This window comes from Mesorhizobium sp. M0626, assembly GCF_040320665.1.
Classification (GTDB): Bacteria; Pseudomonadota; Alphaproteobacteria; order Rhizobiales; family Rhizobiaceae; genus Mesorhizobium.
The window spans coordinates 54,605-168,476 of sequence record NZ_JAMYQD010000005.1; the positions used below are offsets into that span (position 1 = coordinate 54,605).

Consider the following 113,872-nt stretch of genomic DNA (forward strand, 5'->3'; position numbering starts at 1 on the left):
GCGCGCCTTCCATGGCGAGCGGGAAATTGGTGTCGCGGCCGAGATAGAGCACGTCCTTGTAGCGCGAGATTTCGCGCGCGATGCGCTCGATCTGCTCCTCGAGCTTGAGCACCTGGTTGGCGTAGCGAGGCGCCTCCGAAAGAGCGCGCACCAGCGTCTTTTCCTCGTCCTTCGAGATCGTGCCGCGGGCCACACCCGCACGCACCGCCAGCGAGGCCAGCACCGAAAGCTGGCAGGTGAAAGCCTTGGTCGAGGCGACGCCGATCTCCGGCCCGGCCAACGTCGGCAGCACGACGTCGGATTCGCGCGCCATGGTCGATTCGCGCACATTGACGATGGCGCCGATCTTCATGCCCGCCTTGCGGCAATAGCGCAGCGAGGCCAGCGTGTCGGCGGTTTCGCCGGACTGCGAGATGAAGAAGGCAGCATCATCAGCCGATAACGGCATTTCGCGATAGCGGAATTCCGAGGCGACATCGATGTCGACCGGCAGCCGCGCATAGCGCTCGAACCAGTATTTGCTGATCAACCCCGCGAGATAGGCGGTGCCGCAGGCCGAGATCGCCAGCCGGCCGATCTTAGCGAAGTCGAACGGCAGTTCCAGCGGCTTCGACACGCCAGAGACGAAATCGACATAGTGCGCCAGCGTATGCGAGATCACTTCGGGCTGTTCATGGATTTCCTTTTCCATGAAATGGCGGCGGTTGCCCTTGTCGACCATGAAGCTGGTCGACAGTGATTGCTGGCGCTTGCGGGCAACCTCTTTGCCGTCGATGTCGAAGATGGTGACGCCATCGCGGCGCACCACCGCCCAGTCGCCGTCTTCGAGATAGGTGATGGAATTGGTGAACGGCGCCAGCGCGATGGCGTCGGAGCCCAGAAACATCTCGCCATCGCCATGGCCGACGGCCAGCGGCGGGCCATTGCGGGCGCCGACGATGAGATCCTCGTCGCCGGTGAACATGATGGCCAGAGCAAAGGCGCCTTCCAGCCGCTTCAGCGCCTGGTGCGCCGCCTCGATCGGCTTCAGCCCTTTGGCAAGCTGCCGCGCCACCAGATGCGCTACGACCTCGGTATCGGTCTGCGACGAGAAGGAATAGCCGTCGCGGATCAGCTCATCGCGCAACTCGGCGAAATTCTCGATGATGCCGTTGTGAACGATGGCGACGCCGTCGGAGAAATGCGGATGGGCGTTGGTCTCGTTGGGCACGCCATGTGTGGCCCAGCGCGTGTGGCCGATGCCGATCGTGCCATCGAGCGGCTCGTCCTTCAGCCGGCGTTCGAGGTTGATCAGCTTGCCTTCGGCGCGGCGGCGGCCAAGCCGGCCATGCTCGATCGTGGCGACACCGGCCGAGTCATAGCCGCGATATTCCAGCCGCTTCAAAGCATCGACGATGAGCGGCGCGACTTGGCTCTGGCCGACAATTCCGACGATACCGCACATGCGCCTGCCCCCGATTCACCTGGAAAACCAGTCCCGATGGAAAACCAGCGCTATCTAGGGATTGCCGGCCCGCCGCGAAAGTCACTTTGCGTTTCGTCTGCTGTAACGGAACGCTTCTCAACCCGATGCACCATGACACACCGCTCTTGCAATCCGGTTACCGCAATTCCTCGGTTGTTCAATTGCTTCGGCGGTTAATGGCCGGTGCCGGCCTTTTTCTTCGCCGCTGCGGCAGACGCGAAGCGCTCGCGCAATTCCTTGCCCTTGCCGGGAATGGTCTTCTGGCGGGCGCGGCCGAAGGCCAGCGCATCGTCCGGCACGCTTTCGGTTATGACGCTACCCGAGGCGATGTAGCCGCCCTTGCCGATCGTAACCGGCGCCACCAGCGACGAGTTCGAACCGATGAAGGCGCCCTCGCCGATGTCGGTGAAAAACTTCGAGTAGCCGTCATAGTTGCAGGTAATGGTGCCGGCGCCGATATTGGCCCCCGCGCCCACACGGGCATCGCCGATATAAGTCAGATGATTGACCTTGGCGCCCTCCTCGATGACCGCCTGCTTGACCTCGCAGAAATTGCCGACCTTGGCTTTCTCGCGGAGATCGGCGCCTGGCCTGAGCCGTGCGAACGGACCGACGTCGCAATTGGCAGCGACGGTCGCGCCTTCGATGTGGCTGAAGGCGTGGATCTTGGCGCCGCCGGCGATTTTCACGCCCGGGCCGAACCAGACATTGGGCTCGACGATGGTGTCGGCGCCGATTTCGGTATCGTGCGAGAAATACACGGTGTCCGGCGCAATCAGCGTTACGCCCGACAGCATCGCCTCGTCCCGACGACGCTGTTGCCAGATGCCTTCCGCCTGCGCCAGCTCGGCCCTGTTGTTGATGCCGAGCGCGCTCTCGAAGCTCGTTTCGGTGGCGACGACATCGAGCCCTTTCGCACTGGCGATCTCGACGATGTCGGTGAGATAGTACTCGCCCTTGGCGTTCTTGTTGCCGACCTTGTCGAGCAGTTCGAGCGCATGAGCGCCGGCCACCGCCATCATGCCGGCATTGCAGAAGCCGATCTTCTTTTCCTCGGCGGAGCAGTCCTTCTCCTCGCGGATGGCGGTGAGCTTGCCACCTTTTTCGATCAGCCGGCCATAGCCGGCCGGGCTGGGCGGACGGAAACCGATCACCACGACGGCCGCGCCATCGGCAAGCTTTTGCCGCGCGGTCACCAGGGCTTCAGCATCGATCAGCGGCGTGTCGCCGAACATCACGAGAATGTCGTCATAACCCGTTGATATTGCACCGCGTGCGGCCAGCACCGCATGCGCGGTGCCGAGCCGCTTCTCCTGCACGAACGTCTCGGCCTTGGGCGCGAACTTCGCCGCTGCCTTGCGCATATCCTCGGCGCCATGGCCGATCACCAGCGCCTGGCTGCGGGCGCCGGCGGCCTCTGCCGCCCTCACCACATGGGCGACCATCGGCAGTCCGGCGATCTGGTGCAGCACCTTCGGCGTCGCGCTCTTCATGCGCGTGCCTTCACCGGCGGCGAGGATGACGGACAGGCAGGATCTCTGGCTCATGGAAGGACAACCATCTGAAAAGGGATCAGGAATCCGAGAGTGGTAGCATCTGGCGCATGCTGCACCAATGCGGTTAAATTCCGGTGAGGTGATGAGGCAGTTCACTCTCGATCAGCGGATCGCTACCCCAGCCGGCCCAGCACCGGAAAATTCTCGAGCAGCCAGTAGGACACCGTCTGCACGCCGCCGGTGAGGAAGAACACGCCGGCGACGACCAGCAGCGCGCCGATGACTTTTTCGACGCGGCCGAGATGGACGCGGAACCTGCCGAGGAAGCGCATGAAGGCGCCGGAGAACAGGGCAGCAATCAGGAACGGAATGCCGAGGCCAAGCGAATAGGCGGCAAGCAGAAGAGCGCCTTCGCCCACCGTCTCGCGGCCGCCGGCCAAGGTCAGGATCGGCCCTAGCACCGGGCCGATGCACGGCGTCCAGCCAAAGGCGAAGGCCAGCCCCATGACATAGGCGGCGACCATGCTGGCAGGCTTGCCCTGCGATTGAAAGCGCGCCTCGCGCGACAAAAGCGGGATGCGCAAGATGCCGAGGAAATTCAGCCCCATCAGGATGATCAGCACGCCGGCAGCCATCGCCAGCGGTTCCTGCCAGACGCGCAGCCAGTGGCCGATGGTCGAGGCGCCGGCGCCGAGCGCCACGAATACGGTGGAGAAACCGAGTACGAAGGCGAGCGAGGAATAGATGAGCGCGCCGCGGGCGCCGGCCTTGGCCGTGACGCCGGCATCGCCACCCCGAAAGTCGTCAACCGACACACCGGCCATGTAGCAGAGATAGGGCGGCACCAGCGGCAGCACGCAAGGCGACAGGAACGAGATCGCCCCCGCCCCGACCGCGCTGACATAGCCGATGTCCAATGGCATTCCAGAACTCCAGATTCCCTAGCGCCGATATAGCGGTGCAAAACCGTGTTCGCCAATCACCATCGTGTGGCATTTGGCTACAGATACGGTTCGGCGGACGGATTGTTACCGGCCAATCCCAAGTTGACCAAGCGGGGGAAGAAATGCCCCTCGCCGAGCGTTCACACAGCGAAGCCGCGATTTCTGCGCGCTTCGTCGGATCACCAGGGAGATTTCCATGAAAAGCATCACTGTCGGCCTGGCCGCCCTTCTGCTCAGCACCGCCGCATCCTTCGCCGCCGAAGCGTGGAAGGAAGCCGAAGTCGGTGGCACCAAGATCTACACCGATGCCAATGGCATGACGCTCTATACCTATGACAAGGACGAGAAGGGCAAGACCAACTGCTATGACAAATGCGCCACCAACTGGCCGCCGCTGAAGGCCGAGGATGGCGCCAAGGCGGACGACGAATGGACCATCGTCGAACGCACCGACGGCACCAAGATGTGGGCCTATGACGGCAAGCCGGTCTACACCTTCATCAAGGACAAGAAGGCCGGTGACATCACCGGCGACGGCGTCGGCGAAGTCTGGCACATCGTCAAGGCCGACTGATCGTCCGAACCTCTATCCCGCACCCCATCGGCGGGACTCGGCTGGCCGCCGGCTCCAAGCGACCCGGCGACCAGTTCGGCATTTACGGGCAGCACGAACTGGTCGCGGCGCCTTTCCCGGTGGCTCGAAACACGAACCCTCCCAGACAAAAATTTTGTGATCTTCTCCATACACTCTAAGAGTGTATTGCGGCACACGCCTCCGCATTTTGGCCGCTTGCCCTTGACCGATCGCAAAAGCGCGGCCATGTGAGCGACCAATTGAATGCGTCACGCAGCGGAATTCTTCTGCCGCCCCACAGCTGATATGAGACCTCATGGACGTCGTCGTCGTCGAATCGCCGGCCAAGGCAAAGACAATCAACAAGTATCTCGGCAAGAACTTCAAGGTTCTGGCCTCGTTCGGCCATGTCCGCGATCTGCCGGCCAAGGATGGTTCGGTGCGTCCCGACGAGGATTTCGCCATGTCCTGGGCGGTCGACACCGCGTCCGGAAAGCGTCTCACCGACATAGCCAACGCGGTCAAGGATGCCGATGGCCTGATCCTCGCCACCGATCCGGATCGCGAGGGCGAAGCCATTTCCTGGCACGTGCTGGAGGTGCTCAAGCAGAAGCGCGTGTTGAAGGACAAGCCGGTCAGCCGCGTCGTCTTCAATGCCATCACCAAGTCGTCGGTGCTGGAAGCGATGGCCAATCCGCGCCAGATCGATGCGCCATTGGTCGATGCCTATCTGGCTCGCCGCGCACTCGATTATCTCGTCGGCTTCACGCTGTCGCCGGTGCTGTGGCGCAAATTGCCGGGCGCCCGTTCCGCCGGCCGCGTCCAGTCGGTGGCGCTGCGCCTGGTCTGCGACCGCGAATCCGAAATCGAACGTTTCGTCCGCGAGGAATACTGGCAGATCGCTGCCCTCCTCGGCACGCCACGTAACGACAGCTTCGAGGCGCGGCTGACCGCGTTCGAGCGCAAGAAGCTGCAGAAGCTCGACATCGCCAGCAAGGCGCAGGCCGACGATATCAAGGGCATGCTCGAAGGCGCGACCTTCAAGGCTCTGTCGGTGGAAGCCAAGCCGACGCGGCGCAATCCTGGCCCGCCCTTCACCACTTCGACGCTGCAGCAGGCGGCATCGTCGGGCCTCGGCTTTTCGGCGACGCGCACCATGCAAGTGGCGCAGCGCCTCTATGAAGGCATGGAGATCGGCGGCGAGACCACCGGCCTGATCACCTATATGCGAACCGACGGCGTGCAGATGGCGCCGGAGGCGATCGACGCCGCCCGCGACACCATCGCCAAGGAATTCGGCCCAAGATACCTCCCGGAAAAGCCGCGCCAGTACACAGCCAAGGCCAAGAATGCCCAGGAAGCGCACGAGGCGGTCCGCCCGACCGATTTCATGCGCACGCCGGCTTCGGTCAGGCAGTATCTCGATTCCGACCAGCTGCGGCTTTACGAGCTGATCTGGAAGCGCGCCATCGCCAGCCAGATGCAGTCGGCCGAGATCGAGCGCACCACGGTCGAAATCGAGGCGGTCAATGGCGCCCGCACGGCGGAGCTTCGCGCCGTCGGTTCGGTCGTTCGCTTCGACGGCTTCATCGCCGCCTACACCGACCAGAAGGACGAGGACGCCGAAGACGAGGAAAACCGTCGCCTGCCCGAGATCCGTGCCGGCGAGCAGCTGGCCCGTCAGGCGATCAATGCCACCCAGCACACCACCGAGCCGCCGCCGCGCTATTCCGAGGCGTCGCTGATCAAGAAGCTGGAAGAGCTCGGCATCGGCCGTCCGTCGACCTACACCGCGATCCTGAAGACGTTGGAAGACCGTGACTACGTCAGCATCGACAAGCGCCGGCTGGTGCCGCAGGCCAAGGGCCGGCTGCTGTCGGCTTTCCTCGAAAGCTTCTTCGAGCGTTATGTCGAATATGACTTCACGGCCTCACTCGAGGAAAAGCTTGACGAGATTTCCGACGGCAAGCTCGCCTGGAAGGACGTGCTGCGCGACTTCTGGAAAGACTTTTCCGGCGCGGTCGCCGACATCAAGGAACTGCGCGTCACCGACGTGCTCGATGCGCTGAACGAGGAACTGGCGCCGCTGGTGTTCCCCGCGCGGGAGGATGGCTCGAATCCCCGCATCTGCCCGAAATGCGGCTCCGGCAATCTGTCGCTGAAACTCGGCAAGTTCGGCGCCTTCGTCGGCTGCTCCAACTATCCGGAATGTTCCTTTACCCGCCAGCTCGGCGACGCCGCCAACCCGAATGGCGAGAATGGCGGCGGCGAGGACGGCACCAAGGTGCTCGGCAAGGACCCCTACACGGCAGAGGAAATCACGCTGCGCTCAGGCCGCTTCGGTCCTTATATCCAGCGCGGCGACGGCAAGGAAGCCAAGCGCTCCAGCCTGCCCAAGGGCTGGACGCCTGATTCCATCGACCATGAGAAGGCCCTGGCGCTGCTGTCGCTGCCGCGCGACATCGGCAAGCATCCCGAGTCCGGCAAGATGATCTCCGCCGGGCTTGGCCGCTATGGTCCGTTCGTTTTGCACGATGGCACCTACGCCAATGTCGACAGCATCGAGGATGTGTTCTCGATCGGCCTCAACCACGCTGTCACTGTGATCGCCGAGAAGCAGCTGAAGGGCAAGGGCGGCCGCAATGGCGGCACTGCTGCCGCGCTGAAGGAACTCGGCGACCATCCCGATGGCGGCGGCAAGATCGTCGTGCGCGATGGCAAATACGGGCCCTATGTCAACTACGGCAAGGTCAACGCGACACTGCCCAAGGGCAAGGATCCGCAGTCGGTGACCGTCGAGGACGCGGTGGCGCTGATTGCCGAGAAGGAAGCCAAAGGCGGCGGCAAGAAGCCGTTCCGCAAGGCGGCAGCCGCCAGGGCCCCCACAGCCAAGAAAACCACTGCCAAAACAACCACTGGCAAGAAAACCACAGCCAAGAAGTCGGCGACCAAGAAGCCGGCGGCGAAGAAAAAGGGATAGCAGCGTGGCGCGCAGGATCACCGGTAGAAGCCACGGCGATCCGCGCACCGCCGACACGAGGGCCAAGGTCAAGGACGACTACAGGCCTTCGCGTGACGAAATCCTGCGCTACATCGCCGAGAACCCCGACCGCGCGGGAAAACGCGACATCGCCAAGGCGTTCGCGCTGCGCGGTGACGACCGCATCTGGCTGAAGGACATCCTGCGCGACCTGCAGGACGAAGGCATCCTGACCAAGGAGCGCAAGCGGTTGGCCCGCGTCGGCGCTCTGCCGCACGTCGCCGTACTCGACATTTTTGGCCGCGACGGCGACGGCATCCTGCTGGCGCATCCGGCGGAGGCCGTCGGCACCGGCGAACCGCCGGTCATCTCGATCCGCGTCTCCCGCGGCGGCAATGGCCCGCAGCCGGGCATCGGCGACCGTGTGCTGGCCAAGACCTTCCCGACCGACGATGCGACCGGGCCTGCCTATACCGGCCGCGTGATGAAGATTTTCGAGAAGCGCACCGATGCCGTGCTGGGCGTCTTCCGTATCCTGAGGGACGGCACCTTCCGAATCGAGCCGGTCGAACGTCGCCAGCCCGAACTGATCGTCGACAAGGAATTCCAGAACGGCGCCAGGAACGGCGATTTGGTCGAGGTCGAGCCGGCGCGGGCCTCGCGCTACGGGCTTCCGCGTGCAAAGGTGCTGGCGGTGCTGGGCTCGCTGACCAGCGAAAAGGCGGTCTCGATGATCGCCATCCACGCGCACGACATTCCGCATATCTTCCCGGCCGACGTCATCGCCGAATCCGAGGCGGTAAAACCGGCGGCGATGGATCACCGCGAGGACTGGCGCGACCTGCCGCTGGTGACCATCGACCCGGCCGACGCCAAGGACCATGACGACGCCGTCTTCGCCACGCCCGACCTCGACGAGAAGAACCCCGGCGGCGTGATCGCCACAGTGGCGATCGCCGATGTCGGGGCCTATGTCCGCTATGGCACCGCACTCGATCGCGAGGCGCTGAAACGCGGCAATTCTGTCTATTTCCCCGACCGCGTCGTGCCGATGCTGCCAGAGCGCATCTCCAACGACCTGTGCTCGCTGCGCGAAGGCCAGGACCGTCCCGCGCTTGCCGTGCGCATGATTTTTGCCGCCGATGGCCGCAAGCTGCGTCACACCTTCCACCGCGTCATGATGAAATCGGCGGCAAAGCTCGCCTATCCGCAGGCCCAGGCCGCGATAGACGGCCTTCCTGACGACAAGACCGGCCCGATCCTCGATACGGTGCTGAAGCCGCTGTGGGACGCCTACGCCATCCTCAAGCGCGGCCGCGATGGCCGCCAGCCGCTCGAGCTTGATCTGCCGGAGCGCAAGATCCTGCTCAAGCCGGACGGCACCGTCGACCGCGTCATCGTCCCGGAGCGGCTCGACGCCCACAAGCTGATCGAAGAATTCATGATCCAGGCCAATGTCGCCGCCGCCGAAACGCTGGAAGCGAAGAAGCAGGCGCTGGTCTACCGCGTCCACGATGCGCCGTCGCTGGCCAAGCAGGAATCGCTGCGCGAGTTCCTGCAGACGCTCGGCCTGTCGCTGGCGCGTGGCGCGCAGATGCGGCCCGCCCAGTTCAACGGGATTCTCGAGCGCGTGCGTGGCGCCGACAATGAGGGGCTGGTAAACGAAGTGGTGCTGCGCTCGCAGAGTCAGGCCGAATATTCGCCCAAGAACATCGGCCATTTCGGCCTCAACCTGAAGCGTTACGCGCATTTCACCTCGCCGATCCGCCGCTATGCCGATCTGATCGTGCATCGCGGGCTGATTGCCGCACTTGGGCTCGGCCCTGGCGGGCTGACGCAGGACGAAGAGACGCGGCTGGAAGACGTCGCGGTGCTGATCTCCGGCACCGAGCGCCGCGCCATGGCGGCCGAGCGCGACACCGTCGACCGGCTGATCGCTGCCTACCTCGCCGAGCGCATCGACGACCGCTTCGACGCCCGCATTTCGGGCGTCACCAAATCGGGACTATTTGTCCAATTGCCGCAGTTTGGCGCAGATGGCTTCATCCCGGTGTCAAGTCTGGATGGCGATTACTATATATATGACGAAACCGCGCGATCGCTGTTCGGAGAACGCACCGGCAAGGGCTATCAGCTTGCCGACCGCGTCGAGGTTCGCCTGATCGAGGTGGCGCCTATGGCCGGCGCGATGCGTTTCGAGATGCTGACCGACCCGAAGCCCCTGCCCGGCTCCAAACGGTCGTTTCACAAGGCAAAAGGCCGCGCCCGCGCGTCGCAATCGCGCCCGGGGTCGCGCGGCAGGAGACGATAATGGCAAGCGAAATGGGAATCCGAAAGCAGGTTTTCGGCGGCGAACATCATTCGGGCCGAGTCGCCCGCCCGCTGTGGACGGCGATGAAGCGCGGCGCCCTTGGCCGCTGCCCGCATTGCGGCGAAGGCAGGTTGTTCGCCGGCTTCACCAAGAGCGTCGACAAATGCGCCGTGTGCGGTGAGGAGTTCCACCACCACCGTGCCGACGACTTGCCCGCTTATCTCGTCATCGTCATTGTTGGCCACATCGTTCTCGGCGCCTTCATGGGCGTCGAGGCGACGTCGACGCTCTCCATGTGGCAGCACATCGCCATTTGGGTGCCGTTGACCATCGTGCTGTCGGTCGCTCTGCTGCAACCGGTCAAGGGCGCCGTCATCGGACTGCAATGGGCGCTCTATATGCACGGCTTCGGCGGCGAAAAAGACGGCACCGAGCCGCATCCCGGAACCTAGTTTGCGTCAGGGCAATGTCGCCTGGCGCAACATGCCGACCGTGAAAGGCCACTTTCGTTTGCCAGAAGTTTCCGCTAGGTCCTGCGCATGGAAGGTATGACCAAGGCGGAAGTCAGCAGGATGGACCGTGGCGCGGCCGCCCACAGCGGCCTGCCCATACGCCCGCGCGATGCCGCCACCCTGATCCTGCTCGACCGCGAGGGCGACGAGATTCTGGTGCTGATGGGACGGCGCCATGCAGGCCACGCCTTCATGCCCGGCAAGTTCGTCTTTCCCGGCGGCCGCACCGATTCGGCCGACAGCCGCATTGCCGCTGCCACCCCATTGCTCCCGGAGGAAGAAGCCAGGCTGACCGCCGGCGTCGGCCGCATCAGCCCGTCGCGGGCCCGTGCCATCGCGCTCTCGGCCATCCGCGAGACTTATGAGGAAGCCGGCCTGCTCATCGGCCGCAAAGGCTCGTTCGCAACCGACAAGCGCGACTGGCAGGGCTTTGTCGAGCACGGCGTCCAGCCTTCGCTGGCGCCGCTGCGCTTCATCGCCCGCGCCATCACCCCGCCCAATCGCGTGCGTCGTTTCGACACCCGCTTCTTCAGCGCCTGGCGCAGCGATGTCGCCGTGGAACTGCCGGGTGGCGGCCCGACCAATGAGCTGGAAGAACTAGTCTGGCTGCCGCTCGCCAAGGCCAGAGAGGCCGATATCCCCGACATCACCCGAACGATCTTGCAGGAGCTGGAGACGCGGCTTGCCGGCGATCCACGCCTGCGACCCGGTGGGTCCGTGCCGTTCTACCGGCTTATCCGCAACCGCTTCGTTCGCGAAATTCTTTAGAGCAATTCCAGGAAAAGTGTGACGCGGTTTTCCGTCCGGAATTACGCAATATCAAACAGACAGAGTATTCAGGCATCACATGACGGTCGATACCCAGCAAGAGGGCGACGAGCGCGTACATTGGCTACCGATGATCGCCGCGATCTCGTCGATCAGCGTCGTCGGCATCGCCATAGGCCTCGGCATGCCGCTGCTCAGCGTTATTCTCGAGAGCCGCGGCCACTCGGCATCGATGATCGGCCTCAACACCGCGGTCGCCGGCCTTGCCTCGATCGCCGGCGCCCCGCTGGCCACGCCGCTGGCGATGCGCTTCGGCGTCGCCTGGACGATGATCGCCATGATCGCCGCCGGCGCGCTCGCCTTTGTCGGCTTCCACTTCGCGCCGGACTTCTGGATGTGGTTCCCACTACGCGTCGTGCTGCACATCGCGCTGACGGTGCTGTTCATCCTGTCGGAATTCTGGATCAGCACCTCGGCGCCGCCGCGCCGGCGCGGCCTGGTGCTCGGCATCTACGCCACAGTGCTGTCGCTCGGCTTCGCCGCCGGGCCATGGATCTTCGCCCATATCGGCAGCACCGGCTTCTTGCCGTTTGGCGTCATCATCGTCCTGGTCGCGCTGGCCGCAATCCCGGTGCTGGCCGCACGGAATGAAAGTCCCACAATCGTGGTTGACGGCGAAACCAGCAACTTCCTGCGCTACATCTGGCTAGTGCCGACAGCGACCGCCGCCGTGCTGGTGTTCGGCGCTGTCGAGACCGGCGGCTTTGCGCTGTTCCCCGTCTATGGCAACCGCATCGGCTATTCCGAGGCGGATGCAGCCCTCCTGCTCACCATGATCGGCCTCGGCAACGTGCTGTTGCAGATCCCTATCGGCATGATCAGTGACCGCGTCTCAGACCGCCGCTATCTGCTTTTGGCCTGCGCCACGGTCGGACTTGCCGGCACCATCTTCATGCCGTTCTTCGCCGGCAATTGGCACCTGATGGCGGCGCTTCTGTTCGTCTGGGGCGGCGTGGTGGCCGCCATGTACACGATCGGCCTTGCCCATCTGGGCTCGCAGCTCTCCGGCCATGAACTGGCCTCGGCCAACGCCGCCTTCGTGCTCTGCTACGGCGTCGGCATGGTGCTTGGCCCGCAGGCGATCGGCATCGGCATGGATGCCTTCGGGCCCTCCGGCTTCGGCTGGTCGCTCGGCCTGTTCTTTGCCGCCTATATCGCCTTGGTCAGCGCCAGGCTGATCCGCAAGATCTGGTAGCCTGTCCGCCGCAGCCTGCGCAATCCTGACGGGACGTCGCCGCTGCTGACAGAACCGTGTCAGGAGACCTCAGCTAAAAGGGTGTCCCAAAAAACCCGAGTTTGAGGATACGGCGATGATCGACAGCGGCTTTGAAACCACATCTCTGCGCATGACGCTTCTGCTGCTTGTCAGCTTCCAGGCCCCGGCAGCCGATGTCGACCGCATCATGGACGCCGTGGTCGCGATCGCGCCGCTGGCAATGGGCAAATACGACCGCAACGCCTATCAAACGGCGCACGGCATCGAACGCTACCGACCGCTGGAAGGTGCAGCCGCCGGCGTCGAAACCGAACTGCGCCGCCGCCCCGGCACCGTCGAGGTCTCGTTCGAGTTGCCCGACGACCAGGTGCTCGCCGCCCGCGTCGTCGAGGCGATTTTCCAGGCGCATTCCTACCAGGAGCCGGTGATCCGCATCCAGCCGATCCTCGCCAGCCGCTCCAAGTGCCTGGACGACCGCGCCAATCCGAATCGCTGGTGGAACACCACCGGGGACTGGAAGAAAGCACTTCCAGTTAAGGAAGAAGCCTAGAAATCCGGCCCCGCTGAGGGGAAGCACCGGCCTTACCTTCTCCGTTGTGAGGTGAGAAGCGGTCCGTAGCGGACGAAAAGCCAATTGCGTGGTTTTTCGAGATTCGAATGCCCTGAGCCTGCGAAGAGTTGGGCGCGGGTGACCAATCCACCCTGCCGAACCAGCGCCGCTTCGCAGCGTCGCGGCATTCGCCGGCCTATAGCCATGCTGTCCGTCTCATCCTCAGCCTCCATCGGGCCGATGATAAAACCGGACAACTCATGTGCTACCTAATCCGGACAACTCATGTGCTTACGACACAGGCAAGGCGTCGGGCTTGACTTTCCGGGCCCGTTCTTTATGTGTCGCGCCAAGTTTCCCGCGTCCGGGTGTTTTCCCCCGCTCCAGCGGCCAAAACCCCACGAACATAACGGACTGATACAATGGCCAAAGCCGCAAACATCAAGATCAAGCTTCTGTCGACCGCCGACACCGGTTTCTTCTACGTGACCAGCAAGAACAGCCGTACCAAGACCGACAAGCTGTCGTTCCGCAAATACGACCCGGTCGCCAAGAAGCATGTCGAGTTCAAGGAAACCAAGATCAAGTAATCTGGTTTTCATACGCTCTGTCAAAAGCGCCGCCCCTTCGGGCGGCGTTTTTGATTCAAGGCCCCGAAAAGCCAGAACCCTCCGCTGTTTGGCGCGAAGTGCTCATCTCATGTTTTGGCAAAAAGGGGGCCGGTCGGCGTATGGCAGCGGTACGAGGAGGCCACTATGTGCCAGCGCCGGCCGGCCGACCCCACGGACCCAGGAGATGCGGCGGACCTGAGCATCATGGGGTATTCGGCGAAGCGATGCGGCTGTCTACCCTCGTGCCCGCATCGCCCTTGTTCTTGCACCGCACATTTGCGCAACAATGTTTGAAAATCAATAGTTTCTTAACCAAGCCTGCCGAATCGCTTGGATTAAGGTAAATTCCTAACCCTGTCCGATTGACTGCATAATCGGTGGTCTAGCCTACGCTGCCTTGGCGACGACCCGGTTGCGGCCGCCACTTTTGGCTTCGTAGAGCGCCACGTCGGCACGTTTCATCAACGCCGCGACCGTGTCCGCGCCCTTCAGAACCGATGACACGCCGACGCTGACCGTGACTTCGATCGCCTTGCCGTCAGGACCGATGGCAAACGGCAGCTGGGCGATTTCGGCGCGAATGCGCTCGGCAACCTTCTCCGCCACCGTGCCGTCCGTGTCCGGCATCACAACGACGAATTCCTCGCCGCCGAAGCGGCAGGCAAGGTCGATGCCCCTGACGTTCTTGCGCAGCCGCCTTGCGAACTCGCGCAGCACATCGTCGCCGCCATCATGGCCATGCGAGTCATTGACGGTCTTGAAGCGGTCGAGATCGGTGATCAACACCGACAGAGGCCGCCGCCGCGCCACGGCGCGGTCGAACAGCGTCTGCAAATGGCTGTCGAGGTAGCGGCGGTTGTGCAGCCCGGTCAACGCGTCGGTCACCGCCATCTCGATGGTCTGGGTGACACTGGCGCGCAGCTGGTCGTTGTAGCGCTTGCGGCGCACCTGCGTGCGCAGCCGCGCCGTCAGCTCCTGCTGGTCGATCGGCCGCATCAGATAGTCGTTGATGCCGAGCTCGAGCCCGCGAATGATGCGCCCCTCCTCGCCTCCATCGGCAATCAGGATGATCGGCAGGAAGCGGGTGCGGTCGAGCGAACGAAATTGCGAACACAACCGCAGCGGATCGAAATCGGCAAAACCGGTCGAGATCAGCACGCACTCATAGGGCGCCTCGGCGGCTTGGAAGAAGCCGGCATGCGGATCGGTCGCAATGTCGAGCTCGGCGCTGCCGCGCAGCATTTTCTGGATGCGCTCAACCGACGATTTGCGCTCGTCGATCAATAGCACCTTCGGCGTGGCGTCCTCCGACGCGAAGCTGCGGCTCAACAGCGCCTCGATGCCGATGTTGCGGGTGGTCGATGCGCGCAGCCGCAGCTCGTCGGTCAGCGACTTCAGCCTGACCAGGCTCTTCACCCGCGTCATCAGCTGCAGATCGTTGACCGGCTTGGTGAGAAAGTCGTCGGCGCCTGCCTCGAGGCCGCGCACCCGGTCGGCAACGTGGCCCAGCGCGGTCACCATGACCACCGGTATATGCGCGGTCGCCGGATCGCTTTTCAGCCGCTTGCAGACCTCGAACCCGTCCATGCCGGGCATCATCACGTCGAGCAGCACGACATCGACCTTGCCGTTTTCGCAGATCTCGATCGCGTCCGGCCCGTTGGAGGCCGTCAACACCTCGAAATATTCGGCCAGCAGCCGAACCTCGAGAAGTTTGACATTGGCAGGGATGTCGTCGACGACGAGGATCCGCGCGGTCATGTCACAAGGCTCCGGCTGAAGGCATCAGGCATCACCGAGATAGGATTTGATGGTCTCGATGAAACGCGGCACCGAGATCGGCTTGGAGATGTAGGCCTCGCAACCGCCCTGGCGAATGCGTTCCTCGTCGCCCTTCATGGCGAAGGCGGTGACGGCGATGACCGGAATGGAATGGAGGTCGTCGTCCTCCTTCAGCCATTTCGTCACTTCCAGCCCCGACACTTCGGGCAGCTGGATGTCCATCAGGATCAGGTCGGGCCTGTGCTGGCGCGCCAGATCGAGCGCCTCGAGCCCGTTGCGCGTGCGCACCGTTTCATAACCGCTGGCTTCGATGAGGTCGCGAAAGAGCTTCATATTGAGCTCGTTGTCCTCGACGATCATGACCTTCTTAGGCATCGATTTCCCGTCCCGGCCAGGCTTCTGCCCGAAGCCCTGCCGCTATGCGCCCTTGTCGAAGCACACCAAACCCTCGCCCACTCTTAAGGCAATATGATTGACGAAATGGAAACTCGAAGCGGCAAAAGCCATTCGGATTCCACCTCGAAAACCACATTGGATCGGGGCTGTGGCTTGCCGCAGGCGACGCTTGCGATTACTGCGGAAAAGAGACTCATTTCCGCAACGAGAAAGTAGTGATGGCAAACGCAGCGTCAATGCGCGAGGAAGCGGAAACCATTGCCGTGAAGGCACTGGGCTTCGTCGCCGCCGACCCCGAACTCCTGCCGCGCTTCCTGGCCCTCACCGGCATCGAGGCGTCCGCCATCCGCCGCGCCGCGGCCGAACCGGGATTCCTTGCCGGCGTGCTGCAGTTCATCCTCGCCCACGAGCCGACCTTGCTGCGCTTTGCCGAGGAAACCGACACTCCGCCGGCCTCAGTCGGCAAGGCGTTGCGCGCGCTGCCTCTTGGCGGCGACGACCATGAGCATTCGATATGAGCGACGATCCCGAGACGGCACGCCAGATCGCCGAACTTGCAGCCGACGACCGGCCTCTGCTGATCCTCGATGTCGACGATGTCGTGCTCGAATTCATCCGGCCGTTTCCGCATTTCCTGAAATCGCGCGGCTTCGGCCTGACCCTGGCCTCCTTCCGTCTCACCGGCAACATTGCCGAAACGGCGAGCGGCCGGCTGATCGAACAGCCGGAGGTGACGGCACTTCTCGGAGATTTCTTCGATACGCAGGCCGACTGGCAGAGCGTTACCGACGGTGCCGAACAAGCGCTTGCCAGCCTCAGCGACCGCGTCGAGATCGTCCTTTTGACCGCCATGCCGCACCGGCATCGCGCGGCGCGCCGCGCTCATCTCGATGCGCTCGGGCTGCCCTATCCGCTGTTGACCACGGAGATGGCCAAGGGACCCGCGGTGGCTAAGTTGCGTGGTAGCAAAGGGCGGCCGGTAGCCTTTGTCGACGACCAGCCCGCCAATCTCATCTCGGCACGCAACTCGGTTGCCGACGCCCACCTCTTCCACCTGATGGCCGACAATTCGCTGCGCGCCTTCCTGCCGCCGGTGCCGGACGACATCATCTCCGTCGAGGACTGGCACCAGGCCGCGCCAAAGATTGCTAGCGCGCTGGGACTCTGAGTTAGCCGCCCCCGAGGTCAGTGCTCAAGGCTTCGTTGCTGTCCCAGGGATCGCATCCGGATCGGCGTTGTCTTCCACGACCGGATCAGGCCCCTTCAGCATCGCGCCGTTGACCGTCACCGACCCATGCCTGGCGTTGATCACCCATTCGATACGGCCGTCCGGCAGCGTCTTGGCGAATCCCTTAATGGCAAGCGCCCCTGTGAAAGCCTGCGAGGCCTCCGGGTCAGATTTAGCCGCCGCCTGCAAGGTTTCAACGATCTTGTCGTAGCCGGTTACGTCGACGGTCACGCTCGCATCCGGCTTCTTGCCGGGGAACGTCATTTCGCCCTCCATGGCGACCTCGATGTCGCCGTTCTTCACCGTGCTGTGTCCGAGAACGAATTTTGGTATCTTGGCCAGGAAATCGGCGGAAATCTCGTCGCCGAAATCTGGCGGCAGCGGTGGATCCTTGCTGAAATCGAGGGTGTCGATGGTTTTCCTGGCCATACTGTCGAGATCGATGTTGGCGCCGCCGAAATTCAGGTCGAGATCCGTCGGCAGCAACGCAACGGTCCAACTGGGCAGCATCTGCTGCGGTATTGTCAGGCCGGAAACCTTGAATGCGTAGCTGATCTTGCCGTCCTTGGTGATGCCGTCCATGCCGACAACGGTGTTCAGCTGCGCCGCGCCGAAATTGCCGGCATATGTTTCAATGGCAAGGTTTTTGAATGCGTAGGTCCCATCGATCCGTTCCCATAGCGGCAGCGCACCGAGCAGAAGCGTTTTGAACTCTGCTTGATCGGCCTTCAGCCGGGCCTCGTCCTCATGGGCGACGGCGAACGCCAAAAGATCCAGAAGCGGCTTGGTCTGAATGGCCTTAGCGGTCACGTTCACAGCGAGCTCCGGCGCCCGGAGCGCTGCGATTGACCGGTCATCGATTTTGACCGTTTCGACGAAGTCCGCCATCGCCTGTGTGAAATTAAGATCGACGCCGCCGTTGGCCGACTTGCTGGCGTCAAATTTGGAAGAGCCCAGCCCCACGCTCAAATCGGTCAATTGACTGACTTGGCGCGACGTCATCGTCATGCCCGCAATCGAACTGGTGCCGCTGGTAAATGCCGCCAGTTCCGGGTCATAGACGCCCGTGAACTTGCCATCCTTGACAACGATTTGCCCGGTGTTCAGGCCATTTGGGCCATTTACCTCGATGGACCCAGTCGTAGAGAAATCCGAGGCAACATCCCAGCCTCCGTCGCTGCGCGGTTTGACCCGCAGCGTGACGGGCGGGAAATCGAACCGCTTCAGATCCTGCTTCGGCATCTTCGCCACAAGCGCCTTCACATCGAAGGTGATCTTGTAGGCACCCTCCTCGGCTGAGATCTTCAAAATGCCTTCATTGAGCGCCTGTTTGCCGACATAGCGAGAGAGCTCATCGGAAAGTTGCTTGGCACCTTGGGCATCGACAGCCTGGCCAAAGGCAGGAGCGCTGAGGGCGAGAAGGAAAGCAAGCGGCAAGACACGGTTCACAAAATTCTCCATTTGACCAAAAAGGAACGCTTCGTTCGTCTGCTATGAAACCAACCTACAGCTTCCACAGGACATCAACAAACGCCGACGGGTAATTGACTACAACACCAGCCGCATCAGCGGCCGTCCGGCCTTGCGTTCGACAAGCCGCTCGAAGCCGGCCTTTTCAAACACACGCGACGAGCCGACGAACAGCCCGATCGAACGCGAATCGCGCGACACGTCGATCGGACACGCCTCGACCAGCCGCGCCTTGTTCTGGCGGGCAAAAGCGATGCCGCCCTCGACCAGGCGGTGGCTGACGCCCCGGCCGCGCGCGCTGGCGCGGATGAAGAAGCAGGAGATGGCCCAAACGCCGGGATCTACGGCGTCGGTTGGATCGACCGGCGCCGAGCCCCGGCCCCGATTGTTCCATTCGGGCACGTCGGCGCGTGGGCCGATCTGCATCCAGCCGACCGCTTGGCCGTCCTCGAAGGCCAAAAGCCCCGGCGGCGGTCCGGCCTCGATACGCGCCTTGATATGATCCTTGTTGCGCTGCTTGTCCCTGGCCCTTCGGACCGCCGGCGCCATCCGGAAATGCGTGCACCAGCAGCCGTAACAGGCGCCCTGCTTGCCAAAAAGATCCTCGAAAGCCGCCCACAGGTCAGGCGCCAGCGGCGCTATGGTGGTGCTCATGAGTTCTCTCCCGGCTAACCGCTTGTGGCGGCTTCCGTCCTGACGTACCATTGCATCTGTTCTCTTTATGTTCGCAGCGATGGCGGCCCCTGTCAACAATCCCGAGCACGGTTTTTGCCGCGACTGCCTGACCTTTCAGCGCAGCGATACCAGGCGCTGTGAGCGTTGCGGCAGCCCTCGACTCACCCGCCATCCCGAGCTCTACCAGCTGCATCTGGCGCATATCGATTGCGACGCCTTCTATGCGGCGATCGAAAAGCGCGACAATCCGGCGCTGAAGGACAAGCCGCTGATCATCGGCGGCGGCAAGCGCGGCGTCGTCTCCACCGCCTGCTACATCGCCCGCATCAAGGGGGTGCGCTCGGCAATGCCGATGTTCAAGGCGCTCGAAGCCTGTCCGGAAGCGGTTGTCATCCCGCCCAATATGGAGAAATACGTCCGCGTCGGCCGCGAGGTCCGCGCGCTGATGCAGGCGCTGACGCCGCTGGTCGAGCCACTCTCCATCGACGAGGCGTTTCTCGACCTCGCCGGCACCGAGCGCCTGCACGGCATGCCGCCGGCAGTGGTGCTGGCACGCTTTGCGCAGACCGTCGAAAAGGAAATCGGCATCACCGTTTCGGCCGGCCTTTCCTACTGCAAGTTCCTGGCCAAGGTTGCCTCCGATTTCCGCAAGCCGCGCGGCTTTTCGGTGATCGGCGAAGCCGAGGCGCTGGGTTTCCTGGCCGAACAGCCGGTGACGTTGATCTGGGGCGTCGGCAAGGCTTTTGCCGCAACGCTCGAACGCGACGGCATCCGCAGCATCGCCCAGTTGCAGCGCATGGAGCGCGCCGATCTTATGCGCCGCTATGGCGTGATGGGCACCCGGCTCTACCATCTCTCGCGCGGCCAGGACGACCGCCGTGTCGATCCTGACCAGGATGCGAAAAGTGTGTCGGCCGAAACCACTTTCGACACCGACATAGCTGAAATGGGCGAACTGGTTCCAGTGCTGAGGGGATTGTCGGAAAAGGTCTCGGCGCGGCTGAAGAAGTCAGGCATTGCCGGGCGCACCGTGGTGCTGAAGCTGAAGACGCAGGATTTCAAGCTGCGCACCCGCAACCGCCAGCTCGGCGACCCGACAAGGCTGGCCGACCGTATTTTCCAGACCGGGCTCGACCTGTTGCGCAAGGAGGCGGACGGGACAAAGTACCGGCTGCTCGGCATCGGTGTCAGCGATCTCTCGGATGACGAGAAGGCCGATCCGCCCGATCTCGTCGACGTCGGCTCGCGCAAGCGCGCCATGGCCGAAAGCGCCATCGATACGCTGCGCGACAAGTTCGGCAAGAAGGCGGTGGAAACCGGCTACACCTTCGGTAAAGGCCGCAACGCCAACCCGCCGGAGCCGATCGAGGAGTGAGACGGCTTAGATACGCTTGAGATCGATGCGGCTCGTCACCACGTTGTTGCCGGTTTTCGGATCGACGTCGGTAACGGTCAACCGCATTCCGTCGCCGCTGGTTTTCTCGACCGTCAACCGCGCCTTGCGATCGCCATTGACCTCCGCCGCCCAGCGAATGCCTAGACTGATCGCGTTCCCGGAACGGCTGCCGGCGAGCTGTGCCGGCCCGGTGCGCGACCCGACATAGACGCCAGTATACTTCGCCCCGCGGGCCTTCAGATTGGCGCTGATGGCGCGCGTCACCACGACAAGACCACGGCAATTGCCGTCAAGCGACAATGAACTCGAGGTCGCGTCGGAATTGAAGGTGCAGGACACATTCACCGTCGGTGCGTCGGTGGTGACCTTGACTGTCCCCTTGCCGGAGAAATTCCCTTGCAAGGAGCTGAGAAAATTCGCCTCGTCGGCATCGGCCGCGGCGCTTGCAGTTAGCAGGCAGCCGGCTAGCAGAAACCGCGCGAATGATTTCATCGGAATCTCTCCCCCGTTGATGTTTAAGAAACGATGCGTCCAGCAATTGGCCAATACCGGGACCAACGCCTGCCGTTGCGTCAGGTTCCACTTCCAGCATGGCTGTTTTGCAACGGGTCTGGCCCAGTCGAATGCGTCGCCTAACGGTTGCGATAGAAGTCCCGGCTTGCGACATAGCGCCTATGGCACCTTCCCCATCGATCCCCAAAGCCGCGTTCTGGATGGCGCTGTCGATCGCCTCGTTTCTGGCGATGTCAGTCGCCGGCCGCGCAACCACCGCCGAGCTCAACGTCTTCCAGGTGCTGGAACTGCGCTCGGTGATCGGCTTCTTCATCCTGTTGCCGCTGGTGATGATGAGCGGCGGATTCGCTGCAATGCGCACTCAGCGCCCGTTGGCCCATATCGCTCGCAATGTCATCCACTATACGGGCCAGGCCGCATGGCTCTATGCGCTGACGCTGATCCCGCTTGCGGTGCTCATATCGGTCGAATTCACCACGCCGATCTGGACCGCGATCCTGGCGGTGGCGTTTCTTGGCGAAAGGCTCTCCCGCCCGAAAATTGCGGCGGTCGTGCTTGGCCTGATCGGCGTGGTGGTCATCGTTCGCCCCGGCGTCGGCTCCATGGATCCGGGTCACCTCGTCGTTCTCGGCGCGGCCGTGTGCTTTGGCGTATCGGTGGTGTTGGTCAAGTCGCTGACCCGCACGGACAGTGTCGTGCGCATCATCTTCTGGATGCTGATCATCCAGTCGGTGGTCGGCCTGATCCCGGCGCTTTATGAATGGCGCAACCCACCGCTCGAACTCTGGCCATGGATCCTGCTGATTGCCTTCACCGGCATGTCGTCGCATTTCTGCATGGCGCGTGCCCTCACCTATGCCGACGCTACGGTGATTTCACCGATGGATTTCCTGCGCGTGCCACTGTCGGCGCTGATCGGCTGGCTGCTCTACAGCGAACAGATCGACATCTTTACAGCCGGCGGCGCCCTGCTGATCCTGATGGGCAACCTGCTCAACCTGCAGCGCAAGGCGCCAAAGCCGGCCGAGGTCGCGGCCTCGTAGCGGTCGGTCAATTCCCCTCATCCGGTATGTTGAGAAGATGCCCGCAGGCCTTGCAGTGCACGGCGTCCGGCTCATGCCGTTGCAGTCCGCACTGCGGACAGGGAAAGAACACCTTGGCGGGTCGAAAAATCGCCGTCGCCAGTCTGACGAACAGCGAGATGCCGATGATCATGGTAGCGATTGCGGTCAGCTTGCCGGCGATCCCCGGCAGCACGATGTCGCCGAAACCGGTCGTCGTCACCGTGGCGACGGTAAAATACAGCGCATCGATATAGTTCTCGAGGCCGGCGCCGGTGCGAAAGAAAAAGGTGTAGACGAAGCCGGTGATGACGAACAGGAACGTCAACAGGTTGATGACCGCGTGGCTCGCCTCGCGCCAGGGCCTTAAGCCACGCATTTCGAAATGCCGCCACAGCGACCCGCTGCGCGACAGCGACCACAGCCGCAGGATGCGCAGGAACGCCAGATTTGCCAGCGCCGTCGGCATCAGCAGCGTCAAAAGGATGAAGACATCGACCCAGGATGTCGGCTGTTTCATCAGCCGCAACATGTCGTTGGAGGCTAACAGTCGGGCAATCAGGTCGGCGGCGACCAATGCGGCGACGGTATAGTCGAGCCACAGGAATGACGGCTTGTCCTGGAGCACCGGCGTGGCAACGAAGAAGGCGACTATGGTGAGGTCGATGATGACCGCCACCAGTTGAAACCGGAACGCCGCCGGCGTGCGTCCGTGATAGAGCTTGCGCAGCCTGTCACGCAGCCGCGCCATCGCTGAGCTTTGCTGCAATCCGTCCTTCTCGGCTGCTTTCATCACCAAGTGCGTAACGGTCCCAGCCGGGGTCGTCTAGAGCATGATCCCAAAAAGTGGGTGCCGGTTTGCGGAAAAGATCATGCTCCAACAAAGGGTTAGATCATGATGAGATTTCAACCGAATCTCATCATGATCTAGTGGCCCCGGTGATCGTCAGCCCTCCACCACCTTGCCGTCCGGCCCCACGAGGCGCCAGGCCGAGGCGGTGTCGTAGACGAACCGCTCCTCCGCAATCCGGTCACCACGCCAGCGCTGCAGGGCCACCTCTTCCAGCCGGCGCACGGTGCCGGCCTTGTCGATACGGTCGAAGGTCCAGCGGATGGCGACATTGTCGCCATCGACCAGGAATGTCTGGACAGGATGGGTGTGCATCTTCTCGATCCGGTCGAGTGCTGCCTGCTCATGCGCCATCAGTGTTTCCTTGCCGCGCCGCGGGACGCCGAGATTTTCCTGCATGGTGGCATCGTCATGGTAGAAGTCGGCGATCGCCTTGACGTGGCTGCCGTCGACCACCTCCTTGAGGAAGGCTTCGACGCGTTCGCGGCTGGGCATGATTGTGCGTTCCTGTGAAGTTTCTGCTCAACGCATGTGGTTCAAAGGAAGGTCAGTTCAACCACGCCCCGCACGCTGGCCCTATCGGCTGCAATGTCAGGCCCAGAGCATCTTTATGCCGTCATGCACTGGCCGACGTCGATGCGATTGCCGTGTATATCAGCGCAGCCTAGACGAGCTCGACTTCGACCACACCCGGCACCGCGCGCATGGCCGACGCGATCTGCGGCGAGATGCGGTAGCGGTTGGGCAATTCGATCTCGATCTCGCCCTGCGCCTCTTCTTTGATGACGATAATGCTTACCTGACTTTCCCCACGCTGGGTAAGCTGCGATTGAATCGCCGACGCAGGCCCGTCATTTCGAACGAAGATGCGCAGCGCCTTCTGGATACGGCTGGCCTCATCCTCCAGCGACTGCACCGTCTGGATGCGCAGATTGACCCCTTCGGGCCTATCCTCGGCCGAAACGGTGATCACCACCGAACGTCCGGGCTCGAGCAGATCGCGATACTGCGCCAACCCTTCCGAAAACAGCACGGCTTCATATTGGCCAGATGTGTCGGAAAAGGCGATGACGCCCATCTTGTTGCCGGTTCGGGTCTTGCGCTCCTGCTTGGTGGTGACGGTGCCGGCGAGCCGGCCCGCGGCGGCACCGCGTTTGACCGCAGCCGAGAACTCGCCCCAGTTTTGCACGCGCATCTTCTGCAGGGCCGCCTTGTACTCGTCGAGCGGATGCGCCGAAAGATAGAAGCCGACGACCTGGAATTCGCGGTGCAGCCGGTCGGCGGCAAGCCACGGATCGGTCTGCGGCAAATTGAGCGCCTGCTGCTGCGCGCCGAGCGACGCGCCGAAAATGTCGTGCTGGCCCGAAATGGCATTCTGCTGCGCCAGAGAAGCCAGCCCCATCATCCGTTCGACGCCGGCCATCATCTGGGCGCGGTCGTGGCCGAAGCAGTCGAGCGCGCCGGCCATGATCAGGCTTTCGAAGACGCGCTTGCCGACGATCTTGGGATCGACCCTTTCACAGAAATCGGCGAGATTCTTGAACGGCTTTTCGCCGCGCATGGCGACGATGTGCTCGACCGCAGCGTCGCCGACGCCCTTGAGGGCCGCCAGCGAATAGTAAATGCGGTTCTCGCCGACCTCGAAATTGCGGAAGCTGGTCATCACTGACGGCGCCACCACCTCGATGCCGAGACGCAGCGCATCCTGGCGGAAATCGGCGAGTTTGTCGGTATTGCCCATGTCGAGCGTCATCGACGCCGCCAGGAACTCGACGGGGTAATGCGCCTTGAGATAGGCGGTCTGGTAGGACACGACGGCGTAGGCGGCCGCGTGCGATTTGTTGAAGCCGTAGTCGGCGAACTTGGCCAGAAGGTCGAAGATGAAGTCGGCCTGCGGCTTGCCGACACCGCGTTCGACCGCACCGGTGACGAAGCGCTCGCGCTGCTTGTCCATTTCGGCGCGGATCTTCTTGCCCATGGCGCGGCGCAGCAGGTCGGCTTCGCCGAGCGAATAGCCCGACAGCTCCTGCGCGATTTGCATCACCTGTTCCTGGTAGACGATGACGCCTTGCGTCTCCTTCACCAGATGGTCGATCTTGGGATGGATCGATGCCATCTCCTCTTCGCCATGCTTTCTGGCGTTGTAGGTCGGGATGTTCTCCATCGGGCCGGGACGGTAGAGCGCCACCAGCGCGATGATGTCCTCGATGCAGTCGGGCCGCATGCCGATCAGCGCCTTGCGCATGCCGGCACTTTCCACCTGGAACACACCGACCACTTCGCCGCGCGACAGCATGGCGTAGGTTTCAGGATCGTCGAGCGGGATCGTCGCCAGGTCGATCTCGATGCCGCGCCGGCGGATCAGCTTCACCGCCGTCTCCAGCACGGTCAGCGTCTTCAGGCCGAGGAAGTCGAACTTCACCAGCCCGGCCTGTTCGACATATTTCATGTTGAACTGGGTGACCGGCATGTCGGAGCGCGGATCGCGGTACATCGGCACCAGTTCCGACAAGGGCCGGTCGCCGATGACGATGCCGGCGGCGTGCGTCGAAGCGTGGCGGTAGAGCCCTTCCAGCTTTTGCGCCATATCGAGCAGCGTCTGCACGATTGGCTCCTTCTCGGCCTCCTCGGCAAAGCGCGGCTCGTTGGCGATGGCATCCGCCAGCTTGACCGGATTGGCCGGGTTCTGCGGCACCATTTTGGAGAGCTTGTCGACTTGGCCGTAAGGCATTTGCAGCACGCGGCCGACGTCGCGCAGCACCGCGCGCGCCTGCAGCGTACCGAAGGTGATGATTTGTCCCACCTGGTCGCGGCCATATTTCTGCTGGACGTAGCGGATGACCTCTTCGCGCCGGTCCTGGCAGAAGTCGATGTCGAAGTCGGGCATCGACACGCGGTCGGGGTTGAGGAAGCGCTCGAACAGCAGCGAGAAGCGCAGCGGATCGATATCGGTGATGGTCGTGGAATAAGCGACCAGCGATCCGGCGCCAGAACCGCGGCCCGGCCCGACCGGAATGCCTTGCGCCTTCGCCCATTTGATGAAGTCGGCCACGATCAGGAAGTAACCGGGAAATTTCATCTTCTCGATGATGGAGAGCTCGAAATCGAGCCGCTCGCGGTATTGTTCGACCGTGTAGCCGGCGGTGGGTCCATGCGCCGCCAGCCGGGCGTCGAGACCTTCATGGGCCTGCCGGCGCAGTTCATCGGCCTCGGCCTTCAGCGCCACCTCATTGTCGGCGACATCGCCGCCGGTAAAGCGCGGCAGGATCGGGTTGCGGGTCTTGGGATAGTAGGAACAGCGCAGGGCGATCTCGACGGTGTTGTCGATCGCCTCAGGCAGGTCGGCAAACAGCCTTGCCATATCGGCCTGGCTGCGCAGGAAATTGTCCGATGTCAGGCGGCGGCGGTTGTCGGCGGCAACGACCGACCCTTCGGCAATGGCGATCAGCGCATCATGCGCGTCATAGTCGTCGCGGGCGGCGAAGAACGCCTCATTCGTGGCGACCAGCGGCAGATCATGGGTATAGGCAAGATCGACCGATGATTTCTCGATGGCGCGGTCATAGCCGGAAACGCGGTCCAGTTCGACATAGAGCCGGTCGCCGAACAGCGCCTTGAGTGCCAGAAGCCGCGTCTCGGCAAGATCTCGGCGATCCTCCTTCAGCGCCCGGCCGATCGGGCCGCGCGGCCCGCCGCTGAGGCAGATCAGGCCATCGCTATGGCCTTCCAGCATTGCTGACGTCAGATGTACGGGCTCGCCCGGCGGCGTCTCCAGATAGACCTGGCTGACCAGCCTGACGAGGTTGCTATAGCCAACCTCAGTGGCGGCGAGCAGCACCACGGCGTTCATCTCCGGCCCGTTGCGGCGGCGGTCGCGCTGTGCGTCACTGGTCTCGCCGGAAAAGGCGAGATCGATTTGGCAGCCGATAATCGGCTGGATGCCTTCCTTCACCGCCTTCTGGGCAAATTCCAGCGCGCCGAACAGATTGTTTGTGTCGGTGACGGCGATTGCCGGGCACTCGTCCTTGACGGCATGACCGACAACGGCGGCGACCTGCAAGGCTCCCTCGAGCAGCGAATACGCCGAATGCACGCGCAGATGGATGAACCGCCGCGCCGGTGCCTCAGGGCGCGCAGCAGCGAGCGCTGCTTCGCGCTTCAGGGGATCGCGTGGAAGTTTGTCATCCGCCATGATGTATCAAATTGCTCGAAGGGCTTTGAGTCGATGGAGATGTATTGTCCCGGACCGGGCGATGCCAGTCCAGCACAAATGACCACCGACCACAGGCTTCCGTACCCAGCCGCACGGCTCAGAGATTGTTCGAAATTCGCTCTGGCGAGTCATATGATGGTGGTTTCGAGAACCGGAGCGCAGCGGCCATTGGTCCGTGAGCACGGGAAGCGCAGAAACCGCCTTCAGATGGCCGCCGGAGTAGAATTTCCAAACAATCTCTAGGCGAACTCCATGATCACCGCATCCACAGCCAGGCTGTCACCCGGCTTGGCGTTGAGCTTCGACACGACAAGATCGCGGTCGGCGCGCAACACGTTTTCCATCTTCATCGCCTCGACCACGGCCAGCGTCTCGCCGGCCTTGACCTCCTGCCCCTCGGCAACCGCGATCGACACCACCAGGCCCGGCATCGGGCAAAGCAGCATCTTGGACGTGTCCGGCGCCACCTTTTCCGGCATCAGCCTTTCCAGTTCAGCCGTTCGCGGCAGCATGGCGCGCGCCGTCACCGACATGCCCTTCCAGGCAATGCGCAGGCCGTTCGGCAGCGGCCTGATCTGCGCCGTGACCTTGCGGGCACCGACAGTGCCGCGCCAGATGAGGTCGCCCGGCCGCCAGTCGGACGCCACGGTCAGCGCTTTGCCGCCATCGACCGACAGATCGATTTCCATCGGAATGGAGATCATGCCCTCGATGATCGAAGCCTGGAGATAGTCGTCGCCGAGCTTCACCACCCAATCGCGCTTGAGTGCGCCCGAATGCGGCGCCAGCCGCCCGCCCAGCCGGTCAAGCCGATCGCGGCGCAGAAGCTCGACCGCGGTGGCGATCGCCGCCAGCACTGCCTTTTCATCGCCATTGGGCACGATCGGCGCGAAGCCGTCAGGATATTCCTCGGCGATGAAGCCCGTCGATATCCGCCCCTCGCGCCAGCGCGGATGCTGCATCAGCGCCGCCAGGAACGGGATGTTGTGCTCGATGCCGTCGACGACGAAACTGTCCAGCGCTTCCGACATGGCATCGATGGCCTCGATACGCGTGGGCGCCCAGGTGCAGAGTTTTGCCACCATCGGATCATAGAACATCGGAATCTCGGAGCCTTCGGTGACGCCGGTGTCGTTGCGGATGACGACATCGCCGAACGTGCCCTCCTCCGGCGGCCGGTAGCGCGTCAACCGGCCGATCGAGGGCAGGAAATTGCGATAGGGATCCTCGGCATAGAGCCGGCTTTCCACCGCCCAGCCGTTCAGCGTGACGTCGCTCTGCTCGATCGCCAGCTTCTCGCCGGCGGCGACGCGGATCATCTGCTCGACCAGGTCGATGCCGGTAACAAGCTCCGTCACCGGATGCTCGACCTGCAATCGTGTATTCATTTCAAGGAAATAGAAGTTCTTTTCAGCATCGACGATGAACTCGACGGTGCCGGCGCTCTGGTAGTCGACCGCCTTGGCCAGCGCCACGGCCTGCTCGCCCATCGCCTTGCGCGTCCTGGCATCGAGGAATGGCGACGGCGCCTCTTCCGCCACCTTCTGGTTCCGACGCTGGATCGAGCATTCGCGCTCGCCGAGATAGAGGGCGGTGCCATGCGCGTCGGCCAGCACCTGGATTTCGATATGACGCGGATCGACGACGAACTTTTCGATGAAGACGCGGTCGTCGCCGAACGAGCTTTTCGCCTCCGAGCGCGCCCGGTCGAAGCCGTCGCGCACTTCCGACTGGCTCCAGGCAATGCGCATGCCTTTACCGCCGCCGCCGGCCGAGGCCTTGATCATCACGGGATAACCGATCTCGCCGGCGATCTTTTCGGCATGGTCGGCATTTTCGATGACACCAAGCCAGCCGGGAACCGTCGACACCTCAGCGGCCTTGGCGAACTTCTTCGATTCGATCTTGTCGCCCATCGCCTTGATCGCCTTGGGTTTCGGACCGATGAAGACAATGCCCTCAGCCTCAAGCGCTTCGCAGAAGGCGGCCCGCTCCGACAGAAAACCGTAGCCGGGATGCACGGCCTGCGCGCCCGTCTCCTTGCAGGCAGCGATGATCTTTTCAGGCAGAAGATAGCTTTGCGCGGCAGGCGATGGCCCGATATGCACGGCTTCGTCGGCCATTTCGACGTGCACGGCGTCGCGATCGGCGTCGGAATAGACCGCTACGGTGGCAATCCCCATCCTGCGCGCCGTCTTGATGACGCGGCAAGCAATCTCGCCGCGATTGGCGATCAGGATTTTCGTGAACATCGAAGGCGTTTCCTCGGTCTTTCGTCCTTCTTATGGGCTTCGGCAGCCGGGCTCAAGCACCGCCGGCAGCGCACCCATCAAGACACTCCCTGCCCGCCAGGCCCGTGCCGAGGGGCGAAGGTTGGGCTCGCCGACGACTGGGCCAAGATTTGCGCCATATTTGGTCGCCAAATCGGGTTGAAACAGTATAAAAACCCTGAAAGCCTGAAGACCAATCGCCTTGGGAGGAATTGCCTGATGAAAACCCGCGCCGCTGTCGCTGTCGCCGCCGGAAAGCCGTTGGAAATCATGGAGGTCGACCTCGACGGACCGCGCGAAGGCGAGGTGCTGGTCGAGATCAAGGCGACCGGCATCTGCCACACCGACGAGTTCACCCTGTCGGGCGCCGATCCCGAAGGCCTGTTTCCGGCAATCCTCGGCCATGAAGGCGCTGGCGTTGTCGTCGATGTCGGCAAGGGCGTCACCTCGGTCAAGAAGGGCGACCACGTCATCCCGCTCTACACGCCGGAATGCCGGCAGTGCCCATCCTGCCTGTCGCGCAAGACCAATTTGTGCACCGCCATCCGCGCCACGCAGGGCCAAGGCTTGATGCCCGATGGCTCCTCGCGCTTCTCGATCGGCAAGGACAAGATCTTCCACTATATGGGCTGCTCGACCTTCTCCAATTTCACCGTTTTGCCCGAGATCGCCGTCGCCAAGGTCAACCCGGACGCGCCCTTCGACAAAATCTGCTACATTGGTTGCGGCGTCACCACCGGCATCGGCGCGGTCATCAACACCGCGAAGGTCGAGCAAGGCGCGACTGCTGTCGTCTTTGGTCTCGGTGGCATCGGCCTCAACGTCATCCAGGGCCTGAAGCTCGCCGGCGCTGACATGATCATCGGTGTCGACCTCAACAACGACAAGAAGGCATGGGGCGAGCGCTTCGGCATGACGCATTTCGTCAATCCGAAGGAGATCGACGGCGACATCGTTCCTCACCTCGTCAACTTGACCAAGCGCGGCGCCGACCAGATCGGCGGCGCCGACTACACATTCGACTGCACCGGCAACACCAAGGTGATGCGCCAGGCGCTGGAAGCCTCGCATCGCGGCTGGGGCAAGTCGGTCGTCATCGGCGTGGCCGGCGCCGGCCAGGAGATTTCGACCCGGCCGTTCCAGCTGGTCACCGGCCGCACCTGGATGGGCACCGCCTTTGGCGGCGCACGCGGCCGCACTGACGTGCCGAAAATCGTCGACTGGTACATGGACGGCAAGATCCAGATCGACCCGATGATCACCCATTTGCTGAAGCTTGAGGACATCAACAAGGGTTTTGATCTCATGCATGAGGGCAAGTCGATCAGGAGCGTCGTCGTTTACTAAGTGCGATCAGCAAAAGTGGCGCCCGGTTTTGCGTCCGATCGCACACCAAACGGAGGAAGAACAAGCCGCCGACCGAAGGGCCAGCGACTGAAGTTGCACAGGTTCAACAAGGGAGGAAGACAATGCCTGAGAAACTGCATCCCAAAATCGACAATGGCTTGCCAAAGGAGAGCGCAAGCTTTGCCGGCGGCACGCTGGTCTGCGCCTGCACCAGCAAGCCGGTGAAGGTGACGGTCAAGGGCCAGATCGCCCACAACCATGCCTGCGGCTGCACCAAATGCTGGAAGCCTGACGGCGCGGTGTTCTCGGTCGTGGCCGTAGCCGGCACCGGCGATGTCACAGTCACCGAAAACGGCGACAAGCTGAAAGTGGTCGACCCCTCGGCACTTATCCAGCGTCACGCCTGCACCGGCTGCGGTGTCCATATGCACGGACCGGTCGAGCGCGACCATCCGTTCAAGGGTCTGTCCTTCATCCATCCCGAGCGCTTCGAGGAAGACGGCTGGTCACCGCCGGGCTTCACCGCTTTCGTCTCGTCGATCATCGAATCCGGTGTCGACCCCAAGCGCATGGACGGCATCCGCGGCCAGTTGAAATCGATCGGCCTCGAACCCTATGACTGTCTCAACCCCGGCCTGATGGATTACATAGCCACCTGGACGGCGAAGAAGTCGGGCGCGCTGCCGGCCTGACGGTACGAGATTTCTGGCATGGGGCCGGGTAACATGCCGGCCCCATGTCCGTTTTGGAGAGATAATGCCCGCACCCGCCATCTACGTCGACGCCGACGCCTGCCCGGTGAAAGCCGAGGTCGAGAAGGTCGCCGAGCGCCATGGCGTGGTCGTCACCTACGTCTCCAATGGCGGGCTGCGTCCGTCGCGCGATCCGATGATTCGCAACGTCGTCGTCTCTAAAAGCGCCGATGCCGCTGACGATTGGATCGTCGAGAACGCAAAACCCAACGACATCGTGATCACCGCCGACATCCCGCTTGCCGCTCGCACCGTGGGGCTCGGCGCGCATGTGCTTGGGCCAACCGGCCGGCCGTTCACGCCGGAGACCATCGGCATGGCGGTTGCAATGCGCGATTTGAAGCAGCATCTGCGCGAAACCGGCGAGAGCAAGGGCTACAATGCCAGCTTTGCGCCACAGGATCGCTCGCGTTTCCTGGGTGAGCTCGACCGTATCTTGCGGCGGGCTCTGAAATCCGTCACACCCGACCAGACGTGAAGCATCATCCGAGGTCGGGCTATGGCCGACACATCGCCGAATAACCCCTTGCAGCGGCACAAGCAGTTCTTTGTGTCGCTAGCCGTCGGTCTGGTCGTATTTGCCGCGGTATTGCCTTTGATTGGATCGCTCCCCGTCTCCACGCGGCTTGCCTATTCGATCTCGATTGCCGCCGATTCCTTCTTCGTCGTCTTCATCGCGCTCGTCATCGCCAAGATGCCGCTGCTGTCCGGCCGCTATCTCAGCAAGAACGCGCGCGAACTGGACCTCCCAGTGCTGGGCATCTTTGCCATCACGCTCGGCATCGTCGCCATGGCCATTGTCCTGCTGTTCCTTTTGATCAATCACAAGGATCGCGACCCCATCGAACTCGGCTTCGCCATGCTGTCGATCCCGCTTGGCTGGTTCACCATCCATGCCATGGCCGCCCTCCACTATGCGCATGTCTACTGGATGGACGGCGACGCGATCGATGCCGAAACCAAGAAGAAGATACCGGTCGGCGGCCTCGATTTTCCCGGCAGCAAACGGCCGGACGGTTGGGACTTTCTCTATTTCGCGACGGTGATCGGCATGACCGCGCAGACCGCCGACACCGCGATCACGACCTCGCATATGCGCCGCGTGGTGCTTGTCCATTCGATCCTGTCGTTCTTCTTCAACGCCGTCATCGTCGCCGCCGTCGTCAATCTCGCGGTGAGCCTCGGCAATTGAGTATCCGTGCCCGCGATAAACCCGTGCCCGTAATAAAAACGTGACCGCATGAAACATCGCTTTCGATAGCGACGTATTGGGAGGACAAGGACGAGCGCGGCCATCCCAGGATCGCGCAGCCGGAGGCGAGGAAAAGATGGAAACCATTACCGTGAGTCAGCCCGGCGCAGGCGTCGATGCCGCCTCAACGAAGGATGCGACGCTGATCTACCGGCAATCGCGCTGGACCCGCCTGACGCACTGGCTGTGGGCGATCTCGCTGTTCTTCATGCTTTTGTCCGGCCTGCAGATCTTCAATGCCCGGCCGCAGCTCTACATCGGCAAGCAATCCGGCTTCGAGTACAACAACACCGTCTTTGCCATCGGCGCCGAAAACACCGCCACCGGCCCGCGCGGCTATACCGAAATCTTCGGCCATCGCTTCGACACCACCGGCGTGCTCGGCTGGTCGGGCCCGGCCGGTCAGCAAACCTCGCGCGCCTTCCCCTCCTGGGCGACAATCCCGTCCTATTACGATCTCGGCACCGCCCGCGTCGTGCATTTCTTCTTCGCCTGGATACTGACCACCACCCTGGTCGTCTGGCTGGTCGCCAGCCTGGTCAACGGCCATCTGCGCCGCGATCTGGCGCCGCGCCTTGACGATCTCAAGCGGCTGCCGCAGGACATCATCGAGCACGCCAAGCTCAGGTTCCACCACACACGCGAATACAACACGCTGCAGAAAATAGCCTATGGCGGCGTGCTGTTCGTGCTGTTGCCACTCATGATCATCACCGGCCTCGCCATGTCACCGAGCATGAACTCGGTGCTGCCCTGGTTAAACGAAGTGCTCGGCGGCCGGCAGACGGCGCGCACCATCCATTTCACGGTGATGGTGCTGCTGGTCGGCTTTTTCATCGTCCATATGATGATGATCCTCGCTGCCGGCCCGATCAACGAACTGCGCTCGATCATCACCGGCTGGTACCGCACGGATCCGCCAACGCATGGCGACAGCGAGAGGAGTGCGTGAGATGGCCAAATTCCCGATCAGCCGCCGAAAGTTCCTGACGGGTGCCGGCCTCGGCGTTTCCGGCATCATGTTGTCGGGCTGCGATGCCTTCGACAGCCAGCTCGGCATGGGCGATGGCCTGCGCAGTTTCCTCGAAAACGCCAATGGCCTGACCTACCGCGCGCAACGCTGGCTTGCCGGCCGCGATGCTCTGGCGCCGGAATTCACCGAGGCCGACATCCGCCAGCCGCAGCGGCCGAACGGCGTCACCGCGCCCGACGATGACACCTACAAGGGCCTGCTCGCCAACAATTTCGCCGACTGGCGGCTGGAGGTAACGGGCCTGGTCGAAAAGCCGCTGTCGCTCAGCCGCGAGCAGTTGGAGAACATGCCGAGCCGCACGCAGATCACCCGCCACGACTGTGTCGAAGGCTGGAGCTGCATCGCCAAATGGACCGGCACCCCGCTGTCGCTGGTGCTCGACCAGGCTGTGGTCAAGCCGCAGGCCCGCTATGTCATGTTCCACTGCCTCGATACGATCGATCGCAGCCTCTCCGGGGAAATCAAATATTACGGCACCATCGACCTGATCGATGCCCGCCACCCGCAGACGATCCTGGCCTACGGCCTCAACGGCAAGCCGCTGCCGGTCGAAAACGGCGCGCCGCTGCGCGTGCGCGTCGAACGACAGCTCGGCTACAAGATGCCGAAGTATCTCTACAAGATCGAGCTCGTCGACAGTTTTGCCAATATCGGCGGCGGCCGCGGCGGCTATTGGGAAGACAATGGCTATGACTGGTATGGCGGGATTTGATGGCCTCGCATTCTGACCGAGCACGATCTGACTCCGACCGAACCGAGCTTGCCTGAGGAAGCCGGTTTCGAGCGCGTGGCCGAACTTGGCGATTGGCCTGAAGACACTCCAATATCGTCCTCTGCAAAACGGTCGCAGAAAACGGCGCGGCTTAAGCAACCTTGTCGAGCAGTGGCTTGAGCGCCGGATGTATCTCCGGCGAGGCGAGTTTGATCAGCGTCAGCAGCGCGCGTTCATTGTCACGCAGCGGGCGGTCGGTGCCGATGCGATCGGCCAGCCATTTCGCCTCGCTGGCGTCGATCGTCTCGGCGCGGCGCGCGAGTGCCTCGGCGGCACGGTTCTTCGACTCCCATTCGGCCTCGATATCGCCGGGCGAACGATAGGCTTCCATGATGCCGGCCAGTCCGCCCGACACCATGCGGCTGAAGAAGCCACCAATTTCGGGCTCGACCTGGTCCAAGAAACTGTCACGACGCAGCGCCACATCGCGCGTCGGCGCTTCGTAGCCGGCCGAACACATGACGAAATTGGCGAGCGCCTTGACGAACAGGTCGTTCCAGGACGGGTCGTTGTGGGCCGCTGCGGTCTGCTCGTTGATCTGGAACAGCACCTCGGCCTCAACCCGTGTGATGGCGATGTTACCGTCGCCGCCATAGGCATGGAGAATGCGGCGCAACAGATCGACCTCTGCCTTGGCGACCAGCCCGGGAACCAGCGCGCCGCCGAGCATCAGTGGTCCCTTGCCGTCGACCACCGCGTTGGCGACCTGCTCGAGCGCATAGGCGGAGAGCCGGCCGGGCGATGATTTCGCCCTTTCCAGCACATGCACCAGCAGCTCCAGTTCGGTCACACTGTCGACCATTCCGTCGCGCGAGATGGTCTGGATCAGCCAACCGGCATTGTCTTCAGAGATATAGCCTGCCGGCTTTTCCTGGTGGACGATGTAGTCGGTAACGGCCTCGACGAAGAATTCAGGCCATTGCGGGCATTTGTCCGTCGCTGTCGCATCGAGCGCGAACAGTGCTTCAGCCTCGCCGCGCGTCACCACGCCGTCGGCGAACACTTCGCGACGCAGCATGACGACATCTTCCGCCGTGATGCGGTCCTTCGAGGCCAGCCCCGCCACCGGCGCGCTCCCGATCCGTTCGCCCATCTGTCAATCCCCATCCGCCGTGCCCAACGCAATTGCCGGCCAAACCGTCAGCCCAGAATATCGCCATTGTCTTGAAAAACCGGCAAACGGCGTGGTTAGCGAAGACTGTAAAGACGACGCGCTTTACGTGTCGCTGGCAGGTGACAAGGTGTCGCCGACAAGCTATGGATGGCGCGTCGAGGGCTTAAGTTTTGAGTCCTACCTGTTTGCGGGAGAGAGCAGCGCGAGCTGCCGCCGAAGGGGAAATCGCCCGAAATCTCTCAGGCAAAAGAACCGTAGACGGGAAAGACACTCTGGAAAGTCGGGGCTTGCCCCCGCGCCGAAGGTGTAAGCGTCGCCGACAGAGTTCCGGTTGCGCGAGTCTCTCAGGCTTCAGACAGAGGGGCACGGACTGGTCGCCAGCAGCGGCCGATTGCGTGCGACTCTGGAGATGACATGACGGGCGACGACACCAAACACCTTCCTCTCGAAGATCTGCACACCGCCGCCGGCGCACGCTTTGGCGCCTTTGCGGGCTGGTCGATGCCGCTGACCTATCCGGCCGGCGTGATGAAGGAGCACCTTCACACCCGCGAACATGCCGGCCTGTTCGACATTTCGCATATGAAGCTGTTCGAGATCAGCGGACCGGGCGCTGCGGCACTGCTCAACCGCGCCAGTCCGCTCGATGCCGGCGCGCTTGAGATTTCACAGTCCAAATATACCTTCTTCCTCAACGAGGCCGCCGGGATCATCGACGATCTGATCGTCACCCGGCTCGGCGCCGAGCGCTTCATGGTGGTCGCCAACGCCGGGAATGCGGTCGAGGACGAGAAGCATTTGCGTGCGCTGGCGACCGATTTCGACGTGAAGGTCGATGCGCTCGATCGCGTCTTCCTGGCGATCCAGGGGCCCGAAGCCTGGGCTGCCTTGTCCCGCGCCGGCATCGAGACCGGCTCGCTCTTGTTCATGCATGGCTTCGAGCCGAAGCAAAACTGGTTCATGAGCCGCTCCGGCTACACCGGCGAGGACGGCTTCGAGATCGGCCTGCCGGAGGCGGATGCGCGCGCTCTGGCCACGAAACTGATCGAGGACGAGCGTGTGTTGTGGATCGGCCTTGCTGCCCGCGACTCGCTGCGGTTGGAGGCCGGCCTGTGCCTGCACGGCCAGGACATCACGCCGGAGATCGATCCGGCGAGTGCCGGCCTGATGTGGGCGATCCCCAAAGATCTCCGCGCCGGCGGATCCTTCATCGGCGCCGATGCGCTGCGGTCCATCCTGGAGCGCGGGTCGTCGCAAAAGCGCGTCGGCCTGAAGCCGGACGGCCGCCAGCCGGTGCGCGCCGGCGCTGCTTTGTTCGATGCCGACGGCAATCCGGCCGGCCACGTGACATCAGGCGGCTTCGGCCCCTCGGCCGGCCATCCCGTCGCCATGGGCTATGTGTCAACGGCCTTGGCCAAGCCGGGCACGAAACTCTTCGCCGATGTTCGCGGGAGGAAAATCTCGGTCGATATCAGTTCCTTGCCCTTCACTCCTCATCGCTACCGCAAAGGATAATTCCGATGGCAAAAACCTATTTCACACAAGATCACGAATGGCTGAGCGTCGAGGGAGGCATCGCCACCGTCGGGATAACCGACTATGCGCAGGAACAGCTTGGCGATCTCGTCTTCGTCGAGCTGCCTCAAATCGGCACGAAGCTCAGCAAGGGCGATACCGCCGTGGTCGTCGAATCCGTCAAGGCGGCATCCGATGTTTATGCGCCGGTTGATGGCGAGATCACCGACGCCAACGGCGCGCTGTCCTCGGACCCGTCGCTGGTCAACTCCGCTGCGACCGGCGACGGCTGGCTGTGGAAGATGATGCTCGCCGACGAAGGCCAACTCGCAGGCCTCATGGATGAGGCCGCCTACAAAGCCCATATCGGTTGATATCAGGACCTATTGCCATGAGCGCAGCACTTACCCCCTTCTCGGCCCGCCACATCGGTCCTGATGTAAACGATGTCAGAGCCATGCTTGCCGTGATCGGCGTTCCCTCTGTCGAGACGCTGATCAGCCAGGCTGTGCCGCAGTCGATCCGCCTCGATCTGCCGCTGACCCTTCCCGCGCCGGCGAGCGAAGCCGAAGCGCTGGCCGAATTGGCTGCGACCATGGCAAAAAACAGGGTGCTGAAGAGCTTCATCGGCGCCGGCTATCACGGCGTCCATGTGCCGCCGGTCATCCAGCGCAACCTGTTCGAGAACCCGGCCTGGTACACCGCCTATACGCCCTACCAGGCCGAGATCAGCCAGGGCCGCCTGGAAATGCTGTTCAACTTCCAGACCTTGGTCACCGAATTGACCGGCCTGCCGGTGGCTTCGGCCTCCCTGCTCGACGAAGCGACGGCGGTGGCCGAAGCGGTCGGCATCGCGCTGCGCCATCACCGCGACAAGCGCACCAAGGTGGCGCTGGCCGGCACGCCGCATCCGCAGACGCTGGACGTCGTGCGCACCCGCGCGGAGCCGCTCGGCATCGAGATCGATGGCGAGACCATCGACGACAACACCGCCGCCCTGCTGGTCTCCTGGCCGGACACGTTTGGCGTCTATGGCGACCACAAGGCGGCGATCGAGAAGGCTCGCGCCACCGGCGCCGTGGTCGTCTTCATCGCCGATCCGCTTGCGCTCACGCTGACCGAAGCGCCGGCCAGGCTTGGCGCCGACATCGCCGTCGGCCCGATGCAGCGCTTTGGCGTGCCGATGGGCTTTGGCGGCCCGCACGCCGCCTATTGCGCCGTCTCCGACAAGCTGACCCGGCTGATGCCCGGCCGCCTCGTCGGCCAGTCGATCGACAGCAAGGGCCGTCCCGGCTATCGCCTCGCCCTGCAGACGCGCGAACAGCATATCCGCCGCGACAAGGCGACCTCCAACATCTGCACCGCGCAGGCGCTGCTTGCCAACATGGCGACCGCATACGCGATCTGGCACGGGCCTACTGGTTTGCAGGCGATCGCAGCCCGAATCCATGAGCTCGCCAACGGCCTCGCAGCAGGCCTGAAAACCGCTGGTGTTTCCGTGCTCGGCTCAAGCCGTTTCGACACGGTGACGGCCGAAGTGAAGGGCAAGGCAGCTTCGATCGCCGCTGCCGCTGAAAAAGGTGGCCGGCTGCTGCGCGTCATCGATGCCGACCGCATCAGCATCGCCTTCGACGAAACCTCGACCGAGGCGGATCTCGAGGCTATCGCCGCCCTGTTCGGCGCCAAGTCCGGCGCTACTGAGGCCGGCGCGATGCCCGGCAAGCCGCGCGGCAAGGAGTTTCTGACCCAGCCGGTTTTCCGCGAAAACCACTCCGAGACCGACATGATGCGCCTGCTGCGCAGGCTAGCCGACAAGGATTTGGCGCTCGACCGCACCATGATCCCGTTGGGCTCCTGCACCATGAAGCTCAACGCGGCGGCCGAAATGATGCCGGTCAGCTGGCCTGTTGTCGCCAACCTGCATCCCTTCGCGCCGGCCAGCCATTCGGCCGGTTATCGCGCCATGGTCGGCGAGCTGGAAGGCTGGCTGGCGGAGATCACCGGCTTCGACGCCGTCAGCCTGCAGCCCAATGCCGGCAGCCAAGGCGAATATGCCGGCCTGCTCGCCATCCGCGCCTATCACCGTTCGCGTGGCGAAGGCCATCGCACCATCTGCCTGATCCCCCAGTCCGCGCATGGCACCAATCCCGCGAGTGCGGCGATGGCCGGCATGAGCGTCGTCGTCGTGCGTTGCCTGGAGGACGGCAATATCGACATGGACGATATGCGGGCCAAGGCCAACGAGCATTCGAAGAATCTCGCAGCCCTGATGTTCACCTATCCCTCGACGCACGGCGTCTACGAAGAAGGCGCGCGCCACCTGTGCGCTCTCATTCACGAGCATGGCGGCCAGGTCTATTTCGACGGCGCCAACCTTAACGCCCTGGTTGCTTTGGCGCGGCCCGCCGATATCGGCGCCGATGTCTGCCACATGAACCTGCACAAGACCTTCTGCATCCCGCATGGCGGCGGCGGTCCGGGCGTCGGTCCGATCGGCGTCAGGGCGCATCTGAAACCCTATCTGCCGGGTCATGTCACCGAAGGTTCGGCGCATGCCGTGTCCGCTGCCCCGTTCGGCAGCGCTTCCATCCTGCCGATCACCTGGATGTACATCCGCATGATGGGCGCCGCCGGCCTGAAGCAGGCGACGGAGACGGCGATCATCTCGGCCAATTATGTGGCGACGCGGCTCGCGCCGCACTTCCCGCTTCTCTACAAGGGCAGGCACGATCGCATCGCGCATGAATGCATCCTCGACACGCGCGTGCTCAAGGAGAGCGCTGGCATCAGCGTCGACGATATCGCCAAGCGGCTGATCGATTACGGTTTTCACGCGCCGACCATGTCGTTCCCTGTCGCCGGCACGCTGATGGTCGAGCCGACCGAATCCGAGCCCAAGCGCGAACTCGACCGGTTCTGCGAGGCGATGATCGCCATCGCCGGCGAGGCAGCGAAAGTGGCGAAGGGCGAATGGCCGCTCGAGGACAACCCGCTGGTCAATGCCCCGCACACGGCGGCCGAAACCCTTGCCGGCCAGTGGACCCACCCCTATTCGCGGCTGGAAGCGGCCTACCCCGCCGGCGATGTCGATACGGCGGCCAAATACTGGCCGCCGGTTTCGCGCATCGACAATGTCGCCGGCGACCGCAACCTCGTCTGCTCCTGCCCGCCGCTGTCGGAATATCTCGGCGCCGCCGAATAACACTCTGGCCTGTCAGGCTGAGCGCAGGGCCGGTCCGTCGGCTTTGCCGTTGAGGACAAGCACGCGATTTCGCCCGGCGTTCTTGGCCGCGTAGAGCGCCCGGTCGGCCTCGGCCAGCACTTCATCCAGGCTGCTGCCGTCTTCCTTGCCAAAGCCAATGCCGCCGCTGACGCTGCTGCGCAACGGCCCGCGCGGCGTCGGCACCACTTCCGTGCCGAAGGCGACGCCGATCCTGCTGGCGAAATCGTAGGCCTTGTCTTCGGTCATCCGAGACATGACCAACGCGAACTCCTCGCCGCCCAGCCGGAAGGCGTCGACGCCAACCCTGTCATACTTCTTGATGACTGCGGCGAAACGGCAGAGCACCCGATCGCCGACGGGATGGCCATAGACATCGTTGGTTCGCTTGAAGTGGTCGAGGTCGAACATGGCGACCGACATGAACGGGCCGAAGACGCGCTCGCGATAGAGCGAGTTCAAAGCCCGCCGGTTCATCAGACCGGTCAACGGGTCGGTCAGGGTCTCGGCCTTCAGTTCGATCTGTGCCTGCAGATGATGCAGCGACAGCGTCAGCGCGCCGAGAGCCGTCATGCAGGCGACCGCCACGACCGAATTCAACCGCTCGGCCCAATTGTCGGGTGCGACGCCGAGCACCCACTGGGCCCTTGACCAGAAGCACGGCGCCGCAGAGCCCGAAGGATACGCCGCAGACGCCGCTTAGCGCCGAAACGACCAGCAGGATGCCGCGATCCTGACCGCCCTTGATCCAGAACATCACCCCGATCGAGGCGAGCAGCACTGTTACCGTCGTATAGGTGAGGATGAAGCCGACACCATCGAAACCGAGATAGGTCACGCCGGCGCAGACAGCGATCGCGAGCATGGCCGGCAGGCGGCTGAAATTGCGCACACCAAGATATTGCATGGCCGAAAGTGAAAGCGCCAGGAAACCGAGGCTGAGCAGCGCCAACGCTGCCTGACAAAGCAACGGACTGGGCTCCCTCGTGTAGCGCCAGAAGACGATGACGTGGGCGACAAGGACGAGAATGCCGCACGCAACCGTCAGCACGAAGCGTGCACGCGGCGCCGTGAACCAGATCACAAACATGGTGACGCTCAGGCATGTGCCCGACAGCGCAGCCGCCAGCAATAGCGAACTGAAATCCAGCATGGATGAGCGGCAACCTTTGGGATCTTCGATTTGTGGCGCATCATAGGCATGCAACCGGCCGGAGATACCGTTTTCGGCCGGTTTTCAAAGCAACCTGCCGACAGGGTTTACAAAGCGTCGACTGCCGTCCCGCGAAGCTCGGCACGCGAGTGTCCCTAGTCTCAGCCCTTGTTGAGCAGCGCCAGATTGGCGTTGATCACGCTCGGGTCGGCCATGCCGGCCCTTGCTTCCATGAGCAGCGCTCTCGCCTTCTTCTTGTTGCCGCGCAGCAGCTGCGAATAGCCCATGTTGTTGACAATCTGCGGCTTGCGCCCGGCAACCTTCAAAAGCTGGTCGTAGGCGCGGTCGGCGAAGTCGAAGCGGCCGAGTTCGTCATAGGAGGCGGCAAGCCCCATCCATCCCTCGGCACTGTCGGCCTTCAGTTCCACGGCCTTGCGGAAATGCTGTTCGGCAAGGCCGTAATTGGCCTCGCGGAACTGCGCCTTGCCTTGCGCAAGGTCGGAGGTGCTGACGTCTTTTGCCACCGGTTGGATCGATGTGGTCTTGGTTTTGTCGACGTTGTCGGTCGTGCAGCCGCCGACCATCAAGACCGCCGCTAGCGCGGCCATTGCCGTGAAACTTCTGTGACGCATGCCCCTGGCCCCAATCGCCCGATTTACCGGGTCGTTCTCTGAGGAAGCAGACTACAACAGGGCGATTAAACTTCAGTGCGGAAACGCGCCTAAAATTTGGTTTCGGGCACAGAAGCCATTAACCAACCGAAGCCTATTCCGGCTCCAGCGCCTTGAGCCCCGCCGGAAACTGATAGCGCCTGCCGTCGTAGCGCAGCCGGTAGGTTCGTTTCATGGACCTGCCGGGATGGGACTGGCACTCGCCATTCTTGTCGACAGACGGATTGTCGGTGTCCAACCGCTCGAACACTGTGATGTCGTGATAGCCGTGATGTCTCGCCGGGCTCATCGCCAGGCTGACCCGGTTGGATTGAAAGGATCCTGCGCAATTGGTGTCGCCTTCGCCGCCAAAGCCGGCCACGATGATGCCGTCGAGCACCAGGCGCAGAGCACCGCCGTCAAGGGCATAGAGCCGCAGGTCGGTTTCACTGAAAGGATTCGGCTGCGAATGGTTTGCCATGTCGATGCGCAGGCCGAAGGCGCCGACATCGGGCGCCAATCTGTAGCGCCCGGTATCGAAGTCGATCTCGCGGATGCCGACGGCATCATCGGTCATCAGCCCGGGCTGGAGCAGGCGCTGGCGCACCTGCCGGGTCTTCCTGTCGACGACCAGAAGCTCGACATCGCCGACATGCCCGTCGTCGCTGGATTGGGAGCTGTCGATCAGCGGCACGGCGACCAACAACAGGTCGTCATGGGCGGGCCAGATCTTGCAGACCACGCCGAATGGCGCATCGCCATCCCAAAGCGTCTGGGCGATGCTGGTATGAGGTTCGAGCGTGAAGGAGGCGCCATCGGCACTCTTTTGGGCCTTGGGATATGCCTGCTGCACCAGAGCGGCAGCGTCGCCGCAATCGTCGGCCGCGGCCGAGGCCGGCGACAGACTGGCCGCGGCGAGGCCGAGGAAGGCGGTGCACAAGACTATTCGCATGGACGGCTCACTCATTTTGCTTTTTTCGGATTTTGCCGAAGGAGAGCGGCCAAACCGGCCGGATATGACATCCAGGCGAAGCGTAGTTGAAGTGAGTAACCGCAGAAAGCCGCCGGGCGGCCACTTGGTATCTACTGCCTTGGTATCTACTGAACCGCCGTCATTTTGACGATGATCGGGATGACGGCGATCATCAGCACCACCGGCAGGATGCACACCACCACCGGCACCGACATCTTGGCCGGCAAGGCATGTGCCTTCTCCTCGGCCAACGACATGCGCTTGTGGCGCATTTCGTCAGAGAACACGCGCAGCGCCCCGGCGAGGCTGGTGCCGAGTTCCTTCGACTGCTGCAAGAGCGTGGCGAAGGAGCGCACCTCGTCCAGGCTGAGGCGGTCGGCGAGCGCCTTCAATGCATCGTCGAGGCTGCGGCCGGCCCTGAGTTCCAGCGACACCAGCTGCAGATTCTGGCTCAGCGACGGATAGGTCTTGGCCAGTTCCTTCGAGACGCGCTCGATGCCGGCCTCCATGCTCATGCCAGCATCGGAGCAGACGATCATCAAATCCATGAAGTCGGGAAAGCCGTTGCGGTATTCGCGCATCTTTTCCCGCACCTTCTGGCTGAGCACCAGGCCGGGCACGAAATAGCCGGCGGCTCCCGACAGGATGATGAAGGTCCAGCGGCTGGTCGCGGTGGAATCGGCGCTGCCCATCCAATGGTTGACCAGGAACGCGCCGATCGCTGCGCCCACCAGGCAGGCGAAGCGGATCAGGAAGAATGTGCCGACCGCGCGCGGCTCCATATAGCCCGCCTGGATCAGCTTCATACGCAGCCGGGCGACATTTTCCGGATCGCTCTTGGCGTAGAATTCCTGCGCCCGCTTCACCGCCTTCTCGCGCACGACGCTCTGGTTCTTCTTCGGCGCCACCTCGGCCTGTTGGGGAGTCTTGCTGTCGTCGATCTTGAGCCGGCGCTTGAGATCGTTGCGGTCGCCTTTGGCCACCACCAGCGGCCATGCCACCGCGCTGCCGCCCAACGCCAGCAGCATCGCGGCTACCGGCATCAGCGACGTCGGCGCCAGCGAGGCAAGAAACTGGATCACCTGCTCCATCTCAGAACCGGAAGTTCGACATCTTGAACATGATGATGTTGCCCAGCATCAGCCATGTCACCGAACCGCCCAGCAGATACCAGGTCTTCGGCACATCCCAGACGCTTTGATAAAATTGCGGCATCATCACCATGATGGCGGCGAACAGCAGCGCCGGCACCGCCGTCAGGATATAGGCCGACATACGACCCTCGGTCGAAATGGCGCGCACCTTGCGGCGCAGCTTGCCGCGTTCGCGGATCGTCGTCGACAGCCCGTCGAGGATCTCGCGCAGATTGCCGCCCGAACTCGTCTGGATGGAAACCGCGGTGACGAACAGCGGCAGATCCTCCTGGCCGACGCGATCAAACAGTGAATTCAACGCCGAAACCAGGTCGGAACCATAAGTCACCTCGTCGGAGATAACGCCGAATTCGGTGCCGATCGGATCGGGCATCTCGCGCGACACCATGGAGATCGCCACCGGAACCGGATGCCCGGCCTTCAAGCCGCGCGTGATCAATTCCAGCGCCTCCGGCAACTGCACGCCGAAACGCTTCACCCGCCGGGCACGCTTGGAACGCAGCACAATTACCGGCAGCAGCGCTGTCAGCACCACAAACAGCAAAATGGCGAGCAACAGCGGCAGGCCGTACCAGAGCGCGACGAGCATCATCGCCAGCGCCACGCCCGTCGTCATCGTCAGGAATTTCGGCAAGGGCATCACCATGCCAGACTGCGTGCGCAGCGCGCGAAAACGGTCGGGCGAGAAGAATGACGTGCCGGAATCGAGGCCGCGTTCCTTGCGCAGCTGGATCAGCACCTGTTCCTGGCTGATCTTGTTTTCCTGCAGCTTCATGCGCCGGTTGATAGCCAGGCGCTTGTCGCTGCGGCCGGCATAGAGCAGATAGCAGCCTTCGGCGATCATGATGCCGGTCAGCGCTGCCGCGGCATAGACGACATAGATCGGGCTGAAATTCTCGAACACCCGGCTACTCCTGCGGCCGGCCGGGTTCGAAATATTTGCCGGGGAATTCAATGCCCATATTGCGCAGGTCCTCGAGGAAACGCGGGCGAATGCCGGTCGCCTCGTAGTGACCGAGGATCTTGCCGTCGGCTTCCATGCCGGTGCGCACGAAGCGGAATATCTCCTGCATCTGGATGACGTCGCCTTCCATGCCGGTCACCTCGGCGACGCTGGTCACCTTGCGCTTGCCGTCCGACAGTCGCGTCAGCTGGACGATAAGGTCGAGCGCGCTGGCGATCTGGCTGCGGATCGACTGCACCGTCATCGGCATGCCGGTCATGCCCAGCATCTGCTCGAGGCGCGAAATGGCGTCGCGCGGCGTGTTGGCGTGGATGGTCGCCATCGAGCCTTCATGGCCGGTGTTCATCGCCTGCAGCATGTCGAAGGCCTCCTCGCCGCGGCACTCGCCGAGGATGACGCGGTCAGGGCGCATGCGCAGCGCGTTCTTGACCAGGTCGCGCTGCTTCAGCTCGCCATGACCTTCGATGTTGGCGGGGCGCGTTTCCATGCGCGCGACATGCGGCTGCTGCAGCTGCAGTTCGGCCGCGTCCTCGATGGTGATCAACCGTTCGTCTTCCGGAATAAAGGCTGACAATGCGTTGAGCATTGTCGTCTTGCCGGTGCCGGTACCGCCCGAGATGATGGTCGTTTTGCGGGCGTGGACTGCAGCCGCCAGCACCTCGGCCATGTTCTGGGTGATGGCGCCGAACTCGACCAGCTTGTGCAGGCCGAGCTTGTTCTTTGAAAACTTGCGGATCGACACCAGCGGCCCGTCGACGGCGACCGGGCGAATGGCGGCGTTGAAGCGCGAGCCGTCGAGCATGCGGGCATCGACCATCGGCTGCGATTCGTCGACCCGGCGGCCGACGGCGGCGACGATCTTGTTGACGATGCGCAACAGGTGCGCCTCGTCCTTGAACGGGATATGGACCTGCTGCAGCTTGCCCCGTTTTTCGACGAAGCAGTTCTGGTGGCCGTTGATCAGGATGTCGTTGATGTCGGGGTCCTTGAGCAGCGGTTCCAGCGGGCCGAGGCCGACCATCTCATCGACGATGTCATCGACCAGCGCTTCAAGTTCGACGGTGTTGATCGCCATACGCTCCTGGCGGGTCTTTTCCGACACGAACTCCTGCACCTGCCGGCGCATCTCATCCTTGGGCAGGCGCTCCAGCGCGACCAGGTTGATTTCCTCCAGCAGCAGCCGGTGGATGCGCACGCGGGCATCGAGCACCTTGTTGGCGCTTTTTCCCGGTGTTGTCTCCGGCTTCGGCGGCAAGGCCTTGCGGTTCGTCGGGATGACCACGGCGTGATGCGCGACCGGCGCCGCCTCGGCCGGCTTCAGCGCGCGGACGTCACGGTTCTGCAGGGTCGAGAAGCGGCTGGTCATCCGGCTTTCCTCTTCAGGAGGCCCCTGCCGATGCCGAACAGCGAGCGCGATTTCTCCGGCGTCACGACGGCTTCTTCCGGCAGGATGATCCTCTTCAGATCGTTGACGACATTGGCGTTCGGATCGATCTCATGCAGCGGCACGCCGCGGTCGACCGCTTCGCGCACAAGCCGGTAATTGTTGGAGATGCCGCCGACGAAATGCTCGCCGAGGATTTCCTGGACATCCGCCTGCTTGATGCCGTTGTCGAACATCTTCTGCTCGAAACGATTGACGATGACGTTCGGCTTCACTTCCTTGCCGGCCGTCTCGTAGACCGCCTGGATCAGCCGCTGCGTGTGGCGCAGGCATGGCACCGTCATTTCGGCGACGATGTAGAGCTTGTTGGAGCCGAGCAGCACCGTCTCCGTCCACGGAAACCAGGTGCGCGGCATGTCGATGACGACGTTGTCGAAATAGGCCGAGACGAGATCGAGCATGCGCACCACGACATCGGTCTTGAACGAGCGCATTTCCGACGGATGCGTGGGCGCCGCCAGCACGCAGAGCCCGCTCGCATGCTTGGACAGCATCACGTCCAGCAGCTGACGGTCGAGGCGCTCGGGCTGGTTCTCGATTTCGGTGATGTCGAAGCGCGGCTCCAGGTCGAGATATTCGGCGCAGGCGCCTTGCTGGAAGTTGAGGTCGACCACGCAGGTCGACGCGCCACGCGTCACCGAATGATGCAGCTGGAAGGCGGTCTGCAGCGCCAGCGTCGTGGTGCCGACGCCGCCGGCGGCCGGCATGAAGGTATAGATCTGCGACTCGGTGTTTTCCTCGCGCCCCGGCCCTTGCAGCGCGCGCACGACCGACCGCACCAGATCGGCGGTGGTGATCGGCTTGACCAGGAAATCAGCGACCTGGAGCTGCACCAGGATGCGCACCGCGGCGGCGTTGAATTCCTGGGTGACGACGACCACGGGAACGCGGCCTTCGAGCCGGCGCATGATGCGCTGCAGCGACTCGATCTCTTCCAGCTTTGCCGCATCCATGTCGACGATGAGCGCGCCGAAATCGGCTTCCTGTACCTCGCCGCGCAGTTCGGTAATGTTCTTCTCGACGGTCGAAAGCTGGATCACCTCCGAGGCCGCGAACGCGGTGCGCGTATCCTGCGCAAAGGTCCGGTCGCTGGACACCAGCAGGATCTTCTTGGTCTTGATGCCGCTTGCCATTTTGTCAGCCTGTCAGGTCATTCCCGGTCAAATCACCGGGCAAATCAATCGGTTGTCGCTGTCGGTTGCACGGCCTTGGCGGCAGCAGCCTGGTCGGCGGCGTTGACTGCCGCCTCACTGCGCTGCGCCGGCACCAGCAGCCTGGTGTTCTGGACGCCGTATTTCCAGGGATCGACCATCTGCATGGCCGTATTGGCGGCCTGTGCGTTGCCGGCGGCAATCGTCGGTCCCTCGGAGCGGACATAGTCGTCGCTGGTGCAGCCGCTGGCGAGGCCGGCGAGCAGCAGGGCGATGCATGATTCCACGCGCATGGCTTCAATCCTTCGGCAGGTCGAGGAAATGCCCGACGGTGGTGACCGCGGCCGGCTGTGCCGTACTGCCGCTGGCCATTGCCACTGCACGATTGGCTTCGGACGATTTCACTTCCTCGGTGTTGTTGAGGAAATAGTCGACATTGCTGGCCGGCTGCGTGCCGTCGGTCGGCTCGAGCAGCTTCTTCGACGGATCGACCGGCTTGACCAGATAGGGGGTGACGATGATCACCAGATCGGTCTCGCGCCGCTGATAGGATTTGGAGGAGAACAGCGAGCCGAGCACCGGCAGCTTGCCGAGGCCGGGAAGACGCGATGTGGTAATGTCGTTCTGTGACTGCAGCAGGCCGGCGATCATGAAGCTCTGGCCATTCTTCAGGTCGACGGATGTTTTGGCGCGGCGCACGATAAAGCCCGGGACCGAGATATTGCCGATATTGTAGGAGGCCGAAGCGTCGATCGAGGACACTTCCGGCGCGATGTCGAGGCTCACCAGCCCGTCCTTGAGAACCGTCGGCGTGAAGTCGAGGCTGACGCCGTATTTCTTGTAGCTGACGGAAATCTTGCCATTGTCCTCGGAGACCGGGATCGGGAACTCGCCGCCGGCGAGGAAGCTTGCCGTCTGGCCCGAGCGGGCGATCAGGTTCGGCTCGGCCAGCCGCCTGGCGAGACCACGTTCCTCCAGCGCCTTGATGGCGACGTCGATCGACAGGCCGTTGGACAGCAGCCGGCCGATGATCTCGCCATTGCCGGCTCCCGGCACCGAGCCCGGCTCGAGGGTGACGTCGCGCCCGCCAATGCCGTAAGCGAAATTGGCGCTGTATTTGGCGCCGAGATCCTGTCCGGCCTGGCGATTGATCTCGACGAAGCGGACGTTGAGCTGAACCTGCTGCGAGGACGAGATGTTGACCGAATTGATCACTTCTTCATTGCCGGAGAAGCGGCTGGCGATCTTGCTTGCCTTCTCGGCGGCGACCGCGTCATCGGCCTCGCCCGACAGCACGACGCGGCCATTGGCCGAGCCGACCTTGATCTTGGCGTCCGGCACGCTGGCGCGAATGGTGCTGGCCAGCTGGTCGGTGTCCAGCGTCACCTCGATGTCGACGGTGCCGACCAACTGCTTGTTCTCGTCGAACAGCGCGATGCCGGTGGTGCCGAGATTGTTGCCCAGCACATAGAAGGATTTGTCGGTCAGCGGATTGACGTTGGCGATCTCCGGATCGCCGATGACGATCTGATAGAAGGCGGCATTGGTCATGACCGTCTTCGGCTTGCCCTTGGCCACCTTGATCGACGCATTCGTTGTCGACGAGACATGGACGATATCGTTGTCGGCCTTGGCTGGCGCGCTGAGGCCGAGCATTGCGGCCGCGGCGAGGCAAGCCGCTATCGCGAGCGCCCGCATTGGGCGCAGTCCTTTCGTCGTCTGAAATGCATGAAGTCCCGACATCTGTCCCGTCCCTCGCCCGGTCCCCACCGGCAGTTATTGCTGGTCCCGCGCAGGAACCTGGTATTCTTCGACCTGCGTGCCGCGCGTCACGATGATCGTCTTGAATTTCGGCTTCTCAGGCTCCTTGGTCGCGGCAGTGAACAGCGCGCCGGCAGCGGCCTGGACGCCGGAGGCGACCGATCCGCCGAAGGACGAGATGGTGGTGACGCCGTCCTTGGCGGCCCCTCCGTCTGCGGCCGAGCGGAGCGACAGCGACAAGGTGCCGACGGTGCGGGCAAGCGCCACTTTCTGCGCGCCTTCGGTCGTCACCTCGATGGTGACGGAATTGGCGATCTGCGGTGTGGTCTGGCGCTCGTCGGCGCCCTGCCCCACGGTCAGCACCTTGGCGTCGGAGACGACGATCTCGGAGGTAACGGTCGATCCGGCAGCGCCCTGCGCGTTCTTGGCCACTTCCTGGATTTCGCCCGCATCGCGTGTCAGCACCACGTCGACCCGGTCGCCCGGCATGACGAAGCCGCCGACACCGGCGATCTCGTCGGTGCGGATTGTCACCGCCCGCATGCCGGGCGTCATCATGTTGGATAGCGTCGCGCGGCCGTTCGGCCCCGACAATTTGCTGATCAGCACCGGCTCGTTGATCTCGATCGGCGACAATACCACGCGGCTGCCTTCGGCGAGCAATGCATTGACTGTGGTGAATGCGCCCTGCGGCACCGAATCCTCGGACCATGGGATTTCGCTGAGCTGCGCCCGGTCAAGCTCCATGCCGTAACGCAGCGGCGCGTTGGCCACCACGATGGTCTTGAAGACGACCTTGGGGACGGCGGGCGCCGGGATCGACGCCGTTTTCTCTTCGGCATCGGCCTTGGCCTGGCTTTTCACCCAGAAATCCGCGGCAAAGATTGAAATCGCGCCGAAGACGGCAGCGATGCCAATCATCGTTATGGCCTTGCCCCTCACAACCAACCCCTGACATTCGTGGTCTTTTGTTTTGTTGAGGCGACGCTAGGCCGCTTTGTTAAAGATTCAGGAATCGCGCCCGCTCCGCACGGACCTATTTCCGCCGGCTTGGTTATCGAAAGGTTTTAGGATAAGAAGGGTTTAATCCCCGAACGTAACAGGAACTTCCGTCGCTTGGCGCCGAAAAGCGTGGCAGTATCGACGGGTGATTCGCGGCACGGATTCTATGGTAGGCATGGACGACAACAACGATCTTTTCGGCAATCTGGAAAAGCAGCCCCAACCGGCTCGGACACCTTCGCGCCCGGCCGACCCGCTGGTGCAGGCCACGAAGCGTCCTGCCGCGACCAAGGACGGCAGCGAGGGCTATAGCGCCGCCGACATCGAGGTGCTGGAGGGGCTGGAGCCGGTGCGGCGCCGTCCCGGCATGTATATTGGCGGCACCGACGACAAGGCGATGCACCATCTGTTTGCCGAGGTCATCGATAATTCGATGGACGAGGCGGTCGCCGGCCATGCCACCTTCATCGATGTCGAGCTGTCGGCCGACGGATTTCTGACCGTCACCGACAATGGCCGCGGCATTCCGGTCGATCCGCATCCGAAATTCAAGAAACCGGCGCTCGAAGTCATCATGACGACGCTGCATTCGGGCGGCAAGTTCGATAGCAAGGTCTATGAGACCTCCGGCGGTCTGCACGGTGTCGGCGTCTCGGTCGTCAATGCGCTGTCGGACCATCTCGAAGTCGAGGTCGCGCGCGGTCGCCAGCTTTACCGCCAAAGGTTCTCGCGCGGCGTTCCGGTGAGCGGGCTGGAGCAGCTCGGCGAAGTGCACAACCGGCGCGGCACCAAAATCCGCTTCCATCCCGACGAGCAGATTTTCGGCAAGGGCGCCGCCTTCGAGCCGGCGCGGCTCTATCGCATGACCCGCTCGAAAGCCTATCTGTTCGGCGGCGTCGAGATCCGCTGGAGCTGCGACCCATCGCTGATCAAGGAAAAGGACCAGACGCCGGCCAAGGCGGAGTTCCATTTCCCCGGCGGCTTGAAGGACTATCTCAAGGCATCGCTCGGCGATGATTTCCAGGTGACCCGCGAAATCTTCGCCGGCAAGAGCGAGAAGCAGGGCGGCCACGGTTCGCTGGAATGGGCGGTGACCTGGTTCGGCGGTGACGGCTTCGTCAACTCCTACTGCAACACAATCCCGACCGGCGAAGGCGGCACGCATGAGGCCGGCTTTCGCAATGTGCTGACGCGCGGGCTTCGGGCCTATGCCGACCTGGTCGGCAACAAGCGCGCCTCGATCGTCACCTCCGAAGACGTGATGATCTCGGCGGCAGGCATGCTGTCGGTGTTTATTCGCGAGCCGGAATTCGTCGGCCAGACCAAGGACAGGCTGGCAACGATCGAAGCCATTCGCATTGTCGAGACCGCCATCCGCGATCCCTTCGACCACTGGCTGGCCGACAATCCGCAGGAAGCCTCCAAGCTGCTGGAATGGGTGATTGCGCGCGCCGACGAGCGGGTGCGCCGGCGCCAGGAAAAGGAAGTGTCGCGCAAGAGCGCGGTGCGCAAGCTGCGCCTTCCCGGCAAGCTCGCCGACTGCACGCAGAATGCCGCCGCGGGCGCCGAACTGTTCATCGTCGAAGGCGACTCGGCCGGCGGCTCGGCCAAGCAGGCGCGCGACCGCGCCAGCCAGGCGGTGCTGCCGCTGCGCGGAAAAATCCTCAACGTCGCCAGCGCCGGCAACGACAAGCTAGCCGCCAACCAGCAGATTTCGGACCTGATTCAGGCGCTCGGTTGCGGCACGCGCTCGAAATACCGCGACGAGGATTTGCGCTACGACCGCGTGATCATCATGACCGACGCCGACGTCGACGGCGCTCACATAGCCTCGCTGCTGATCACCTTCTTCTACCAGGAAATGCCGAACCTGGTGAATGGCGGCCATCTCTATCTGGCGGTGCCGCCGCTCTATTCGATCCGGCAAGGCGGCAAGGTTGCCTATGCCAGGGACGATGCGCACAAGGACGAGCTGTTGCGCACCGAATTCACCGGCCGCGCCAAAGTCGAGATCGGCCGTTTCAAGGGCTTGGGCGAAATGATGGCCGCGCAGCTCAAGGAAACCACCATGGACCCGAGGAAGCGCACGCTGCTCCGGGTCGATGTCATCGACGCCGTGGCGGCGACCAAGGATGCTGTCGACGCGCTGATGGGCACCAAGCCGGAAGCCCGCTTCCGCTTCATCCAGGAACGCGCCGAATTCGCCGCGACGGAAGTGCTGGATATCTGAGCGCCGGCCGACTCTTCGTTTTGACGCAGTTCCGGGCGGAAAACCGTTTCAAACTTTTCCTGGAACTGCTCTAGCCTGCACTTCCGATACGGAGACCAGCTTGTGATCCGGGCGCGGCTGAAGAGCTACTTCGAAACCAGTTTGGCGGGCCTGACGCAGCCGACGCGCTCGGATTGGATTTTCGCCCTGCGCACGGTTTCGGCCGGTCTGATCGCGCTTCTCGCTGCTTACGCGTTGAAACTCCACCACCCGCAATGGGCGATGATGACGGTCTTCATCGTCGCCCAGCCGGTCGCCGGCATGGTGCTGGCGAAAGGTTTTTACCGGCTGCTCGGCACGCTGGCCGGTGGACTTGCGGCGATCGGCATCACCTCGGTTTTCGGCACCAATCCCTGGCTGCTGGTCACGGCGCTATCCGTCTGGATTGGGCTGTGCACGCTCGTTTCGTCGCTGCTGCGCAATCCGGAAGCCTATGGCGCCGCACTTGCCGGCTATACCGCGATGATCATTGGGCTGCCGGCTTTCGGCCAGCCGCACGTGGTCGTCGATCTCGCTGTCGCGCGCTGCGCCGAGATCGTGCTCGGCATCGTCTGCGCCGGCCTGACCAGCCGGCTGATCCTGCCCAAGCTGGCCGCTGACGCCATCATCTCCAGGCTGAAGCGCAGCATCCTCGACCTTGCAACCTATGCAGGCGGCGCTTTTTCCGGTGGCGACCCGGCGACGCTGGCCGGCCTGCACCGCAAGCTGATCACCGACGCCCAGATGCTTGCCGAGATGCGCGCCTATGCCCGGCTCGAAGCACCGAGCTTCGCCACCCGCGCCCATCCGGTCCGCCTAACCATCGGTCAGCTTCTCTCGGCGCTGTCGGCGGCGCGCGCGCTGCATTCGCATGCCGCGCCGAAAAACGCAGCGCTCATTCCGGTACGCTCCGAACTGCAGTCGTTGGTCAGCGAGCTGGCAGCGACGCCCGAGGCGCTGGACGACACGTCGCCCTGGGTGACGCGGCTCGACGCGATTGCCGGCAAGGCCCGGCAAATGCCCGACGCCTCGACCGATCAGGGCGACGACAGGGTCGGCACCATAACCCGCCTTACCATCGCCGCCGATTTCGCCGAAGCCTTCAAGCAGGTGCTGCGCGGCCTCGACGCCCTGCGCGCACCGGTGACGGGCCCCAGCCGGAGCAACAGGCAGCCGCCTGCGCTGGTGGTGCACCGCGATTATCCCGGGGCTTCGCGCAATGCCATACGCGCCGGCCTTGCCACGTTGGCGGTCGCCGCCTTCTGGCTGACGACGAAATGGTCCGACGCGGCCGGCACCGTCATCCTCGTTGCCGTCGTCTCCAGTCTTTTCGCCGCGCGGCCTGACCCGGTGCGGGTGTCCTGGGGCTTCTTCAAGGGAACGCTGCTGGCTTTGCCCTTTGCCTTCCTTGTCGGCCAGGTCGCGCTGCCTGCCCTGCCCGGCTTCGGCTGGTTCACGCTGTTTGTCGTGCCGATCCTGGTACCGACGGCGCTGGGCATGGCCAATCCGCGCACCGTCGGCGTGGCGACGGCGTTTGCAATCAATTTCCTCGCCTTCCTCAGCCCGCATCAGGCGATGACCTATGCCCCAGGCCCGTTCTTCGCCGGCTCGGCGTCGGTGCTGGTCGGCATCCTGCTGGCCATCGGCGTCTTCATCGTGGTGCTGCCGGTCGATCCATGGCGCGCGGCCAACCGCATCGTGCGCGCCATGCGCGAGGATCTGGCGCGGCTGTGTCTGCACGAGCGGGTACCGCGGCGTTCGGCCTTCGAGAGCCTGGCCTATGACCGCATCAACCAGCTGATGCCGCTCTTGCAGAATGCCGGCAGGAAAGGCGATGCGATCCTGGGCGGCGGGGTCGCCGCCGTTACCGTCGGCCTCGAAATCCTGCGCCTGCGCGCCGCGCAGCAGAGGCCGTCCACTCCTACCGACACCGCGCTCTCGATCGCCAATTTCCTGCGCGGCCTCGCGCGTGAACTGCTCTTTCGCGCAACCGGCGATCCACAGACAGCAACTGTCACTGTGGCCCGGCAATATGCAGCCAGCCTTTCAGAGCGCAGCGGCGGTGCGGATATGCTGCAGATCGCAGCCTCGCTGCGCATCATCGCCGCCGCGATTCGAGGATTTCCCGGATTTCTTCACCAGGGATCGTGGCTAGGGCGTCAGGCCGCGGCTATCGCCAGCGCATGCCCGCGCGCGTTTTCCCGCAGCGCGTCGAGATGGATCGACTTGACCAGGCCGGCGAGATCGCCCTCAGTGGATTGACCTCCGAGTTCCTTCAGCATCAGCCAGCTGACTTCCTGCACGCCGGCGAGGCGCTTGCCGTTGGCGACTTCGCGCCAGATCTTGAGCGCGCGCAGCATGATGCCATGGGTGGAAGCGGCAAGGCCGGCGCTGCGGAACAGCGCCTGCAACGCAACGTCCTGGCCGCCGGCGAGCAAGGCCCGCACCCGCTGCTCCGACTGCTGGCTGAGCGCAACCAGGGCCGAGCCGAAAAAGTCGACCTTGCCGTGGGCAATGGCACGGATGATGAAACTTGCGGTCAGGTCGCCGCGCAGGCGCAGATGTTCGATAAGTGCCGCATGTTCCTCCGCGCGCGTGCCTTCGACCAGCCGCACCGAAGCCTTGACGCAAGCATCGCGCGTGACGCGCTCGGCTCTGGCCGCCCCCATCAGCGCCATCACCAGCGGCGAAGCCTTCAGCGTTTCGCCGAGCTTGACCAGTAGCATGTGCCGGCAGTCGGCCGGCAGCCGCACATCCGTGACCATTGCCTCGCGCAAATGAGCGATATGGCCATGCCGCTCGGCCATGCGGCGGAAGCTGAGCGACGCGATATCGGCGCCGTCATTGGCGAGCAGCGCCGCACACGCTTCCGGTTCGCCGATCTCGGCGATTGCCGCGGCAACCGCCATCGAAACGACCGGCCGGTCGGCGATCAGTTTTTGCGTCGCCTTGTGCCCGGCCGCGACGCGGTCGATCAGGTCGGCGTCCGTCAGCAGCGGGGAGCGCGCCAGCACCAGGGCTGCCACTTCCGGCTGATCGGAGGCAAGCGCGCTGATGATCTGCAGCGGCGCGTGATGGCTCATCGACAGCGCTTCGGCCATAGCCAGCCGCACCTTCGACGAGGCGTCGTCGAGCAGCAGCGTCAGCGCCGCTTCGGCCGCGCAACGGTCTTCGAAAGGCAGGTCGGAATTGACGTAGGCGCGGGCCAGCGCGCTCGCCGCCGCGGCGCGCTCCGAAACTCTCGCGGTGTAGATCCATTTGAGAAAATGCGAGACAACCATACTGCCTGCTACGCCCCTTGCCGGAAAGCTTCCGGCCCCAGGAATGACCCTAGGCAGAAATGGTTTACGAACGGTTCACCATGTTTATTAACTGGCTTGCGGGTGGCATGGGCAGCGCCTATCAACCGTCAGGCAGCGGAGGAGAAAAACGATGCCCGGGCTTTATCTCGAAGAGTTCGTCGTCGGACATGTCTTTCGGCACACGCTGCGCAAGACCGTCACCGAAAGCGATAACATGCTGTTCTCGGTGATGACGCTGAACCCGCAGCCGCTGCACATCGACTTCGACTTCGCCGCCAAGAGCGAATGGGGCAGACCGCTGGTCAATTCGCTGTTCACGCTCGGCCTGATGATCGGCATTTCCGTCAATGACATCACCGTCGGCACCACAATTGCCAATCTCGGCATGAAGGAGACGGTGTTTCCGCACCCGGTCTTCCACGGCGACACCATCCGTGTCGAAACGACGGTGCTCTCAGTCAGGGACTCGAAATCGAAGCCGGACCGCGGCATCGTCGAGTTCGAGCATCACGCCTACAATCAGAACGATGTCCTCGTTGCCAAATGCACGCGCCAGGCGATGATGATGAAAAAGGCGGCCTGATGCGCTCGCTGCTGTTTGTGCCCGGGGATTCCAAAAAGAAACTTGAGAAGGGTTTTGGCGCCGGCGCCGACGTGGTCATCGTCGACCTTGAGGATTCCGTGGCGCCACAAAACAAGCCGTCGGCACGCGACATCGCAGCACGCTTTATTGCCGGCAACAGGCAGCAGACAAGCTCCGCCATCTATATCAGAGTCAACGACCTATCGACCGGGTTGACCGACGATGATCTGGCCGCCCTGGTTCCGGTCAAACCCGACGGTATCATGCTGCCGAAGTCGAACAGCGGCCAGGATGTCCAGCAGCTATCCGTAAAGCTCCGCGTACATGAGGCCGAAAACGGATTGCCGGATGGCGCGATCAAGATCCTGCCGATCATTACCGAGACCGCTGCTGGGTTGCTGGCCGCCGCGACCTATGCCGGGGCAAGCGCCCGGCTTGCCGGCCTCACCTGGGGTGCCGAAGATCTGTCCGCGGCGATCGGTGCGCGGGCTGCGCGCGACGACAACGGTCGATACACCGATGTCTTCCGCCTTGCCCGCACCATGACCATCCTCGCCGCCGGCGCAGCCGAAGTCGCGGCGATCGACACGGTCTTCCCTGCCTTTCGCGACATGGCCGCCTTCGAAGCCGAATGCACGGAGGCCGAGCGTGACGGCTTTACCGGCAAGATGGCAATCCATCCGGCGCAAGTGCCGGTCATCAACGCCGCCTTCACGCCATCGGCGGAGGCAGTGCAACGCTCGCAGGCCATCGTCGCGGCCTTCGAGGCGGCCGGAAATCCCGGCGTGGTCGGCATTGACGGCAAGATGTATGACCGGCCGCATCTCAGGCTCGCCGAACGGCTTCTGGCTCGCGCCAAGGCAGCCGGGGTTTAGTCCCGCGCCAGCACGATGACCCGGTCCTCCGGCAGGTAGGCCAGCGCTTGCGACTTCAACGGGTTGACGGTGACGCCGCCCAGAGCCCGCTCATCATTCTGCGCAGCGCGAACGCGCCTATGCCCGATGGCGATCTCGCCGCGCAGACGCGCCGATTCCGCGATCGTCCAGAACGTCACCGGATGGTCGATGGCGACATAGTCGCCGACCGGACGCATGTAGATTTCGGAGCCCTCCTCGTCGAGCAGATCATCGAAGATCGCGGCGAGATGCTGGTTCTCCGATGCCTGCGCCAGCATCAGGCTGACCAGCCGGTTGCTGACGACGAAGTCATCGGCCTTGGTCACCGCCGCCAGCTCGCGGTTGCGCACGTCGATCATCTCGCTGACGATCGAGATGTGCGTGCCGGCATCCTCTGCGATTTTGCGCAGATGCAGCAGCGTCACCAGCGTGCGCGTATCGGCGGGCTGCGCTGCCATGGTCTCGCTGTAGCCGAGGACGAGCACGTGGTCGTAAGAAGGCACGTCCAGACTTGCCAGTGCTGTGCTGCTCGACGTGTCGGTGATGCGGCAGGAAACCGACAGATTGTCGCCGACGACCGGCAGGCCGGCAACTTCCTGCTCGAGGCCTGGCGTATCGGCGGCGATGGTCAGGATCGAACCCGGCGCGACGTAGCGCGACAGTTCATAGGTGATGATCGGACCGCGCCGGTTCCAGCCAAGGATCAGCGTGCTCTCCGGCTTCGCCTCAATGGGCTGATGGCGAAGAATCGCCGCGGTATCGATCTTGGCCGCCGCGCTTCCCAGCTTGATGGCCGCATCGTCCTCGGCAATGATGATGGCGCGCATGTCCTTGCCGATCACCAGCTCCGGTGGCGGGTTGAGGTTGACGCGCCCCTTTTCGTCGCAGAGCCCGATCAGCGCGCAATGCTCATACGCCATCGCCGCCTCGCCGAAGGTCTTGCCGGTGAGATCAGGCTGCTCGGTGGTGTAGATCTCGCAGCCGTCGAAATCGAGCAGCTCCGAATAAACGCCGCTGAGACCCGACTGCCGGCTCGAATGCACGACGATCCGCGAGATCAGCTGGTCGGCCAGGACAAGCTGCACCTCCGCCCCGCCGACGACGCGGGCGACCTCGGCGTTCTTTCCGTCGCGGATCTCGGCGGCGATGTTATAGGGCGCCGTGCGCCGGTTCGGGTCGTTGGCCAGCGCCAGCACCGTCTTGATGACCTGCGAATCCGGATCGTCGCCGTCCGGCGACAGCACGATGATCGAGCGCGAGGTCTGCGGGTTGACGATGGCCAGATCGTAGAGGTCGGTCGGGTCGCCGCTGCGGCAGATGATGCGTGTATTGCCCAGTCTGCCGACCTTGGCGGCGATCTCGTCCTCCATTGCGACCTTGTCCATATTGGCCATGACGACAATGCGCGGATGGCGGCGGCTGGCATTGGCAATGACGAGTTCGGAGATGACGTCGAAGATCGATGGCGACCAGTTGAGGATGATGGTGTGGTCGCTCTCCAGCACCCGCGAACGACCCTTGCGCAATTCATCGAGCTTGCTGTCGACGCCGGCGCTGAGCACGCCGATGAGGGCCGACACGACGAAGATGCCGGCAAGCGTGACGAACAGCATGACGAGACGGAAGGCCCAGCCGGTGTCGCCGCCCATCGTGCCGGAATCGAGCGTGCGCATCAGCGATTCCCAGAACGCTTCGAAGAAGTTCAACGGCTCGCCGCCCTCCGGCGCAATGCGGGTCACCGCAAGGAAAGCCGCGGCGGCAATGATGATCAGCAGCGAAGCAACTGCGAGCCAGCCGATCAGCGCGACCGGGCCGGCGGCCATGCTCTTGTCAAACCCATAGCGCAGCCGGGTTCCCAGCGAGTCTCGTTTCTTCATGTCGCCGGCAACCCCCAATATTCCCCATGGTCGATGCGCCGACCCCAACGCATCGCCGAAGCCGCTGTCTTAGCCTGTGTTTAAATAAAGGGGAATCGCTTTCGGGTGTCAGTCGTTCCACGGCCCCGCATAATCGGCATAGAGCTTTGCCGGATCTGGCCGCGGCCGTTCCGGCGCCGGTCCCTGATAGGAGCCAATATGGATAAACCCAACAACACGTTCCTGTGGCGCCAGTCCCAGCAGCGCCCGGCCCTCCGCCACGTCGGAATACCAGTTGCTGATCATGTTGGTGCCGTAGCCCAGCGCATTGGCTGCGATCATCAGGTTCATCGCCGCCATGCCGCCGGACAGGAACATTTCCCATTGCGGGATTTTTGGATTGTCCTTCGGAACCGACACCACGCCGATCACCAGCGGCGCGCGGGAAAACCGCGCCAGTTCCTGATTGCGGCGGTTTTCCGGCAGCGGTCCTTCGCGCTGTTCGGCGAGCGCCGCCAGCTTCCTGCCGATCTCGAAGCGCGCCTCGCCGCGATAAAGGATGAAGCGCCACGGCTCCAGCCGGCCGTGATCGGGCACCCGGCTTGCAGCCGCGATCATGGTCGCGATATCGCCATCGCTGGGCGCCGGTTCCTTCAATTCAGGAATCGGTGCGGAGTTTCGGGTCAGCAGGAAGTCGATGATCGGCGACGCCATGGGGGCCAGGTCTCCTAAAGCACTCGATTTTGAGCTGAAGCGCGCCATTGCGGATCGGGGCGGCTCGGGCATTGACGCGGGCGCGCCGGACGAAAGAACCTGTTGCCAAGGCGGTCGGACTCTTAAGCCTTGAAATTGCCACCGCCTTGGGCTTCAACGCAAGGCATGTTTGAGGGGACATCGCGCCTTTTCCTGATTTGGCTCGCCGTAGCGCTGTTTGCGCCGGCCTCGATGGCCATGGCGCAGAATGCCGACGGCATCGGCAATCTGAAACTCCCCGATATTTCGAGCTATGCACCGCCCAAGGGCGAGACGCCGCTGGCACTCGGTGGCGGCGGTGCCATAACGCTGTCGGCGCAGTTGACCGACAAGGGCGCCGACATCACGCGCGGCATCGTCTGGCGCGTCTTCAAGCCCGAGGCCGCCGGCGACGGCAAGCTGCCGATGGTGGCTTCCGCGCATGGCGGCAGCGCCGTGTTCCAGCTCGAACCCGGCAGCTATCTGGTCCACGCCTCATACGGACGCGCCGGCGCCACCAAGCGCATCACCGTCGGCAAGGACGCCAGGCGCGAAAGCCTGGTGCTCGATGCCGGCGGCCTCAAGCTCGACGCGGTGCTGTCGGGCGGCGTGCGTATTCCGCCGAAAAAACTGCGCTTCTCCATTTATGAGGGCACCGCCGAGGCCAATGGGGACCGCGCTTTGATCATTCCCGATGTCGAGCCGAACAGCGTCGTGCGGCTCAACGCCGGCGTTTATCATGTCGTCTCCACCTATGGCGCGGTCAATGCCGTTATTCGCTCCGACATCCGTGTCGAAGCCGGCAAGCTGACCGAAGCCACCGTCGAGCATCGCGCGGCGGAGGAGACCATGAAGCTGGTGCGCGAGACCGGCGGCGAGGCCATCGCCGATACATCCTGGTCGCTGCTCAACGAATCCGGCGATCCGATCAAGGAGGCCGTCGGCGCCTTCGCCTCGATGGTGCTGGCCGAAGGCCAATACACCATCATCGCCAAGAACCGCGACCGCATCTACCAGAAGGATTTCACCGTGGTCGCTGGGCAGAACCAGGAGATCGAGGTGCTGGCCACCGAGGCGTCGGCCATCGATCCCGAGGAAGGCGCCGACTAGGTTGTGGACTCATAAGCCCGAAGCCACAGCCGGACGGATCGACCTTGCGATTCGTTTCTAGGCACCGGTTGGAGTGGCCACGATCCGGCATTCGTGGTATGTTTTTGCGGCCTTGAAAGCATGACCCGTACCGCAGTTTGCCTTGGGAGATGCCAAATGCGCATGTCCTTGCTTTTCATTCCACTACTGCTTGCACCGATTGTATCGCATGCCGCCGGCATTCACGACGCCGCCATGAAGGGCGATGTCGCGGCGATCACGGCAGCGCTCGACGCTGGTGCCGGCGTCGATGAGAGCGACGGGCGCACGACACCACTCTATCTTGCGGTCAAAGGCGGTCATTTTGCAGCGGCAAAACTGCTCATTGAACGCGGTGCCGACGTCAACGCCGTCCCGGACCCGCGTTTGGGTCCTGCCCTTATTCTGGCTTTGGCAAAACGCAGGACCGATTTGATCAATCTGTTGCTGGACGGGGGCGCAAATCCAAATTCGAAGCGCAGCCGCGAAAACGCTATCCACATCGCGGTCAATCTCGGTTGCCTCGATTGCGTGAAAGCACTGGTTGAGGCCGGCGCGGACGTGAATGCGAAGACAAAGGACGGCAAGACACCGCTCCATCTGGCAAAATTCAAGGGGCAACGCGAAGTTGCTGACTATCTCATGTCGAACGGCGTCGTGTTGCCAACGCCAGCTCCGATCTCGATGAAGTTGGCTGCTGCCGATGTCGAGAAAGGCCGAACCTACTTCACACACGTGTGCCACGGTTGCCACAATGCCGAGCCACAGGGAGGGATCAAAACGGGACCGAACTTATGGGGCGTCGTCGGCCGCGACAAGGCATCTATGGCAAATATGCGTTACTCCGACACCTTGCTGGCCTTAGAGGGTGTATGGACGTACGAGGACCTGAACAAATATCTGCTTGAGCCCATGCTCACCACGCCGGGTGTTTACATGGAGGTGCCTGGCGTCCCGGACGAGACCGAACGGGTCAACCTGATCGCCTACTTGCGTACACTCAGCGACAAACCGCTCCCACTGCCCTAGGAGCTATTGAGCAAAAAGGCCGAGGTTGTCGAAAATTTGACCGACTGAACGTCGTTTATGAGTACACGCTCTAGTTAGCGTCTCTCAGGCTGCCTTGCGCATACGGCGCGGCAGGAAGTGGACGCGGCTGCGCGGTGCGTCGGGCGCCAGATCGAAGACGCCGCGATGAAGGCGATCAAGCAAGGTCTTGCGGTCGCGCAGCGGCTCCAGCTCATCCCAGCGCAGTACGTTGCCGACGCGAACGTCGATCGCTTTGCCGGACAGCCGCCGAATTCGCGGATGAGCATTGAAAGGCGCAACGTCAGCGACGCCTTGCCGACGAATTTCGCCAGCCTTCCTTCGCGCTCCCCCATGTTCATCGGGCCGCTGACCAGATGGAACAGCCGGCCGTTCTGCCCGGAAAAATGCATCGGCACCACCGACGCCTTGGCGTCCTGCACGAGGCGCGCCGGAAACATCTTCCACGGCAGGTCGCGCGCCCGGCCAAAGCCTCTCGGCGCGGTGGCGACGCCGCCGGCCGGAAATACCACTATGGTGACGCCCTCTTTCAACAGCCGCACTGCCTCGTGGCGCACCGCCATGTTGTTCTTCACCGCGTCCTTGGTCTCGGAAAAGTCGATCGGCAGCGAGTACGGTTCCATTTCGCGGACCTTCAGCAGATCCTTGTGGATCATGACGCGGAACGGACGCCCGAGCTGCTCGACCAGCGACAGCACTGCAATGCCGTCGCCAATGCCGAACGGGTGGTTGGCGACGATCACCAGCGGCGTGTCCGGCAGCCCCGCCGGCGGCCACCGATCGGTGCTGCGCACCTTGACGTCGATCAGCTCCAGCATGCGGCTGAACACCCGCTCGCCCGTCGGCGCCACCTGGCGGCGCCAGAAATCATAGAGCGCGGCATACCGGTCGCGCCCCGACAGACCTTCAATGGAATGGATGAACCAGCGCGTCAGCGCCGGCTGGCTCGCATTGGCGTAGGAGAGTTCGGGAAACGGCCTTTCCCGTATCTTCAGCTTGAGCATGGGGGCTCGTTACAAGGTTGGCGTGACAGGCATGTGAAAATGGCGGTGGATCGCTCCACCGCCATTTCTCCGAAATATTGATTGCTCAGGCCGCGCTGCGCCTTCGGTCGGGCGAAACAGCCTCGTCGGAAAGCAGCTTCAGCGCGTCGGCCAGCTTGAGCGATTCCTGATCGCGCGAGCCGAGCCGGCGGATGTTGACCGTCTCCTCTTCCGCCTCGCGCTTGCCGCAGACGAGGATCACAGGAACCTTGGCCAGCGAATGCTCACGCACCTTGTAGTTGATCTTCTCGTTGCGCAGATCCGGTTCGGCCAAAAGTCCTGCCGCCTTCAACTGTGCGACGACCTTTCGCGCATAGTCGTCAGCATCCGAGGTGATCGTCGCCACAACCACCTGCAGCGGCGCGAACCACAGCGGGAAATGACCGGAATAATGCTCGATCAGGATGCCGAGAAAGCGTTCCATCGAACCGCAGATGGCGCGATGCACCATCACCGGCTGCTTCTTTTCCGAATCCGAACCGATGTAGAAGGCGCCAAAGCGTTCCGGCAGATTGAAGTCGACCTGCGTGGTGCCGCACTGCCATTCGCGGCCGATGGCGTCCTTCAGCACATATTCGAATTTCGGCCCGTAGAAAGCGCCCTCGCCCGGTTTGATCGAGGTCTTGATGCGGTTTCCCGAGCGCGTCCTGATTGTATCCAGCACGTTGCCCATGATCGCCTCGGCATGATCCCAGGCCTCGTCGGTGCCGACGCGCTTATCCGGCCGCGTCGACAGCTTCACGCTGACATCGTCGAAGCCGAAATCGGCGTAGGTCGACAGGATCAGATCGTTGATGCGCAGGCACTCCGCGGCCAGCTGCTCCTCGGTGCAGAAGATGTGCGCATCGTCCTGCGTGAAGCCGCGCACGCGCATCAGCCCGTGCAAGGCGCCGGACGGTTCGTAACGATGCACATTGCCGAATTCCGCAAGCTTTACGGGCAGATCGCGATAGGATTTCAACCCATGCTTGAATATCTGCACGTGGCCCGGACAATTCATCGGCTTCAGCGCGAACACGCGGTCGTCGTCGGTGTCGTCGCCGGCCACCGTCACCTTGAACATGGCATCGCGATACCAGCCCCAGTGGCCCGACGTCTCCCACAGGCTCTTGTCGAGAACCTGCGGTGCGTTGACCTCCTGGTAGCCCTGCTCGTCGAGGCGGCGGCGCATGTAGTTGACCAGATTCTGGAACATCTTCCAGCCCTTGGCGTGCCAGAAGACGACGCCCGGCCCCTCTTCCTGGAAATGGAACAGGTCCATCTCGCGGCCGAGTTTGCGGTGGTCGCGCTTCTCTGCCTCTTCCAGCATCGTCTGGTAGGCATCGAGTTCAGCTTGCTCGGCCCAGGCCGTGCCGTAGATGCGGGTCAGCATGGGGTTGTTCGAATCGCCACGCCAATAGGCGCCGGCCACCTTCATCAGCTTGAAGGCGTTGCCGATCTGCCCGGTGGAGGCCATGTGTGGGCCGCGGCAGAGGTCGAACCAGTCACCCTGGGAATAGATCTTGAGATCCTGGTCTTCGGGAATGGCGTCGATCAGCTCGAGCTTGTAGCGCTCGCCCTTCTCGGCAAAGACCTTTTTCGCCTTGTCGCGCGACCAGACTTCCTTGGTGAACGGCTTGTTACGCGCAATGATCTCGCGCATCTTCTTTTCGATCACCGGGAAATCGTCAGGCGTGAACGGCTCGTTGCGGGCGAAGTCGTAATAGAATCCGTTCTCGATCACCGGCCCGATGGTCACTTGCGTTCCCGGCCACAGTTCCTGCACGGCCTCCGCCAGCACGTGTGCTGCATCATGACGGATGAGCTCCAGCGCGCGCGGATCGCTGCGGGTGATGATCTCGACCTTGCCGGACTTGCCAAGCGGGTCGGAAAGATCGCGAACGGTGCCGTCGATGGCATAGGCGACAGCCTTCTTGGCCAGCGACTTCGAGATCGATTCGGCGAGGCCCGCACCGGTCATCGCCGCGTCATAGTCGCGGACGGAGCCATCGGGAAATGTCAGGGAAACGGAATTCAGCATCGGGTATCTCCTATCCAGTCCCGCAAACGAGCGCGGGTGGTCGTGGTGTGAAGCCGGAGGCATCCGGCAGCGGGCGGGTTTTAGAGGCAGCACGGTGTGAGGTAAAGAGCGCTGGTAGTGTGTCAGTTTGAATTCCAGTTGGAACGTTGCCATTGGCCTCCCCGATCGGAACGACCAAGGACCGCCACTTTGCAGCCGTTCAAGGCCTGCGCGAGCTTTCACTCACTCGCGCAGGCCTGCCTTGCGCAAGTTCTCGCGAAGATGTTCCAAGTCACCTGAGTTCTTGTATGGCGCCATGTCCGAGGTCGTTCTCATCGTGATTGTGGCTCGCGGCTCCAGCTGCAAAATGTGCTCGATGACCTGCTGCGCTTCGTCTTCGCTCCCTAAAGCCGCGTAGCTCGCTGCCAGGTATAAGTGTTGGTATACGGTGTCGAGGGTTCGTAGACCTTCCAACGCCGCGATCGCTTCACGATATCTGCGAACGTCGTAGTAAATCTGGCCAATCTGTAGGATGTACCACTCGGGGTAGTGAGGGTTGAGACGCATGGCTTTTTGCGCCGTCTCAAGGCCTTCCTGTGCCCTCCCACAATAGCTTAGGCAGGAACCGTAATCCAACAGCACGTCGGCGTCATTTGGATTAAGCTCAAGGGCGCGTTGATACTCAACGATAGCGCGTTCGTATTGTCCGCAAAATAGGCAGTGCCCTGCGAGCGCATAGTGCCCCCATGCCTCGGCGTCGTCCCGTTCGATCGCCAAATTGGCGTATTTCAGGCCACATGCCAGTGAAGCCTCGGGATTCGCGCTCCAACCGTCGCTTGCGTCGATCATGTGCGTCCAAGCGAGCTTGGCAAACGCCTTTCCGAACTTCGGATCGAGTTCGCCTGCCTTCTCAAAGAGTTCCCGAGCACGCAAGTTGTCTTGTTTTGTGTAGCGGTTGAGAGACTCCATGCCCCGCACGAAATAGTCCAGCGCCTCAAAATTCCGCGTCCCCGCGACTTCCGGGCGCTCTTGCCACGCCTTTAACAGTCGGCCTCCGTACGCTGTGGCTAAACTGCCGATTATTCTTTCAGTGACATCGTCCTGCACGGCAAAGATGTCCTCGATGCCTCGGTCGTAGCGCTCTGCCCAAAGGTGCCGCCCAGTCTTGCCGTCAATGAGCTGGGCGGTAATCCGGACCCGGTCCTTTGACCTCTGTACACTGCCCTCCAAGATATAGCGGGCACCCAGCTCTCGGCTGGCATCCTGTATCTTCGTGGCTTTGCCCTTGTAAGCAAACGTCGAATTACTGGCTATGACGGAAAGATCGCGAAACCGAGACAATCCGGTGATGACGTTCTCTGTGATCCCATCCGCAAAGTAGTCCTGCTGACGGTCGTCGCTCATATTGACGAACGGCAGCAAAGCGATGGATGGCTTATCAGCAAGCGACGCCGGCGAAGTGGGGGCCGCTTCGGGACCGTCGAGGCGCACCGCATAAGCTCGCACGGGGCGTTCAATATTTTTAAGTATCTGCTCACCAATGTCGTCGAATTGAAGTTCAAGCCGGTTTCCGAGGTGATCTCGCACCGTGCCCGAAACCATAACACCTCCAACAGGAGCGATGCCTTCGAGCCTTGTCGCCACGTTCACGCCGTCACCCAACAGATCGTCATCCTCGACGATTACGTCACCGAGGTTGATCCCAACGCGGAATTGTATTCTTCGGTCCTCGGACAGTTTTGCGCTGCGACCCGACATGGCACGCTGCATAGCAACGGCACAAGCCACGGCGTTCACGACACTTGGAAACTCGGCGAGGATGCCGTCGCCAGTCGTTTTGAAGATGCGACCTTGGTGCTCGGCCATATTTGGGTCGATAAGGTGGGCCCGTATCTCCTTCAGATCGGCAAGTGTGCCGGCCTCGTCGCTGCCCATCAGGCGCGTATACCCCACCACGTCAGCGGCCAGAATTGCGGCAAGACGGCGTTGGACGCGTCCTTCGGTCATGTGGTGCATTGCTTTCAAGAGCAACAGGACCGGGATTGTAAGGGCGACGGCCGACAGAGTCCACGAGCCGGAACGTCGACTGATACATTTCCGCAGCGGTCATTGGCACAGCCGCCGGGATTTGTCGCGGCAACTCACTTCACCAGTTGCGGCAAATCCCTCAGGAACGCCCCGCGGGTCGCCGGGCCCTTCGGTGTGTCGATCGGTTTGGTATCGACGACCAGCCGGGCGAAGACGATCCGCCGGCCGCCCTTTTCGGCCCAGCCGACGAACCAGCCCAGCGCGCGCTTGTCCTTGCTGTTTCCCAGCCTGGTGCTGCCGGTCTTGCCCCGCACCGTCCAGCCGCCGGCCTGGAAAGTCGGCAGGATGGCTCGGGTCATCTCATGCGCCTTGGCAGAAACCGGCATCTTGCCGGCGAGCAGCTGGCGCAGGAAGGCTGTCTGTTCGACCGGCGATATCTCAAGCGAGGAATTTATCCAGGATTGCGTGAGCCCGTTGTCCTTGTCGGCATCGCCCGAGACATCCATGTTGCCGTAGCCGAATTTCGAGACGTAGCCGGCAAAGCTTTTTGCGCCGAGCCGGCGCACGATCTCGCGCGAATACCATACGATCGAGTCGCGCTCCCAGATCGTCGGGTCGACGGCTTTGTGGTCGCGGCTCACGGCCCTGAATTCAGGCTTGTAGTTCCAGGTCGGCGTATGCGCATCGCTCAGGATTCCGCTGTCGTAGCCGATCAGTGCCAGCGGCACCTTGAAGGTCGATGCCGGGCTGACGCGTTGGTCGCAGACGCCATTCTGGTAGAGCGTCTCGCCGCTCGCCGCGTCCTGGATAAGCGTACAGGCGACATCGCCAAGCGGCGCCGATTGCGCCCGCATCGGAAATCCCAGAAACCAGGCCAGCAGGAAGAGGACCGCGGCAATGATGAAGGGATGGGTTTCGATCCGACGCATGTGGGCTCTCCTGGGAATGAACAGGAGGCGCTTAGCGAAGTGTCTTGGCTCGATTTTGACTCAAATGCGCAGTCTTTGTGCAGGCCGTTGTTAACCCTACCGGATCGTAAAGAAATGCCGCCCTGGCGATCTGGATCAGGGACCCAGCGCGTCCGCCGTCAGGCCTCGCCGCGCTTCCTGCCGATCTGCCAATAACGCCATGGCGTGAACCAGACGTAGCGCGGAGCGAGCACCTCCGGCACGCGGTCGATGCCGTGCGTTCCGAACGGCCCGCAGCGCAGCACGCGAAAAAGCCCCATCCAGCTGCCGGCCCACAGGCCATGGCGGGCGATCGCCTCATGCGCGTATTCGGAACAGGTCGGCAGATGCCGGCAGGAATTGCCGACAAAACCGGACAATGTCAGTTGATAGAGGCGCACCAGCGACGTGCCGAAAACGCGGCTGGGTGTTTTGCGCCAGGGACCGGGCCAGTTGCGCCCGCGCTGGATCCGTCCGGCGGCATGCACATGCCGATGCTGGTCGCCCACCGCAGTCTCTTTCCGAACGCGACCCCGAAACCGGCTTCCGGGTCAGCTTGCGTTTCCAAACTGATAGATGTGAGCTTCGGCCGGCAAACGCAATCCTCTTCACTCACTCGCCTCTGTGTCGGCTTCAGGGTCGCGAGCGGCGAAAGGGATGCCGCTCCGATGGAGCCGCCCAGCGGGTGGCCGGCCTTTGCTCGGTGCGCTGCACATGATGCCGCCTGTGGCCATGCCACTGAAACGTCGCGATCCGCATCACATCGCAAAAGATTTCCAGTAACTGGATCATGGCCGCATCTCCTTTGAGGCGGATTAGACGCCCGCTGGCCTTCGCCTTCAAACGAGTATAATTTCCGGTTCGGATAACTTCGGGTTATGCGAAATGAAGCGCGGACGGTTGCCCCTGACGGCGTTGCGAAGTTTCGAGGCAGCCGGCCGGCAATTGAGCTTTAGCCGGGCCGCCGAGGAGCTGTTCGTCTCCCAGGCCGCCATCAGCCGGCAGATCCGCGAACTCGAGCAGTTCCTGCACCAGCCCTTGTTCCACCGTCATCACCGTCGCGTCGAGTTGACCGAGGCCGGCCAGCGCCTGCTCGATCAGCTGGTCAGGAGTTTCGATGACATCGACAGGCTGGTTTCGGACCTGGTGGCGGCCCCGGCGCAGTCGGTGGTTCGCGTCAGCGTCGAGCCGTCGCTGGCCTCTGTATGGCTGTTGCCGCGGCTCAACCGCTTCAGCCAGTTGCGGCCCGATATCGACGTTTCCCTCGAAGTCGACCCAAGGCCGATCGAGTTCCGTAGCGACCAGCCCGAACTCGCCTTGCGCTTCAGCGCGCGCGCCACCTCATGGCCGCGCAGCGAGGCCGAATGGCTAGCCTCGACCGTCGATTCACCGGTCCTGTCGCCCACCTTGCTGGCATCGGGCCCTGCCCTCGAAAAGCCGCTCGACCTTGCCCGCTACACGCTGTTGCACGAGGAAAATCGTCAGGGCTGGGCGCGCTGGTTCGAAGCGGCTGGCGTCGCCGCCGACGCCATTCCGGCGCGCGGCCCTATGCTGGCGGATGTGTCGCTGTCGAAGCAGGCGGCCCTGCTCGGCCACGGCGTGGCGCTGGGCGACCTGTTGCAGATCGGCGAGGAGATTGCGTCCGGCGCGCTGATCAAGCCGTTCGACATCGATGTCGCATCGGGCGCCTACTGGCTGGTCGCCAGGAGTTTGAAGGACCTGACGGAGCCGGCCAAGGCCTTCGCCGACTGGGTGAGAAGCGAATTTGCCGAAAGCAGACGGGCGCAGCAAACCAAGGCATGAGCCCGCTTACGTGAGAAGCTCCTCGACGTGTTCAGCGCCCAATTTTGACAATTCACCGGCTGTTGGAGGAGCCGTCATGTACCAACATCACGCCGCTTGTTCGGCGCGTTTCTTCTCGATCTGACCGATGGCATCGACGACCGCATCGAAGGTCAGCATGGTCGAGGCATGGCGCGCCTTGTAGTCGCGCACCGGCTCCAGATATCTCAGATCGGCAAAGCGGCCTTGCGGCGGCGCGCCGTTTTCCTTGAGCATCTTCAGCATGGTGTCGCGCACCGCCCGCAATTCGTCGGCGCTGGCGCCGATGACATGTTGAGCCATGATCGAGGACGAGGCCTGGCCGAGGGCGCAGGCCTTCACGTCATGAGCGAAATCGGTGACGACGCCATTGTCCATCTTGAGGTCGACGGTTACCGTCGAGCCGCACAATTTGGAATGGGCCTTGGCGCTCGCATCCGGATGATCGAGCCGGCCGATGCGGGCGATGTTTCCGGCAAAACCCAGAATTTTCGCATTGTAGACGTCGTCAATCATATTTTTCCAATCCGTCGCCGCCAAGCGAACAGCGATTGCCGTTGTAGCGTCTTTCATTCGCTGCGTACGACCATATATAATGGTGGCAGTCGGGTATCGACAAGGCACTGCAAAGCCATCGTCCTTGCCCATTTCGTTCACGCCGCTTGCGGGCTGGAAACAGGGCGAGTTTTCAGCACCCGAAAGGTCGTGGTCCGTTCAACTCGTTCCTCCTGAGAGAGGAACTACGGGAGACGCCTTTATGGATGCCGTCATCAAGAAAATAATGCCCCCTTCCGACTATCTGGACAAGCCGGTCACCGACAGGCCGAGCGAAGCCGAGGTCGAGGCCGCCGTGCGCACGCTGTTGCGCTGGACCGGCGACAATCCGGACCGCGAGGGCCTGATCGACACGCCCAAGCGCGTCACCAAGGCCTTTCTCGAAATGTTCAACGGCTATGACATGTGCCCGGCCGAAGAGCTCGGCCGCACCTTCGAGGAAGTCGCCGGCTATGACGATCTCGTCATCGTCAGGGATATCCAGTTCCACTCGCATTGCGAGCACCACATGGTGCCGATCATCGGCAAGGCGCATGTCGGCTACCTCCCGGACGGCAAGGTCGTCGGCCTGTCCAAGATTGCCCGTGTGGTCGATATCTTCGCCCATCGCCTGCAGACCCAGGAGGCCATGACCGCACAGATCGCCGGCGTCATCCAGGACGTGCTCAATCCGCGCGGTGTCGCCGTCATGATCGAGGCCGAGCATATGTGCATGGCCATGCGCGGCATCCGCAAGCAGGGCTCCACCACGCTGACCTCGACCTTCACCGGCGTGTTCAAGGACACGCCCGAGGAACAGGTCCGTTTCGTCACCATGGTGCGCGGCCTCGGGGCGTAAGCCCCTCGCCGGCATCGCTAGATCAAGGACCGGCGATGTCGGCACTAACATTTCCCAAGGCTCCATCAGACAAGAAGGCCCTCGAAGAAGGCGCGGTGTTTTCCCCGCGTTTCGATGCTGCCGGGCTGGTCACCGTCGTCGTCACCGACGCCGCTGACGGTATGCTGCTGATGGTCGCGCATATGAATGCCGAGGCGCTGGCGCTGACGCTCGAAACCGGCATCGCGCACTACTGGTCGCGCTCGCGCAGCACGCTGTGGAAGAAGGGCGAAACATCAGGCAATTTTCAGACCGTCGTCGAGATGCTCACGGATTGTGACCAGGACGCCATATGGTTGCGCGTCAAAGTGTTGGGCCACGACGCAACTTGTCACACCGGCCGGCGTTCATGTTTTTATCGGACGGTGGGGCTAATCGGCGGCAAGGCAACGCTTGCCGGCGATGGCAGCACGCCGCTGTTCGATGCGGAAAAAACGTATCGGAAGCCCGCGTGAACCATTCAACAGTCGCAAACCACTCATATTCACTATTCTCAAACGTCCTTCCTGTAGAACGGACGCGGGACAAGGGAGATCATGATGCTCGAGTGGGCGTCATTGCGTAGCAGACCGGACGTGCGGGAGGCCAATGGCCCCTCATCGTCCGGCGGCGTGCCTGACCCGCAACCCGCGGGCAAGACAGGCATTTCGCTCGCGCTGGGCGGCGGCTGCGCACGCGGCTGGGCGCACATTGGCGTGCTGCGCGCGCTCGACGAAGCCGGCATCGAAGTCTCGATGATCGCCGGCACCTCGATCGGCGCGCTGGTTGGCGGCTGCTATCTCGCCGGCAAGCTGGACGAACTCGAGGAGTTCGCCCGCAGCCTGACCAAGCGGCGCATCTTCGGCCTGCTCGATCTCAATCTGCGCGGCAGCGGCCTGTTCGGCGGTATGAAACTGGACGTCAGGCTGCGCGAGCACATGGCAGGCATCCGCTTCGAGGATCTGACGAAACCGTTCGTCGCCGTTGGCGCCGAAATTCGCACCGGCCATGAGATCTGGCTGTCCAGCGGTTCGCTGATCACCGCGATGCGGGCTTCCTATGCGCTGCCCGGCGTGTTCGAACCGGTGAATTGCAACGGCCGCATTCTGGTCGACGGCGCGCTGGTCAACCCGGTTCCGGTTTCGGTCTGCCGCGCCTACGAGCAGCCGCTGGTCGTCGCGGTCAACCTTCACTACGATCTGTTCGGCCGCGCCGCCGTCATCAAGCACAGCGCCGGCGAACTGCTCATCGAGAAGGACGCGCCCCGGCCAGGCCAGGCCAGCCCCGACCACCAGCCGCACCAGAGCCGTCTCGGCATCACCGGCGTCATGGTCGAAGCCTTCAACATCATCCAGGACCGGATTTCACGCGCAAGGCTGGCGGGCGATCCGCCCGACATGTCGCTGCAACCGAAACTCAGCCATATCGGCTTGACCGAATTCCACCGCGCGGATGAGGCGATCAGCGTCGGTTACCAGGCGACGATGGCGCAGATCGGCGAATTGAAGCGGCTGCAGACGGTTCTGGCTTAAACCAATTCGGCAATGTCAGGCTTTGGCCGCATCGGTGATGCGGAACTGCACCGTACGGTTGCCGTTCCAATAATTCCCCGACAGCGAGCCGGCTACATGGATCGTGTTGCCCCTGTTCTTGAACAGGAATTCGCCCAGCGCGGTATCGACGGATCGAAAGGCGATGCCCTGGATGCGGCCGCCGCTTTCCGACTGCAGATCAGCCCGGATGTGGTTGGTGCCGACGGCCCGCGCGTCGGCCAGCCGATGGCGCGGCAGCGCGAACACCGGCGCGACATGGCCGGCGCCGAAAGGCCCGGCCTTTTCCAGTGCATCGAGCAAAGCAATCGTCGCGCCCTCGGCGGCGAGCGCGCCGTCGACGGCCAGACTTTCTTCGTCCTGCAGCCGGAACACTTCGGCCGCCGCGCGCTCCTCGAAGAAAGCACGGAGTTCGCCGAGCTTGGCGCGTTCCACCGTGATGCCGGCGGCCATGCCGTGGCCACCGCCCTTGACGATCAGCCCGGCATCGGCGGCTGCGCGCACCAGCCGTCCGAGATCGAAGCCCGACACCGAACGGCCAGAGCCGGTGCCGATGCCATTGGCGTTGAAGGCGATGGCGAAGGCCGGCCGCCGCGCATGGTCCTTCAGCCGCGAGGCGATCAAGCCGACAATGCCGGGATGCCAATTGGTGCTGGCGGTAACGATGATGGCCGGCCCGTTGCCGCCGGCAAGTTCGGCGTCAGCCTCGGCGCGCGCCGCTGCCAGCATCTCCAGCTCCATCTGCTGGCGTTCCTGGTTGAGCCGGTCGAGTGTCTCGGCAATGGTCCTGGCCTCAACCGGATCGTCGGTGGCGAGCAGCCGGCTGCCAAGTGCTGCATCGCCGATGCGGCCGCCGGCATTGATGCGCGGCCCAATCAGATAGGCGAGATGAAAGGTGCTTATCGGCTCACCGATGCGGGACACCCGCGCCAGTGTGGCGAGCCCCTCATTCTTCTGCTGCCGCGCCATCTGTAGTCCCTTGACGACGAAAGCGCGGTTCACGCCGATGAGCGGCACCACATCGCAAACCGTGGCCAGCGCCGCCAAGTCGAGCAACGACAACAGGTCCGGCTGCGCGGCATCGGGCAATCGGCTGCGCAGGACCCTCGCCGTCTGCACCAGAGTGAGGAAGACGACACCGGCGGCGCACAGATGGCCTTGCCCGGAAAGGTCGTCCTCGCGATTGGGATTGACGACCGCGGTCGCCTCCGGCAGCGGGCCGCCGACCTGATGGTGGTCGAGCACCACCACATCGGCGCCTGCGGCCTTGGCGGCATCGATAGAGACAGCGCTGTTGGTGCCGCAATCGACGGTGACGATCAGCGTCGCGCCGCGCGAGACCAGTTCGCGCATAGCCTCCGGATTGGGGCCGTAGCCCTCGAAGATGCGGTCGGGAATGTAGATCTCCGAAGGCACCGAGAAATGCGTCAGGAAGCGCTTGAGCAACGCCGAAGAGGCGGCGCCGTCGACATCGTAGTCGCCGAAGATTGCCACCTTCTCCTTGGCCACGACCGCTTCGGCGATGCGGGTCGCAGCCTTGCCCATGTCGGTCAGCGAAGCCGGATCCGGCAACAGATTGCGGATCGTCGGATCGAGGAAGCGCTCGGCCTGGTCCGCGGTGACGCCCCGCCCGGCGAGCACGCGCGCCACAATGTCGGGCACGCCGTGGCCCTGCGCTATGGCGAGCGCAGTCATGTCCTGCCGCTCGCTCAACCGGTGTTCCCAGGAAACACCGGTCGCCGACTGCCTGACATCGAGGAAGAAGCGTTTGTCGCCCGTCATAGGAGGCGTAATCTATAGATTGTCATTTCCGGCAATATGCGACGGCTAAACAGGAAAGTCTCAAAACTTTTCCACATCCTGGTGACGCGCCTTGATCTCGCGGCTCACGCCTCCGCCCGAGCCCGATGATGATTGGTGGGTTCGACCTGAAATCTCAATCCGGCTCCAAATCAAAAAGATAGAGCATTATGGCGTCTGAACCACTTTTCAGCAGCAGCATCAATCGGTTAAAGGAGAAAAATGACTTGGCTAGCCCGCACGCTCGATGCGGATAACCTGCGGCTTGTCTGTGAGGTGGCCGTCCTTGGTGATGCCGTCGACAGCCTTGCGCACGGCTGCTTCCGTGGTCTCGTGGGTGACCAGGATCACCGTCTTTTGCGCGTCCGTCTCGCCGCTGACGGCATGCTGGACGATCGATTCCAGCGAAATATCATTGTCGGCCATGCGCTTGGCGATCGCGGCAAAGACACCGATGCGGTCGTGCACGGTCAGCCGGATGAAATAGCCGCCGGCATGGCTGCGCATCTGCGCCTTCTTGTAGGGGCGCAGTTCCTTGGCCGGCAGGCCGAACACCGGACCGTGCTGGAAGCCCGGCCGGCTCTTTGCGATGTCGGCGATATCGCCGACCACGGCGGACGCGGTGGCGTTGCCGCCGGCGCCCGGGCCGGAGAGCAGCAGTTCGCCCAGAATGTCGGTTTCGATGGCCACTGCATTGGTCACGCCATGCACCTGTGCGATCACCGACGCGGTCGGCACCATGGTCGGGTGCACGCGCTGCTCGATGCCGCTGTCGGTGCGCTGCGCGACACCGAGCAGTTTTATCCGGTAGCCGAGATCGGCGGCAGCGCGGATATCGGCCTGGCTGATATTGGAAATGCCTTCCATGTAGATGTCGTTGGCGGCGATCTTGGTGCCGAAGGCCAGGCTGGTCAGGATCGACAATTTATGCGCCGTGTCATGGCCCTCGATATCGAAAGTCGGATCGGCTTCGGCGTAGCCCAGCCGTTGCGCGTCCTTCAGGCACTCGTCGAAGGAGATGCCCTCGGCCTCCATGCGGGTCAGGATGTAGTTGCAGGTGCCGTTCAGGATGCCGAAGACGCGGGTGACCGAATTGCCGGCCATCGCCTCGCGCATCGTCTTGATGACCGGGATGCCGCCGGCAACTGCCGCCTCGTAGTTGAGCAGCACGCCCTTCTTCTCGGCGATTTCGGCAAGCGCCACGCCGTGCTTGGCCAACAGCGCCTTGTTGGCGGTGACGACGTGGCGCCCAGCCTCAAGTGCTGCCTTGACCGACGAACGCGCCGGGCCTTCATCGCCGCCGATCAACTCGACAAAGACGTCGATGTCGGCGGTCTGCGCCATCTTCACCGGATCATCGAACCATTTGGCGGCGCTGAGGTCGACGCCACGGTCGCGCTTGGCATTGCGAGCCGAAACAGCGGTGACGATGACATCGCGTCCGCACTGGCGCGTCAGTTCCGCTGCCTTGTCGCGCAGCACGCGCGCCACCGAGGCGCCAACCGTACCCAGACCCGCAATTCCAACACGCAACGCTTCAGCCATGCCCGGCGACGCCCCTCAAAAAATCTGCTCGAATAAGATGTGCGGCGACTTTAGCGATGCGCGGCGAGCGGCACCACATTGTTCGGCTGCTTGGCGCTGGACGCCAGGAAGCGCTTGATGTTGCGCGCCGCCTGCCGGATCCGGTGCTCGTTCTCGACCAGCGCGATGCGGACATGATCGTCGCCATGCTCGCCAAAGCCGATGCCCGGCGCCACCGCCACGTCGGCGTGCTCGATCAGGAGCTTGGAAAACTCAAGCGAGCCGAGATGCTTGAACGGCTCCGGGATCGGCGCCCAGGCGAACATCGAGGCAGCCGGTGCCGGAATGGTCCAGCCGGCGCGGCTGAAGGCATCGACCATGACGTCGCGGCGCTTCAAATAGACCTCGCGAACTTCGGCGATGTCGGCGCCGTCGCCATTCAGCGCATGCGCCGCCGCCACCTGGATCGGCGTGAAGGCGCCGTAATCGAGATAGGACTTCACCCGCGTCAACGCCGAGATCAGCCGCTCATTGCCGACGGCGAAGCCCATGCGCCAGCCAGGCATGGAGAAGGTCTTCGACATCGAGGTGAACTCGACGCAGACATCGATGGCGCCCGGCACCTGCAGCACCGAAGGCGGCGGATTGCCGTCGAAATAGATCTCCGAATAGGCAAGGTCCGACAGGATGATGATGTCGTTCTTCTTGGCGAAGGCGACCACGTCCTTGTAGAAATCGAGCGAGGCGACCAGCGCCGTCGGGTTCGACGGATAGTTGAGGATCAATGCCAGCGGCTTCGGGATCGAATGACGGACACCGCGCTCGAGCGCCGGGATGAAGCCGTCATCCGGCTCGACCTGCAGCGAACGGATGACGCCGCCCGACATGATGAAGCCGAAAGCATGGATCGGATAGGTCGGGTTGGGGCACAGGATCACGTCGCCCGGCGCGGTGATCGCCTGCGCCATATTGGCGAAGCCTTCCTTCGAACCGAGCGTCGCCACCACCTGCGTGTCGGGATTGAGCTTCACGCCGAAGCGGCGCTGATAATAGGCGGCCTGGGCGCGGCGCAGACCTGGGATGCCGCGGGAGGAGGAATAGCGATGCGTGCGCGGATCGCGCACCACTTCGCACAATTTGTCGACGATCGCCTTCGGCGTCGGCAGGTCCGGATTGCCCATGCCAAGGTCGATAATGTCGGCGCCGCGCGAACGGGCGCTGGCCTTCAGCCGGTTGACCTGCTCGAACACGTAGGGCGGAAGCCGGCGGACCTTGTGAAATTCTTCCATGTCAGTTCCAGACGATTTAAGATTGGCTTTAGCACAGTTGGCTTGGCTAGGCGCCTTTGGCAAAGACCGCTTTCGGCGCGCGATATAGCCTTATTTGCAGGTAGGGTCGAGGGCGGGATCGCATTTGGCTTCGATCTGCTTCAGCGTGTCCTTGCCATGGTTCTTCGCCAGCGAGTTCAGCGCCGCCGGGCTGGTGGACGGGGCACCGCCGCCGCCCTTGGCCACTTGCCCCTGCTGTTCGCCCTTCAACTGGGCAAGCTTGGCCTGTGTCTCCTCAGGGGTGAGCTGCTTTGCCGCCACCTGCGGCGGGATGTTGAGATTGGGATAAGAGCCGGTGTCCTGCGCGCCCTGCGTCAGGCCGACATTCATCCCGTTGCCGGTATTGGCGCTCGTGCAGCCACTTGCCGCCAGCAGCCCGGGCGCCAGACAGGCGATTGCAACCGCGACGCGGCAAAAGCGGCCTGCCCCCGAAAAAATGGTCTTGCCGGTGTTAATCGTCATATTGTTTTCCTGGCAGCCGGGGTACAGCGCATTGGACCCGGTCAGATGTCCCATGATAATATGTCAAGAAAACGCCTCGGGAGGAACCCCGCGAGCCATGTCCAAAACACCTGATTCGAGCAAAGCGGAAGATGATCAATCTTCGACCGTCGAGCAATATCTGGTGAAAGACCCGGAACGCTTCGCGTTGAACATGGCGCGCATGGTCGAGCAGGCCGGCAAAGCCGCCTCCGCCTGGGCCGAGCCGCGCGAAAAGGGCGAGGTGCGCGATCATGTCGCCGAACCCGTGGTCGACATGGTAAAAACCTTTTCCAAGCTCAGCGAATATTGGCTGGCCGACCCGCAACGCGCGCTGGAAGCGCAGACGCGACTGTTCGCCGGCTACATGACGGTCTGGGGCAACGCCATCCAGAAGGTTAGCCCGAATGCCGAGGCGCCCGAAGATGCGGTCAAGCCCGAGCGCGGCGACAAGCGTTTTCAAGACCCCGAATGGGGTCGCAACGCTTTCTTCGATTTCCTCAAACAGGCCTATCTCGTCACCTCGCGCTGGGCGGCCGACCTGGTCGAGCACGCCGAAGGCCTCGACGATCACACCCGCCATAAGGCCAGCTTCTACGTCAAGCAGGTGTCCAATGCCATCTCGCCGTCGAACTTCATCCTGACCAATCCGGAGCTGTTTCGAGAAACCGTTGCCTCGAATGGCGAAAACCTGGTGCGCGGCATGAAGATGCTGGCCGAAGACATCGCCGCCGGCAAGGGCGACCTGAAGCTGAGACAAGCTGACTATTCGCCCTTCGAGATCGGCAAGAACGTCGCGACATCTCCCGGCAAGGTGGTCGGGCGCAGCGATGTCGCCGAAATCATCCAGTACGATCCGACGACGGAGACGGTGCTCAAGCGCCCGCTGCTGATCTGCCCGCCCTGGATCAACAAGTTCTACATCCTCGATCTCAACCCGCAAAAGTCCTTCATCCGCTGGGCGATCGAGCAAGGCCATACCGTGTTCGTCATCTCCTGGATCAATCCCGACGAGCGGCACGGCGCCAAGGGCTGGGAAGCTTACATACGGGAAGGCCTGCAATACGGCCTCGACACGATCGAGAAGGCGACCGGCGAGAAAGAGGTCAACGCCATCGGCTATTGCGTCGGCGGCACGCTGCTGGCGGCCGCACTCGCACTGCTGGCACAGGAAGGCGACAACCGCATCAAATCGGCGACCTTCTTCACCACGCAGGTCGACTTCACCCATGCCGGCGACCTGAAAGTCTTCGTCGACGAGGACCAGGTGGCAGCGGTCGAGAAATCGATGAACGAAAAGGGCTACCTCGACGGCACCAAGATGGCGACCGCCTTCAACATGCTGCGCTCGGGTGACCTGATCTGGCCTCATGTCATCAACAATTACATGCGCGGCAAGGATCCCCTTCCCTTCGACCTGCTCTACTGGAACGCCGATTCCACCCGCATGGCGGCCGCCAACCACTCCTTCTACCTGCGCAACTGTTATCTCGAGAACAATCTGACGCGTGGCGTGATGGAACTCGCCGGCCGCACTTTGTCGCTGGCCGACGTCACCATCCCGGTCTACAACCTGGCGTCGAAGGAAGATCACATCGCGCCGGCCCTTTCGGTGTTTCTTGGCTCGCAATATTTCGGCGGCGATGTCGAGTTTGTGATGGCTGGTTCCGGCCACATTGCCGGTGTCGTCAACCCGCCGGCAGCCAAGAAATACCAGTACTGGACCGGCGGCAAACCGACGGGCGATTTTGGCCAGTGGCTCGCCTCGGCGGTGGAGCATCCCGGCTCCTGGTGGACGCACTGGCAGCACTGGATCGAAACCCAGGACGACACCCTCGTTCCGGCCCGCAAACCGGGCAAGCATATGAAAACTCTGGGTGATGCCCCCGGCACCTATGTGAAGGTCCGCGTGTAACGGCCGGCACCTTTTGCAGGTGCCTGTGTGTAACGGAATGTAATGTCTGGTGAGTTGACGGGCCGGCAAAACGGGGCGAAATGGTGTCGTCAACCTTCAAGAAGCCTCAATTGGCCTCCAACGAGCAAATAATTCAGAGGCTTGCAGAATTGACACAAGTCTCGTTTCCGGTTTGGGAACACAAGGTTATTGGATGTGAACGTTTCGACGCCGCACCAATAGCAGGCCGACCGGACACCGAGGGGGAATTTAGTTTTGAAATCAGTAGGATCGCGTCTCGCGGGGAGAGAAGGTCGCACTATAGCGGCAGCGCTTTTCTCCGTGCTTCTGGCGTCCTGCACCTCCGCTGGCGACCCCACAATGTCCGTCGGCATGCCTGGCTACAACGCGACCGCTTCTGACATCTCCGCGGCTTCCGGCGCCAGCCCTGCGGCGCCGGGCGATTCGACCGTGCAGGTCACATCCACCGGGCCGCAGATGATGATGACGGCAGCGGGCGATGCGACACTGCCCGAGCAGGTCGCCTATGTGCCGGTGGCCAAGCCCGGCACCGGCTTCCCGGTCAATGTTCCCGCCGGCTCCGAAACCATTGTCGGCCAGACGCCGCAGTCGCTGCAGCAGTCAGCACAGACCGCGGCCGCAACGGACGCCGTGGCGCAGAAGATCGCCGCCGCCGATGCCGGCGTGACCGCACCGAAAGCGACGGCAGCGGCACCCGCGACCAACGAGGTCTACGTGACCGCCGCGCCCCAGCAGATCGACACGCCGAAGAAGGGCTTCCTGGCCTCACTGTTCAGCACCACGCCAACCTCGGCGGCACCTGCTCCGCTGGTCAACTCGCGCTCGGGCGAACAGCCTGCGGTTGCTGCCCAGAAGGCCGCCCCGGCAAAGCCGATCATCACGTTGGCCTCAGCCAGTTCGGCCGACAAGCCCTTGCAGCTTGCCTCGTTTGGCAACGAGAGCAACCACATCACCGGCAGCGATGCGCTGCCCGGCGTGCGCCAGACGGCGCTGTTCGAGATCAAGCGCAAATCCGGCCTCGACGATGAAAGCGACGTCGACCTGAACGAGGACGAGGGTTCGGGCGGCGCCTATCAGGTGGCTTCCGCCGCCGGCCTCGCCCGGCTGGCGCCCAACGGCCTGTTGAAGCAAAACGAGAGCGTCGACGTCGCCTGCCTGAAGCCGTCGCTGGTGCGGGTGCTGAAGACCATCGAAGGCCATTACGGCCGCAAGATAATGGTCACATCAGGCTACCGCGACCCGGCCCGCAACCGCCGCGCCAACGGCGCCAAGAATTCGCTGCACATGTATTGCGCCGCCGCCGACATCCAGGTTCCCGGCGTCTCCAAATGGGAACTGGCGAGCTACATCCGAACCATGCCCGGCCGCGGCGGCGTCGGCACCTACTGCCATACCGAATCCGTTCACGTCGACGTCGGCCCCGAGCGCGACTGGAATTGGCGCTGCCGCCGGCGGGGGTAGCATCCCCATTCGGCAAACGGGCCGAGGGGCTGTTAGCAGCCCGCCGTTTTTTCCGATTAGCTATCAGCGACGTTCGAGATTAGCCGAGGCACCCGCGACTTCGTCATCCTATGGCGAAGCAAGGAGCGCAGCTCAGACGCGAGGATGACGACTGCGCGGCGCGTTCGTCCAAAGATGTGCAATGACGCGAGGGCAGAAAACCTGGGCTGGCTCACCAAACTGGCCGTTTTCGCCCCTCTTGAAAAAAGTTTCCGCATCTGGCGGCTGATGGGTTGCCGGTTGGCAACAACGCAATTATAAGCCGCTTCGTCTGAGCGCGCCCATCGTCTAGCGGTTAGGACACCGCCCTTTCACGGCGGTAACAGGGGTTCGATTCCCCTTGGGCGTACCAGATCTTTGAGGAAAACGAGAAGCCTCGCGGCAGCCGCCGAACTAGCGGCGGCTGGAACGGTGGCGCGGCGAATCGCTTGAAACGGCGAACAGCGGCTGTTTCCCTCGGCGCCTGCTCGCGGCAATCTCCGGCCACTCACCCCTGGTCGTGCGCTACCTGCGGCCAGCGCTGTAACGCCGCGTGGCCACCCTCGGTCAGCGCGTAGACGCCGCGCTCGGCCCTGGCGAACCAGCCATAGACATTGTCCAAGAGGATGCTGGCCGCGCGCGGCGAAATCGCTTTCAGATCGCGCGGGCGTTTCGGCCCGTCGGTCATGGCTGCGGCGCAGGCCAGCGCATCCTGCCGGTAGGCGGTCATGATCGGCGCGCGCGAACCGCCGCCGACCACCGGATCGCCGCGCCGGCGCCGGTGTTCCTCCATCAGCCGCGAGCGCCGCTTTGGATCGCGACGCGGCGGCAAAGCGGCCGGGCTGAGCAGCAATTCGACCTCCCCCTTGCCGCTGACAGCCAGAAGCCCGAAGCCGAGCCGCCGGCACAGCGCGCGAAAACGGCGGTCGTGCTCGCGGCCTTTGCCACGCGCCGACATGCGCGCGGCCAGCCACACTTCGTCGCATGCCGCGGCGCGATCGACACCTTGCAGCACCAGTTCGAGGTTGAACTGCAATTTCAGTTCGCAGATGACCAGCACAGGCGGCTCGCCGTCGCGCACCGCCACGATATCGCAGTGGCCGACTTCGCCCTTGACAGTGAATTCCAGGCTCTCGAGAAACCGCTTCACCGGGATGTAGAGAGACGTTTCCTGCATCGCGCAGGCATAGCCGATTCGGATCGGGTCGGCACAGGGATCGCCGAGAGGCCGACGCCTTGCGCTAAGCCGCCTTGAAACCCACTGTTTGCAAAGGCGGCCGTCAGGCAGGTCTCCGGCGTGATGGTCCCGCCATAGCGCTCGACGATTTCCTTGGCGATGACCGACGTCGCCAGGGCCGAGCGCGACCAGTATTTCATCGCCTGTCTCGCGTTCAACAAGGCGCTCGCCGTGGCTGGGACGGCACAATCGACAGCGTAGGACCCGAGATCCGTCGACGCCAAGACCGGTCCACGGTTGGCCACACAATGATGAGCGCGTGTGTTTTGAGGCTAGGGGCGGGTGCGCGTCCGGCGCTGCCCTGGTGCGGCATCGTCCGCCTTGAAATGCATCTCGTCCTGGACCGCGGCAAAAAACCGGCGGACATCGTTGGCCGCCGAAGCCGCATCGCAGCCGGCCGCGACCGCCTTGTCGAGGAGTTCGCGCGCCGTGGCCTTCCAGAACGACGTGGCCGTGTCGCCGTGCAGTCTGCCCAGCCTTGCGGCGACCTCGCGCACCAGCACGGTCTGCCGATCTAGCGGGAAGGTACGCACATTGGCTGAAGACATGTTCTGCACCATGAAACCGACGCAACGAATCAGACGCTGCTCTATGGCTCATGCCTAGCTGTGAAGTCGGAAACGGAACCTTAACGCCGCGGAGTCCGCGCCGATTGGAACGAGTCGGTTGGCCGGGCCTCCAGGCCAAGCAGAACTCTAGACCCTCAGGCCCCTCGCCTCGCCGGCGCGCTTGGCCGTAACCATCATATCCCTGGCCAGCAGGCCACTGACCCGGCAAAACGCCATGAAGGCGCGCCAGGCGTCCTCAGTCTTGACCACATCCACCGTGGCCCCGAAGCAGGCATTGAACGCCGCTTCATAGACCTTGCCCTGTCGCTTCTTTGGCCAGTCATGCAGGATATCCAGCGCCTGTTCGACGCTGTATATTTCCTCTACCGGCAGCCCGGGCGCGGGCGCGATGCGCACCGGCACCTCGAATTGCAATCTGTCCATTCTATATCTCCCGAACTGGCGTCGACCACAGCAACGCCGTTCGTCGTCAAAAGTTGCTTTGGCCGCTTTTGCGCGAAAATGTGTCGTCAGTGCGATCTCGGCATTCGGAGGAGATCGCGCACCTGGATGTCATCTGAGCGGCCGCGCAAGCCAGGAATATCGCCAGTATCAGTCCATTGCCGGCAGTTCTTCCTTGAACCTTGCGGCTTGCAGTGCCAAATCTGAGGAAATTTTCTAACGGGCTGGTATGCGCCGCCCGCTTACAGGCAAACGGACACTATGGTCACCTATCTCGACGCCGCCACGGCACCCCTCAGGAACACCGGCCAGATCCGCCTCTACGGCGAAGAAGGATTTGCCGGCATGCGCAAGGCCTGCGATCTCACCGCGCGCTGCCTCGATGAACTGGTGCCGATGGTCCAGCCGGGTGTCACCACCGAGACCATCGACCGTTTCGTCTTCGAATTCGGCATGGACCAAGGCGCGCTACCGGCGACGCTCAACTACCGCGGCTACACCAAATCGTCCTGCACCTCGATCAACCACGTCGTCTGCCACGGCATTCCAGACAACAAGCCGTTGAAGGATGGCGACATCGTCAACATCGACGTCACCTACATCCTCGACGGCTGGCACGGCGATTCCTCGCGCATGTATCCCGTCGGCACCATCAAGCGCGCCGCCGAACGCCTGCTCGAAGTCACCCACGAGTGCCTGATGCGCGGCATCGCGGCGGTCCGGCCCGGCGCCCGCACCGGCGCCATCGGCGCTGCCATCCAGACCTATGCCGAGGCCGAGCGCTGCTCGGTGGTGCGCGATTTCTGCGGCCACGGCGTTGGCCAGCTGTTCCACGACGCACCCAACATCCTGCACTATGGCACCGCCTCGGAAGGCGTCGAGATGCGGCCGGGCATGATCTTCACCATCGAGCCCATGATCAATCTTGGCCGGCCGCATGTGAAAGTGCTGTCGGACGGCTGGACGGCGGTGACGCGCGACCGCTCGCTGTCGGCGCAGTACGAACACACGATCGGCGTCACCGAAACTGGCTGCGAGATTTTCACCCTGTCGCCAAACAAGCTCGACCGCCCCGGCCTGCCTGCGGTCAGCTGAAAACAAGATCGCCTCAAGCCGCGGCTTTGAGGCGCCGTCGCCGAAAAAACTCGACCGCGCGCTGCTTACCGCTCTAATCTGCCGTCGAAGCCTTCGGGGAGTGTGGGGGATGGATGGGGAACAGCGGTGACGACGAACGGGGGTTCTTCTCCGAGCGGTGGCTTGAACCACCGGCGAAGGACAAGGCACCAAGAGACAAATCGACGGAGAAGCCACACTATCACGGCCATCGCGACCGATTGCGCGAGCGCTTCGTTGCCGGCGGCGCGGACGCCCTGCCCGACTACGAACTTCTCGAACTGCTGCTGTTTCGACTGATCCCGCGCGTCGACACCAAGCCGATCGCCAAGGCGCTTTTGGCGCGCTTCGGCACTTTTGGCGAAGTGCTTGGCGCACCGGTGGCGCTGCTGCAGGAGGTGAAGGGCATCGGCCCCGCCGTGGCGGTCGACCTGAAGGTGATTGCCGCTGCCGCGCAGCGCATGGCGCGGACCGAGGTTCGCGACCGCGAGGTGCTGTCCAACTGGACGCAGCTTCTTGCGTACTGCCGCTCGGCGATGGCGTTCGAGAACCGCGAACATTTCCGCATCCTGTTCCTCGACAAGAAGAACGTGCTGATCGCCGACGAGGTACAGCAGGTCGGCACCGTGGACCACACGCCGGTCTATCCGCGCGAAGTGATCAAGCGCGCGCTCGAACTGTCGGCCAGCGCCGTCATCCTGGTGCATAATCACCCGTCAGGCGATCCGACACCATCGCGTGCGGACATTGAAATGACCAAGCAGATCATCGACAGCGCCAAGCCGCTCGGCATCGCCGTCCACGACCACATCATCATCGGCAAGAAAGGCAATGCCTCGATGAAGGGCCTCCTGCTGATCTGAGCCCGACGCTCGCCGGCGCCGTCAACCCAAACGCCACCGCTCGCGAGCCAATCAGCAACATTCCGCTTTGGCTCAAATGCCCACGCTTGCGGTGTAGAAGTGATATTGCGACGGAAGCGCCCGTTTCGGCGACAATGTCGTAGACCCGCGAATACGAAGCAGCCAGTTCCCGACAGCCATTGCAGGAGATCTATTCAATGACGCTCGAATGCATAAATCCAAATGATCTGCCGATTCCGGAAATGTACTCCCAGGTCGTCGTTGCGACAGGAAGCAAGCTGGTGTTCGTCTCGGGCCAGCAGCCAGAAGACATACACGGCAAGCTCGTTGGCCATGGTGATTTCGCAGTCCAGGCGAGCCTGGCGTTCGGGAATCTTGGCCGTGCGCTTGCTGCCGCCGGCGCTCGGCCCGAGCAAGTTTGCAAGATCACGATCTACATCGTCGATTACAAACGCGACGAACACGTGCCGATCATCGAAGCCGCCCAGATCGAGCTGTTCGGCGATCACAAGCCAGCAAACGTGGTGGTCGGGATAGCAGTGATGTCTCCCGGCTACCTGATAGAGATCGATGCGATCGCGGTCATCGACCCGTAGGCCAAGCGAGGACGCGTCAAGTCGCCCAAACAAATCCCGGAACTCGCTGCGAGATTGCCACGACCTTGATCTCTCCATCCATCCACGATCACATCGTCATCGGCAGGAATTGCGATGTCTCGATGAAGAGCCTGCTGCTCACCTGATCAACGTCGGAAACAGGAAACACGCAATGCCCCAGCCCGGCGACGAACCATGGCCGTTCGACAAGCCACGCGCAGCCCTCCTGGTCATCGACATGCAAAGCGACTTCGTCGATGAGGGCGCCGTCATGGAAGTGGCCATGGCCCGCCATCGCATTCCGGCGATGCGGCAGGTGGTCGAGCTTTGCCGCGCGCAAGGCGTCCCGGTGATCTACACCCAGCATGTGCTCAGCGACCATTTCGATATCTCGCCGCTGGAAACCAGCTATCAGCCGAAGCTGAAAACCAAAGGCATGCGGGAAGGCAGCGCCGGCGCCGAAATCGTCGCCGCGCTTGCGCCCTTGCCTGGGGATGTCGTCATCAAGAAGCACCGCTACGATGCCTTCCACAACACGCAGCTCGAGACCGTGTTGCGCAACATCCGTGGCGCAGGCCGGGTCGACACGGTGATCATCATCGGCACCGTGACCAGCATCTGCTGCGAATCCACCGCGCGGAGCGCCTTCATGCGCGACTACAAGGTGGCTTTCATCAGCGACGCCAATGGCGGACTGGACGAGGCATCGCACAATGCAACCCTCGACATCATAGGCAAGGTGTTCGGGCGCGTGATGACGGTTGCCGAGCTTGGGAACCTGTTGCGGAGTTGAACCCCAGCGTCAGCTGGCGTGCGTCTCAAGCTCCGGCGCCGAGCCTGCCCTCAAGAAGGTCGCGCCGCTGCTGCAATTCGCCGGAGACGAATTTGGTGAAGGCGTGGACGCGCGCCGTGCGGCGCAAATCGTCGTGCACCAGCACCCACAGCGCCGAGCCGATCTCCTCGATCAGCCCTCCGACCCTTACAAGCCCGGGCAGGCTGTCGCCGAGATAACAGGGCAGCGCCGCAACCCCGATTCCGGCGCCCGCCGCATGCGACATCGTCACCAGGGAATCGGCGCGCATGGCGATCTCGACATCGGGCAGCGACGACCGCATCCAGCGGGCGACGCCGGTGTTGGCCAGGCTGTCGTCGGGCGCGATCCAGCGCAGCTGACCCAATCTCGGCTCCGGGGGTAGCGTTTCGGCGTAGGAACGTGTCGCGTAGGCGGCGAAGGCGACGCCCGAAATGCGCCGGCCCACCAGGATTTCCTGCGGTTGCGACACCGGCCTGATCGCCACGTCTGCATCCCTTTGCGTCAGGTTGGCGATGGAATTCTGCGTCATCGCCTCGACCCGTATGCCGCGATGGAGCTTATGAAACGCCGCCAGGATCGGCGGCAGCACCGACGCCATCAGCGTGTCGGTGGTGGTGACCCGCAACGTGCCTTCGAACCTGAGATCCTGCCCCGACAGTTTGCGCGCCAGTTCATTGACCGTCTCGGCCATTGTGCGTGCCGCGCCCAGCAGTTCCTCGCCGCCCGGGGTGAGGGCATAACCAGTCGCCAACCGATCGAAAAGGCGGATGCCCAGCCGCGCCTCGAAGGCGTTGACGCGCCGCAGCACAGTCGTGTGGTTCACGCCCAGGATCCGAGCCGCCGCCGCCAGCGAAGCGCCATCGGCGACGGCCAGCACCATGCGCAGATCTTCCCAGTCGATATCGCGTGAGCTGTGCATTCTTGCAGAAAGATAAAAGAAAGCGCTGCGCTCTGCGAGTCAAATGACGCTTCGCTGTGCAAAAACGCAGAGCAAGCGGGCGAATCGGCATGTCGATCTGCGCATGCACGCACGCCATATGGAGTCCGACGACAAAAGAACGGTCGCGGAGAAGAGCCATGACGCCGATAGAACTCTACACCTGCCAGACACCCAACGGGCACAAGGCCTCGATCATGCTGGAAGAGGTCGGCCTGCCCTACTCGGTCCGCTTGGTCGACATCGAAAGGGGCGACCAGACCAAGCCTGATTTCCTGGCGCTCAATCCCAACAACAAGATCCCGGTGATCGTCGACCGGGACGCCGGCCGCACGGTCTTCGAATCCGGCGCCATCCTACACTACCTGGCGCGACGGTCGGGCAAGCTTCAGCCGGTGGGCGCGCAGGACGCGGACGATACGCTGACCTGGACCTTGTTCCAGGCGGCCCATGTCGGCCCGACGCTTGGCCAATTGTGGAATTACAAAATCTTCGCGCCGGAAAAAATCCCTTACGTGATCGAGCGTTTTGAGCGCGAAACCGGACGTGTCTTCCGCGTTCTCGATAGCCGGCTAAAGCACCATGAGCACATTGTCGGCAAAAGCTACGGCATCGCCGATGTGATGACATGGCCATGGATCAACGCGGCCGTCACCAGGCTCGAACTCAGCCTCGATGACGCGCCAGACCTGGCGCGTTGGTATGCCGCCATAGGCCGACGCTCCGCAGTTGTCAGAGGCATTGCCGTTCCCGCCCTGCCCGAAGCATCGGCTGCCGCTTAGATCATGATGAGATTTGGTTGAAATCTCATCATGACCTAACCCTTTGTTGTAGCATGATCTTTTCCAAAAACCGGCGCCCACTTTTTGGGATCATGCCCTAGCCGCCGCACCTCGCATTCAAGGAATACAATCGTGGAAATCCTCTTCATCCCTCTGGCGCTTGTCGCCGGTGGCCTGCTCGCAGTGCAGGCTGGCGCCAACGCCCAACTTTCAAAGGCGGTCGGCTCACCCTTTGCCGCGACCACGCTTCAGCTCGCGGTCGGCGCCATCGTGCTGTTGTCGATCACGGCCCTCACCGGAACGACACCGGCTCTGCTTGCCGTTCGGCAAGCCGAATGGTGGCATGCGATCGGCGGCATGGCTTCGGCCTTCTACGTCGTTTCGACCATTCTTCTGTTCCCTCGCCTTGGCGCCGTCGTGTCCGTCGGGCTCTTCATCGCTGGGCAGATGCTTGCATCCTTCGCCCTCGACACGTTCGGCTGGCTCGGGATCCCCGAAGCCGGACTGCGAGCCGGGCCTGCCTTCGGCATGCTCGTCTTGCTTGCCGGGGCTGCCCTCATCGTTCTGGGACAGAAGGGCGCGGCCGACAATACCGCATCCTCAAGACCAGGGTGGATCGGACTGGCGCTGCTGGCAGGCGCCGTGCTTCCGGTGCAAGGCGCTGTAAACGCCTTGCTTCGGCACGACCTTGGCGGCGCGCCGTTTGCGGTCGGCACCATCTCGTTCCTGGTGGCGATGCTGGCCATGGCCGCGGTGCTTCTGATCGCGCTTGCCCTGACGAAGACGCCCCGCCCTCGCCTCGCCGGCTTGTCGTCGATGCCCTGGTGGGGCTGGCTCGGAGGTTTTGCCGGCGCCACCTATGTCACGACCGTGTTCACCGCCATCCCCGTCATCGGAGCGGCAGCTGCCGTCAGCCTGACGGTGGCCGGCCAGCAGGTCGCCGGCATCTTCGTCGACACCTTCGCTGGTTCCGCCTGCCGCAGCGGCTTGTCTCCGGCATGCGGCTCGCCGGCGTCGTGCTGCTTTTGGCCGGCTGCATCATCATCAAGGCGCTTTGATCCCGCTGGAACAAGGCAAGCCGAATCAAACCAGCCCCTGCCCTCCCTGATTTGGGGGGTCAGGTGTCGCTCCGGCGTCACCAACGAAGCAAGGTCCGGGCGCCGCAGAAGCAATTTTTCGCTCCTTCCACAACCGGCTCTAGAATTTCGATCGCAAATCACGCATGATGCACTTGGTATTTTCCCGGGACGGCTTCGCGCCCCCTGAAATACCGGGAGGAACGGGACATGCCCATAGTGGTTGTACTCGTTTTGATCGTCGTGGGCTCGGTGTTGTTCCACTTCCTGAGCCCATGGTGGTGGACTCCGATTGCCTCGAATTGGGACTATATCGACAACACCATCATCATCACCTTTTGGATTACCGGCGTCGTCTTCGCCGCAGTCGTCCTATTCATGGCCTATTGCGTTTTCCGCTTCCGTCACCGCGAAGGCAACCAGGCGGCCTACGAACCGGAGAACAAGCGGCTCGAATGGTGGCTGACGATCGTCACCGGAGTGGGTGTTACCGCCATGCTGGTTCCCGGCCTGTTTGTCTGGAGCCGGTTCGTCAACGTTCCAAGCGACGCAACCGTGGTCGAAGTCGTCGGCCAGCAATGGCAGTGGAGCTTCCGCTTGCCCGGCAAGGACGGCAAACTCGGCACATCCGACACCCGCGACGTCACCGCTGAAAATCCGCTGGGCGTGATCGCCAAGGATCCCAGCGGCCAGGACGACGTCGTGGTCGAAGCGGCCGACCTGCATCTGCCGGTCGGCAAGCCGGTCAAGATGCTGCTGCGCTCGATCGATGTGTTGCACGATTTCTACGTTCCGGAATTCCGCGCCAAGATGGACATGATACCGGGCTCGGTCACCTATTTCTGGTTCACCCCCACCAAGACCGGGACCTTCCAGGTTCTGTGCGCCGAACTGTGCGGCCAGGGGCACCCGATGATGCATGGCATCGTCATGGTCGATACCGAGCAGGACTATGTGGCCTGGCTCGACCAGCAGCAGACGTTCGCGCAGTTGTCGGCGCCGCAGCAGACGGGCTCGGTGGAACAGGCGCCGGGCAACGCGACGGCGTCAGCTCTAGAAGTTGCGGCAAAACTCGGAACTGTCGGGTCCCGCTGAAGGGCACGGAGGTGCTCCGCCTATGGTCGATATCACGCCTGCAGATGCCGTCCCGCCCGCCGAAGTCGCGGAAATGGAGCTTTACCATCCGCACAGCTGGTGGACGAAGTATGTCTTCTCGCAGGACGCCAAGGTCATCGCCATCCAGTATTCGGCGACCGCAACGGCCATCGGCCTGGTCGCGCTGGTGCTGTCCTGGCTGATGCGGCTGCAGCTCGGCTTCCCCGGCACGTTCGATTTCATCACCCCCGAGGCCTACTACCAGTTCATCACCATGCACGGCATGATCATGGTGATCTACCTGCTCACGGCACTCTTCCTCGGCGGCTTCGGCAACTACCTGATCCCGCTGATGGTCGGCGCCCGCGACATGGTCTTTCCCTATGTCAACATGCTGAGCTACTGGATCTACCTCCTTGCCGTGCTGGTGCTGGTGTCGAGCTTCTTTGCGCCCGGCGGACCGACCGGTGCCGGGTGGACGCTCTATCCGCCGCAAGCCATCATGACCGGTACACCTGGCGGCCAGGAATGGGGCATCATCCTGATGCTCGTCTCGCTGATCCTGTTCATCATCGGCTTCACCATGGGCGGTCTGAACTATGTCGTGACGGTGCTGCAGGCCCGCACGCGCGGCATGACGATGATGCGCCTGCCGCTGACCGTCTGGGGCATCTTCACCGCCACCGTCATGGCGCTGCTCGCCTTTCCGGCGCTGTTCGTCGCCTGCGTGATGATGCTGCTTGACCGCGCGCTTGGAACCTCCTTTTTCATGCCCGCGGTCGTCGAGATGGGGGAACAGCTACAGCACAATGGCGGCAGCCCGATCCTGTTCCAGCATCTGTTCTGGTTCTTCGGCCACCCGGAAGTCTACATCGTGGCGCTGCCGGCCTTCGGCATCGTCTCCGATCTGATCAGCACGCATGCGCGCAAGAACATTTTTGGCTACCGGATGATGGTCTGGGCCATCGTTGGCATCGGCGCGCTGAGCTTCGTGGTCTGGGCGCACCACATGTATGTCAGCGGCATGCACCCCTATTTCGGCTTCTTCTTCGCCACCACGACACTGATCATCGCCATCCCGACGGCGATCAAGGTCTACAATTGGGTGCTGACGCTGTGGCGGGGCGACATCCATCTCACCATACCGATGCTGTTTGCCATGGCTTTCATCGTCACCTTCGTCAATGGCGGGTTAACCGGGCTGTTTCTCGGCAACGTCGTCGTCGACGTCCCGCTGTCGGACACGATGTTCGTCGTCGCCCACTTCCATATGGTCATGGGTGTTGCTCCGATCGTCGTCATCTTCGGCGCGATCTACCACTGGTACCCGAAGGTCACCGGCCGGATGCTGAACGAGACGCTCGGCCGGTTCCATTTCTGGGTCACATTTCTCGGCGCCTACCTGATCTTCTTTCCCATGCATTACATCGGCCTGATGGGCGTGCCGCGGCGCTATGCCGAACTGACCGACGTGACGGTCATGACGGAGTCGGCGCATCACCTGAACTCGTTCATCAGCATCATGGCGTTTATCGTCGGCTTCGCCCAGATCGTTTTCCTGTTCAATCTTATCTGGAGCATCCGCCATGGGCGCGAGGCCGGTGGCAATCCATGGCGGGCCACGACACTCGAATGGCAAACGCCGCAGACACCACCCGCGCATGGCAATTTCGGCAAGGATCTGCCGATCGTCTATCGCTGGGCCTATGACTACAGCGTGCCGGGCGCCAAGGAGGACTTCATTCCGCAAAACATGCCGGGCACGTTCGGCCCCTCCAGGGAGCCGGCATGAGCGTCATCCTGGTCTTCCTTCTCGTGATCGCCGGCTTTGCCGGCTGGTGGCTCTCGCATCAGCGGCTGATGGCGAAACCATGGCTCGAGCAAGGTGTGGCAGGAGATTTTGTCGCCTTCGACCGATCGAGCCTGCCGACCGCCAAGATCGGCCTCGGTGTCTTCCTCGCCGTGGTCGGCTGCCTGTTTGCGCTGTTCACCAGCGCCTACTTCATGCGTATGGCGCTGTCGGACTGGCAGCCGCTGCCCATCCCACGCCTGCTCTGGCTCAACACCGGCATGCTGGTGCTGAGCAGCATCGCGCTGCAATGCGCCTCGATCGCGGCGCGCAAGCGCCAGATGGACACGGTCAGGCTCGGCCTTGCCGCGGCTGGGCTCACCGCGATCGCCTTCCTCATCGGGCAGCTCATGGCATGGCGGGACCTGACCGCCGATGGCTATTTTCTGGCCTCCAATCCGGCCAACAGTTTTTTCTACCTGATAACCGGGATGCACGGCCTGCATATCGTGGGAGGGCTGGTGGGCCTGGGCAGGACAACCGCCGGCGCCTGGAACGGGGCACGGCCGGAACGGCTTCGCCTCAGCGTCGAATTATGCGCCATGTACTGGCATTTCCTGCTTTTCGTCTGGCTCGCCATCTTCGCTCTTTTAGCCGGCTGGGCCGCGACGTTCATCGATATTTGCCGGCAGTTGCTGACCTAGGAGGTCGAGGAGCATGGCAGAAACGACACTGACGCATACCGGCCAAACGGAGACGCGGCCCGCAGGCTGGCAAGGCATCGCCGCCGATTGGTCCTCGGATCAGCGCGCGTTCAAGAACGTGTCCTGGGGCAAGGCCATGATGTGGATCTTCCTGCTCAGCGACACCTTCATCTTCGGCTGCTTCCTGCTCTCCTACATGACCGCGCGCGTCTCCACACGTGTGCCGTGGCCCAATCCGAGCGAGGTCTTTGCGCTTCGCATCGGCGGTTCGGACATTCCACTGATCCTGATTGCCATCATGACCTTCGTGCTGATATCGAGCAGCGGAACGATGGCCATGGCGGTCAATTTTGGCTATCGCCGCGACCGCCGCAAAACCGCAATCCTCATGCTTCTGACGGCAGCGCTAGGAGCCACCTTCGTCGGCATGCAAGCCTTCGAATGGACCAAGTTGATCACCGAAGGGGTACGGCCGTGGGGCAATCCCTGGGGCGCGGCACAATTCGGCTCGACTTTCTTCATGATCACCGGCTTCCACGGCACGCATGTGACGATCGGGGTGATCTTCCTCATCATCGTGGCGCGAAAGGTCTGGCGTGGAGACTACGACGTCGGTCGTCCCGGCTTCTTCACCAGCCGCAGGGGTCGCTACGAGAACGTCGAAATCATGGGGCTCTACTGGCATTTCGTCGACCTGGTCTGGGTGTTCATTTTCGCATTCTTCTATCTTTGGTGAGAGGCTGACATGGCTGAAGCAACCGCAAACGGCCTCGGGCAACACGCGCTGCACTCTGATCATGCGCATGAAGGGCCATCGACCGGCGTCGCGGAGGTTCATCAGGAACATCCGATCAAGCTCTATCTGGTGGTCTGGGCATGGCTGTTCATCCTCAGCGCCTGCTCCTACATGGTCGATTATCTCGGCATCCACGGCTATCTCAGATGGTCTCTGATCCTGATCTTCATGATCCTCAAGGCCGGGCTGATCGTCGCCGTGTTCATGCACATGGCCTGGGAGCGGCTGGCGCTGACCTATGCGATCATCCTGCCGCCGCTTCTGATATTGGTGTTCGTGGCGATGATGCTCTTCGAAGCGGACTACACGCTTCTCACCCGGTTGTCCTTCTTCGGACCGGGGCCCTGACGCACAGTCTTCATCTCCGGTCAAAGACCGGAGATGAAGCTTCCCATCAGCTGATCTGCGGGGTCAGAGGCCGACCCGCGTCGGGGACGATGGCGGCTCCACAACCTTGCGGTAGACATGCCAGGTGGCGTGACCCAGGATCGGCAGCACGACCGCCAGCCCGGCAAACACCGGCAGCGAGCCTATGATCAGGGCGACGGCGACAATCAGTCCCCAGACAGCCATGGGGATCGGGTTCGCCAGCACCGCTCGCACCGACGTGTGGATGGCTTCGTAGGCGCCGACGTCGCGGTCGAGCAGCAATGGGAAGGCGACAACCGTCGTGCACAACACCACCGCGGCGAAGACGAAGCCGATGGCGTGCCCCAGGACAATCAGAGACCAGCCGCGTCCGGTGGCAAATATTTCATTGATGAAGCCCGAAATCGATGCAGGCGGAGCCGGGCCGAAGAGATATTCGTAGAACACCTGCGCCGCCAAAAGCCAGGCGATGAAGATTGCAACCAGCATGATCCCGACTGCGGCGATGGCTGGCAGGGCCGGAGAATTCCTGACCTCGAACGCGTGCGTCCAGGAGGTGTCGAGCCCGGCTTCTCGTCTGCGGCTGATCTCGTAAAGGCCGATCGCCGCGAATGGACCGATAAGCGCAAAGCCGGACACCAGCGGAAACAACATCGGCAACGCATTGGCACCCGAAGTCCAGGCAGCGAGCACCACGCCGACAAGCGGATAGATCAGGCAGAGAAAGACGATGTGCGACGGTTTGACCATAAAATCGTCAACACCGCGCTTGAGCGCATCGAAAAGATCGGAAACACTGATTTTTCGGATTTTGGTGTGTTCCAGCGTTTCGCTGGCGCCTGCAATCACGTGAAAACTTGTCATGCCCGTTCCTCCAGACCAGGTCCGGCAAGGTCGCGGTATCACGGTGCTGCCGTTCTGCATGACTGGCCACGCGAACCGCGACCTGCACCGCAATCAATATACCCCATTGACTGGAGCTTGTCGCCCGTTCTTACAAAAGGCTCCCGGAAGGCGAAGTTTCCGAACACAGCGTCATGCCGTCACCCTCCGGCTGACATGAACGCGCGCATCGCGATGGTATCGGCAAGCAGCACGGCAAAGATCGCGAAAAGATAGAAGATCGAATAGGCAAACAGCGCCTTGGCCGGCTTCATCTCCTTGTCGAGGATGACCAGGGCGTTCCAGGCATGCCAGATGAAACCCGAGCCCAATGCAGCCGAAACAATCCCATAAACCCCGCTCGTAAATCCGAACGCCCAGGGCAGCACTCCGATCGGTGCCAGGAGCAGTGAATAGGCGAAGATCTGCCTTCTGGTCGAGGCCTGGCCGGCCACGTTCGGCATCATCGGGATGCCGGCAGCGGCATAGTCGCCGGCCTTGAACAGTGCGAGCGCCCAGAAATGCGGCGGCGTCCACAGGAAAATGATCAGGAACAGGATGAGGCTTTCAATGCCGATGGCGCCGGTGGCCGCCGCCCAGCCGATCATCGGAGGAAGGGCACCCGCCGCGCCGCCGATGACGATGTTCTGCGGTGTCGAGCGCTTCAGCCACATCGTATAGATGACGACGTAGAAAAAGATGGTGAAGGCCAGCAGTGACGCGGCAAGCCAGCCCACCAGCACGCCGAGCGTCATGACCGAAAGTGCGGAAAGCACCAAGCCGAAGCCGAGCGCTTCGCCGGCCGTGACGCGGCCCGACGGAACCGGCCGCTTTGACGTGCGCGACATCAGCGCGTCGATGTCGGCGTCGTACCACATGTTGAGCGCGCCGGCCGCTCCCGCTCCAACCGCAATCGCACCTATGGCGATCACGGCGATGACCGGGTTCATCGCGCCGGGCGCCACCATCAGACCGACGAAGGCGGTAAACACGGCAAGGGCCATGACCCGAGGCTTCAAGAGCGCAAAGAAATCACTGGCCGTCGCTTCCGAGAGGCGGACGCCGGTATCCTTGAGGCTTTCCTTGACCGACATTTGAGACGACCATCGATGGAAACCGGGCAGCCTAGAGCAATTCCAGGAAAGTGTATGGGGTTTTCCGCCCGGAATTGCGTAAGAACAAAGAGATCGAGCGGATCGCAGTTTCCGTGAAACGGTGAAACGCTCTGGCCGGCCGAAGAGCCAGGTTACGGGGAAAATTGCTTCAGATAGGCGATGACGTTGGCGACGTCCTCGTCCTTCTTGAGGCCGGGAAACGCCATCTTCGTCCCTTTGACCATTGCCTTGGGGTCGTGAAGATACGTCGTCAGTGTCGGCTCATCCCATTTGACGCCGGATGTGCCGGCCGCGATCATGGCTTCGGAATATTTAAAATCCGGATGCGTGCCGGCCGTCCGGCCGATAACGCCATGCAACGAAGGGCCTATCTTGTTGGTGTCTTGGTCTGCGACGTGGCAGACCTTGCATTTGGTGAAGACCTTCTCGCCCGCCGCGGCGTCCTGTGCCCGCGATGGATTGGCGATGAAAGTTGCAACGGAAACGACGGCGAAAAACGCAACCAAGCGCATGGCATTCCTCCCTGATCGTCAAATTTTCCTCAGACGGTCTGCACATGCCGGTAGCACCAGCATGCGCCCTGCACGGCAGAATAGATTCTCCGCTCCTCCCCAGATGGAATTGCGCTACCTGTGTACCACAGAATCTGGCCGGTAGGTAGAACAGGTCGACCGTACAAAGGTTCAGGTGGGCTGCGGTGGCTCAAGGCACATCCGCCACAACGAAAAAGGCCGCCTCGAGGGCGGCCTTTTCTGATCTTGTCGTCAGGCGCTTATTCGGCGTCCTTGGCGGCCTTCTTCTTCGGGGCTGCCTTCTTCTTCGGCTCTTCCGCGTCGTCGGCCTTTTCAGCCTTGTCGGCCTTCTTGGCAGCGGCCTTCTTCGCCGGCTTGGCCTTGGCGGTATCGCCCTCTTCGTCGTCAGCCATCAGCTCTTCCTTGCTGACCTTGACGTCGGTGACCGAGATCTGGCTGAGCAGATGGTCGACGACCTTCTCCTCGAACATCGGCGCGCGCAGCGTGTTCAGGGCTTCCGGATTGCTGCGATAGAACTCGAAGGCTTCCTGCTGCTGGTTGGCCGGGTAGCGGCGCACCTGCTCGAACAGGCCGCGCTGCAGTTCCTCGTCGGAAACGGTGACGCCGGCCTTCTCGCCGATCTCGGCCAAAACCAGGCCGAGACGCACGCGGCGCTCGGCAAGCCGCAGATATTCGGCGCGTGCCTCTTCTTCCGTCGTCTCCTCGTCGGCGAAGGTACGGCCGGCGGCTTCGAGATCGCGGTTGACCTGGGTCCAGATGTTGTTGAACTCGGCATCGACGAGCTTCGACGGCGCCTCGAACGAATAGGCCGCGTCAAGCTGGTCGAGCAGCTGGCGCTTGACCTTCTGGCGGGTCATCGAACCGAACTGGTTCTCGATCTGGCCGCGCACCACGTCGCGCAGGCGCTCCAGCGATTCCAAGCCGAGGTTCTTGGCCATCTCGTCGTTGATTTCCAGCGCGCCGGGCTTGGACACTTCCTTGACGGTGACGTCGAAGGTGGCTTCCTTGCCGGCCAGATGCGCTGCCTGGTAGTTTTCCGGGAAAGTGACGGTGACCTGCTTCTCGTCGCCGGCCTTGGCGCCGATCAGTTGGTCCTCGAAGCCCGGAATGAATTCCTTGGACCCCAGAACCAGCGGCTGGTCGGTGCCGGCGCCGCCGGAAAAGGCCTCGCCGTCGATCTTGCCGACATAGTCGATCGAAACGCGATCGCCTTCGGCGGCCTTGCCGGTCTTCGGCTCGAAGCTTCGCGCCGATTCGGCAACGCGCTGGACCTGCTCGTCGATCTCGCTGTCCGGCACTTCGAATACCTGGCGCGTCACCTTGATGTCGGAGAAATCCTTGATCTCGATCGCCGGGATGACCTCGTAGTTGAGGCGGAATTCGAAGTCGGCGCCGCCGGCCAGGATCTTCTCGGCCTCTTTCTCGTCTTCCGTCATGATCACTTCAGGCTGCATGGCGGCCTTTTCGCCGCGCCCCGTGATGATCGAACGGGTCGAATCGTTGAGGATTTCGTTGACCACTTCGGCCATGAACGACTTGCCGTAGACCTTGCGCAAATGCTGCACAGGCACCTTGCCGGGACGGAAGCCGTTGATGCGGACCTTGTTCCTGGCGTCGGACAGCCGCGCCATCAGCTTGGCTTCCATATCACCGGCCGGCACGGTGATCTTGATCTCGCGCTTGAGACCGGAGTTGAGCGTTTCGGTGACCTGCATCGTAAAACCTTTATCTTCACCAAAGAGGCTGCCACGGCGTCTTGCCGTTCACAGCCTGCCGGTACAATCTTGCCGGGAATGGCTTTTGGTACGGAACCTGGCGATTTGACCGAAATTACGGCTCAAATTGTTCCAAACTGCGTTCCAAGATGTGAATAAGTTCTTGTTTTTCCTACTTCTTATCACATTCTGCAGAAGCGGATCGGCGCGTCCCGTCACATTTGACACGCCTTTTGTCACAGGCGAGGCCAATTTTCAACCATCTTCGCGTTGCAGCGAATGACCGCCCCAACGGCAGACATTTTCGCCCCGACATTGACAGAATGATGGCTACATGGGATTGCCGACAAATGCGGATGTGGCGGAACTGGTAGACGCCCTGGATTTAGGTTCCAGTGCCGAAAGGCGTGGGGGTTCGAGTCCCTTCATCCGCACCACCCTTCGCTCTATCGAGCTTCGGGTGGCAGGCCACCCAGGAGCTTGATAAAGCGAAGGGTGTCCTCCGAAGCCGTGGCGTAGGAGGACTGGCGGCGACGGCCTACACTTCAAACACTTGACCGGTAAACCACTCCGCCAATTTCGCCAGCTCCGGCCCCAGCACCCGGTCGGCGTCGACCGGGGGCACGATCTTCCTGATATCCGCGACAAAATCCTGCAATGCCGGCGGCGCGGCGCGTTCAGTCACGTACAGGGCCTGCGAGGCGATCATGGCCAGCATCGCCATTGCCGCATCGAGGCAGCGGCCGGCCGTCGCTTCCTTGGTCCAGGCGAAGAATGCGGTGGTGGCGACGTCGTCCTGGCCGGCGCCGGCCGATTCGGTGCCCGGAATGAAGGTGCGCTGCGCCGCGAGTTTGGCCTGTTCGAGATAGCCGGTGATCGCCATCGGCACATAGCCGACATTGCCGTGCCCGTCGCTGTCGGCCCAATGCCGCCCGGTCATCAACAGGTCGGGCAGCAGCGACACCTTGCCGTTCAGCAGCTTTGAGGCGTGGCGGTCGCAGAGCAGGCAGAGATCGGCCCAGATCGCCGCCAGATCGTCGAGCGCCGGCGTCGCCATGGCATTGTGATAGCTGCCGGTCGAGATGCAGCGCCCCAGCGGGTGCGCCGCGTCGGGCGGGATATAGACTGGATTGTCCGAGATCGAGGCCAGCGATACGGTCGCCGCCTGCTCGGCGCCGGCCAGCGCCCGATGCGCATGGCCGAGCACACGCGGCACGATCCGGTAGCTGACCGGCGCCTGATAATTGCGCCGTCCATCCCCTGCGCCGACCAGAAACTGCCGCAACCCTTGCAAGGCGGCCGCTTCGTGTTCGTCGCCCCAGAGCCCGTCGAGCGCTGCATCATAATGCTCGAGCGGCGCACGAAACGCTTCGATCGACAGCGCGAACACCTTGTGCGCCATGGCGAGGCGACGACGCGCGGCAAGTGCTGCGTCCGCCACCAGTGCCGCCGCGCAGGGCGAGCCGTTGATCAGCGAACCGCGCTCCTTCACCTCAAGCTCAAGGCTGGCGGTAAGCGCAGCAAACAGCGGATAGAGCGCCAGGATCTCGCCGGCGCCACCCTGCCCTTGCGACGGCACCACCGGCATCGGGCCGCCGTCGAGCATCGCCGCGACCGCCCGTGCGATGCGCGGCGTGGTCGCGGCATTGCCTTCGATAAAGTTGGTCAGCCGCGCCAACACGATCGCCCTGACCACGCGCTCAGGCAATGGCTCACCGAACGATGTGGCGGCAGCAAAAGCCTTGATGCGCGCATGGCGGTCGCGCTCGTCAAGTTCGAGCTTGCGGCTTGCCAGCTCGCCCATCGCGGTGGTGACGCCGTAGATGACCGGCGGCGGATCGGACTCAATGAGTTTCAGGAACGAGGCGCGGCATTCGGCAATGCGTTGCAAGGCCTTGTCGCCGATTTCGACCGTGTCGTTTCTCCAGGCGACGCGCAAAACGGCATGGAGATTGATATCTTCGCGCGTCGTCACCGTAATCGGCATTGTCTTCGCCCGTCTGGTTTGCATGAGGGCGGAGCGATCGATCGTTGCCGAAATCCATGCCCTGGGTAATGTCTTCTAGTAGAGCGGTTCCTCAAACAATGTCTTGTCGCCGTCCATCAGCGCCTTGATCTGTGCCTGGCCACTGGCGGCGAGCGCGATGCGCACGCCGAATGGCCGCACCCGCATGTCGTTCTGGATCGCCATGCCCTGGCCCTCAGGTAGGTAGAAGCGGTCGATGCCGTATTGCGGTGCGATCGTGGATTCAGGATCAAGCGTCCAGCCCGGCGCGACCTGGCCGACAATATCGGCTTCGTCGGCGGTCGCCGGCGTCGGAGCCTTGCCGAACCAGGCCGTGGTCGCATGCCAATAGCCGTCGGCACCCGGCTTCAGCCGGACCACGATCGGCGTGTTCTCGCTCACGAGCTGGCCGGCCGGGATGTTGGCGATCAGCTTCACCGGCAAGCGCGATATTTCATAGCCGAGGATAATATAGTCGCCGCGCAGCAGATCGCGCGGATCGACCGGCTCGACTTTCAGCAAGACCTCCTTGCCGTTGCGCAGGATCGCCGCGCGGCCGGCGATGATCCAGCTCAGGAAGCCGATCTGGACGAGCGCCAGGACCAGCGCCGAGATGACAAGTTTCTTTCCCGACATCATGCTGCCGCTCCTTCCGGGGCCTTCATGCGTTTTTCCACCCGGATGATGACGAGAGCCAGGGTGCCGAAAAGCACCGCGGCAGCCAGGAAGAAGCCGGCCGTGCCGAGCATCGTCTGCAAGGTCACGACGTAGATAATGGCAAGTTCGAAGGCAAAGCCGGCATAGGCAACCCAGCGCAGCCCCCTGCTCTCGCGCCCGCCCAGCATGATCGCCGCGGCAATGCCGGCCAGTGCGATGACCGACGCAATGGCAAAGCCGTTGCTGAAGGCGTTGTCATCGCCCAGTTCGATCTGCATCATCGCCAGCCCGGTGAGAAAGCCGATCAAGGCGTGCAAAGGCAGCCGCCCGCCGAGCTGCAAGGTCCGGTCGGCCGGCCCGGCGGCGAAGATCGAAACCGCAAACAGCAGCGCCGACACCACGACGAGAGGAATAGCCAGGGCGAGCGTGTTCTGGTCCAGGCCGCGCACCGCGATATAGAAAATGACCGAGAGAATGATCAGGTGGCGTGCCGGCTGGCTGCGCGTCCACAACGAGACGACAAAAAGCACCGGCGCCATGATAACGAAGAAATCCGGAAATACGGGGCGGTCATAAAAGTCGAATGCGCGCACGAACAGCCAGGCAACGGATATGCCGACGGCAGCGACCGTCAGCGGGTTCGAGCGCAACGCCACCGCGGCAAATGCCGTGCCGATGCCCCAGGTGACGATGGCCGAGGCTTCGTCACCCGTGAGATGGTACATCTGGCCGATCAGCGCGATCGATCCGCCGAAGGCCGCGGCGGCCACGATCCACAGCGCCTCGCCGATCGCCGCATGGTCGCGCATCTTCAACACCGCGCCGCCGACATAGCCGGCGAGAATGACGGCAAACAGTGCCGCAACCCGCACCAGCCGCGGGATGGCGTCCCAGTTGGCGGCGACGAAGAGCAGGATCGCGGCGCCGAACAGCAGCGCCGCCATCATGGCCAATATAGTGCCGAAGCTCAGCGATTTGCGCTCGTTTGAGTCGATGTCGCGCTTAAGCGCATCGGCCGTCTTCGCGTCGATCAGGCCAGCCTGCAGCCACCGCCCGATATCGGCCCTCGCCCGCGACGAATAGCTCGCCATGCCGCTTCTCCCCCAGATTGGTCTTTCTGACAGCCGATCCGCTCAAATCGTTGACGCAACGTCATTTTCCGATTCGGGTTTCTTCATGACGAAGCGTGAATGCGCGTTAATGTTGCATTGCACAATTTGCATTGCTGCCATGCGCCAACAGCACTTTTAAATCGATATAACCCAGCCTATTTACTGTTCGTACACAAACGGAATGATCCGAAGAAAGACGAAACGAGCACTACCATGAACCTGATCCGCAACTACCGCAACTGGCGCCGCTACCGGGACACCGTCTCCGAGCTGAGCCGCCTGTCGAACCGTGAACTGACCGACCTCGGCATCAGCCGCAGCGACATCCACTACGTCGCCCGCAAGGCGGTCTAATCCTCTTCGGATCGCAAATGGTCCGAACCAGTTTTGAAAAAGAGAACGACAATGAACCTGATCCGCAACTATCGTAACTGGCGCGTTTACCGCGACACCGTTACCGAGCTGGGTCGCCTTTCGAACCGTCAGCTCCATGATCTCGGCATCGTCCGTGACGAGATCAAGATCATCGCCCGCAGGGCGACGATCTAACCAGAATTTCGCCAGGGTCGACCTCCTCCCCGACCCTGACGGATACGGTCAGCCTTCACCTCCTCCCGAGGGTTGACCACCAAAACGGCGCCCGCCGCACCTCCTCCCGCGGCGGGCGCTGTTTCCAAAGCGAACGCAGTTCGTCTTTCCGAAGCGAACGCTAGTTCGTCTTCAAAGTGAACGCAGTTCGTCTTCCAGGGATTTCGCCTCCCTCGATCCGGCGAAAAGAATTTCGTCAAAGCCGACCTCCTCCCCGGCGATGGCGAATACGGCCGATCCCCACCTCCTCCCGAGGATCGGCCCCAAAAACGACACCCGCCGCACCTCCTCCCGCGGCGGGTGTTGTTGTTTTTGGGCAGGCTTTTCAATTGCGCATGCAGTCGATCGAGGCGCTTTACGCCGCCATCAGACCGTCGCTGCGGACATAAGAAAGTCGAGCTCCGTCGTTGCACGACAATGACCCACGCTCGCACCGGCCAATTGCAAACGGCGCGCCAAGCGATTATTCCGGCGCTCATGAGCAAAAATCCTATCCACATCGTCGGCGGCGGCCTCGCCGGCTCCGAAGCCGCATGGCAGGCAGCACAAGCCGGCGTTCCCGTCATTTTGCATGAGATGCGCCCGGTGCGCGGCACCGATGCGCACAAGACCGATGGGCTGGCCGAACTCGTCTGTTCCAATTCCTTCCGCTCCGACGATGCCGAGAACAATGCCGTCGGCCTGCTGCATGCCGAAATGCGACTGGCCGGCTCGCTGATCATGAGCGCCGGCGACGCCAACCAGGTGCCGGCCGGCGGCGCGCTGGCCGTCGATCGCGACGGCTTCTCCGACGCGGTGACGAAAAGGCTCGAAGCGCACCCGCTGATCACCATCGAGCGCGAGGAAGTGCCGGGCCTGCCGCCAGCGGAATGGGACCAGGCGATCATCGCCACCGGCCCGCTGACCGCACCTTCGCTCGCCCAGTCGATCGCCGAGGCGACCGGCGCCGACGCACTGGCCTTCTTCGACGCGATTGCCCCGATCATCCATTTCGACACGATCGACATGGACACCTGCTGGTTCCAGTCGCGCTACGACAAGGTTGGGCCCGGCGGCACCGGCAAGGACTACATCAATTGCCCGATGGACAAGGACCAGTATCTCGCCTTCGTACAGGCGCTGGTCGACGGCCAGAAGACCGAATTCAAGCAGTGGGAAGGCACGCCCTATTTCGACGGCTGCCTGCCGATCGAAATCATGGCCGAGCGCGGCGTCGAGACGCTGCGCTACGGGCCGATGAAGCCGATGGGGCTGACCAATGCCCACAATCCGACGGTAAAAGCCTATGCCGTGGTGCAGCTGCGCCAGGACAATGCGCTGGGCACGCTCTACAACATGGTCGGTTTCCAGACCAAGCTGAAGCATGCCGAGCAGGTGCGCGTCTTCCGCACCATTCCGGGCCTGGAAAACGCCGAGTTCGCCCGTCTCGGCGGCCTGCACCGCAACACCTACATCAATTCGCCGACCTTGCTCGACGCCTCGCTGCAGCTGAAGTCGCGGCCGGGCCTGCGCTTTGCCGGCCAGATCACCGGCTGCGAGGGCTATGTCGAGAGCGCGGCGATCGGCCTGCTCGCCGGCCGCTTCGCCGCCGCCGAGCGGCTCGGCCACGCGCCATCGCTGCCACCGCTCACCACCGCCTTCGGCGCCTTGCTCAACCACATCACCGGCGGCCACATCGTTTCCGACGACGAGCCGGGCAAACGCTCGTTCCAGCCGATGAACGTCAATTTCGGCCTGTTCCCGCCGGTGGAAGCACCGAAGACCGAAGGCAAACGCCTGCGCGGCAAGGACAAGACGGTGGCCAAGCGCCACGCGATCACCTCACGCGCGCGGGCAGATTGTCGGGAGTGGCTAGGGCTGCCGGCGCAAACATCGGAAGCTGCTGAATAGCCAAGTCTCAGAGTCCTAACGCGATTGACGTTTACGTTAACTCGCTGGCCAACCCCGCGTTGCGCGCCTGAGCAACAGCCAATGCCGGCGCAGAGCCGAAAGCCGGGCTGCGCCACCAAGCGGCGAGCGGCCATTGGCCATCTTGCCGAGATAGGCGCTGGTCAGCGCCAGCGGCAGGAACGCCGGACGCAGCGTTTCCGGAAGTGCGGACGCCCCTTGCTCGAAAGCGCGGAGATGCTCCTGCGCCAATGCAATCATCGCAGCCACCGCGCGCTGAGCGCCGGGGCCGCCGTCGCCGCTGACGAACTCCTCCCGCGACGAGCCGGCCGCTGCAAGGATATCCGCCGGCACGAAGCATTGCCCGCGTCGGCGATGCAGCGGCAACAGCAGCAACAGGCCGGTCATCGCCTGGGCGCAGCCGGCCCTGCCCGCCAGTTCGGCAAAGCGCGGCGCCTGATTGGGATCGAGCACCATCGCCGCCAGCTGGATCAGCGCGGCCGCCGTCTCGCCGCAATATCCCTCGAGATCGGTGCGCGACGGCATCGGATCGTCATAGAGGTCGAAGATGCGGGCCTCGAGCATGTTGTCGAAGGCAGTTTTGGGCAGGCCATGGGCAGAAATCGTCGCCTTCAGCGCATCGGCGAGCGGGTTGCCTGTGGCTGCGGCTTCAGCAGCGATGACATCGCGCCACCATTGCAGCCTCACTTCGCCCGGCAATGCCTCGTGGATGCGGTCTCGGACAGACGCAATCTCGGCATTGAAGGCGTAAAGCGAAAACAGCGCCGCGCGCTTGTTGGCCGGTGCATAGAGTGCGCTGACATAGCGGTCATGGTCGCCGGCGCGCACCGTCTCCATGACGATGTCAGCTGTATCGGTCACGTCAGTCGACGGCGATCAGCGCCGCGGCCACGGCGCGGTCTTCGGCAAGCAGAACATTGTAGGTCCGCACCGCTGCCCCCGTCGACATCGGGTCGGAGCCAATGCCAGCCGCTTTCAGCGCCGCCCGAAGTGCTGTCGGCAAGGGCCGCAAATCCTTGCCTGTGCCGACCAGCAGGATCTCGACCTTGCCGGCCTCAGCCAGCAGCAGGTCGAAATCCGCCGCCGTCAGGGCCAGCGGATCGGCCGGCTCCCAGCCATGGATGCCGGAGGGCAGGCAAAGAAGCGAGCCGCGATGCGACATGTCGGCGAAGCGGAAGCCGCCATTGCCGTAGGCTTCGATCGGCGCCCGTCCGGGGAAATGCGCCTCGCGAATGACGATGCCTTTTGCCACCAGCGCGGCCGTCAGGTCGCCATGGCCTTGCCGCCACCAACCGGCTTCTCCTCATCGGCGCTCGCTCCCTGCGGCCTGAGCCTGAACAGGATCAGCAAGGGCGCTGCGATGAAGATCGACGAATAGGTGCCGAAGACGACGCCGAACAGCATCGCCATGGTGAACGAGCGGATCACCTCGCCGCCGAACAACACGAGCGCCAGCAGCGCCAGGATGGTCGTCACCGAAGTCAGCGTCGTTCTCGAAAGCGTCTCGTTGATGGCGTTGTTCAACAATTGCGGGAGCGGCATTCGTTTGTATTTTCGCAAATCTTCTCGAACACGGTCATAGACGACGATCGTGTCATTGAGCGAATAGCCGATAATGGTCAGGATCGCAGCCAGCGAAGACTGGTTGAATTCGAGCCCGGTGATGACGAAGAAGCCCAGCGTCATCACCACATCGTGCACCGTCGCCACGATCGCGCCGACCGCGAACTGCCATTCGAAGCGGAACCAGACATAGACCAGGATGCCGATCAGCGCGATGATCATGGCGATCGTGCCTTGCTTGGCCAGCTCGCCCGAAACCGTCGGGCCCACCACCTCGACGCGGCGAAAATCGTAATTGTCCTGGAGCTCGCCGCGCACCTTGTCGATGACGGTCTGCTCGGCGTTCTCACCGCCATCCTGGGTGCCAACGCGGATCAGCACGTCATTCGGCGCGCCGAATTGCTGGACCTGCACTTCACCGATATTGAGCTCCGACAGCCGGCTTCTGATATCGCCAATATCGGCGTCGCCTTGCTTGGACTGCACCTCGATGATCGAGCCGCCCTTGAAGTCGATGCCGTAGTTGATGTCGATGGTCAGGAATCCGATAACCGACGCGATCGACAGCAGGCTGGACAGTGCGAACGTCCAGCGGCGGATGCCCATGAACGGGATTTTCGTGCCGGCCGGAACGAAGGTCACCGGCGCACGCGGCAATTCCTTCGGACGCGCACGGCGCAGCCAGATCGACACCAGCAGACGGGTGAAGGTGAAGGCGGTGAACACCGTGGTCAAAATGCCGATGGCATAGGTGATGGCGAAGCCCTTGACCGGTCCGGTGCCGAGATAGAACAGCACGACCGTGGCAATCAGCGACGTCACGTTGGAATCCACGATGGTCGCCAACGCCTTGGTGAAGCCTGTGTCGATCGACTGGATGACCGAACGGCCGGCCCGTCGCTCCTCTCGGATACGCTCATAGATCAGCACGTTGGAATCGACCGCCATGCCGATGGTCAGCACGATACCGGCAATGCCGGGCAAGGTCAGTGTCGCGCCAAGCAGCGACAAGACCCCGACGATCATCGCCACGTGCACGGCGAGCGCAATGTTGGCGAGGAAGCCGAGAAGTCCGTAGGCGACGAACATGAAGGCGACGACGAGAATGGAGCCGATGATGCCGGCGACCTTGCCGGCATGGATCGAATCCTGGCCGAGGCCCGGGCCGACGGTGCGTTCTTCGATCACGGTCAGCTTTGCCGGCAGCGCGCCGGCGCGCAGGAGCACGGCGAGGTCGTTGGCGCTTTCGGCGGTGAAATTGCCTGAGATCTGGCCGCTGCCGCCGAGGATCGGTTCGCGGATCACCGGCGCCGAAATCACCTGATTGTCGAGGATGATGGCGAACGGCTTGCCGACATTCTGCTGCGTCGCCTGGCCGAATCGTGTCGCACCGCGCGAGTTGAAGACGAACGAAACCACCGGCTCGTTGTTTCGGGAATCATAGGTTGCCGTCGCCTTGGCAAGATCTTCACCGGACACGATGACGCGATTTTCCACCAGATACGGAACCGGCGGATCGTCCTGCGAATAAAGCACCGAGGAGCCTGCCGGCGGGCGGCCGTTCAGCGCATCCTGCACCGACATCGAGGTATCGACCATCTGGAAGGTCATCTTGGCGGTCTGGCCGATGATCTCCTTCAGCCTTTGCGGATCCTGCAGGCCCGGCACCTGGACGAGTACACGGTCGTCGCCCTGCCGCTGCACGATCGGCTCGGTGGTGCCGAGTTCGTTGACGCGACGCTCGACGACTTCGATCGACTGCGCCAATGCGGCCGAGGTGCGGTATTTGATGCCGGCGTCGGTGACGGTGAATTTGAGCAGCCCGGCTTCGGAATCATCCAGGGACATCTCCTGGATGGAGCCACCGGTGAACAGGCCGGCGGCGACCGGATCGGTCAGCGGCTTAAGCGCCGCCTTGGCGGCATCGATCTGGGTTGGATCGGTGATGCGCACTTGTACGGTCCTGCCGGTGCCGCCAAGGCCGGTATAGCCCACCTTGGCATCGCGCAGCAGCGTGCGGATCTCGTCGCGCGTCGTTTCCAGCTGCGCCTTGACCAGGTCGTTCTGGTCCATCTGCAAGAGGATGTGCGAACCGCCCTGCAGATCGAGACCAAGCGTCATCTGCCGCTTCGGCACCCAGTTGGGCAATTGCGCCAATGTGCTGGCCGGGAAGAGATTTGGCGCGGCAAGGATGAATGTGACGGCCACGGCGATCCAGATCAGGATCATCTTCAGGCGCGAAAAATACAGCATATGGCGTTGTCCGTCAGGGCGTACTGGCGGATCGTTCCGCCGACAATTCGGTTATTTCTTGGCGTTCTTATTTGCCACCGGCTCGCCCTTAACCCGCACTTCGCCGATTGTCGAGCGCGCTGAGGTCAATTTGGCGCTGCCGCCGGCAGCGGTTTCGGCGTCAATCGCCTCTGTCGGTTCCATTCTAATTCTGATCACCGCCGGGCGCTATCGTGCGCTACTCGACTATTTTCAATTGTGCAGGCATCGGTCCGGAACGCAAAAGCAAGGCCAGATCATCGGCGTTCTCCTTTGTAAGGTTGCCCGATATCTGGCCGCGGCCGTTAAGAATTGGCTCGCGGACGACTGGCACCGAAAGCACTTGGTTGTCGAGGATCATCGCAAATAGCTTGCCGACATTCTGCGAGGTCGCCTGCGCAACGCGTGCCGTTGCCCTGGAATCGAAGGTGAACGAAACCGCCGGCTCATTTGTGACGGAGTTGGGAGTCGCCTGAGCATTGACAATGTCGTCACTGGAAACGATCGTTCGGCTCTCAACCAGATAGGGAACCGGTGGATCGTCCTTCGAATAAACCACCACCGAGCCAGCGGGCGTCCGGCCATTGATCGCATCAGCGACCGGCATCGACTCATCAACCCACTGAAAAGTCAGCATTCCGGTTCGGGTGAGAATTCTCCTCAGCCTTTGCAAATCCGCAACGCCCGAGGTCCGGACCAGCATACCGTCTTCGCCCTCTGGCCGCACTACTGGGTCGGCTACACCAAGATCACGCAGGCGATTCTTAATGACCACGATCGACTGCGCAAGCGCGATCGACATCCGATACTTGATACCTGTGTCTGTTACCGTGAACTTGAGCAACGCTGCTCCGGTATCATCCAGGATCACTTCCTGGACCGGACCAGCGCTGCCAAGGACAGGATCAGTCACCGCCTCCAATTCCATCTTGGCCGCGCCGACCTGAGCGGCGTCGGTGATATGCACCTGAACGGCCCGACCCGACTTAGCAAGACCAGTATAGCCGATCCTTGCATCGCGCAGCAGCGTCCTGATTTCGTCACGCGTCGCCTCCAACCGGCGATCGATCACATCGGTCGCGTCCAATCGAAGCAGCACGTCCGCGCCGGCAGCGTGAAGACTGGGCGCGTCGACGAGCATTGTGGCCATAGCAAGCCAGATCAGGATCATTTTCAGGCGCGAAAAATGGACCATACGCCGTCTTTTGTCAGAGCTCTGCCCGCGGATCGCTCCGCTTGGGAAACTGGCTTACTTCTTGGCGTTCTGGTTGGCCACCGGCTCGCCCTTGACCCGAACATCGGCGATCGTCGAGCGCAGCGCCGTCACCTTGGTGCCGCCGCCAAGGTCGATCTCAAGCTCATTGTCGTCGATCACCTTGGTCACCTTGCCGACGAAGCCGCCGCCGGTGATGACCGTGTCGCCACGGCGCACGGCCGAGATCATCTCCTGGCGCTTCTTCAACTGGGCGCGCTGCGGCCGGATGATGAGGAAATACATGATCACGAAGATCAGAACGAACGGGAGTATCATGCCGATATCCCCGAACGGACCAAGCGGAGTTCCGGTAGCTTGGGCGTATGCCGGTGTGACGAACATCAAGAACTCCTGGTTACGAAGAAGGCCGTAGGGCGGCCTCGCCAAATTTGGCCGGAATATAGTGGGTAAAGTTACCAATGCAACTGCGCGGCCGGGCTTTCAGCTGCTTTTCCGGCCGGTTGACCCGTGTTAGAGCATGCTCCCGGAATACGGGCGTGGTTTTCGCAAAAGATCATGCCCAAACAAAAGCTTGAAACCAGTTTCTATCTCGCCCGGATCAAGACGATTTCGGCCCCTACGCACGTTCGTGCGGAAACATAAAAGACGAGACATGACCGACAGCACCATCGAGGCCCTGAACCAAAAGCTCGACCGCCTGATCGAGGCGGTCACCCGCCTCGCCCCGCCGCCGGTGCCGCAAACCGATCTTGCGGTTGCCGATTGCTTCGTCTGGCAGGCCGACCCCGGCTATCTCGAGCCGGTGCGCAAGGTCAACCGCGTCGACATCGGCCTGATCCGCGGCGTCGACCGCGTGCGCGACATTCTGGTCGAAAACACGGAACGTTTCGCCGCCGGCCATGCCGCCAACAATGTGTTGTTGTGGGGTGCGCGCGGCATGGGCAAATCCTCGCTGGTCAAGGCCGTGCATGCGCAGATCAACGCCCAGGCCAAATCCGACCTGCCGCTCAAGCTGATCGAGATCCATCGCGAGGATATCGACACGCTGCCCAGGCTGATGGGCCTGCTGAAGGCGGCGCCGTTTCGCTTCATCCTGTTTTGCGACGACCTCTCCTTCGACCATGACGACACCTCCTACAAGTCGCTGAAGGCAGCCCTTGAAGGCGGCGTCGAGGGCCGCCCGGCCAATGTCATCTTCTACGCCACGTCGAACCGCCGGCACCTGTTGCCGCGCGACATGATCGACAATGAGCGCTCGACCGCCATCAACCCGTCCGAGGCGGTCGAGGAAAAGGTTTCGCTGTCCGACCGTTTCGGCCTGTGGCTCGGCTTCCACAAATGTTCGCAGGACGAATATCTCGACATGGTCAACAGCTATGCCAGCCATCACGGGCTCACTATCGACCCGGAGCAGCTGCGCGCCGAGGCGCTGGAATGGGCAACGACGCGCGGCAGCCGCTCGGGCCGCGTCGCCTGGCAGTTCACCCAGGATCTGGCCGGCCGGCTCGGCAAGCCGCTGAACGACTGATTGATTTCCGTCAGGTCACTGAAAAAGCCCGCCCCTTGCGGAGCGGGCTGAGCCGGCGGGCCGGACTGGAGGTCAGACGGCCTGCAAAACGTTTATTGTTCTATTCGAGATAGCCAGAGGGGTCGACCGGGGCCGAGTTCTTGCGCACTTCGAAGTGCAGTTTCGGCGAGTCGGTGGTCCCGCTCATGCCCGACAGCGCGATTTCCTGGCCGCGCTTGACCTTCTGGCCGCGCTGCACCTCGATCGACCTGGCGTGACCATAGACGGTGACCAGCCCGTTTTCGTGGCGCACCAGAACCGTATTGCCGAATTCCTTGAGGCCGTCGCCGGCATAGATGACCACGCCGTTTTCGGCCGCCTTGACCGGCGTCCCCTCAGGCACGGCGATGTCGACACCATCCTTGCCGCCACCAAAATTGGAGATGACGCGGCCACGCACCGGCCAACGCATCTTGCCGATGCCGGTGGCATCGGGCGCAACAGCATCGTCGTCCTCGGCCTGCTGGATAACCTTGGCGTCCTTCTTCGGCGGCGTGTAGGTGGCGAGTGTCTCCGTCGGCTTTGCCGCCGGTTGGGTGGTCGCGGTCGTCACCGGATCAACTTTGGCCGGCTTGGCGCTGGCGACCGTTGCGGTGCCACCTGCCGGAACCTTCAGCGTCTGGCCGATCTTGAGCAGGCCGTCCTGCATGCCGTTCGCCTGCTTCAGCGCCACGACGCCAACGCCGGTCTTCCTGGCGATGGAGGACATGGTGTCGCCCGACTGGACCGTGTAGGTGCCCGCGCCGGCCTTTGGCGCGGCCGAGGCCGTCTGCGCCGGCTTGTCGGTCTTCGGCTTGTTCGCTGCCGAAGCGTCAACCTGCGCGGCGGACTTGCCGTCCTTGAGTTTCGGCTGCTGCGGCAGCACGGCGACCTTTTCCGGCGCTGGCGCCTTGGGGCTGTTTGCCGGCTTGCCGTCGGCAAGTTTCGGCTCTGCCCCCTTGCTTGAATAGGCATAGGCCGGGATGACCAGTTTCTGACCGGTCTTCAGCCCCTTGGTGGCGCTCAAGCCGTTGACCTTCATGATCACGTCGGCGGGCACATGATAGCGATGAGCGATGCCGGAAATGGTCTCGCCGTCGCTGACCACGATCTCGGTCGCATGCGGCGTACCAGCCGCAACTGGTTTCGGATCGGAGTCACCGGCATTCTTGAACGGCCTCGCCGGCTGGACGGTGCCGGTAGTCGTTCTGTCGACATGCGGTGCCGGTGCAAGCGCCGGCGCGGAAGCGGTACGCATCGGAGCAGCTTTGGGCGCGCTCGGCGGCGGCAGCTGCTGGACGGTGACCGGCTCCAGGCTGGAGCGGCTGACCGACTGGTTATGGCTGCCATCGACAGGTGCCGCAGCGATCGGCTCGGCCGCCACATCGCCCGGATAGGGCTGAGCGGTGCTCTGCTTGTCGATGATGGCGCGCTGATTGTTGGTCGAGGAGGTGAAGACGTCGTCGACACCGTTGAACCGCGAGACTTGGGAGCTACACCCCGCCGCCACTCCGGCTAGCATGAGGACAGCGCAGCCCCGCGACAGAGTACGCCCGTTTGCCTTCAAAACACTGAATTGCATCGCACTAACCCGCACAGACCCGGTACACACTGGTCATGATTAAAGCGCGTTAATGTTACTGGCGGGTTAACCCCATAGAATCAGACGCAAATTTTCTTAAAACATTTTCGAACGCGCCGAAGGTGCGTTGAGATTCAGGTCAGGCCGAGTCGAAAATGACAGGTTCTGAGAACCGGCCTACGCCGGCCGTAGCCTTCATAGAGCGGAGGCATTTATGACGGCTTCGACCGGCGAAGGCCGGAGCGGAGCGTACTCAAACATG

General features: G+C 62.8%; 99 protein-coding genes, 2 tRNA genes, 2 pseudogenes and 1 riboswitch (1 of these 104 only partly in view). Of the genes and pseudogenes, 50 read left to right on the forward strand and 53 right to left on the reverse strand.

Annotation, left to right across the window (positions count from 1 at the left end; genetic code table 11):
• From glmS to NKI37_RS07475, 3 genes are all read right to left on the reverse strand, one after another.
• A protein-coding gene (gene glmS / locus NKI37_RS07465) for a glutamine--fructose-6-phosphate transaminase (isomerizing) (protein ID WP_352444069.1) crosses the window boundary here: on the reverse strand, positions 1–1,444 show its 5' portion. It extends 380 nt beyond the left edge of the window; the window shows 1,444 of its 1,824 coding nt (coding positions 1–1,444); it begins with the start codon at positions 1,442–1,444; the stop codon falls past the left edge of the window.
• 194 nt (positions 1,445–1,638) lie between these two features.
• On the reverse strand, positions 1,639–3,012 hold the full coding sequence (gene glmU / locus NKI37_RS07470; RefSeq protein WP_023667564.1) for a bifunctional UDP-N-acetylglucosamine diphosphorylase/glucosamine-1-phosphate N-acetyltransferase GlmU: 1,374 nt from the start codon (positions 3,010–3,012) through the stop codon (positions 1,639–1,641).
• 122 nt (positions 3,013–3,134) lie between these two features.
• Positions 3,135–3,884, reverse strand: coding sequence for a cytochrome c biogenesis CcdA family protein (locus tag NKI37_RS07475; protein ID WP_023667565.1), 750 nt, complete (start codon positions 3,882–3,884; stop codon positions 3,135–3,137).
• A 217-nt stretch (positions 3,885–4,101) separates the two neighbouring features.
• Between NKI37_RS07475 and NKI37_RS07480 the strand changes: the two genes are divergently transcribed.
• From NKI37_RS07480 to rpmG, 8 genes are all read left to right on the forward strand, one after another.
• Entirely contained in the window at positions 4,102–4,479 is a 378-nt protein-coding gene (locus NKI37_RS07480) for a COG4315 family predicted lipoprotein (protein ID WP_023667566.1), read from the forward strand.
• A gap of 316 nt (positions 4,480–4,795) precedes the next feature.
• Positions 4,796–7,459, forward strand: coding sequence for a type I DNA topoisomerase (topA, locus tag NKI37_RS07485; protein WP_352787194.1), 2,664 nt, complete (start codon positions 4,796–4,798; stop codon positions 7,457–7,459).
• A gap of 4 nt (positions 7,460–7,463) precedes the next feature.
• On the forward strand, positions 7,464–9,770 hold the full coding sequence (rnr, locus tag NKI37_RS07490; protein WP_023738967.1) for a ribonuclease R: 2,307 nt from the start codon (positions 7,464–7,466) through the stop codon (positions 9,768–9,770).
• The gene (locus tag NKI37_RS07495) at positions 9,770–10,222 is read left to right on the forward strand and encodes a DUF983 domain-containing protein (protein WP_352787196.1); all 453 of its coding nucleotides are present in this window, start codon (positions 9,770–9,772) and stop codon (positions 10,220–10,222) included. The genes rnr and NKI37_RS07495 overlap by 1 nt, the downstream gene beginning before the upstream one ends.
• Before the next feature lie 87 nt (positions 10,223–10,309).
• Positions 10,310–11,050 carry an NUDIX hydrolase gene (locus tag NKI37_RS07500; protein WP_023681569.1) on the forward strand — a complete coding sequence of 247 codons (741 nt, stop codon included), beginning with the start codon at positions 10,310–10,312 and terminating at the stop codon, positions 11,048–11,050.
• Between the two features lie 79 nt (positions 11,051–11,129).
• On the forward strand, positions 11,130–12,305 hold the full coding sequence (locus NKI37_RS07505; protein WP_352518654.1) for an MFS transporter: 1,176 nt from the start codon (positions 11,130–11,132) through the stop codon (positions 12,303–12,305).
• Positions 12,306–12,420: 115 nt separating this feature from the next.
• Positions 12,421–12,876 (forward strand): YqfO family protein, encoded by a 456-nt coding sequence (locus tag NKI37_RS07510; RefSeq protein ID WP_352787199.1) that lies wholly within the window; start codon positions 12,421–12,423, stop codon positions 12,874–12,876.
• Between the two features lie 422 nt (positions 12,877–13,298).
• A complete protein-coding gene (rpmG, locus tag NKI37_RS07515) occupies positions 13,299–13,466 on the forward strand; it encodes a 50S ribosomal protein L33 (RefSeq protein ID WP_006201775.1) in 168 nt (55 codons plus the stop codon).
• Positions 13,467–13,874: 408 nt separating this feature from the next.
• Here rpmG and NKI37_RS07520 read toward each other — a convergent pair whose 3' ends face one another.
• On the reverse strand, positions 13,875–15,248 hold the full coding sequence (locus NKI37_RS07520) for a PleD family two-component system response regulator (protein WP_352787201.1): 1,374 nt from the start codon (positions 15,246–15,248) through the stop codon (positions 13,875–13,877).
• A 24-nt stretch (positions 15,249–15,272) separates the two neighbouring features.
• Positions 15,273–15,644: a response regulator gene (locus NKI37_RS07525; protein WP_023667574.1), complete on the reverse strand. Its 372-nt coding sequence runs from the start codon at positions 15,642–15,644 to the stop codon at positions 15,273–15,275.
• A 239-nt stretch (positions 15,645–15,883) separates the two neighbouring features.
• Between NKI37_RS07525 and NKI37_RS07530 the strand changes: the two genes are divergently transcribed.
• Complete coding sequence (locus NKI37_RS07530; RefSeq protein ID WP_352787203.1) at positions 15,884–16,183, forward strand: DUF3572 domain-containing protein; 300 nt, start codon at positions 15,884–15,886, stop codon at positions 16,181–16,183.
• Positions 16,180–16,833: a hypothetical protein gene (locus NKI37_RS07535; RefSeq protein WP_352787205.1), complete on the forward strand. Its 654-nt coding sequence runs from the start codon at positions 16,180–16,182 to the stop codon at positions 16,831–16,833. The genes NKI37_RS07530 and NKI37_RS07535 overlap by 4 nt, the downstream gene beginning before the upstream one ends.
• A gap of 24 nt (positions 16,834–16,857) precedes the next feature.
• Here the strand turns inward: NKI37_RS07535 and NKI37_RS07540 are convergent, their stop codons facing one another.
• The gene (locus NKI37_RS07540; RefSeq protein WP_352787207.1) at positions 16,858–18,342 is read right to left on the reverse strand and encodes a hypothetical protein; all 1,485 of its coding nucleotides are present in this window, start codon (positions 18,340–18,342) and stop codon (positions 16,858–16,860) included.
• 99 nt (positions 18,343–18,441) lie between these two features.
• Entirely contained in the window at positions 18,442–19,017 is a 576-nt protein-coding gene (locus tag NKI37_RS07545; protein WP_352787209.1) for a GNAT family N-acetyltransferase, read from the reverse strand.
• A 67-nt stretch (positions 19,018–19,084) separates the two neighbouring features.
• Here NKI37_RS07545 and NKI37_RS07550 point away from each other — a divergent pair, with 67 nt between their 5' ends.
• Positions 19,085–20,413, forward strand: coding sequence for a DNA polymerase IV (locus NKI37_RS07550; protein ID WP_023667579.1), 1,329 nt, complete (start codon positions 19,085–19,087; stop codon positions 20,411–20,413).
• Positions 20,414–20,419: 6 nt separating this feature from the next.
• Here NKI37_RS07550 and NKI37_RS07555 read toward each other — a convergent pair whose 3' ends face one another.
• Complete coding sequence (locus NKI37_RS07555; RefSeq protein WP_352787211.1) at positions 20,420–20,926, reverse strand: hypothetical protein; 507 nt, start codon at positions 20,924–20,926, stop codon at positions 20,420–20,422.
• A 182-nt stretch (positions 20,927–21,108) separates the two neighbouring features.
• Between NKI37_RS07555 and NKI37_RS07560 the strand changes: the two genes are divergently transcribed.
• Complete coding sequence (locus NKI37_RS07560) at positions 21,109–21,990, forward strand: DMT family transporter (protein WP_023681579.1); 882 nt, start codon at positions 21,109–21,111, stop codon at positions 21,988–21,990.
• Positions 21,991–21,997: 7 nt separating this feature from the next.
• Here NKI37_RS07560 and NKI37_RS07565 read toward each other — a convergent pair whose 3' ends face one another.
• The 4 genes from NKI37_RS07565 to NKI37_RS07580 form a co-directional block, all read right to left on the reverse strand.
• Entirely contained in the window at positions 21,998–22,801 is an 804-nt protein-coding gene (locus NKI37_RS07565) for a potassium channel family protein (RefSeq protein ID WP_023710633.1), read from the reverse strand.
• A 153-nt stretch (positions 22,802–22,954) separates the two neighbouring features.
• On the reverse strand, positions 22,955–23,353 hold the full coding sequence (locus NKI37_RS07570) for a nuclear transport factor 2 family protein (RefSeq protein ID WP_352787213.1): 399 nt from the start codon (positions 23,351–23,353) through the stop codon (positions 22,955–22,957).
• 169 nt (positions 23,354–23,522) lie between these two features.
• Positions 23,523–27,050: a DNA polymerase III subunit alpha gene (gene dnaE, locus NKI37_RS07575; RefSeq protein ID WP_352787214.1), complete on the reverse strand. Its 3,528-nt coding sequence runs from the start codon at positions 27,048–27,050 to the stop codon at positions 23,523–23,525.
• Positions 27,051–27,310: 260 nt separating this feature from the next.
• The gene (locus NKI37_RS07580; RefSeq protein ID WP_023695436.1) at positions 27,311–29,323 is read right to left on the reverse strand and encodes an acetyl-CoA carboxylase biotin carboxylase subunit; all 2,013 of its coding nucleotides are present in this window, start codon (positions 29,321–29,323) and stop codon (positions 27,311–27,313) included.
• Between the two features lie 237 nt (positions 29,324–29,560).
• On the opposite strand from NKI37_RS07580, the gene NKI37_RS07585 reads away from it, so the two are divergent.
• The 6 genes from NKI37_RS07585 to NKI37_RS07610 all read left to right on the forward strand — a co-directional run bounded on the left by NKI37_RS07585 (position 29,561) and on the right by NKI37_RS07610 (position 34,437).
• Complete coding sequence (locus NKI37_RS07585; RefSeq protein WP_023681583.1) at positions 29,561–30,688, forward strand: S-(hydroxymethyl)glutathione dehydrogenase/class III alcohol dehydrogenase; 1,128 nt, start codon at positions 29,561–29,563, stop codon at positions 30,686–30,688.
• Between the two features lie 122 nt (positions 30,689–30,810).
• Positions 30,811–31,380: an S-(hydroxymethyl)glutathione synthase gene (gene gfa, locus NKI37_RS07590; protein ID WP_352787215.1), complete on the forward strand. Its 570-nt coding sequence runs from the start codon at positions 30,811–30,813 to the stop codon at positions 31,378–31,380.
• A gap of 64 nt (positions 31,381–31,444) precedes the next feature.
• Positions 31,445–31,918 carry a YaiI/YqxD family protein gene (locus tag NKI37_RS07595; protein WP_023691149.1) on the forward strand — a complete coding sequence of 158 codons (474 nt, stop codon included), beginning with the start codon at positions 31,445–31,447 and terminating at the stop codon, positions 31,916–31,918.
• A gap of 21 nt (positions 31,919–31,939) precedes the next feature.
• Positions 31,940–32,632 (forward strand): DUF1345 domain-containing protein, encoded by a 693-nt coding sequence (locus tag NKI37_RS07600; RefSeq protein WP_023688301.1) that lies wholly within the window; start codon positions 31,940–31,942, stop codon positions 32,630–32,632.
• A gap of 136 nt (positions 32,633–32,768) precedes the next feature.
• Positions 32,769–33,644 (forward strand): cytochrome b/b6 domain-containing protein, encoded by an 876-nt coding sequence (locus NKI37_RS07605; RefSeq protein WP_023822980.1) that lies wholly within the window; start codon positions 32,769–32,771, stop codon positions 33,642–33,644.
• Between the two features lies 1 nt (position 33,645).
• Positions 33,646–34,437 (forward strand): molybdopterin-binding protein, encoded by a 792-nt coding sequence (locus NKI37_RS07610; RefSeq protein WP_023822981.1) that lies wholly within the window; start codon positions 33,646–33,648, stop codon positions 34,435–34,437.
• A 151-nt stretch (positions 34,438–34,588) separates the two neighbouring features.
• Here the strand turns inward: NKI37_RS07610 and NKI37_RS07615 are convergent, their stop codons facing one another.
• Positions 34,589–35,590, reverse strand: a complete 1,002-nt coding sequence (locus NKI37_RS07615; RefSeq protein WP_023710640.1) for a hypothetical protein — start codon at positions 35,588–35,590, stop codon at positions 34,589–34,591.
• 199 nt (positions 35,591–35,789) lie between these two features.
• Positions 35,790–35,876, forward strand: a riboswitch (glycine riboswitch).
• A gap of 149 nt (positions 35,877–36,025) precedes the next feature.
• Here NKI37_RS07615 and gcvT point away from each other — a divergent pair.
• The 3 genes from gcvT to gcvP are packed head-to-tail and all read left to right on the forward strand — an operon-like array spanning position 36,026 to position 40,328.
• Positions 36,026–37,126 carry a glycine cleavage system aminomethyltransferase GcvT gene (gene gcvT, locus NKI37_RS07620; protein WP_352787217.1) on the forward strand — a complete coding sequence of 367 codons (1,101 nt, stop codon included), beginning with the start codon at positions 36,026–36,028 and terminating at the stop codon, positions 37,124–37,126.
• Between the two features lie 5 nt (positions 37,127–37,131).
• Complete coding sequence (gcvH, locus tag NKI37_RS07625; RefSeq protein WP_023725711.1) at positions 37,132–37,500, forward strand: glycine cleavage system protein GcvH; 369 nt, start codon at positions 37,132–37,134, stop codon at positions 37,498–37,500.
• A 17-nt stretch (positions 37,501–37,517) separates the two neighbouring features.
• Complete coding sequence (gcvP, locus tag NKI37_RS07630) at positions 37,518–40,328, forward strand: aminomethyl-transferring glycine dehydrogenase (RefSeq protein ID WP_352787219.1); 2,811 nt, start codon at positions 37,518–37,520, stop codon at positions 40,326–40,328.
• Between the two features lie 12 nt (positions 40,329–40,340).
• Here gcvP and NKI37_RS07635 read toward each other — a convergent pair whose 3' ends face one another.
• From NKI37_RS07635 to cpaB, 10 genes are all read right to left on the reverse strand, one after another.
• A complete protein-coding gene (locus NKI37_RS07635) occupies positions 40,341–40,982 on the reverse strand; it encodes a GGDEF domain-containing protein (RefSeq protein WP_352787220.1) in 642 nt (213 codons plus the stop codon).
• Positions 40,983–41,660: 678 nt separating this feature from the next.
• Positions 41,661–42,131 carry a hypothetical protein gene (locus NKI37_RS07640; RefSeq protein ID WP_023667596.1) on the reverse strand — a complete coding sequence of 157 codons (471 nt, stop codon included), beginning with the start codon at positions 42,129–42,131 and terminating at the stop codon, positions 41,661–41,663.
• Positions 42,132–42,264: 133 nt separating this feature from the next.
• Entirely contained in the window at positions 42,265–43,101 is an 837-nt protein-coding gene (locus NKI37_RS07645; RefSeq protein ID WP_352787221.1) for a PA3715 family protein, read from the reverse strand.
• A gap of 146 nt (positions 43,102–43,247) precedes the next feature.
• Complete coding sequence (locus NKI37_RS07650; protein WP_023725707.1) at positions 43,248–44,213, reverse strand: type II secretion system F family protein; 966 nt, start codon at positions 44,211–44,213, stop codon at positions 43,248–43,250.
• Between the two features lies 1 nt (position 44,214).
• Positions 44,215–45,180 (reverse strand): type II secretion system F family protein, encoded by a 966-nt coding sequence (locus tag NKI37_RS07655; protein ID WP_023688292.1) that lies wholly within the window; start codon positions 45,178–45,180, stop codon positions 44,215–44,217.
• 4 nt (positions 45,181–45,184) lie between these two features.
• Positions 45,185–46,606 carry a TadA family conjugal transfer-associated ATPase gene (locus tag NKI37_RS07660; protein WP_023667600.1) on the reverse strand — a complete coding sequence of 474 codons (1,422 nt, stop codon included), beginning with the start codon at positions 46,604–46,606 and terminating at the stop codon, positions 45,185–45,187.
• Positions 46,603–47,817, reverse strand: a complete 1,215-nt coding sequence (locus NKI37_RS07665) for a CpaE/TadZ family protein (protein WP_023667601.1) — start codon at positions 47,815–47,817, stop codon at positions 46,603–46,605. Before NKI37_RS07665 ends, NKI37_RS07660 begins: the two co-directional genes overlap by 4 nt.
• Positions 47,818–47,861: 44 nt before the next feature.
• Positions 47,862–48,128: a hypothetical protein gene (locus NKI37_RS07670; protein ID WP_352535530.1), complete on the reverse strand. Its 267-nt coding sequence runs from the start codon at positions 48,126–48,128 to the stop codon at positions 47,862–47,864.
• Positions 48,129–48,132: 4 nt separating this feature from the next.
• Positions 48,133–49,533, reverse strand: a complete 1,401-nt coding sequence (locus tag NKI37_RS07675; RefSeq protein WP_352535529.1) for a type II and III secretion system protein family protein — start codon at positions 49,531–49,533, stop codon at positions 48,133–48,135.
• 78 nt (positions 49,534–49,611) lie between these two features.
• Entirely contained in the window at positions 49,612–50,517 is a 906-nt protein-coding gene (cpaB, locus tag NKI37_RS07680) for a Flp pilus assembly protein CpaB (RefSeq protein ID WP_023681601.1), read from the reverse strand.
• Between the two features lie 256 nt (positions 50,518–50,773).
• Between cpaB and parE the strand changes: the two genes are divergently transcribed.
• Positions 50,774–52,828 (forward strand): DNA topoisomerase IV subunit B, encoded by a 2,055-nt coding sequence (gene parE, locus NKI37_RS07685; RefSeq protein WP_023691142.1) that lies wholly within the window; start codon positions 50,774–50,776, stop codon positions 52,826–52,828.
• Positions 52,829–52,930: 102 nt separating this feature from the next.
• Positions 52,931–55,001: pseudogene (locus NKI37_RS07690) on the forward strand (FUSC family protein).
• Positions 55,002–55,005: 4 nt separating this feature from the next.
• Here NKI37_RS07690 and NKI37_RS07695 read toward each other — a convergent pair.
• A complete protein-coding gene (locus tag NKI37_RS07695) occupies positions 55,006–56,127 on the reverse strand; it encodes a DUF2336 domain-containing protein (RefSeq protein ID WP_023667607.1) in 1,122 nt (373 codons plus the stop codon).
• Between the two features lie 91 nt (positions 56,128–56,218).
• Between NKI37_RS07695 and NKI37_RS07700 the strand changes: the two genes are divergently transcribed.
• Positions 56,219–56,731 carry a MaoC family dehydratase gene (locus tag NKI37_RS07700; protein WP_444848965.1) on the forward strand — a complete coding sequence of 171 codons (513 nt, stop codon included), beginning with the start codon at positions 56,219–56,221 and terminating at the stop codon, positions 56,729–56,731.
• On the forward strand, positions 56,731–57,606 hold the full coding sequence (locus NKI37_RS07705; RefSeq protein WP_352497761.1) for an HpcH/HpaI aldolase/citrate lyase family protein: 876 nt from the start codon (positions 56,731–56,733) through the stop codon (positions 57,604–57,606). The genes NKI37_RS07700 and NKI37_RS07705 overlap by 1 nt, the downstream gene beginning before the upstream one ends.
• Here NKI37_RS07705 and NKI37_RS07710 read toward each other — a convergent pair.
• Entirely contained in the window at positions 57,603–59,504 is a 1,902-nt protein-coding gene (locus tag NKI37_RS07710) for a CASTOR/POLLUX-related putative ion channel (protein WP_352787225.1), read from the reverse strand. The genes NKI37_RS07705 and NKI37_RS07710 overlap by 4 nt on opposite strands.
• Positions 59,505–59,612: 108 nt before the next feature.
• Positions 59,613–60,197 carry a nitroreductase family protein gene (locus NKI37_RS07715; protein ID WP_352514096.1) on the reverse strand — a complete coding sequence of 195 codons (585 nt, stop codon included), beginning with the start codon at positions 60,195–60,197 and terminating at the stop codon, positions 59,613–59,615.
• Between the two features lie 165 nt (positions 60,198–60,362).
• On the opposite strand from NKI37_RS07715, the gene NKI37_RS07720 reads away from it, so the two are divergent.
• Positions 60,363–61,325, forward strand: coding sequence for an RgsD C-terminal domain-containing protein (locus NKI37_RS07720; protein ID WP_023695450.1), 963 nt, complete (start codon positions 60,363–60,365; stop codon positions 61,323–61,325).
• Between the two features lie 156 nt (positions 61,326–61,481).
• Positions 61,482–62,372, forward strand: coding sequence for an ankyrin repeat domain-containing protein (locus NKI37_RS07725; protein ID WP_023741479.1), 891 nt, complete (start codon positions 61,482–61,484; stop codon positions 62,370–62,372).
• A gap of 84 nt (positions 62,373–62,456) precedes the next feature.
• Here the strand turns inward: NKI37_RS07725 and NKI37_RS07730 are convergent.
• The 5 genes and pseudogenes from NKI37_RS07730 to yidD form a co-directional block, all read right to left on the reverse strand.
• Positions 62,457–63,394: pseudogene (locus NKI37_RS07730) on the reverse strand (lysophospholipid acyltransferase family protein).
• Positions 63,395–63,479: 85 nt separating this feature from the next.
• Positions 63,480–65,453 (reverse strand): threonine--tRNA ligase, encoded by a 1,974-nt coding sequence (gene thrS / locus NKI37_RS07735; RefSeq protein WP_023710653.1) that lies wholly within the window; start codon positions 65,451–65,453, stop codon positions 63,480–63,482.
• 222 nt (positions 65,454–65,675) lie between these two features.
• The gene (locus tag NKI37_RS07740; RefSeq protein ID WP_023825667.1) at positions 65,676–67,439 is read right to left on the reverse strand and encodes an adenylate/guanylate cyclase domain-containing protein; all 1,764 of its coding nucleotides are present in this window, start codon (positions 67,437–67,439) and stop codon (positions 65,676–65,678) included.
• A 134-nt stretch (positions 67,440–67,573) separates the two neighbouring features.
• The gene (gene blaOXA / locus NKI37_RS07745) at positions 67,574–68,389 is read right to left on the reverse strand and encodes a class D beta-lactamase (protein WP_352787227.1); all 816 of its coding nucleotides are present in this window, start codon (positions 68,387–68,389) and stop codon (positions 67,574–67,576) included.
• 158 nt (positions 68,390–68,547) lie between these two features.
• The gene (gene yidD, locus NKI37_RS07750; RefSeq protein ID WP_352787228.1) at positions 68,548–68,916 is read right to left on the reverse strand and encodes a membrane protein insertion efficiency factor YidD; all 369 of its coding nucleotides are present in this window, start codon (positions 68,914–68,916) and stop codon (positions 68,548–68,550) included.
• 376 nt (positions 68,917–69,292) lie between these two features.
• On the opposite strand from yidD, the gene NKI37_RS07755 reads away from it, so the two are divergent.
• Positions 69,293–70,210, forward strand: a complete 918-nt coding sequence (locus NKI37_RS07755) for a LysR substrate-binding domain-containing protein (protein ID WP_352787230.1) — start codon at positions 69,293–69,295, stop codon at positions 70,208–70,210.
• Positions 70,211–70,297: 87 nt separating this feature from the next.
• Here the strand turns inward: NKI37_RS07755 and NKI37_RS07760 are convergent, their stop codons facing one another.
• Entirely contained in the window at positions 70,298–70,744 is a 447-nt protein-coding gene (locus NKI37_RS07760) for an iron-sulfur cluster assembly scaffold protein (protein WP_023701218.1), read from the reverse strand.
• Positions 70,745–70,985: 241 nt separating this feature from the next.
• Between NKI37_RS07760 and folE the strand changes: the two genes are divergently transcribed.
• The 3 genes from folE to NKI37_RS07775 all read left to right on the forward strand — a co-directional run bounded on the left by folE (position 70,986) and on the right by NKI37_RS07775 (position 73,171).
• A complete protein-coding gene (gene folE, locus NKI37_RS07765) occupies positions 70,986–71,621 on the forward strand; it encodes a GTP cyclohydrolase I FolE (protein WP_023667622.1) in 636 nt (211 codons plus the stop codon).
• 35 nt (positions 71,622–71,656) lie between these two features.
• The gene (hisI, locus tag NKI37_RS07770) at positions 71,657–72,115 is read left to right on the forward strand and encodes a phosphoribosyl-AMP cyclohydrolase (protein WP_023688273.1); all 459 of its coding nucleotides are present in this window, start codon (positions 71,657–71,659) and stop codon (positions 72,113–72,115) included.
• 84 nt (positions 72,116–72,199) lie between these two features.
• Positions 72,200–73,171 (forward strand): patatin family protein, encoded by a 972-nt coding sequence (locus tag NKI37_RS07775; RefSeq protein WP_352497871.1) that lies wholly within the window; start codon positions 72,200–72,202, stop codon positions 73,169–73,171.
• Positions 73,172–73,186: 15 nt separating this feature from the next.
• Here NKI37_RS07775 and recJ read toward each other — a convergent pair whose 3' ends face one another.
• The 4 genes from recJ to NKI37_RS07795 all read right to left on the reverse strand — a co-directional run bounded on the left by recJ (position 73,187) and on the right by NKI37_RS07795 (position 78,303).
• Entirely contained in the window at positions 73,187–74,971 is a 1,785-nt protein-coding gene (gene recJ / locus NKI37_RS07780) for a single-stranded-DNA-specific exonuclease RecJ (RefSeq protein WP_352787233.1), read from the reverse strand.
• 249 nt (positions 74,972–75,220) lie between these two features.
• Positions 75,221–76,534, reverse strand: a complete 1,314-nt coding sequence (locus tag NKI37_RS07785; protein ID WP_023815393.1) for a homoserine dehydrogenase — start codon at positions 76,532–76,534, stop codon at positions 75,221–75,223.
• A 50-nt stretch (positions 76,535–76,584) separates the two neighbouring features.
• A complete protein-coding gene (locus NKI37_RS07790; protein ID WP_023681615.1) occupies positions 76,585–77,802 on the reverse strand; it encodes an LL-diaminopimelate aminotransferase in 1,218 nt (405 codons plus the stop codon).
• A 90-nt stretch (positions 77,803–77,892) separates the two neighbouring features.
• Positions 77,893–78,303, reverse strand: coding sequence for a hypothetical protein (locus tag NKI37_RS07795; protein ID WP_023681616.1), 411 nt, complete (start codon positions 78,301–78,303; stop codon positions 77,893–77,895).
• 97 nt (positions 78,304–78,400) lie between these two features.
• Between NKI37_RS07795 and phaC the strand changes: the two genes are divergently transcribed.
• The 3 genes from phaC (at position 78,401) to NKI37_RS07810 (ending at position 82,109) form a co-directional block, all read left to right on the forward strand.
• Positions 78,401–80,236: a class I poly(R)-hydroxyalkanoic acid synthase gene (gene phaC, locus NKI37_RS07800; RefSeq protein ID WP_023695462.1), complete on the forward strand. Its 1,836-nt coding sequence runs from the start codon at positions 78,401–78,403 to the stop codon at positions 80,234–80,236.
• 360 nt (positions 80,237–80,596) lie between these two features.
• Positions 80,597–81,718: a YcbK family protein gene (locus tag NKI37_RS07805; RefSeq protein WP_352787234.1), complete on the forward strand. Its 1,122-nt coding sequence runs from the start codon at positions 80,597–80,599 to the stop codon at positions 81,716–81,718.
• Between the two features lie 316 nt (positions 81,719–82,034).
• Positions 82,035–82,109 (forward strand) — tRNA-Glu (locus NKI37_RS07810).
• A 135-nt stretch (positions 82,110–82,244) separates the two neighbouring features.
• Here NKI37_RS07810 and NKI37_RS07815 read toward each other — a convergent pair.
• From NKI37_RS07815 to NKI37_RS07825, 3 genes are all read right to left on the reverse strand, one after another.
• Positions 82,245–82,913: a DUF2161 domain-containing phosphodiesterase gene (locus tag NKI37_RS07815; RefSeq protein ID WP_023688243.1), complete on the reverse strand. Its 669-nt coding sequence runs from the start codon at positions 82,911–82,913 to the stop codon at positions 82,245–82,247.
• Positions 82,914–83,245: 332 nt separating this feature from the next.
• Complete coding sequence (locus NKI37_RS07820; protein ID WP_023681621.1) at positions 83,246–83,521, reverse strand: DUF6074 family protein; 276 nt, start codon at positions 83,519–83,521, stop codon at positions 83,246–83,248.
• A 147-nt stretch (positions 83,522–83,668) separates the two neighbouring features.
• Positions 83,669–83,965 carry a DUF982 domain-containing protein gene (locus NKI37_RS07825; protein ID WP_023667653.1) on the reverse strand — a complete coding sequence of 99 codons (297 nt, stop codon included), beginning with the start codon at positions 83,963–83,965 and terminating at the stop codon, positions 83,669–83,671.
• A gap of 279 nt (positions 83,966–84,244) precedes the next feature.
• On the opposite strand from NKI37_RS07825, the gene map reads away from it, so the two are divergent.
• From map to NKI37_RS07845, 4 genes are all read left to right on the forward strand, one after another.
• Positions 84,245–85,078 carry a type I methionyl aminopeptidase gene (gene map, locus NKI37_RS07830; RefSeq protein ID WP_023744793.1) on the forward strand — a complete coding sequence of 278 codons (834 nt, stop codon included), beginning with the start codon at positions 84,245–84,247 and terminating at the stop codon, positions 85,076–85,078.
• Between the two features lie 113 nt (positions 85,079–85,191).
• Positions 85,192–85,959 (forward strand): RadC family protein, encoded by a 768-nt coding sequence (gene radC / locus NKI37_RS07835; RefSeq protein ID WP_023681624.1) that lies wholly within the window; start codon positions 85,192–85,194, stop codon positions 85,957–85,959.
• A 197-nt stretch (positions 85,960–86,156) separates the two neighbouring features.
• On the forward strand, positions 86,157–86,555 hold the full coding sequence (locus NKI37_RS07840; RefSeq protein ID WP_352787236.1) for a RidA family protein: 399 nt from the start codon (positions 86,157–86,159) through the stop codon (positions 86,553–86,555).
• Positions 86,556–86,727: 172 nt separating this feature from the next.
• Positions 86,728–87,348 carry an isochorismatase family protein gene (locus tag NKI37_RS07845; RefSeq protein ID WP_023695467.1) on the forward strand — a complete coding sequence of 207 codons (621 nt, stop codon included), beginning with the start codon at positions 86,728–86,730 and terminating at the stop codon, positions 87,346–87,348.
• 25 nt (positions 87,349–87,373) lie between these two features.
• Here the strand turns inward: NKI37_RS07845 and NKI37_RS07850 are convergent, their stop codons facing one another.
• Positions 87,374–88,288, reverse strand: a complete 915-nt coding sequence (locus NKI37_RS07850) for a LysR family transcriptional regulator (protein WP_352637905.1) — start codon at positions 88,286–88,288, stop codon at positions 87,374–87,376.
• 158 nt (positions 88,289–88,446) lie between these two features.
• On the opposite strand from NKI37_RS07850, the gene NKI37_RS07855 reads away from it, so the two are divergent.
• The 7 genes from NKI37_RS07855 to NKI37_RS07885 all read left to right on the forward strand — a co-directional run bounded on the left by NKI37_RS07855 (position 88,447) and on the right by NKI37_RS07885 (position 94,896).
• Positions 88,447–89,088, forward strand: coding sequence for a glutathione S-transferase family protein (locus NKI37_RS07855; RefSeq protein ID WP_352787238.1), 642 nt, complete (start codon positions 88,447–88,449; stop codon positions 89,086–89,088).
• Positions 89,089–89,220: 132 nt separating this feature from the next.
• Positions 89,221–90,354 carry a DMT family transporter gene (locus NKI37_RS07860; protein WP_352787240.1) on the forward strand — a complete coding sequence of 378 codons (1,134 nt, stop codon included), beginning with the start codon at positions 89,221–89,223 and terminating at the stop codon, positions 90,352–90,354.
• A gap of 20 nt (positions 90,355–90,374) precedes the next feature.
• Positions 90,375–91,259, forward strand: a complete 885-nt coding sequence (locus NKI37_RS07865; protein ID WP_352787242.1) for a cytochrome c oxidase subunit II — start codon at positions 90,375–90,377, stop codon at positions 91,257–91,259.
• Between the two features lie 22 nt (positions 91,260–91,281).
• Complete coding sequence (gene ctaD, locus NKI37_RS07870; protein ID WP_023681631.1) at positions 91,282–93,051, forward strand: cytochrome c oxidase subunit I; 1,770 nt, start codon at positions 91,282–91,284, stop codon at positions 93,049–93,051.
• Positions 93,048–93,752, forward strand: coding sequence for a cytochrome c oxidase subunit 3 (locus tag NKI37_RS07875; protein ID WP_023681632.1), 705 nt, complete (start codon positions 93,048–93,050; stop codon positions 93,750–93,752). Before ctaD ends, NKI37_RS07875 begins: the two co-directional genes overlap by 4 nt.
• Positions 93,753–93,765: 13 nt before the next feature.
• Positions 93,766–94,488, forward strand: a complete 723-nt coding sequence (locus NKI37_RS07880) for a heme-copper oxidase subunit III family protein (protein ID WP_023667664.1) — start codon at positions 93,766–93,768, stop codon at positions 94,486–94,488.
• Between the two features lie 9 nt (positions 94,489–94,497).
• Positions 94,498–94,896, forward strand: coding sequence for a cytochrome C oxidase subunit IV family protein (locus tag NKI37_RS07885; protein ID WP_023667665.1), 399 nt, complete (start codon positions 94,498–94,500; stop codon positions 94,894–94,896).
• Between the two features lie 63 nt (positions 94,897–94,959).
• Here the strand turns inward: NKI37_RS07885 and NKI37_RS07890 are convergent, their stop codons facing one another.
• The 4 genes from NKI37_RS07890 to tig form a co-directional block, all read right to left on the reverse strand.
• Positions 94,960–95,781 carry a DUF2189 domain-containing protein gene (locus tag NKI37_RS07890; protein ID WP_023691119.1) on the reverse strand — a complete coding sequence of 274 codons (822 nt, stop codon included), beginning with the start codon at positions 95,779–95,781 and terminating at the stop codon, positions 94,960–94,962.
• Positions 95,782–95,960: 179 nt separating this feature from the next.
• On the reverse strand, positions 95,961–96,893 hold the full coding sequence (locus NKI37_RS07895; protein ID WP_023807355.1) for a heme o synthase: 933 nt from the start codon (positions 96,891–96,893) through the stop codon (positions 95,961–95,963).
• Between the two features lie 152 nt (positions 96,894–97,045).
• Positions 97,046–97,426: a c-type cytochrome gene (locus NKI37_RS07900; protein ID WP_023667668.1), complete on the reverse strand. Its 381-nt coding sequence runs from the start codon at positions 97,424–97,426 to the stop codon at positions 97,046–97,048.
• A gap of 260 nt (positions 97,427–97,686) precedes the next feature.
• Positions 97,687–99,162 carry a trigger factor gene (gene tig, locus NKI37_RS07905; RefSeq protein WP_023681635.1) on the reverse strand — a complete coding sequence of 492 codons (1,476 nt, stop codon included), beginning with the start codon at positions 99,160–99,162 and terminating at the stop codon, positions 97,687–97,689.
• A 352-nt stretch (positions 99,163–99,514) separates the two neighbouring features.
• Between tig and NKI37_RS07910 the strand changes: the two genes are divergently transcribed.
• A tRNA-Leu gene (locus NKI37_RS07910) sits at positions 99,515–99,599 on the forward strand.
• Positions 99,600–99,700: 101 nt separating this feature from the next.
• On the opposite strand, the gene NKI37_RS07915 is transcribed toward NKI37_RS07910, so the two are convergent.
• From NKI37_RS07915 to NKI37_RS07925, 3 genes are all read right to left on the reverse strand, one after another.
• Complete coding sequence (locus tag NKI37_RS07915; RefSeq protein ID WP_352787244.1) at positions 99,701–101,149, reverse strand: aromatic amino acid lyase; 1,449 nt, start codon at positions 101,147–101,149, stop codon at positions 99,701–99,703.
• Between the two features lie 75 nt (positions 101,150–101,224).
• On the reverse strand, positions 101,225–101,806 hold the full coding sequence (locus NKI37_RS07920) for a GDYXXLXY domain-containing protein (RefSeq protein WP_023697610.1): 582 nt from the start codon (positions 101,804–101,806) through the stop codon (positions 101,225–101,227).
• A complete protein-coding gene (locus NKI37_RS07925) occupies positions 101,803–102,915 on the reverse strand; it encodes a DUF2157 domain-containing protein (protein ID WP_023735292.1) in 1,113 nt (370 codons plus the stop codon). The genes NKI37_RS07920 and NKI37_RS07925 overlap by 4 nt, the downstream gene beginning before the upstream one ends.
• 234 nt (positions 102,916–103,149) lie before the next feature.
• On the opposite strand from NKI37_RS07925, the gene NKI37_RS07930 reads away from it, so the two are divergent.
• The 3 genes from NKI37_RS07930 to trmFO all read left to right on the forward strand — a co-directional run bounded on the left by NKI37_RS07930 (position 103,150) and on the right by trmFO (position 105,414).
• Positions 103,150–103,290 carry a DUF1127 domain-containing protein gene (locus tag NKI37_RS07930; RefSeq protein WP_006335194.1) on the forward strand — a complete coding sequence of 47 codons (141 nt, stop codon included), beginning with the start codon at positions 103,150–103,152 and terminating at the stop codon, positions 103,288–103,290.
• A 51-nt stretch (positions 103,291–103,341) separates the two neighbouring features.
• Positions 103,342–103,485, forward strand: coding sequence for a DUF1127 domain-containing protein (locus NKI37_RS07935; RefSeq protein WP_023667673.1), 144 nt, complete (start codon positions 103,342–103,344; stop codon positions 103,483–103,485).
• A 516-nt stretch (positions 103,486–104,001) separates the two neighbouring features.
• Positions 104,002–105,414, forward strand: coding sequence for a methylenetetrahydrofolate--tRNA-(uracil(54)-C(5))-methyltransferase (FADH(2)-oxidizing) TrmFO (trmFO, locus tag NKI37_RS07940; protein WP_352444123.1), 1,413 nt, complete (start codon positions 104,002–104,004; stop codon positions 105,412–105,414).
• 36 nt (positions 105,415–105,450) lie between these two features.
• Here the strand turns inward: trmFO and NKI37_RS07945 are convergent, their stop codons facing one another.
• The 5 genes from NKI37_RS07945 to yajC form a co-directional block, all read right to left on the reverse strand.
• Entirely contained in the window at positions 105,451–106,269 is an 819-nt protein-coding gene (locus tag NKI37_RS07945) for a phytoene/squalene synthase family protein (RefSeq protein ID WP_502896292.1), read from the reverse strand.
• A gap of 25 nt (positions 106,270–106,294) precedes the next feature.
• A complete protein-coding gene (locus tag NKI37_RS07950; RefSeq protein ID WP_023688226.1) occupies positions 106,295–106,684 on the reverse strand; it encodes an Mth938-like domain-containing protein in 390 nt (129 codons plus the stop codon).
• 11 nt (positions 106,685–106,695) lie between these two features.
• Positions 106,696–109,248: a protein translocase subunit SecDF gene (gene secDF, locus NKI37_RS07955; RefSeq protein WP_023667677.1), complete on the reverse strand. Its 2,553-nt coding sequence runs from the start codon at positions 109,246–109,248 to the stop codon at positions 106,696–106,698.
• Between the two features lie 217 nt (positions 109,249–109,465).
• Positions 109,466–110,461: a SecDF P1 head subdomain-containing protein gene (locus NKI37_RS07960; RefSeq protein ID WP_352787248.1), complete on the reverse strand. Its 996-nt coding sequence runs from the start codon at positions 110,459–110,461 to the stop codon at positions 109,466–109,468.
• A gap of 54 nt (positions 110,462–110,515) precedes the next feature.
• The gene (yajC, locus tag NKI37_RS07965; RefSeq protein ID WP_023667680.1) at positions 110,516–110,863 is read right to left on the reverse strand and encodes a preprotein translocase subunit YajC; all 348 of its coding nucleotides are present in this window, start codon (positions 110,861–110,863) and stop codon (positions 110,516–110,518) included.
• 271 nt (positions 110,864–111,134) lie between these two features.
• Here yajC and NKI37_RS07970 point away from each other — a divergent pair, with 271 nt between their 5' ends.
• Positions 111,135–112,010, forward strand: a complete 876-nt coding sequence (locus NKI37_RS07970; RefSeq protein ID WP_023688224.1) for an ATP-binding protein — start codon at positions 111,135–111,137, stop codon at positions 112,008–112,010.
• Between the two features lie 100 nt (positions 112,011–112,110).
• Here NKI37_RS07970 and NKI37_RS07975 read toward each other — a convergent pair whose 3' ends face one another.
• The gene (locus NKI37_RS07975; RefSeq protein WP_023753361.1) at positions 112,111–113,610 is read right to left on the reverse strand and encodes a peptidoglycan DD-metalloendopeptidase family protein; all 1,500 of its coding nucleotides are present in this window, start codon (positions 113,608–113,610) and stop codon (positions 112,111–112,113) included.
• Between the last annotated feature and the right edge of the window lie 262 nt (positions 113,611–113,872).

Bases quoted from the DNA above. Each gene is read 5' to 3' on its own strand.
- glmU (WP_023667564.1), bottom strand. From the start codon at position 3,012: ATGAGCCAGAGATCCTGCCTGTCCGTCATCCTCGCCGCCGGTGAAGGC.
- NKI37_RS07475 (WP_023667565.1), bottom strand. From the start codon at position 3,884: ATGCCATTGGACATCGGCTATGTCAGCGCGGTCGGGGCGGGGGCGATC.
- NKI37_RS07480 (WP_023667566.1), top strand. From the start codon at position 4,102: ATGAAAAGCATCACTGTCGGCCTGGCCGCCCTTCTGCTCAGCACCGCC.
- topA (WP_352787194.1), top strand. From the start codon at position 4,796: ATGGACGTCGTCGTCGTCGAATCGCCGGCCAAGGCAAAGACAATCAAC.
- NKI37_RS07495 (WP_352787196.1), top strand. From the start codon at position 9,770: ATGGCAAGCGAAATGGGAATCCGAAAGCAGGTTTTCGGCGGCGAACAT.
- NKI37_RS07500 (WP_023681569.1), top strand. From the start codon at position 10,310: ATGGAAGGTATGACCAAGGCGGAAGTCAGCAGGATGGACCGTGGCGCG.
- NKI37_RS07505 (WP_352518654.1), top strand. From the start codon at position 11,130: ATGACGGTCGATACCCAGCAAGAGGGCGACGAGCGCGTACATTGGCTA.
- NKI37_RS07510 (WP_352787199.1), top strand. From the start codon at position 12,421: ATGATCGACAGCGGCTTTGAAACCACATCTCTGCGCATGACGCTTCTG.
- rpmG (WP_006201775.1), top strand. From the start codon at position 13,299: ATGGCCAAAGCCGCAAACATCAAGATCAAGCTTCTGTCGACCGCCGAC.
- NKI37_RS07520 (WP_352787201.1), bottom strand. From the start codon at position 15,248: ATGACCGCGCGGATCCTCGTCGTCGACGACATCCCTGCCAATGTCAAA.
- NKI37_RS07525 (WP_023667574.1), bottom strand. From the start codon at position 15,644: ATGCCTAAGAAGGTCATGATCGTCGAGGACAACGAGCTCAATATGAAG.
- NKI37_RS07530 (WP_352787203.1), top strand. From the start codon at position 15,884: ATGGCAAACGCAGCGTCAATGCGCGAGGAAGCGGAAACCATTGCCGTG.
- NKI37_RS07535 (WP_352787205.1), top strand. From the start codon at position 16,180: ATGAGCGACGATCCCGAGACGGCACGCCAGATCGCCGAACTTGCAGCC.
- NKI37_RS07545 (WP_352787209.1), bottom strand. From the start codon at position 19,017: ATGAGCACCACCATAGCGCCGCTGGCGCCTGACCTGTGGGCGGCTTTC.
- NKI37_RS07550 (WP_023667579.1), top strand. From the start codon at position 19,085: ATGTTCGCAGCGATGGCGGCCCCTGTCAACAATCCCGAGCACGGTTTT.
- NKI37_RS07555 (WP_352787211.1), bottom strand. From the start codon at position 20,926: ATGAAATCATTCGCGCGGTTTCTGCTAGCCGGCTGCCTGCTAACTGCA.
- NKI37_RS07560 (WP_023681579.1), top strand. From the start codon at position 21,109: ATGGCACCTTCCCCATCGATCCCCAAAGCCGCGTTCTGGATGGCGCTG.
- NKI37_RS07565 (WP_023710633.1), bottom strand. From the start codon at position 22,801: ATGAAAGCAGCCGAGAAGGACGGATTGCAGCAAAGCTCAGCGATGGCG.
- NKI37_RS07570 (WP_352787213.1), bottom strand. From the start codon at position 23,353: ATGCCCAGCCGCGAACGCGTCGAAGCCTTCCTCAAGGAGGTGGTCGAC.
- dnaE (WP_352787214.1), bottom strand. From the start codon at position 27,050: ATGGCGGATGACAAACTTCCACGCGATCCCCTGAAGCGCGAAGCAGCG.
- NKI37_RS07580 (WP_023695436.1), bottom strand. From the start codon at position 29,323: ATGTTCACGAAAATCCTGATCGCCAATCGCGGCGAGATTGCTTGCCGC.
- NKI37_RS07585 (WP_023681583.1), top strand. From the start codon at position 29,561: ATGAAAACCCGCGCCGCTGTCGCTGTCGCCGCCGGAAAGCCGTTGGAA.
- gfa (WP_352787215.1), top strand. From the start codon at position 30,811: ATGCCTGAGAAACTGCATCCCAAAATCGACAATGGCTTGCCAAAGGAG.
- NKI37_RS07595 (WP_023691149.1), top strand. From the start codon at position 31,445: ATGCCCGCACCCGCCATCTACGTCGACGCCGACGCCTGCCCGGTGAAA.
- NKI37_RS07600 (WP_023688301.1), top strand. From the start codon at position 31,940: ATGGCCGACACATCGCCGAATAACCCCTTGCAGCGGCACAAGCAGTTC.
- NKI37_RS07605 (WP_023822980.1), top strand. From the start codon at position 32,769: ATGGAAACCATTACCGTGAGTCAGCCCGGCGCAGGCGTCGATGCCGCC.
- NKI37_RS07610 (WP_023822981.1), top strand. From the start codon at position 33,646: ATGGCCAAATTCCCGATCAGCCGCCGAAAGTTCCTGACGGGTGCCGGC.
- NKI37_RS07615 (WP_023710640.1), bottom strand. From the start codon at position 35,590: ATGGGCGAACGGATCGGGAGCGCGCCGGTGGCGGGGCTGGCCTCGAAG.
- gcvT (WP_352787217.1), top strand. From the start codon at position 36,026: ATGACGGGCGACGACACCAAACACCTTCCTCTCGAAGATCTGCACACC.
- gcvH (WP_023725711.1), top strand. From the start codon at position 37,132: ATGGCAAAAACCTATTTCACACAAGATCACGAATGGCTGAGCGTCGAG.
- gcvP (WP_352787219.1), top strand. From the start codon at position 37,518: ATGAGCGCAGCACTTACCCCCTTCTCGGCCCGCCACATCGGTCCTGAT.
- NKI37_RS07640 (WP_023667596.1), bottom strand. From the start codon at position 42,131: ATGCGTCACAGAAGTTTCACGGCAATGGCCGCGCTAGCGGCGGTCTTG.
- NKI37_RS07645 (WP_352787221.1), bottom strand. From the start codon at position 43,101: ATGCGAATAGTCTTGTGCACCGCCTTCCTCGGCCTCGCCGCGGCCAGT.
- NKI37_RS07650 (WP_023725707.1), bottom strand. From the start codon at position 44,213: ATGGAGCAGGTGATCCAGTTTCTTGCCTCGCTGGCGCCGACGTCGCTG.
- NKI37_RS07660 (WP_023667600.1), bottom strand. From the start codon at position 46,606: ATGACCAGCCGCTTCTCGACCCTGCAGAACCGTGACGTCCGCGCGCTG.
- NKI37_RS07665 (WP_023667601.1), bottom strand. From the start codon at position 47,817: ATGGCAAGCGGCATCAAGACCAAGAAGATCCTGCTGGTGTCCAGCGAC.
- NKI37_RS07670 (WP_352535530.1), bottom strand. From the start codon at position 48,128: ATGCGCGTGGAATCATGCATCGCCCTGCTGCTCGCCGGCCTCGCCAGC.
- NKI37_RS07675 (WP_352535529.1), bottom strand. From the start codon at position 49,533: ATGCGGGCGCTCGCGATAGCGGCTTGCCTCGCCGCGGCCGCAATGCTC.
- cpaB (WP_023681601.1), bottom strand. From the start codon at position 50,517: ATGATTGGCATCGCTGCCGTCTTCGGCGCGATTTCAATCTTTGCCGCG.
- parE (WP_023691142.1), top strand. From the start codon at position 50,774: ATGGACGACAACAACGATCTTTTCGGCAATCTGGAAAAGCAGCCCCAA.
- NKI37_RS07695 (WP_023667607.1), bottom strand. From the start codon at position 56,127: ATGGTTGTCTCGCATTTTCTCAAATGGATCTACACCGCGAGAGTTTCG.
- NKI37_RS07705 (WP_352497761.1), top strand. From the start codon at position 56,731: ATGCGCTCGCTGCTGTTTGTGCCCGGGGATTCCAAAAAGAAACTTGAG.
- NKI37_RS07710 (WP_352787225.1), bottom strand. From the start codon at position 59,504: ATGAAGAAACGAGACTCGCTGGGAACCCGGCTGCGCTATGGGTTTGAC.
- NKI37_RS07715 (WP_352514096.1), bottom strand. From the start codon at position 60,197: ATGGCGTCGCCGATCATCGACTTCCTGCTGACCCGAAACTCCGCACCG.
- NKI37_RS07720 (WP_023695450.1), top strand. From the start codon at position 60,363: ATGTTTGAGGGGACATCGCGCCTTTTCCTGATTTGGCTCGCCGTAGCG.
- NKI37_RS07725 (WP_023741479.1), top strand. From the start codon at position 61,482: ATGCGCATGTCCTTGCTTTTCATTCCACTACTGCTTGCACCGATTGTA.
- thrS (WP_023710653.1), bottom strand. From the start codon at position 65,453: ATGCTGAATTCCGTTTCCCTGACATTTCCCGATGGCTCCGTCCGCGAC.
- NKI37_RS07740 (WP_023825667.1), bottom strand. From the start codon at position 67,439: ATGACCGAAGGACGCGTCCAACGCCGTCTTGCCGCAATTCTGGCCGCT.
- blaOXA (WP_352787227.1), bottom strand. From the start codon at position 68,389: ATGCGTCGGATCGAAACCCATCCCTTCATCATTGCCGCGGTCCTCTTC.
- NKI37_RS07755 (WP_352787230.1), top strand. From the start codon at position 69,293: ATGAAGCGCGGACGGTTGCCCCTGACGGCGTTGCGAAGTTTCGAGGCA.
- NKI37_RS07760 (WP_023701218.1), bottom strand. From the start codon at position 70,744: ATGATTGACGACGTCTACAATGCGAAAATTCTGGGTTTTGCCGGAAAC.
- folE (WP_023667622.1), top strand. From the start codon at position 70,986: ATGGATGCCGTCATCAAGAAAATAATGCCCCCTTCCGACTATCTGGAC.
- hisI (WP_023688273.1), top strand. From the start codon at position 71,657: ATGTCGGCACTAACATTTCCCAAGGCTCCATCAGACAAGAAGGCCCTC.
- NKI37_RS07775 (WP_352497871.1), top strand. From the start codon at position 72,200: ATGCTCGAGTGGGCGTCATTGCGTAGCAGACCGGACGTGCGGGAGGCC.
- recJ (WP_352787233.1), bottom strand. From the start codon at position 74,971: ATGACGGGCGACAAACGCTTCTTCCTCGATGTCAGGCAGTCGGCGACC.
- NKI37_RS07785 (WP_023815393.1), bottom strand. From the start codon at position 76,534: ATGGCTGAAGCGTTGCGTGTTGGAATTGCGGGTCTGGGTACGGTTGGC.
- NKI37_RS07790 (WP_023681615.1), bottom strand. From the start codon at position 77,802: ATGGAAGAATTTCACAAGGTCCGCCGGCTTCCGCCCTACGTGTTCGAG.
- NKI37_RS07795 (WP_023681616.1), bottom strand. From the start codon at position 78,303: ATGACGATTAACACCGGCAAGACCATTTTTTCGGGGGCAGGCCGCTTT.
- phaC (WP_023695462.1), top strand. From the start codon at position 78,401: ATGTCCAAAACACCTGATTCGAGCAAAGCGGAAGATGATCAATCTTCG.
- NKI37_RS07805 (WP_352787234.1), top strand. From the start codon at position 80,597: ATGTCCGTCGGCATGCCTGGCTACAACGCGACCGCTTCTGACATCTCC.
- NKI37_RS07815 (WP_023688243.1), bottom strand. From the start codon at position 82,913: ATGCAGGAAACGTCTCTCTACATCCCGGTGAAGCGGTTTCTCGAGAGC.
- NKI37_RS07820 (WP_023681621.1), bottom strand. From the start codon at position 83,521: ATGTCTTCAGCCAATGTGCGTACCTTCCCGCTAGATCGGCAGACCGTG.
- NKI37_RS07825 (WP_023667653.1), bottom strand. From the start codon at position 83,965: ATGGACAGATTGCAATTCGAGGTGCCGGTGCGCATCGCGCCCGCGCCC.
- map (WP_023744793.1), top strand. From the start codon at position 84,245: ATGGTCACCTATCTCGACGCCGCCACGGCACCCCTCAGGAACACCGGC.
- radC (WP_023681624.1), top strand. From the start codon at position 85,192: ATGGGGAACAGCGGTGACGACGAACGGGGGTTCTTCTCCGAGCGGTGG.
- NKI37_RS07840 (WP_352787236.1), top strand. From the start codon at position 86,157: ATGACGCTCGAATGCATAAATCCAAATGATCTGCCGATTCCGGAAATG.
- NKI37_RS07845 (WP_023695467.1), top strand. From the start codon at position 86,728: ATGCCCCAGCCCGGCGACGAACCATGGCCGTTCGACAAGCCACGCGCA.
- NKI37_RS07850 (WP_352637905.1), bottom strand. From the start codon at position 88,288: ATGCACAGCTCACGCGATATCGACTGGGAAGATCTGCGCATGGTGCTG.
- NKI37_RS07855 (WP_352787238.1), top strand. From the start codon at position 88,447: ATGACGCCGATAGAACTCTACACCTGCCAGACACCCAACGGGCACAAG.
- NKI37_RS07865 (WP_352787242.1), top strand. From the start codon at position 90,375: ATGCCCATAGTGGTTGTACTCGTTTTGATCGTCGTGGGCTCGGTGTTG.
- ctaD (WP_023681631.1), top strand. From the start codon at position 91,282: ATGGTCGATATCACGCCTGCAGATGCCGTCCCGCCCGCCGAAGTCGCG.
- NKI37_RS07875 (WP_023681632.1), top strand. From the start codon at position 93,048: ATGAGCGTCATCCTGGTCTTCCTTCTCGTGATCGCCGGCTTTGCCGGC.
- NKI37_RS07880 (WP_023667664.1), top strand. From the start codon at position 93,766: ATGGCAGAAACGACACTGACGCATACCGGCCAAACGGAGACGCGGCCC.
- NKI37_RS07885 (WP_023667665.1), top strand. From the start codon at position 94,498: ATGGCTGAAGCAACCGCAAACGGCCTCGGGCAACACGCGCTGCACTCT.
- NKI37_RS07890 (WP_023691119.1), bottom strand. From the start codon at position 95,781: ATGACAAGTTTTCACGTGATTGCAGGCGCCAGCGAAACGCTGGAACAC.
- NKI37_RS07895 (WP_023807355.1), bottom strand. From the start codon at position 96,893: ATGTCGGTCAAGGAAAGCCTCAAGGATACCGGCGTCCGCCTCTCGGAA.
- NKI37_RS07900 (WP_023667668.1), bottom strand. From the start codon at position 97,426: ATGCGCTTGGTTGCGTTTTTCGCCGTCGTTTCCGTTGCAACTTTCATC.
- tig (WP_023681635.1), bottom strand. From the start codon at position 99,162: ATGCAGGTCACCGAAACGCTCAACTCCGGTCTCAAGCGCGAGATCAAG.
- NKI37_RS07915 (WP_352787244.1), bottom strand. From the start codon at position 101,149: ATGCCGATTACGGTGACGACGCGCGAAGATATCAATCTCCATGCCGTT.
- NKI37_RS07920 (WP_023697610.1), bottom strand. From the start codon at position 101,806: ATGATGTCGGGAAAGAAACTTGTCATCTCGGCGCTGGTCCTGGCGCTC.
- NKI37_RS07925 (WP_023735292.1), bottom strand. From the start codon at position 102,915: ATGGCGAGCTATTCGTCGCGGGCGAGGGCCGATATCGGGCGGTGGCTG.
- NKI37_RS07930 (WP_006335194.1), top strand. From the start codon at position 103,150: ATGAACCTGATCCGCAACTACCGCAACTGGCGCCGCTACCGGGACACC.
- NKI37_RS07935 (WP_023667673.1), top strand. From the start codon at position 103,342: ATGAACCTGATCCGCAACTATCGTAACTGGCGCGTTTACCGCGACACC.
- trmFO (WP_352444123.1), top strand. From the start codon at position 104,002: ATGAGCAAAAATCCTATCCACATCGTCGGCGGCGGCCTCGCCGGCTCC.
- NKI37_RS07945 (WP_502896292.1), bottom strand. From the start codon at position 106,269: ATGGAGACGGTGCGCGCCGGCGACCATGACCGCTATGTCAGCGCACTC.
- secDF (WP_023667677.1), bottom strand. From the start codon at position 109,248: ATGCTGTATTTTTCGCGCCTGAAGATGATCCTGATCTGGATCGCCGTG.
- NKI37_RS07960 (WP_352787248.1), bottom strand. From the start codon at position 110,461: ATGGTCCATTTTTCGCGCCTGAAAATGATCCTGATCTGGCTTGCTATG.
- yajC (WP_023667680.1), bottom strand. From the start codon at position 110,863: ATGTTCGTCACACCGGCATACGCCCAAGCTACCGGAACTCCGCTTGGT.
- NKI37_RS07970 (WP_023688224.1), top strand. From the start codon at position 111,135: ATGACCGACAGCACCATCGAGGCCCTGAACCAAAAGCTCGACCGCCTG.
- NKI37_RS07975 (WP_023753361.1), bottom strand. From the start codon at position 113,610: ATGCAATTCAGTGTTTTGAAGGCAAACGGGCGTACTCTGTCGCGGGGC.